The 115,343-nt window shown below is 69.8% G+C and carries 103 protein-coding genes; 64 read left to right on the top strand and 39 right to left on the bottom strand.

The features are described from left to right. Positions 1-89: 89 nt before the first annotated feature. The 8 genes from ABZS64_RS22285 to ABZS64_RS22250 all read right to left on the bottom strand — a co-directional run bounded on the left by ABZS64_RS22285 (position 90) and on the right by ABZS64_RS22250 (position 10,067). On the bottom strand, positions 90-806 hold the full coding sequence (locus tag ABZS64_RS22285; protein ID WP_355832234.1) for an ABC transporter ATP-binding protein: 717 nt from the start codon (positions 804-806) through the stop codon (positions 90-92). Beyond that, complete coding sequence (locus tag ABZS64_RS22280) at positions 806-1,699, bottom strand: ABC transporter ATP-binding protein (protein ID WP_355832232.1); 894 nt, start codon at positions 1,697-1,699, stop codon at positions 806-808. Before ABZS64_RS22280 ends, ABZS64_RS22285 begins: the two co-directional genes overlap by 1 nt. 3 nt (positions 1,700-1,702) lie before the next feature. Beyond that, positions 1,703-3,529, bottom strand: coding sequence for a branched-chain amino acid ABC transporter permease (locus tag ABZS64_RS22275; RefSeq protein ID WP_355832229.1), 1,827 nt, complete (start codon positions 3,527-3,529; stop codon positions 1,703-1,705). 5 nt (positions 3,530-3,534) lie between these two features. Then, on the bottom strand, positions 3,535-4,464 hold the full coding sequence (locus ABZS64_RS22270) for a branched-chain amino acid ABC transporter permease (protein ID WP_355832226.1): 930 nt from the start codon (positions 4,462-4,464) through the stop codon (positions 3,535-3,537). Positions 4,465-4,559: 95 nt separating this feature from the next. Further along, positions 4,560-5,789, bottom strand: coding sequence for a branched-chain amino acid ABC transporter substrate-binding protein (locus ABZS64_RS22265; protein WP_355832224.1), 1,230 nt, complete (start codon positions 5,787-5,789; stop codon positions 4,560-4,562). Between the two features lie 874 nt (positions 5,790-6,663). Next, positions 6,664-7,068 (bottom strand): hypothetical protein, encoded by a 405-nt coding sequence (locus tag ABZS64_RS22260; protein WP_355832221.1) that lies wholly within the window; start codon positions 7,066-7,068, stop codon positions 6,664-6,666. A 69-nt stretch (positions 7,069-7,137) separates the two neighbouring features. Continuing rightward, positions 7,138-7,608 carry a hotdog fold thioesterase gene (locus ABZS64_RS22255; protein ID WP_355832218.1) on the bottom strand — a complete coding sequence of 157 codons (471 nt, stop codon included), beginning with the start codon at positions 7,606-7,608 and terminating at the stop codon, positions 7,138-7,140. A gap of 170 nt (positions 7,609-7,778) precedes the next feature. After that, the gene (locus ABZS64_RS22250) at positions 7,779-10,067 is read right to left on the bottom strand and encodes an FdhF/YdeP family oxidoreductase (protein ID WP_355832215.1); all 2,289 of its coding nucleotides are present in this window, start codon (positions 10,065-10,067) and stop codon (positions 7,779-7,781) included. Positions 10,068-10,169: 102 nt separating this feature from the next. Between ABZS64_RS22250 and polA the strand changes: the two genes are divergently transcribed. After that, positions 10,170-12,881, top strand: coding sequence for a DNA polymerase I (gene polA / locus ABZS64_RS22245; RefSeq protein ID WP_355832212.1), 2,712 nt, complete (start codon positions 10,170-10,172; stop codon positions 12,879-12,881). A 100-nt stretch (positions 12,882-12,981) separates the two neighbouring features. On the opposite strand, the gene ABZS64_RS22240 is transcribed toward polA, so the two are convergent. Beyond that, on the bottom strand, positions 12,982-13,800 hold the full coding sequence (locus ABZS64_RS22240; protein ID WP_355832209.1) for a DUF4184 family protein: 819 nt from the start codon (positions 13,798-13,800) through the stop codon (positions 12,982-12,984). A gap of 283 nt (positions 13,801-14,083) precedes the next feature. On the opposite strand from ABZS64_RS22240, the gene ABZS64_RS22235 reads away from it, so the two are divergent. The 3 genes from ABZS64_RS22235 (at position 14,084) to ABZS64_RS22225 (ending at position 17,043) form a co-directional block, all read left to right on the top strand. Continuing rightward, positions 14,084-15,751: a lytic transglycosylase domain-containing protein gene (locus ABZS64_RS22235; RefSeq protein ID WP_355832207.1), complete on the top strand. Its 1,668-nt coding sequence runs from the start codon at positions 14,084-14,086 to the stop codon at positions 15,749-15,751. Between the two features lie 152 nt (positions 15,752-15,903). After that, the gene (locus tag ABZS64_RS22230) at positions 15,904-16,041 is read left to right on the top strand and encodes an SPW_0924 family protein (protein WP_355832205.1); all 138 of its coding nucleotides are present in this window, start codon (positions 15,904-15,906) and stop codon (positions 16,039-16,041) included. A gap of 12 nt (positions 16,042-16,053) precedes the next feature. Then, entirely contained in the window at positions 16,054-17,043 is a 990-nt protein-coding gene (locus tag ABZS64_RS22225) for a DUF3068 domain-containing protein (protein ID WP_355832202.1), read from the top strand. Between the two features lie 10 nt (positions 17,044-17,053). Here ABZS64_RS22225 and hrpB read toward each other — a convergent pair whose 3' ends face one another. The 3 genes from hrpB to ABZS64_RS22210 form a co-directional block, all read right to left on the bottom strand. Next, on the bottom strand, positions 17,054-19,606 hold the full coding sequence (gene hrpB / locus ABZS64_RS22220) for an ATP-dependent helicase HrpB (RefSeq protein ID WP_355832199.1): 2,553 nt from the start codon (positions 19,604-19,606) through the stop codon (positions 17,054-17,056). 77 nt (positions 19,607-19,683) lie between these two features. Continuing rightward, complete coding sequence (locus ABZS64_RS22215) at positions 19,684-19,974, bottom strand: hypothetical protein (RefSeq protein ID WP_355832197.1); 291 nt, start codon at positions 19,972-19,974, stop codon at positions 19,684-19,686. Positions 19,975-20,105: 131 nt separating this feature from the next. Further along, positions 20,106-20,909, bottom strand: coding sequence for a class I SAM-dependent methyltransferase (locus ABZS64_RS22210; RefSeq protein WP_355832245.1), 804 nt, complete (start codon positions 20,907-20,909; stop codon positions 20,106-20,108). A gap of 365 nt (positions 20,910-21,274) precedes the next feature. Here ABZS64_RS22210 and rpsA point away from each other — a divergent pair, with 365 nt between their 5' ends. Further along, positions 21,275-22,783, top strand: coding sequence for a 30S ribosomal protein S1 (gene rpsA, locus ABZS64_RS22205; protein ID WP_355832194.1), 1,509 nt, complete (start codon positions 21,275-21,277; stop codon positions 22,781-22,783). A gap of 87 nt (positions 22,784-22,870) precedes the next feature. Here the strand turns inward: rpsA and ABZS64_RS22200 are convergent, their stop codons facing one another. Then, positions 22,871-23,830 (bottom strand): right-handed parallel beta-helix repeat-containing protein, encoded by a 960-nt coding sequence (locus ABZS64_RS22200; RefSeq protein ID WP_355832191.1) that lies wholly within the window; start codon positions 23,828-23,830, stop codon positions 22,871-22,873. 226 nt (positions 23,831-24,056) lie between these two features. On the opposite strand from ABZS64_RS22200, the gene ABZS64_RS22195 reads away from it, so the two are divergent. From ABZS64_RS22195 to ABZS64_RS22185, 3 genes are all read left to right on the top strand, one after another. After that, positions 24,057-24,995, top strand: coding sequence for a PAC2 family protein (locus ABZS64_RS22195; protein WP_355832188.1), 939 nt, complete (start codon positions 24,057-24,059; stop codon positions 24,993-24,995). A 23-nt stretch (positions 24,996-25,018) separates the two neighbouring features. After that, complete coding sequence (gene coaE / locus ABZS64_RS22190; RefSeq protein ID WP_355832185.1) at positions 25,019-25,636, top strand: dephospho-CoA kinase; 618 nt, start codon at positions 25,019-25,021, stop codon at positions 25,634-25,636. Between the two features lie 102 nt (positions 25,637-25,738). Beyond that, the gene (locus tag ABZS64_RS22185) at positions 25,739-26,107 is read left to right on the top strand and encodes a tetratricopeptide repeat protein (RefSeq protein WP_355832182.1); all 369 of its coding nucleotides are present in this window, start codon (positions 25,739-25,741) and stop codon (positions 26,105-26,107) included. A gap of 22 nt (positions 26,108-26,129) precedes the next feature. Here ABZS64_RS22185 and ABZS64_RS22180 read toward each other — a convergent pair whose 3' ends face one another. Then, positions 26,130-26,411, bottom strand: coding sequence for a DUF6343 family protein (locus ABZS64_RS22180; RefSeq protein WP_355832242.1), 282 nt, complete (start codon positions 26,409-26,411; stop codon positions 26,130-26,132). 96 nt (positions 26,412-26,507) lie between these two features. On the opposite strand from ABZS64_RS22180, the gene ABZS64_RS22175 reads away from it, so the two are divergent. The 6 genes from ABZS64_RS22175 to ABZS64_RS22150 all read left to right on the top strand — a co-directional run bounded on the left by ABZS64_RS22175 (position 26,508) and on the right by ABZS64_RS22150 (position 34,277). After that, on the top strand, positions 26,508-27,431 hold the full coding sequence (locus ABZS64_RS22175; RefSeq protein ID WP_355832180.1) for an acyltransferase domain-containing protein: 924 nt from the start codon (positions 26,508-26,510) through the stop codon (positions 27,429-27,431). Between the two features lie 47 nt (positions 27,432-27,478). Further along, the gene (locus tag ABZS64_RS22170; protein WP_355832177.1) at positions 27,479-28,174 is read left to right on the top strand and encodes a class I SAM-dependent methyltransferase; all 696 of its coding nucleotides are present in this window, start codon (positions 27,479-27,481) and stop codon (positions 28,172-28,174) included. 156 nt (positions 28,175-28,330) lie between these two features. Next, complete coding sequence (locus tag ABZS64_RS22165) at positions 28,331-28,780, top strand: DoxX family protein (RefSeq protein WP_355832174.1); 450 nt, start codon at positions 28,331-28,333, stop codon at positions 28,778-28,780. 232 nt (positions 28,781-29,012) lie between these two features. Continuing rightward, entirely contained in the window at positions 29,013-29,990 is a 978-nt protein-coding gene (locus ABZS64_RS22160) for a slipin family protein (RefSeq protein WP_355832171.1), read from the top strand. A 100-nt stretch (positions 29,991-30,090) separates the two neighbouring features. Next, complete coding sequence (locus tag ABZS64_RS22155) at positions 30,091-33,018, top strand: DEAD/DEAH box helicase (protein WP_355832169.1); 2,928 nt, start codon at positions 30,091-30,093, stop codon at positions 33,016-33,018. Continuing rightward, positions 33,015-34,277, top strand: a complete 1,263-nt coding sequence (locus ABZS64_RS22150; RefSeq protein ID WP_355832166.1) for an SWIM zinc finger family protein — start codon at positions 33,015-33,017, stop codon at positions 34,275-34,277. Before ABZS64_RS22155 ends, ABZS64_RS22150 begins: the two co-directional genes overlap by 4 nt. Here the strand turns inward: ABZS64_RS22150 and ABZS64_RS22145 are convergent. Next, entirely contained in the window at positions 34,255-34,800 is a 546-nt protein-coding gene (locus ABZS64_RS22145; protein ID WP_355832163.1) for a hypothetical protein, read from the bottom strand. The two genes, ABZS64_RS22150 and ABZS64_RS22145, sit on opposite strands and share 23 nt — an antisense overlap. 54 nt (positions 34,801-34,854) lie before the next feature. On the opposite strand from ABZS64_RS22145, the gene ABZS64_RS22140 reads away from it, so the two are divergent. Further along, a complete protein-coding gene (locus tag ABZS64_RS22140; RefSeq protein ID WP_355832160.1) occupies positions 34,855-36,036 on the top strand; it encodes a cytochrome P450 in 1,182 nt (393 codons plus the stop codon). On the opposite strand, the gene ABZS64_RS22135 is transcribed toward ABZS64_RS22140, so the two are convergent. Further along, complete coding sequence (locus tag ABZS64_RS22135) at positions 36,037-36,498, bottom strand: DUF3574 domain-containing protein (RefSeq protein WP_355832157.1); 462 nt, start codon at positions 36,496-36,498, stop codon at positions 36,037-36,039. Positions 36,499-36,643: 145 nt separating this feature from the next. On the opposite strand from ABZS64_RS22135, the gene ABZS64_RS22130 reads away from it, so the two are divergent. Continuing rightward, positions 36,644-38,005, top strand: coding sequence for an amidohydrolase (locus ABZS64_RS22130; protein WP_355832154.1), 1,362 nt, complete (start codon positions 36,644-36,646; stop codon positions 38,003-38,005). A gap of 148 nt (positions 38,006-38,153) precedes the next feature. Then, positions 38,154-38,804, top strand: coding sequence for a chaplin (locus ABZS64_RS22125; protein WP_355832151.1), 651 nt, complete (start codon positions 38,154-38,156; stop codon positions 38,802-38,804). On the opposite strand, the gene ABZS64_RS22120 is transcribed toward ABZS64_RS22125, so the two are convergent. Next, a complete protein-coding gene (locus ABZS64_RS22120) occupies positions 38,801-39,469 on the bottom strand; it encodes a DUF2293 domain-containing protein (protein WP_355832148.1) in 669 nt (222 codons plus the stop codon). The two genes, ABZS64_RS22125 and ABZS64_RS22120, sit on opposite strands and share 4 nt — an antisense overlap. Before the next feature lie 15 nt (positions 39,470-39,484). Here ABZS64_RS22120 and ABZS64_RS22115 point away from each other — a divergent pair, with 15 nt between their 5' ends. Continuing rightward, positions 39,485-40,468, top strand: coding sequence for a D-2-hydroxyacid dehydrogenase family protein (locus ABZS64_RS22115; protein ID WP_355832145.1), 984 nt, complete (start codon positions 39,485-39,487; stop codon positions 40,466-40,468). Here the strand turns inward: ABZS64_RS22115 and ABZS64_RS22110 are convergent. Continuing rightward, positions 40,437-40,895, bottom strand: coding sequence for a hypothetical protein (locus ABZS64_RS22110; protein ID WP_355832142.1), 459 nt, complete (start codon positions 40,893-40,895; stop codon positions 40,437-40,439). The two genes, ABZS64_RS22115 and ABZS64_RS22110, sit on opposite strands and share 32 nt — an antisense overlap. Before the next feature lie 122 nt (positions 40,896-41,017). On the opposite strand from ABZS64_RS22110, the gene ABZS64_RS22105 reads away from it, so the two are divergent. From ABZS64_RS22105 to ABZS64_RS22095, 3 genes are all read left to right on the top strand, one after another. Then, positions 41,018-41,749: a hypothetical protein gene (locus ABZS64_RS22105; RefSeq protein WP_355832138.1), complete on the top strand. Its 732-nt coding sequence runs from the start codon at positions 41,018-41,020 to the stop codon at positions 41,747-41,749. A gap of 482 nt (positions 41,750-42,231) precedes the next feature. Further along, entirely contained in the window at positions 42,232-42,726 is a 495-nt protein-coding gene (locus tag ABZS64_RS22100) for a cupin domain-containing protein (protein WP_355832135.1), read from the top strand. Positions 42,727-42,729: 3 nt separating this feature from the next. Beyond that, entirely contained in the window at positions 42,730-43,368 is a 639-nt protein-coding gene (locus ABZS64_RS22095; RefSeq protein ID WP_355832132.1) for a uridine kinase, read from the top strand. Here ABZS64_RS22095 and ABZS64_RS22090 read toward each other — a convergent pair whose 3' ends face one another. After that, positions 43,369-44,289: a sugar kinase gene (locus tag ABZS64_RS22090; protein ID WP_355832129.1), complete on the bottom strand. Its 921-nt coding sequence runs from the start codon at positions 44,287-44,289 to the stop codon at positions 43,369-43,371. It abuts the gene before it with no gap. Next, on the bottom strand, positions 44,286-45,188 hold the full coding sequence (locus ABZS64_RS22085; RefSeq protein ID WP_355832126.1) for a pseudouridine-5'-phosphate glycosidase: 903 nt from the start codon (positions 45,186-45,188) through the stop codon (positions 44,286-44,288). Before ABZS64_RS22085 ends, ABZS64_RS22090 begins: the two co-directional genes overlap by 4 nt. A gap of 270 nt (positions 45,189-45,458) precedes the next feature. Between ABZS64_RS22085 and ABZS64_RS22080 the strand changes: the two genes are divergently transcribed. The 3 genes from ABZS64_RS22080 to ABZS64_RS22070 are packed head-to-tail and all read left to right on the top strand — an operon-like array spanning position 45,459 to position 49,089. Continuing rightward, positions 45,459-46,808, top strand: a complete 1,350-nt coding sequence (locus ABZS64_RS22080) for a discoidin domain-containing protein (protein ID WP_355832123.1) — start codon at positions 45,459-45,461, stop codon at positions 46,806-46,808. Next, on the top strand, positions 46,808-48,130 hold the full coding sequence (locus ABZS64_RS22075; RefSeq protein ID WP_355832120.1) for an MFS transporter: 1,323 nt from the start codon (positions 46,808-46,810) through the stop codon (positions 48,128-48,130). The genes ABZS64_RS22080 and ABZS64_RS22075 overlap by 1 nt, the downstream gene beginning before the upstream one ends. Further along, a complete protein-coding gene (locus ABZS64_RS22070; protein ID WP_355832118.1) occupies positions 48,127-49,089 on the top strand; it encodes a hypothetical protein in 963 nt (320 codons plus the stop codon). The genes ABZS64_RS22075 and ABZS64_RS22070 overlap by 4 nt, the downstream gene beginning before the upstream one ends. Here the strand turns inward: ABZS64_RS22070 and ABZS64_RS22065 are convergent. After that, the gene (locus ABZS64_RS22065; protein ID WP_355832115.1) at positions 49,082-50,341 is read right to left on the bottom strand and encodes an MFS transporter; all 1,260 of its coding nucleotides are present in this window, start codon (positions 50,339-50,341) and stop codon (positions 49,082-49,084) included. The two genes, ABZS64_RS22070 and ABZS64_RS22065, sit on opposite strands and share 8 nt — an antisense overlap. A 151-nt stretch (positions 50,342-50,492) precedes the next feature. After that, entirely contained in the window at positions 50,493-51,023 is a 531-nt protein-coding gene (locus ABZS64_RS22060; protein ID WP_355832113.1) for a methylated-DNA--[protein]-cysteine S-methyltransferase, read from the bottom strand. 208 nt (positions 51,024-51,231) lie between these two features. On the opposite strand from ABZS64_RS22060, the gene ABZS64_RS22055 reads away from it, so the two are divergent. From ABZS64_RS22055 to ABZS64_RS22035, 5 genes are all read left to right on the top strand, one after another. Next, a complete protein-coding gene (locus ABZS64_RS22055; protein ID WP_355832110.1) occupies positions 51,232-52,119 on the top strand; it encodes an MHYT domain-containing protein in 888 nt (295 codons plus the stop codon). Positions 52,120-52,211: 92 nt separating this feature from the next. Then, entirely contained in the window at positions 52,212-54,332 is a 2,121-nt protein-coding gene (gene uvrB, locus ABZS64_RS22050) for an excinuclease ABC subunit UvrB (RefSeq protein WP_355832107.1), read from the top strand. 133 nt (positions 54,333-54,465) lie between these two features. Beyond that, the gene (locus tag ABZS64_RS22045) at positions 54,466-55,044 is read left to right on the top strand and encodes a TerD family protein (protein ID WP_026237542.1); all 579 of its coding nucleotides are present in this window, start codon (positions 54,466-54,468) and stop codon (positions 55,042-55,044) included. 100 nt (positions 55,045-55,144) lie between these two features. Beyond that, positions 55,145-57,118, top strand: coding sequence for a TerD family protein (locus ABZS64_RS22040; RefSeq protein WP_355832103.1), 1,974 nt, complete (start codon positions 55,145-55,147; stop codon positions 57,116-57,118). 221 nt (positions 57,119-57,339) lie between these two features. Next, a complete protein-coding gene (locus ABZS64_RS22035; RefSeq protein WP_355832100.1) occupies positions 57,340-58,329 on the top strand; it encodes a TerC family protein in 990 nt (329 codons plus the stop codon). A gap of 60 nt (positions 58,330-58,389) precedes the next feature. Here ABZS64_RS22035 and ABZS64_RS22030 read toward each other — a convergent pair whose 3' ends face one another. Then, positions 58,390-59,436 (bottom strand): S66 peptidase family protein, encoded by a 1,047-nt coding sequence (locus tag ABZS64_RS22030; protein WP_355832097.1) that lies wholly within the window; start codon positions 59,434-59,436, stop codon positions 58,390-58,392. A gap of 77 nt (positions 59,437-59,513) precedes the next feature. Between ABZS64_RS22030 and ABZS64_RS22025 the strand changes: the two genes are divergently transcribed. Further along, entirely contained in the window at positions 59,514-60,302 is a 789-nt protein-coding gene (locus ABZS64_RS22025) for an alpha/beta fold hydrolase (RefSeq protein WP_355832240.1), read from the top strand. Position 60,303: 1 nt separating this feature from the next. Here ABZS64_RS22025 and ABZS64_RS22020 read toward each other — a convergent pair whose 3' ends face one another. Next, positions 60,304-60,960, bottom strand: coding sequence for an MBL fold metallo-hydrolase (locus ABZS64_RS22020; protein WP_355832094.1), 657 nt, complete (start codon positions 60,958-60,960; stop codon positions 60,304-60,306). Between the two features lie 9 nt (positions 60,961-60,969). Beyond that, a complete protein-coding gene (locus ABZS64_RS22015) occupies positions 60,970-61,677 on the bottom strand; it encodes a maleylpyruvate isomerase family mycothiol-dependent enzyme (protein ID WP_355832091.1) in 708 nt (235 codons plus the stop codon). A gap of 201 nt (positions 61,678-61,878) precedes the next feature. On the opposite strand from ABZS64_RS22015, the gene uvrA reads away from it, so the two are divergent. Beyond that, positions 61,879-64,860, top strand: a complete 2,982-nt coding sequence (uvrA, locus tag ABZS64_RS22010) for an excinuclease ABC subunit UvrA (RefSeq protein WP_355832088.1) — start codon at positions 61,879-61,881, stop codon at positions 64,858-64,860. Positions 64,861-64,965: 105 nt separating this feature from the next. Here uvrA and ABZS64_RS22005 read toward each other — a convergent pair whose 3' ends face one another. Next, the gene (locus ABZS64_RS22005; protein ID WP_355832085.1) at positions 64,966-65,877 is read right to left on the bottom strand and encodes a carbohydrate kinase; all 912 of its coding nucleotides are present in this window, start codon (positions 65,875-65,877) and stop codon (positions 64,966-64,968) included. Positions 65,878-66,067: 190 nt separating this feature from the next. On the opposite strand from ABZS64_RS22005, the gene ABZS64_RS22000 reads away from it, so the two are divergent. Next, entirely contained in the window at positions 66,068-66,496 is a 429-nt protein-coding gene (locus ABZS64_RS22000; protein ID WP_355832082.1) for a Rieske (2Fe-2S) protein, read from the top strand. 23 nt (positions 66,497-66,519) lie between these two features. On the opposite strand, the gene ABZS64_RS21995 is transcribed toward ABZS64_RS22000, so the two are convergent. Beyond that, entirely contained in the window at positions 66,520-67,452 is a 933-nt protein-coding gene (locus tag ABZS64_RS21995; protein ID WP_355832079.1) for a hypothetical protein, read from the bottom strand. A 240-nt stretch (positions 67,453-67,692) separates the two neighbouring features. Between ABZS64_RS21995 and ABZS64_RS21990 the strand changes: the two genes are divergently transcribed. From ABZS64_RS21990 to ABZS64_RS21915, 16 genes are all read left to right on the top strand, one after another. Beyond that, positions 67,693-68,295, top strand: coding sequence for a papain-like cysteine protease family protein (locus ABZS64_RS21990; protein WP_355832076.1), 603 nt, complete (start codon positions 67,693-67,695; stop codon positions 68,293-68,295). 80 nt (positions 68,296-68,375) lie between these two features. After that, a complete protein-coding gene (locus tag ABZS64_RS21985; RefSeq protein ID WP_355832073.1) occupies positions 68,376-69,104 on the top strand; it encodes a hypothetical protein in 729 nt (242 codons plus the stop codon). A 99-nt stretch (positions 69,105-69,203) separates the two neighbouring features. After that, complete coding sequence (uvrC, locus tag ABZS64_RS21980; protein ID WP_355832070.1) at positions 69,204-71,186, top strand: excinuclease ABC subunit UvrC; 1,983 nt, start codon at positions 69,204-69,206, stop codon at positions 71,184-71,186. Next, on the top strand, positions 71,183-72,121 hold the full coding sequence (gene rapZ, locus ABZS64_RS21975; protein WP_355832067.1) for an RNase adapter RapZ: 939 nt from the start codon (positions 71,183-71,185) through the stop codon (positions 72,119-72,121). Before uvrC ends, rapZ begins: the two co-directional genes overlap by 4 nt. Beyond that, positions 72,118-73,155 carry a uridine diphosphate-N-acetylglucosamine-binding protein YvcK gene (yvcK, locus tag ABZS64_RS21970; RefSeq protein WP_355832064.1) on the top strand — a complete coding sequence of 346 codons (1,038 nt, stop codon included), beginning with the start codon at positions 72,118-72,120 and terminating at the stop codon, positions 73,153-73,155. Before rapZ ends, yvcK begins: the two co-directional genes overlap by 4 nt. After that, the gene (gene whiA / locus ABZS64_RS21965) at positions 73,146-74,135 is read left to right on the top strand and encodes a DNA-binding protein WhiA (RefSeq protein WP_355832061.1); all 990 of its coding nucleotides are present in this window, start codon (positions 73,146-73,148) and stop codon (positions 74,133-74,135) included. Before yvcK ends, whiA begins: the two co-directional genes overlap by 10 nt. 166 nt (positions 74,136-74,301) lie before the next feature. Then, positions 74,302-77,247 carry a M14 family zinc carboxypeptidase gene (locus ABZS64_RS21960; RefSeq protein WP_355832058.1) on the top strand — a complete coding sequence of 982 codons (2,946 nt, stop codon included), beginning with the start codon at positions 74,302-74,304 and terminating at the stop codon, positions 77,245-77,247. Positions 77,248-77,427: 180 nt separating this feature from the next. Then, positions 77,428-78,432: a type I glyceraldehyde-3-phosphate dehydrogenase gene (gene gap / locus ABZS64_RS21955; RefSeq protein ID WP_355832055.1), complete on the top strand. Its 1,005-nt coding sequence runs from the start codon at positions 77,428-77,430 to the stop codon at positions 78,430-78,432. A gap of 149 nt (positions 78,433-78,581) precedes the next feature. Next, a complete protein-coding gene (locus ABZS64_RS21950; RefSeq protein ID WP_355832052.1) occupies positions 78,582-79,793 on the top strand; it encodes a phosphoglycerate kinase in 1,212 nt (403 codons plus the stop codon). A 6-nt stretch (positions 79,794-79,799) separates the two neighbouring features. Then, a complete protein-coding gene (gene tpiA / locus ABZS64_RS21945; RefSeq protein WP_355832049.1) occupies positions 79,800-80,576 on the top strand; it encodes a triose-phosphate isomerase in 777 nt (258 codons plus the stop codon). Positions 80,577-80,684: 108 nt separating this feature from the next. Beyond that, complete coding sequence (secG, locus tag ABZS64_RS21940) at positions 80,685-80,921, top strand: preprotein translocase subunit SecG (RefSeq protein WP_355832046.1); 237 nt, start codon at positions 80,685-80,687, stop codon at positions 80,919-80,921. Positions 80,922-81,055: 134 nt separating this feature from the next. Then, a complete protein-coding gene (locus ABZS64_RS21935) occupies positions 81,056-81,391 on the top strand; it encodes an RNA polymerase-binding protein RbpA (protein ID WP_003976875.1) in 336 nt (111 codons plus the stop codon). Between the two features lie 169 nt (positions 81,392-81,560). Continuing rightward, positions 81,561-83,237: a glucose-6-phosphate isomerase gene (gene pgi, locus ABZS64_RS21930; RefSeq protein WP_355832237.1), complete on the top strand. Its 1,677-nt coding sequence runs from the start codon at positions 81,561-81,563 to the stop codon at positions 83,235-83,237. 4 nt (positions 83,238-83,241) lie between these two features. Then, entirely contained in the window at positions 83,242-83,742 is a 501-nt protein-coding gene (locus tag ABZS64_RS21925; protein WP_355832043.1) for a PH domain-containing protein, read from the top strand. Next, the gene (locus ABZS64_RS21920) at positions 83,739-85,313 is read left to right on the top strand and encodes a PH domain-containing protein (protein WP_355832040.1); all 1,575 of its coding nucleotides are present in this window, start codon (positions 83,739-83,741) and stop codon (positions 85,311-85,313) included. Before ABZS64_RS21925 ends, ABZS64_RS21920 begins: the two co-directional genes overlap by 4 nt. Beyond that, complete coding sequence (locus tag ABZS64_RS21915) at positions 85,310-85,726, top strand: DUF3052 domain-containing protein (RefSeq protein WP_355832037.1); 417 nt, start codon at positions 85,310-85,312, stop codon at positions 85,724-85,726. Before ABZS64_RS21920 ends, ABZS64_RS21915 begins: the two co-directional genes overlap by 4 nt. Positions 85,727-85,912: 186 nt before the next feature. Here ABZS64_RS21915 and pgl read toward each other — a convergent pair whose 3' ends face one another. From pgl to tkt, 5 genes are read right to left on the bottom strand one after another with little or no spacing between them, the layout of a single operon-like run. Continuing rightward, on the bottom strand, positions 85,913-86,695 hold the full coding sequence (gene pgl / locus ABZS64_RS21910; protein WP_355832034.1) for a 6-phosphogluconolactonase: 783 nt from the start codon (positions 86,693-86,695) through the stop codon (positions 85,913-85,915). Further along, positions 86,692-87,708 carry a glucose-6-phosphate dehydrogenase assembly protein OpcA gene (gene opcA / locus ABZS64_RS21905; RefSeq protein ID WP_355832031.1) on the bottom strand — a complete coding sequence of 339 codons (1,017 nt, stop codon included), beginning with the start codon at positions 87,706-87,708 and terminating at the stop codon, positions 86,692-86,694. Before opcA ends, pgl begins: the two co-directional genes overlap by 4 nt. After that, positions 87,705-89,237 (bottom strand): glucose-6-phosphate dehydrogenase, encoded by a 1,533-nt coding sequence (zwf, locus tag ABZS64_RS21900; RefSeq protein WP_355832028.1) that lies wholly within the window; start codon positions 89,235-89,237, stop codon positions 87,705-87,707. The genes opcA and zwf overlap by 4 nt, the downstream gene beginning before the upstream one ends. Positions 89,238-89,242: 5 nt before the next feature. Continuing rightward, positions 89,243-90,361: a transaldolase gene (tal, locus tag ABZS64_RS21895; RefSeq protein ID WP_355832025.1), complete on the bottom strand. Its 1,119-nt coding sequence runs from the start codon at positions 90,359-90,361 to the stop codon at positions 89,243-89,245. A 34-nt stretch (positions 90,362-90,395) separates the two neighbouring features. Continuing rightward, entirely contained in the window at positions 90,396-92,483 is a 2,088-nt protein-coding gene (gene tkt / locus ABZS64_RS21890) for a transketolase (RefSeq protein ID WP_355832022.1), read from the bottom strand. 317 nt (positions 92,484-92,800) lie between these two features. On the opposite strand from tkt, the gene ABZS64_RS21885 reads away from it, so the two are divergent. The 3 genes from ABZS64_RS21885 (at position 92,801) to ABZS64_RS21875 (ending at position 95,265) form a co-directional block, all read left to right on the top strand. Beyond that, a complete protein-coding gene (locus tag ABZS64_RS21885; RefSeq protein WP_355832020.1) occupies positions 92,801-93,748 on the top strand; it encodes a heme o synthase in 948 nt (315 codons plus the stop codon). A gap of 33 nt (positions 93,749-93,781) precedes the next feature. Continuing rightward, positions 93,782-94,111, top strand: coding sequence for a hypothetical protein (locus ABZS64_RS21880; RefSeq protein ID WP_355832018.1), 330 nt, complete (start codon positions 93,782-93,784; stop codon positions 94,109-94,111). 65 nt (positions 94,112-94,176) lie between these two features. Next, positions 94,177-95,265 carry an amidohydrolase family protein gene (locus ABZS64_RS21875; protein WP_355832015.1) on the top strand — a complete coding sequence of 363 codons (1,089 nt, stop codon included), beginning with the start codon at positions 94,177-94,179 and terminating at the stop codon, positions 95,263-95,265. Here the strand turns inward: ABZS64_RS21875 and ABZS64_RS21870 are convergent. The 4 genes from ABZS64_RS21870 to ABZS64_RS21855 form a co-directional block, all read right to left on the bottom strand. Next, positions 95,251-96,213, bottom strand: a complete 963-nt coding sequence (locus tag ABZS64_RS21870) for a COX15/CtaA family protein (protein WP_355832013.1) — start codon at positions 96,211-96,213, stop codon at positions 95,251-95,253. The two genes, ABZS64_RS21875 and ABZS64_RS21870, sit on opposite strands and share 15 nt — an antisense overlap. A gap of 55 nt (positions 96,214-96,268) precedes the next feature. Continuing rightward, on the bottom strand, positions 96,269-97,381 hold the full coding sequence (locus tag ABZS64_RS21865; RefSeq protein ID WP_355832010.1) for a hypothetical protein: 1,113 nt from the start codon (positions 97,379-97,381) through the stop codon (positions 96,269-96,271). 91 nt (positions 97,382-97,472) lie between these two features. Beyond that, positions 97,473-98,240, bottom strand: coding sequence for an ABC transporter permease (locus ABZS64_RS21860; RefSeq protein ID WP_355832007.1), 768 nt, complete (start codon positions 98,238-98,240; stop codon positions 97,473-97,475). Beyond that, positions 98,240-99,163, bottom strand: coding sequence for an ABC transporter ATP-binding protein (locus ABZS64_RS21855; protein WP_355832004.1), 924 nt, complete (start codon positions 99,161-99,163; stop codon positions 98,240-98,242). The genes ABZS64_RS21860 and ABZS64_RS21855 overlap by 1 nt, the downstream gene beginning before the upstream one ends. Positions 99,164-99,330: 167 nt before the next feature. Between ABZS64_RS21855 and ABZS64_RS21850 the strand changes: the two genes are divergently transcribed. The 11 genes from ABZS64_RS21850 (at position 99,331) to ABZS64_RS21800 (ending at position 111,538) form a co-directional block, all read left to right on the top strand. Next, the gene (locus tag ABZS64_RS21850) at positions 99,331-102,888 is read left to right on the top strand and encodes a S8 family serine peptidase (RefSeq protein ID WP_355832001.1); all 3,558 of its coding nucleotides are present in this window, start codon (positions 99,331-99,333) and stop codon (positions 102,886-102,888) included. A 143-nt stretch (positions 102,889-103,031) separates the two neighbouring features. Continuing rightward, complete coding sequence (locus tag ABZS64_RS21845; RefSeq protein ID WP_355831998.1) at positions 103,032-103,760, top strand: metalloregulator ArsR/SmtB family transcription factor; 729 nt, start codon at positions 103,032-103,034, stop codon at positions 103,758-103,760. Beyond that, positions 103,757-105,178 carry a Fe-S cluster assembly protein SufB gene (gene sufB / locus ABZS64_RS21840; RefSeq protein WP_355831995.1) on the top strand — a complete coding sequence of 474 codons (1,422 nt, stop codon included), beginning with the start codon at positions 103,757-103,759 and terminating at the stop codon, positions 105,176-105,178. The genes ABZS64_RS21845 and sufB overlap by 4 nt, the downstream gene beginning before the upstream one ends. A 65-nt stretch (positions 105,179-105,243) precedes the next feature. After that, positions 105,244-106,425, top strand: coding sequence for a Fe-S cluster assembly protein SufD (gene sufD / locus ABZS64_RS21835; RefSeq protein WP_355831992.1), 1,182 nt, complete (start codon positions 105,244-105,246; stop codon positions 106,423-106,425). Continuing rightward, complete coding sequence (locus tag ABZS64_RS21830; RefSeq protein ID WP_355831989.1) at positions 106,425-106,745, top strand: non-heme iron oxygenase ferredoxin subunit; 321 nt, start codon at positions 106,425-106,427, stop codon at positions 106,743-106,745. The genes sufD and ABZS64_RS21830 overlap by 1 nt, the downstream gene beginning before the upstream one ends. Positions 106,746-106,752: 7 nt before the next feature. Continuing rightward, a complete protein-coding gene (gene sufC, locus ABZS64_RS21825; protein ID WP_355831986.1) occupies positions 106,753-107,517 on the top strand; it encodes a Fe-S cluster assembly ATPase SufC in 765 nt (254 codons plus the stop codon). Continuing rightward, positions 107,514-108,770, top strand: a complete 1,257-nt coding sequence (locus tag ABZS64_RS21820; RefSeq protein ID WP_324990235.1) for a cysteine desulfurase — start codon at positions 107,514-107,516, stop codon at positions 108,768-108,770. The genes sufC and ABZS64_RS21820 overlap by 4 nt, the downstream gene beginning before the upstream one ends. Before the next feature lie 11 nt (positions 108,771-108,781). Next, positions 108,782-109,237 carry a Fe-S cluster assembly sulfur transfer protein SufU gene (sufU, locus tag ABZS64_RS21815; RefSeq protein WP_355831982.1) on the top strand — a complete coding sequence of 152 codons (456 nt, stop codon included), beginning with the start codon at positions 108,782-108,784 and terminating at the stop codon, positions 109,235-109,237. Beyond that, on the top strand, positions 109,234-109,572 hold the full coding sequence (locus tag ABZS64_RS21810; RefSeq protein WP_355831979.1) for a metal-sulfur cluster assembly factor: 339 nt from the start codon (positions 109,234-109,236) through the stop codon (positions 109,570-109,572). Before sufU ends, ABZS64_RS21810 begins: the two co-directional genes overlap by 4 nt. Before the next feature lie 189 nt (positions 109,573-109,761). Further along, positions 109,762-111,156, top strand: coding sequence for a hypothetical protein (locus tag ABZS64_RS21805; RefSeq protein WP_355831977.1), 1,395 nt, complete (start codon positions 109,762-109,764; stop codon positions 111,154-111,156). A 16-nt stretch (positions 111,157-111,172) separates the two neighbouring features. Beyond that, complete coding sequence (locus ABZS64_RS21800; protein WP_355831974.1) at positions 111,173-111,538, top strand: VOC family protein; 366 nt, start codon at positions 111,173-111,175, stop codon at positions 111,536-111,538. A gap of 60 nt (positions 111,539-111,598) precedes the next feature. On the opposite strand, the gene ABZS64_RS21795 is transcribed toward ABZS64_RS21800, so the two are convergent. Further along, positions 111,599-112,669: a hypothetical protein gene (locus ABZS64_RS21795; protein ID WP_355831971.1), complete on the bottom strand. Its 1,071-nt coding sequence runs from the start codon at positions 112,667-112,669 to the stop codon at positions 111,599-111,601. Positions 112,670-112,768: 99 nt separating this feature from the next. After that, on the bottom strand, positions 112,769-113,266 hold the full coding sequence (locus ABZS64_RS21790) for a MarR family transcriptional regulator (protein ID WP_355831968.1): 498 nt from the start codon (positions 113,264-113,266) through the stop codon (positions 112,769-112,771). Positions 113,267-113,384: 118 nt separating this feature from the next. Between ABZS64_RS21790 and ABZS64_RS21785 the strand changes: the two genes are divergently transcribed. Beyond that, a complete protein-coding gene (locus ABZS64_RS21785) occupies positions 113,385-113,705 on the top strand; it encodes a multidrug efflux SMR transporter (protein WP_355831965.1) in 321 nt (106 codons plus the stop codon). Then, complete coding sequence (locus tag ABZS64_RS21780) at positions 113,705-114,253, top strand: TetR family transcriptional regulator (protein WP_355831962.1); 549 nt, start codon at positions 113,705-113,707, stop codon at positions 114,251-114,253. The genes ABZS64_RS21785 and ABZS64_RS21780 overlap by 1 nt, the downstream gene beginning before the upstream one ends. Before the next feature lie 211 nt (positions 114,254-114,464). Here ABZS64_RS21780 and ABZS64_RS21775 read toward each other — a convergent pair whose 3' ends face one another. Continuing rightward, positions 114,465-114,746: a hypothetical protein gene (locus ABZS64_RS21775; protein WP_355831960.1), complete on the bottom strand. Its 282-nt coding sequence runs from the start codon at positions 114,744-114,746 to the stop codon at positions 114,465-114,467. Positions 114,747-115,343 lie beyond the last annotated feature (597 nt).

The following is a 115,343-nucleotide window of genomic DNA, read 5'->3' as shown; positions in this document are numbered from 1 at the left end:
ACGTACTGCTACGGCTGCATCCTGTGCCGCCGGTTCCCCGGTCCGCCGCGCCCCCGATCGGGGTGCGGGCCCTTCCGTATGCGTACGGCTCAGTCCTCGCCGAGATACGTCTTGCGGACGGACTCGTCGTGGAGCAGCTCCTGGCCGGGGCCGGAGAGCTTGATGGTGCCGATCTCCATGACATGCGCCTGGTCCGCCAGCGACAGCGCGGCCTGGGCGTTCTGCTCGACGAGCAGGATGGTGGTGCCCTGTGCCTTGAGCTCGACGATCGTCGCCATGATCTTCTGCATCATGATCGGCGACAGTCCCATGGAGGGCTCGTCCAGCATGAGCAGCTTGGGCTGCGACATCAGTGCGCGCCCCATCGCGAGCATCTGCTGCTCGCCGCCGGAGAGCGTGCCTGCCGCCTGCTTCCTGCGCTCTCCCAGAATCGGGAAGAGGTCGTAGGCGCGCTGGATGTCCTTCTCGATGCCCGCCTTGTCGTTGCGGAGGAAGGCGCCGAGCCGCAGATTGTCCTCGATGGACATGCGCGGGAAGATGTGCCGCCCCTCGGGGGAGTGTGCGAGCCCGAGGGAGACGATCTGGTGGGCCGGCACCTTCTTGAGGGACTTGCCGTTGAACTTGATCTGGCCGCCGACGGGCTTCAGGAGGCCCGAGAGGGTGCGCAGCGTGGTGGTCTTACCGGCGCCGTTGGTGCCGATGAGGGTGACGACCTCGCCGGCCTGGACGCTGAACGAGATGCCTTTGACGGCCTCGATCTTGCCGTAGGCGACGCGCAGGTCCTCGACTTCGAGAAGTGCGGTCATCAGTCGTTCTCCTTGCCTGCGGACCCTGTGGCCCCGGTTTCAGCCGCTTCCACTTCCGCTATTTCCTCGTCGCCCGGGGCGCCCTCGAAGGGCTCGCCGAGGTAGGCGGCGATGACGCGCTCGTCGCCCTGGACGGTCTCGCTGTCGCCCTCGACGAGCTTCTCGCCCTGGACGAGAACCGCGACGCGGTCGCACAGGTTGAAGATGAAGCGCATGTCGTGCTCGATGACGAGGACGGCGATGCCCATGTCCCGGATGGCGAAGACGAGTTCTTCGGTGGCCCGGGTTTCCTGCGGGTTCATGCCGGCCGTCGGCTCGTCGAGAAGGAGCAGGCCGGGGTCGCTGGCCAGGGCCCGCGCGATCTCGAGCTTGCGCTGCTCGCCGTAGGGGAGGTTCCGCGCGAGGTGCTCGGCCTTGTCGGCGAGGCCGATGAACTCGAGCAGTTCCATGGCCCGTGCCTTGGACTTGGCCTCGGCCTTGTGGAAGCCGGGGCCGCGCAGGAGGGCGGACCAGAGGCCTTCCTTGGTACGGGTGTGGCGGCCGACGAGCACGTTCTCCAGAACGGTCATGTTGCCGAAGAGGCGGATGTTCTGGAAGGTGCGCGCGACGCCCGCCGCCGTGACCTTGAACGACTTGGCGGGGAGGACGGTGCCCTTGTAGCGGACTTCGCCTTCGGTGGGGATGTAAAGACCGGTGAGGCAGTTGAAGAAGGTGGTCTTTCCCGCGCCGTTGGGGCCGATGAGACCGACGATCTCGCCGCTGTTGACGGTGAGGTCGACCGAGCGCACGGCGGTGAGGCCGCCGAACCGCATGGTGACGCCGCGGGCGTCGAGGACCGTCTCGCCGGGCGCGGTGGCCGGGGCGGTGTCCTTCGTGGTGGTGTCGGTGGTCATGGATCAGGCCCCTGTCTTGCTGAGGACTGCGGGCGCTTCCGCGGATTCGTGGAACTCGAGCTGGCGGCGCCGGTTGGGAATGAGTCCCTCGGGCCGGAAGCGCATCAGGAGTACGAGCGCGAGGCCGAAGGCAAGGAGCTGATAGTCGCCGAGGAACTGCAGCTTGGCGGGGATCAGGTAGAGCAGCGCGGCGCCGACGAGCGGTCCGCTGATGGTGCCCATGCCGCCGAGGACGACCGCGGCCAGCAGGAAGGCCGAGTTCGGCGGGACGACGTGGGCGAACTGGTACTGCTCCGGCGTCACGGTGTACGTGACGTGGGCCTGGACCGTACCGGCGAGGCCGGCGAGGGTCGCACCGAGGGCGAACGCGATGAGCTTGACCCGGAAGCCGTTGATGCCCATGGCGAGCGCTGCGGTCTCGTCCTCGCGGATCGCGATCCAGGCGCGGCCGATGCGGGAGTCACCGCTGCGGCGGAAGACCACCACGACGATCAGGGTGATCAGCAGCATCAGGAAGAAGTAGTTCGCGAACCGGCCGATGGTGACGCCGAAGATGGTGTGCTCGAGTCCGAAGTCGAAGCCGAACATCTGCAGGTTCGGGATCGACGAGATGCCGTTGGACCCGTTGGTGATGTCGGGGCCGGAGGTGCCGTCGAGGTTGTTGACGGTGATCCGGAAGATCTCACCGAAGCCGAGCGTCACGATCGCCAGGTAGTCGCCGCGCAGTCGCAGGGTCGGGGCGCCGATGAGGACGCCGAAGACCATGGACGCGGTGGCGCCGACGAGAACCGCTCCCCAGAAGGGGAAGTGGACGTCGAACGGCGAGGACGGCGATCCGGAGACCATGGCCGCGGCGTACGCGCCGACGCCGAGGAAGGCGACGTAACCGAGGTCGAGAAGTCCGGCGAGGCCGACGACGATGTTCAGACCGAGGGCGACGGTGGCGAAGATCAGGATGTAGACGCCGATCGTCGCGTACTGGTCGTCGGACTGGGTGAAGGGGAACGCGGCGGCCGCGGCGAACGCGCCTGCCATCGTCACTGTGCGGTGCCGGGCGGTGATCGCGGACAGGCGTGCGACGAGGCCCGACTTGAAGATGGCGGCGAAGCCGAAACCGGCGGTGATGAGGAAGCCGACGAAGAGCTCGTCGTACTGGGTGCCGATGCCGTACGTGAACACGACCAGGCCGAGGCTGAGCGCCGCGACGATGATCAGGATCTCGACGTACGAGGGCAGCTTGCGGGCGGGGGGTGCGGTGCCGGTGGCGAGGGCTGCCTTGATGACGGCGATCCGGTTGCGCCGGTTGTGACTGAGCTGGTCCCACCAGCTGTCCTCGGGGTCCGCCGGGTCGGGCGCGGGGCGCTCGAAGGGCAGGGCGAGGGCGCCGATGAGGGCGGCCAGGCTGACGATGCCGGCTATGAAGCCGCCGGGTTCGAGGTTGGCGAGACCGCCGAGCTGCTTGCTGATGGCGATCAGCGTGAACCAGGTGGTGGAGAAGGCGGCCAGCGCGGAGAGCCTGATCGAGCTGTCGGCACCGGCGGGAGCGAGCCACCTGAGGCCCTTGACTCCGTAGGAGGAGAGTCCGAACAGCGTTGTCAGGGCGCCCGCGATGAGGACGAGCCACTGGAGTCCGCCCGGGTATCCGTAGACCGTGAGGTCGCCGGGGAAGGCAGCGGTCCAGGTCCAGGCGAGGAACGCGGAGATGACGGTGAGAGCGCCGCCGCCGGTTGCAACCGCTCGCGCGATGGTCGGCGGGAGGGCGATGAGGCCCGTCTGTGCGCTGTCGGCCGGGGTACGCGGAGTGTCCGCGGTCGTGGTCTGTGTCGTCATCGGTGTCACGCCCTGTCCGCGACGCGCTCGCCGAGGAGGCCCTGTGGCCTGACGAGGAGCACGACGATGAGAAGTACGAAGGCCCAGACGTCGGCCCAGGACTGGCCGCCGAGCTGCTGCATGCCGGGGATGTCGTTGATGTAGGCCGTGGCCATGGTCTCGGCGATGCCGAGGGCGAGACCGCCGAGCATGGCGCCGTAGATGTTGCCGATACCGCCGAGGACGGCTGCGGTGAACGCCTTGAGGCCGAGGATGAAGCCCATGCGGAAGTTCACTTCGCCGTACTTGAGGCCGTACGCGACGGCTCCGACGGCGGCGAACGCGGCACCGAGGGCGAACGCGACCACGATGATGCGGTCCGTGTTGATGCCCATGAGCTTGGCCGTGTCCGGATCCTGGGCGGTGGCCTGCATACCGCGTCCGGTGCGGGTCTTCATGACGAAGAAGGCGAGGATCGCCATACAGATGGGGGCGGCTATCAGCAGGAAGATGTCACCGGTCTGGATGGTGATGCTGCCGAGGTGGAAAGGGCCACCGGGGATTTCGGGGAAGGTGCGGGAGGACTTCGCCTCGGGGTACCAGGCCCACACCGCCTGCTGCAGGGCCAGGGAGAGGCCGATGGCGGTGATGAGCGGGGCGAGGCGGGGTGCGGTGCGCAGCGGCCGGTACGCGAAGCGTTCCGCGCCGACGGCGATGGTGGTGGCGACGATGATCGCGCCGATCAGCATCAGTGGCAGAGCCAGCCACATGGTGGTGCCGGTGGGAAGGATGAGCCAGACCGTGAGGGCCCCGAACCCGCCGGTCATAAAGATCTCGCCATGGGCGAAGTTGATGAGCTGGACAATGCCATAAACCATCGTGTAGCCGATGGCGACGAGCCCGTACATGGATCCCAGTAGCAGGCCGTTGACCAGCTGTTGCGGCAGTTCGTGCACCGCAGGTCCTCCGAGTCTTTCGACGGATGTGACACCGCGCGGGGCGCATGTTTTGCGGCGCCCCGCGCGGCTGGTGAGGTGTTACGGAGTGACGATCAGCCGGCGAAGGTGCCGGACTTGACGGCCTTCCAGGCAGTGCCCTCGTACTGGTAGACCGTGAGCTGCTTGTTGGTGGCGTCGCCGAACTGGTCGAAGGAGACCTTGCCGGTCACACCGTCGAAGGAGACACCCTGCAGGGCCTCGATGACCTTGGCGCGGGCGTCGGACGGAAGCTTGCCGTCGTTGCCCTCGACGACCTTCTTCACGGCCTCGATGATCGACCAGGCGGAGTCGTACGAGTAGCCGCCGTAGGCCTCGTAGGCCTCCTTGTAGCCGCCCGCCTTGTAGTTGGCCACGAACTCCTTGGCCGAGGGGAGCGTCTCGACCGGCGCACCGACGGAGGTGGCGAGGTCGCCCACGCCCTCCTTGCCGGAGAGCTTGATGAAGTCGGCGCTGTAGATGCCGTCGCCGCCGACGAGCGGGATGGCGGCGCCGGACTTCTTGATCTGCTTGCTGAGCGGGCCGGCCACCGGGTACTCGCCGCCGTAGTAGACGACGTCGGCCTTGGAGCTCTTGATCTGGGTGACGACGGCCGCGAAGTCCTTGGTGTCAGGGTTCACGTGCTCGGTGCCGGCGACCTTGCCGCCGAGCTTCTCGAACTCCGCCTTGAAGGTGGCGGCGAGACCGGCGCCGTACGTCTTCTTGTCATCGATGATGAAGACGTTCTTCTTCTTGGCGGTGTTGTACAGGTACTGCGCGGCGAAAGGGCCCTGGATGGCGTCCGTGGTCGCGGTGCGGAAGTACGACTTGTACGGGCGGGCCTTCTCGCCGCTGTTCCACTTCGGTCCCTGGGTCAGGGCCGGGTTGGTGTTGGCGGGCGAGACCTGGGCCAGCTTCGCGTCGTCGAAGACCTTCTGCATGGACTCGGCGACCGAGGAGTTCAGCGGGCCTACGACACCGAGGACGTCCTTGTTGGCGACGAACTTGGTGGCGTTCTGCTGTCCGGAGGACGGCTGCGCCTGGTCGTCGAAGGCTTCCACCTTGAAGGTGATGCCGTTGACGTACTTCTTGGCGTTGGCCTGCTTGGCCGCGAGATCGACAGAGTTCTTGATGCCGAGGCCCAGGGCGGAGAGCTCACCGGTCAGCGGGGCATCGATGCCGATGACGACCGTGGTACCGCCGCCCTCGGCCCCGCTTTTGTTCTCGTCGCGCGAGCCGCAGGCGGTGAGCGACAGGGCTCCCGCGGTGAGCGCAGCCGTGATGGCTATGAGCGAACGTTGACGCACGATCAGTCCTTTCACCTGGCACGGCCGCCCCCCACGGGACGTACCGAGTCGAGCGCTGGAACCGAACTGAAGGTAATCCGGTGGCGCGGTGACTGGCCGTGACTCTAAGCGCGGTATTGGGGGAGGTGGAGTGGTCTGAGCAAGGATGTGACGCTCTTGTTATGCCGCGGCGTAATGGATAGCGGAGTTTCGAGGGTGGAACGGGGGAATTCCGGCCGGTTCGTCTTGTCCGCATGCTGAGAACGTGCAGGACTGTCCTAGGGTTTGAGTCCTGACATCTGATCTTGAGGGCAGGCAGTGCCAACCGCTCTGGCCAGGTCCCGGGCGTACCGATCGCCCAGAATGTAACTCTGCTCTTGCATTGCGCGCGCATTACGCAGGGTTACGTCGAGGAACGGGAGCCCGGCATTCCGTGTCACGGTTCGGCATTCCGACACGTGAACGGTAACGAGTACTTTGCGTGGCTTTCCGGTACTCACGGTGAACGGTGTTCCCGGCTTGCTGGAGACCCACATGCCCGCCGAGGTCTGGGTGATCCGTTCGACCGTCACCGGGGGGCCGGAGGTCGCGGTGACTGTGACGGTGAAATCGAACGAGTCCCGTCCGGCGGCCGGCCGGGCGGGAGCTTCGTAAGCCACGGCGACCGCCTGCGCCGGCCAGGGCGTCGGAGGCGGCGGGGGCGGCGTCGGCCGGGTCACGTAGAGATACGAAGCACCTGCGGCGAGGACGCAAGCGATTGCAGCGGTGATGACCGCGGGGCGATGCCGGGCGGCGAACTCGGAAGCCCGGCTCTGCCGGGGCCGGGCCGCGAAGGGCGTCGAGGCGTCGTCCGGCGCGTATGTGCCCTCACCCGGTTCGACCGGGCCGACTCCGCTCATTGCCAGGGGCCTCCGGTCGGGGACCCGCTACGGTAGCGCTCGGCGCACCGGGCCGAGGCCTGACTGTCGATCAACTTCCTTGCGGCGTCCGCCCCTTGGCGCTTCTGCTCGGCGCGAGCGGCGGCCGTCACGTCCAGCAGGATCTGGTGCTGCCCGCCGGACAGGCCCATGGCCTGATAGTCGAGGCCGGCCTGCTTCCCGCCGTCGAGCACGACCCGGGCCCAGTGGGATATCAGCTGGGCACACAGCTTCTCGGGGGACGTCGTCCGCGGCGAGGGGGACGCGGGAGGTGGCCTGTTCTCGCTGCGCGAGCCACCCCCGCAGCCGGCGAGGGCGGCGATCGCGAACGCGAGCGCGCACACGAGCAACAGCCCGCCCCGGGGCGGTGGTCCAGGCCTCATACGAGGAACGCTAGTCCGCCGACTCGGGGCAGGACAACGGTCGGGAGCGTCAGGCCCCGGCCGTTGGCGTCAGGCCCCGGTCGGTCCCGCCGCATCGCGCAGCAGACAGGTCAGCCGGGCCGTGCAGACCCGCTTGTCCTGCTCGTCGGTGATCACGATCTCGTACGTCGCCGTGGAACGGCCGCGGTGCACGGGCGTCGCGACGCCCGTGACCAGGCCGGACCGGACTCCACGGTGGTGCGTGCAGTTGAGATCGACGCCGACGGCGACCTTGGTGCTCCCGCCGTGCAGCATCGAGCCGACCGAGCCGAGCGTCTCCGCCAGTACGGCGGATGCGCCGCCGTGCAGCAGTCCGTACGGCTGGGTGTTGCCCGCTACCGGCATGGTGCCGACGACGCGCTCCGCCGAGGCCTCGGTGATCTCCACGCCCATGCGGTCGCCCAGCGTCCCGGCCGAGAAGAGCGCGGGCAGGTCGACCCCGAGCGCTGCGTATTCGTCGATGACCTCTTGCGGGAACTTCACGGTTCTCTGCTCGCCCATGGGGCCCGGCTCCGATCTCAGTACGGTGCATGCTGTGTGCACCGTCTTATCAGATGCCTGAGCGAACGCTTAGACGGGAGGTCCCATTCCCCGGACCCCCGGCCCCCGGACCCCCGGCCCCCGGACCCTCAGGCCTCCGGACCCTCAGGGGGTCTTGCCCGCCCGGACGCTCAGACGCCGTGCTCGAACCGGACCACCACGGACTTGCTTGCCGGGGTGTTGCTGGTGTCCGCGGTGGAGTCCAGCGGGACGAGCACATTGGTCTCCGGGTAGTACGCGGCGGCGCAGCCCCGGGCGGTGGGGTAGTGCACCACACGGAAACCGGGGGCCCGGCGCTCCACGCCGTCCTTCCACTCGCTGACCAGATCGGTGTACGAACCGTCCGCGAGACCCAACTCCCGGGCGTCCTCCGGGTTCACCAGGACCACCCGGCGGCCGCCCTTGATACCCCGGTAGCGGTCGTCGAGACCGTAGATCGTGGTGTTGTACTGATCGTGCGAGCGCAGCGTCTGCAGCAGCAGCCGGCCCGCGGGCACCTCGGGGAACTCGACGGGTGCCGCGGTGAAGTTGGCCTTGCCGGTGGCGGTGGGGAAGCGGCGCTCGTCGCGCGGGGCGTGGGGGAGCGTGAAGCCCCCGGGACGGGCGATCTTCGCGTTGAAGTCCTCGAAACCGGGCACCACGCGCGCGATGCGGTCGCGGATCGTCCCGTAGTCCTTCTCGAAGTCCTCCCACGGCGTCGTCGACGCGGGGCCGAGGACCGCCCGCGCAAGCCGGGCCACGATGGCCGGCTCCGAGAGCAGATGGGGGCTCGCCGGGGTGAGGTTGCCGCGGGAGGCGTGCACCATGCCCATCGAGTCCTCGACGGTGACCACCTGGCGGCCGCCCGCCTGGACGTCCTTGTCGGTGCGGCCGAGGGTGGGCAGGATCAGCGCCCGGGTGCCGGTCACGGCGTGCGAACGGTTCAGCTTGGTCGACACATGGACCGTGAGACGGGCCTTGCGCATCGCCGCCTCGGTGACCTCGGTGTCGGGCGTCGCGGCCACGAAATTGCCGCCCATGGCGAAGAAGACCTTCGCCTCGCCGTCGCGCAGCGCCCGGATGGACCGTACGACGTCGAAGCCGTGGTGGCGCGGCGGAGCGAAGCCGAACTCCTTCTCCAGGGCGTCGAGGAAGGCAGGCGCGGGCCGTTCGAAGATGCCCATGGTGCGGTCGCCCTGGACGTTGGAGTGCCCGCGAACCGGGCAGACACCGGCGCCGGGGCGGCCGATGTTGCCGCGCAGCAGCAGGAAGTTGACCACCTCACGGATGGTCGGCACGGCGTGCTTGTGCTGCGTGAGACCCATTGCCCAGCAGACGATGGTGCGCCGGGAGTCGAGGACCATGGCGAGCGCCTGCTCGATCTCGGAGCGGCCGAGCCCGGTCGCGGCGAGCGTCTCGTCCCAGTCGGCGGCGCGTGCGGCGGCCGTGAACTCCTCGTATCCATGGGTGTGTTCGCGTACGAACGCCTCGTCGACCGCACCGTCCGTATCGAGGATCAGCTTGTTCAGCAGCCGGAACAGGGCCTGGTCACCGCCGATGCGGATCTGCAGGAAGAGATCGTTGAGGGCCGTCCCCTTGAGCATGCCCTGTGGGGTCTGCGGATTCTTGAACCGCTCCAGACCGGCCTCGGGCAGCGGATTCACCGAAATGATCTTCGCGCCCGCGTTCTTGGCCTTCTCCAGGGCGCTGAGCATCCGCGGGTGGTTGGTGCCCGGATTCTGCCCGGCGACGATGATCAGATCCGCCTGGTGGAGGTCCTCCAGCGAGACGCTGCCCTTGCCGACGCCGATCGTCTCGGTGAGCGCCGAGCCCGAGGACTCGTGGCACATGTTGGAGCAGTCGGGGAGATTGTTGGTGCCGAACTCGCGGGCGAAGAGCTGGAGCAGGAAGGCGGCTTCGTTGCTCGTGCGGCCCGAGGTGTAGAAGAGCGCCTCGTCGGGGGAGTCGAGCGCAGTGAGTTCCTCGGCGATGATCGCGAAGGCCCGCTCCCAGGTGATCGCTTCGTACCGATCGGCCCCTTCGGGGAGAGCCCCTCTTTCGAGAAGCATGGGCTGGGTTATGCGGCCCTGCTGCCCAAGCCAGTAACCGCTGCGCGAGGCGAGGTCGGCCAGGGTGTGCGCGGCGAAGAAATCGGGCGTCACCCGGCGCAGCGTCGCCTCCTCGGCGACCGCCTTCGCGCCGTTCTCGCAGAACTCCGCCGTGTGCCGCTTGTCCTCCTCGGGCCATGCGCAGCCCGGACAGTCGAAGCCGTCCTTCTGGTTGACCTTGAGGAGAGTCTGCGCGGTACGGCGCATCCCCATCTGCTGTTGAGCCATGCGCAGCGTGTGCCCGATGGCGGGGAGGCCGGCGGCCGCGTGCTGCGGGGCCGCGACCTGCGGAGCGTCCTGGACCGGATCACCTGCGGGCGGCTTGCTGGCCATCGTGCTCTCCCTTGAGCCTGCTTCTGCTGCCGTACGTATCCGATCCTGTCACGGTTCTTCCCACGGTCGGGATTGTCAGTGGTACGTGGCAGGATCGTGGACGTGGCTGAGACGGCATCGAAGAAGACCGCAGACAACCGACCGCGCCTGCTCCTCATGGACGGGCATTCCCTGGCGTACCGGGCGTTCTTCGCGCTGCCCGCGGAGAATTTCACGACCGCGACCGGCCAGCCGACCAACGCCATCTACGGCTTCGCGTCGATGCTGGCGAACACGCTGCGCGACGAGTCGCCTACGCATTTCGCGGTGGCGTTCGACGTCTCCCGCAAGACGTGGCGCTCGCAGGACTTCCCCGAGTACAAGGCGAACCGCTCCAAGACCCCTGATGAGTTCAAGGGCCAGGTCGAGCTGATCGGCGAACTCCTGGACACCATGAACGCCGTCCGGTTCGCGGTGGACGGCTTCGAGGCCGACGACATCATCGCCACCCTCGCCACCCAGGCCGAGGCCGCCGGTTTCGAGGTGCTGATCGTCACCGGCGACCGGGACTCCTTCCAGCTGGTCAGCGAACACACCACCGTGCTCTACCCCACCAAGGGCGTCTCCGAGCTGACCCGCTTCACCCCGGAGAAGGTCCAGGAGAAGTACGGACTCACCCCCCAGCAGTACCCGGACTTCGCCGCCCTGCGCGGCGACCCGTCGGACAACCTGCCCGGCATCCCCGGCGTCGGCGAGAAGACCGCCACGAAGTGGATCAGTCAGTTCGGTTCGTTCGCGGAGCTGGTCGAGCGCGCCGACGAGGTCAAGGGCAAGGTCGGCCAGGCCCTGCGCGACCACCTGGAATCCGTCAAGCTCAACCGCCACCTCACCGAGCTGGTGCGGGACGTCGAGCTGCCGAAGAATGTCGCGGACCTGGAGCGCGCGCCGTACGACAGGACCGCGCTGAAGGGGTTCCTGGAAGTACTGGAGATCCGGAACCCGAGCCTTCGCGAGCGGCTCCTCGCGGTCGACCCGGGCGCGGAGGAGGACGAGGCCCCGGCTCCCGCCGCGGGCGTCGAGCTGGACGGCAAGGTGCTCGGCACCGGCGAGCTCGCCCCCTGGCTTCAGGAGCACGGCACCCAGCCGCTCGGCGTGGCCACCGTCGACACCTGGGCGCTCGGCACCGGCAGCGTCGCCGAGATCGCGCTCGCCTCGGCCACGGGCCAGGCCGCCTGGTTCGACACCACCCAGCTGAACGAGGCGGACGAGCAGGCCTTCGCCGCCTGGGTCTCCGACGCCGACCGGCCCAAGATCGTGCACAACGCGAAGAACGCGATGCGGGTCTTCCCGGAGCACGGCTGGAACCTCGACGGCGTCTCCATGGACACCGCGCTCGCCGCGTATCTGGTCAAGCCGGGCCGCCGTTCCTTCGCTCTGGATGCACTCTCCGTGGAGTATCTGGGCCGTGAGCTCGCCCCGGCGGCGGCCGACGGCCAGCTCGCCTTCGGCTCGGAGGACGAGCAGGCCGAGGCCGACGCCCTGATGTCGCAGGCCCGCGCGGTCCTCGACCTCGGCGACGCCTTCACCGAGCGACTGGCCGAGGTCGGCGCGGCCGGGCTGCTGCACGATGTCGAACTGCCCACCTCCGCCCTGCTCGCCCGCATGGAGCGGCACGGCATCGCGGCAGACCGGCCCCATCTGGAGGCCATGGAGCAGCAGTTCGCGGGCGCGGTGCAGCAGGCGGTGAAGGAGGCGCACGCCTCCGTCGGGCACGAGTTCAACCTCGGCTCGCCCAAGCAGCTCCAGGAAGTCCTTTTCGGTGAGCTGAATCTGCCCAAGACCAAGAAGACCAAGACCGGTTACACCACGGACGCGGACGCGCTGGCCTGGCTGGCCGGCCAGACCGAGCACGAGCTGCCGGTCCTCATGCTGCGCCACCGGGAGCAGGCGAAGCTGCGGGTCACCGTCGAGGGCCTGATCAAGACGATCGCGTCCGACGGCCGTGTGCACACCAGCTTCAGCCAGATCGTCGCGGCGACCGGCCGGCTCTCCTCCACCGACCCGAACCTGCAGAACGTACCGGTGCGCACCGACGAGGGCCGCGCGATCCGCCGCGGCTTCGTCGTCGGCGAGGGCTTCGAGTCCCTGATGACCGCCGACTACAGCCAGATCGAACTGCGCGTGATGGCCCATCTGTCGGAGGACGAGGGCCTGCTGGAGGCGTTCGCCTCCGGCGAGGACCTGCACACCACCGTCGCCTCGCAGGTGTTCGCCGTGGACAAGTCCGGCGTCGACGCCGAGATGCGCCGCAAGATCAAGGCGATGTCGTACGGACTGGCCTACGGGCTCTCGGCGTTCGGCCTCTCTCAGCAGCTGAACATCGATCCCGCCGAGGCGCGCGGCCTGATGGACACCTACTTCGAGCGTTTCGGTGGCGTACGGGACTATCTGCACCGCGTCGTCGTCGAGGCCCGGGTGACCGGCTACACCGAGACGATGCTCGGCCGCCGCCGCTATCTGCCCGACCTGAACAGCGACAATCGCCAACGCCGCGAGGCGGCCGAGCGGATGGCGCTCAACGCCCCGATCCAGGGCACCGCGGCGGACATCGTCAAAGTCGCGATGCTGAATGTCGACCGGGCGCTGCGGGAGGCGAAGCTCTCCTCCCGGCTGCTGCTCCAGGTCCACGACGAAATCGTGCTGGAGATCTGGCCGGGCGAGCGGGAGCGGGTCGAGGAGCTGGTCCGCAAGGAGATGTCCTCGGCGGTGTCGCTGAGTGCGCCGCTGGATGTCTCGGTGGGAGTGGGCCCGGACTGGGAGTCCGCGGCGCACTGACCCCCCGGACGCCCGCGCCTCAAACGCCGGACGGGCTGAATGTTCAGCCTGCCCGGCGTTTGAGGACTACGCCCGAAGGGCGTACCGGGGGTCCGCCCTCTCAGACCCGTTCCACCGCGCGTCCCCGCAACTGCATCCCCGCCCCGTACACCACCAGGCCCACCGCCAGCCCCGCCCCCGCCCCGAAGCAGGCGGTCGGGATGATGTCCAGCGGCGAGTCGACCTGCCCGTAGTAGGCGTACCACCGTGCACACCGCTGGACGACGCCGAGCAGCACGCATGCCCCGAGCAGCGTCGCCGCCAGCCATCGCTCCCGGCCGTCCAGCAGCCGCACCGACGCGGGCGCGATGACCGGAGGCTGCGTGTGCAGCGCGGACACCGCGAACCACACCAGCGCCACAAGCGCCAGCGCCGAAGTGCCGTACTGCGCATACGAGTACAGCGGCAGACCGGCCGCCGTCTCGTTGAGGACCGGCAGCAGCCGCGTGCCCCACCGGCCGTGGTGGGTGAAGGCGTCCCACACGACATGCGTGCTAGCTCCGAGCACCGCCGAGACATAGAACCGCAGCGCCATCGCCGGAGTCCGGTCCGTGCGCCGCGACCGAACACACCCCCGTACGAAGGCGTGGACCCGCCCCTGCCAGGCGGCCGGGAGCAGCGCCACCAGCGGCTCACGCACCATCACCCACACCGCCACCAGCGCAGCCGTGATCGCCACATCCACGGTCAGCACGCCGAGCGGTGCATGGGTGACGGTCCCGAACTCCATCGCACCCGGAACGGCGCCTGCCGCGAAGTACGTCATGTCGGGGGCGAACGAGCCCATCACGAGGGCCGAGGCGAGCAGCGGTCCGCGCGCGGTCCCGTTTCTGCGGATGCCCGGCAGCACCGCCGCGGCATGGCTCAACGTGAACGGCATGGTGGTGCCCCCTGGAAACCTGGAACCCGGACCTGGAATCCGGACGTGGAGCCCGGACCCGGTGCCCCGACCCGGACCCCTCTGGACCCTTGTCGATCATTGACGCCCAGTATGCGTGATGTTCGAACTCCGGGTTCGAACTCCGGATTGCGGGCGACACGGAGGTGGCCAACTGGTGAAAAACGGTCAGGGGTCGGTGTTCCGGGGCTCGTAGTTGCCGTAGGGTCACCTGAGTCCCGCGCTGGGGAGCGCGGGCAGCCGCCTCCGGGGAGGGAACAGACGTATGGCAGCGCAATTCGGCCGCCGACTGCGCAGGGGAGCCACCACCACTGCCGTGGCAGCGGCCGCAGTGGCCGCACTCTCCGCCTCAGGGGCGCCCGGCATCACGCATGCCACCACGGGTGACAGTCAGGGTGCTTCCGACGTCACCCCGCCGCCCGGCACCCCGGTCACCGGCAACTCCCCTTACTACACGGACCTTCCGCCGCTGAACACCCCCGACAAACCGGGCACTTCTGTAGATCTCCCCGTGACAGGTCCGACGGAATCGGGCGTACCCGCCACCGTCCTCGCGGCGTACAAGCAGGCCGAGCAGACCATCGCGGGCTCCGATCCCGGGTGCCATGTGCCCTGGCAACTGCTCGCCGCGATCGGCAAGGTGGAGTCCGGCCAGGCGCGCGGCGGCAATGTCGACGACAACGGCACCACGCTCTCGCCGATCCTCGGCCCCGTCCTCGACGGCGTCGGTTTCGCGAACATCTCGGACACCGACAACGGCGCGTACGACAGCGACCCGACGCACGACCGCGCGGTCGGCCCGATGCAGTTCATCCCCTCCACCTGGGAGAAGTGGGGCCAGGACGCCAACGCCGACGGCCGCCGCGACCCCAACAACATCTACGATGCCGCACTCGCAGCCGGGCGCTATCTCTGCGCCGACGGCCGGGACCTGGCGGTCAAGTCCGACCTCGACAGGGCGATCCTCGGCTACAACCACTCGCAGGAGTATCTGCGTACGGTCCTGTCCTGGTTCGAGTTCTACAAGCGCGGCACCCACGAGGTCCCGGACGGCACCGGTGTGCTGCCGATCTCCCACGGGCCCGGGAGCTCCGGCACCACTCCGAGCAACACACCCAGGCCCAGCACCACCCCGAAGCCGACGCCGACCCCGACGAAGCCCGGCGGTGGCACCACGCCCAAGCCGACCCCCACGCCGACCCCTACGCCGACGCCGCCCCCCACGCCGACCCCGTCGCCCGTCTCCCGTATCGAGGACGCGGGCACCGGCGAGCTGAGCACCATGGCGGGCCACGACTTCACCGGGCGGGCCACGGTGCGGGTGAGGAACACCGCGGGCAAGGCCGTCCCGTCCCAGGCCGTCCGCTTCGAGATCGTCGGCGAGACCGACACCCGCTTCACCGGCGGCAAGGCGAGTGTGATCCTGTACACCGGCACCGACGGCACGGCCACATCGCCCGCCCTCCAGGCGGGCGAGAAGACCGGAACCTTCACCCTCCGGGCGACGGTCGCGGGCGGCCGCGTGCTGCCCCCCGTCGACTTCACCGCGACCGTCACGGTCCGGGCCGCGGACGCCATCGCCAGGACCGACGACAAGGTCCTGACGGCCGCCCCCGGTACGGAGTTCGCGGACGCCGACACCTGCGAGGTCAAGGCCACCTACAAGGGCGCCGTCGCCGCGGGGGTCGCCGTCACGGCCACCGTGATCACCGCCGCGGACAACCCGGCCGAGAACGACAAGGGCCCCTACTTCAAGGACGCCGAGGGCAAGACGATCCGTACCCTCACGGACCTGAAGACCGACGCCAACGGCGTCCTGAAGCTCCCCAAGATCTTCGCGGACGACCAGACGGGCACCTTCCTGCTCCGTCTCACCACCGCGGGCGGCGCGACCGTGGACATCGAGCTCAAGGTCGCAGCGCCGGCGGCCTGACCCCGAAACCCAGCACTCCCGCACCGCCCCTGTGTCGCCCGCCGACACAGGGGCGGTGCAACGTGTTCTCATCTCGCGTCTCGATTGCTACGGTGCCCCCGCCCTGACGCCGTATCAGATCCATCCGGATCCGAGCCCCCGGGAGGCCGAGCATGCGCGCCCTCGTCGCCGCCGCCATCGGGCTTGCGGCCGCCCTCATCCTGGTCGTCGGCATTTCAGCGATCGGCTCTCCCCCCGGCGAGACCTCCCCGAAGCCGCTGCTGACCACCGTCCCCGGCCCCAAGAAGTAGGAGGGCCAGACCATGCGCCGCAGAGCGAGCCTCGTACTCCTCGCCTTCGCCGTCTTCTTCGCCGCTCTCTCGCCGCTGCTGCGCTGGTACGCCTTTCCGCGGCTGGTGAAGATCCCGCCCAGCCAGTACCAGGAGATGGTGCTCGAGGCGAAGCCCGCGACCCTCCTCGACTACGGCTCCCTCCAGTCGAAGCAGGTCGAGAAGGTCACCATCGTGCAGACGCTCAAGGGCAATGTGGAGGAGTCCGAGAAGATCGAGCGCAGTGCGGGCCGCGATGTCGTCGTCTGGGACGCCCTCTCCTATGTCGCCGGACCCGACGGCAAGATGGTCTCCCAGATCCCCGAGCGCTACATCTTCGACGCCCACAGCCAGGCGCCCGTTCACGCCACCGGGGAAATGGTCGACGGGGACGCGGTACGGCGCGAGGGCATCGAGTTCAAGTGGCCGTTCCTCACCGAGAAACGGGACTACGAGTACTTCGACGCCCAGCCCCGTACGTCGGCGCCCATCCACTACATGGGGACGCGGACGTTCCGCGGGCTCGAGGTCTACTACTTCGAGCAGACCATCCCCTGGACCAAGGTGCCGTACCCGAAGAAGATGCCCATCCCCGGCGTCGACGCCACCACGCTGGAGAAGCAGACCGGCACCACGCGCTGGTACACGACGAAGCGGATGTTCTGGGTCGACCCGGTCACGGGCGCTCCCGTCAACGGCGAGGAGATCCACAAGGAGGAGCTGCGCGGCGGCACCCTGCTGGGCGGCCGGGACAAGGTCACCGTGTTCGCCGGGCATGTGAAGATCCGCCCCGACTATCTGGACTACACGGTCGACCTGGTCAAGTCCAACCGCCGGATGGTGCTGCTGATGACGTCGTATCTGCCGTGGGGCTTCCTGGTTCTCGGCACCGGCCTGCTGGCACTCGCGCTGGTCCTGGAGGCCCGCAGCCGCCGGCCGCGGGCGCCCGCGGCGGAACGCGATCCGGAGCCGGTGCCCGTCTGACGCCTCCCTGTCAGCTCTCTCTGCCGAGGCGTGCCTTGGTGTGCCGGGTCGGCTCGGCCGTCGAAGGATCCTCCGGCCACGGGTGCTTGGGGTAGCGGCCGCGCAACTCGGCCCGTACGGACCGGTATCCGTCCTTCCAGAACGACGCCAGGTCCGCGGTCACGGCCGCGGGCCGCCCGGCGGGCGAGAGCAGATGCACCAGCACCGGCACACCCGAGACCGTGGGCGTCTCGCGCAGGCCGAACAGCTCCTGGAGCTTGACCGCGAGGACGGGCTGCTCCCCGCCGTACTCGACCCGGATCCGCGAACCGCTCGGCACCTCGATCCGCTCCGGCGCCAGCTCGTCGAGGCGGGACGCCTCGCCGCCCGCCCACGGCAGCAGCCGCTGGAGGCCCTGGGCTGCCTGGATGCGCCCGAGATCGGCCCGGCGCCTGGCCCTGGACAGCTCCGGTTCCAGCCATTCCTCGGTACGGTCCAGCAGCGCCGCGTCCGACACATCCGGCCAGGGCGGACCATGTACCCGGTGCAGGAAGGCCAGCCGCTCGCGAATGCCCTCAGCATCGCGGGTCCAGCGCAGGAGCCCGAGCCCCTCGCGCCGCAGCCCGTCGAGCAGGGCTTCGCGTACGAGAGCGGGATCCGGGTTCTTCAGCGCGCGCACGGAGAGCTCGACGGCCCCCAGCCGCTCCACCTCGCGGGCGACGACATCGCCGTTCTCCCAGTGGACCTCCTCGCCGGAGACGAGCAGATGCGCGGCGGCGGTACGGGCCGTGTCCTCGTCGATGACGGCGGCGAGCCGTATCTGTGCCGACGCGGCATGGGCAGGGCGGTCGGCGACGGCGACGGCGAGCCAGGGCGCACGGCGCAGCGCCGACCCGACGAGCTCGCCGCCGGTCCCGGACGCCATCAGGAACGCACCGTCGCCGCGGGCCCTGGCCACCCGCTCGGGGAACGCGAGCGCGGCGACGACCCCGGCGACGGCGTCGTCGGCTCCCGCAGCCGGGGGCTTCGCCCCCAGGCCCCCGGTACGGCCTTCAGGCGTGTCCTCAATCGCCGGACGGGCTTGATTTCCGAGCGCCGACGCCAGCCGGCCCACCTCAGCTCTCCAGCGCCCCGCGTACCCGTCGCCGCCGCGGCGCGCCGTGCGCCACACCGCCGCCAGGTCGTCTCCGTACTCCCTCGGCGGCTCCTCACTGAGCAGGGCCACCACCTCGGAAGCCCGGCGTACGCCCACCTCCCGCGCGCCGTCGAGCAGTGCGCGCGCCAGCCGGGGGTGCAGGCCGAGCCGGGACATCCGTACGCCTCGTTCGGTGGCCCGGCCCGTCGCGTCCACCGCGCCGATCGCCGTCAGGACCGACTGCGCCGCGGCCAGCGCACCGGCCGGGGGTGCGTCCAGCAACGCCAGGCCCTCCGCCGACGGGTCACCCCAGCAAGCGGCCTGAAGCGCGAACGCCGTCAGGTCCGCGACCTTGATCTCAGGGGACGGGAAACGCGGCAGCCGGGCGTCCTCGGCCTCGGACCAGCAGCGGTACACCGCACCCGGGGCCTCGCGGCCCGCCCGCCCCGCGCGCTGGCGGGCCGCCGCCTGCGAGGCCCGCACCGTGGTCAGCGCGCTCAGCCCGCGTGCGTGATCGGTGCGCGGCTCCCGTGCCAGACCCGAGTCGACGACGACCCGCACACCCGGCACGGTCAGCGACGATTCGGCCACCGAGGTCGCGAGCACGACCCGGCGACCCGAGCCCCCGGACAGTACGGCGTCCTGCACCGCGGCAGGCGCCCGTCCGTGGACCTGGAGCACGTCGGCGTCGATACCGCTCAACTGGCCCGCCACCCGGCTGATTTCACCGACGCCGGGCAGGAAGCAGAGCACATCGCCGCTCCGCTCGGTCAGCGCCCGCCGCACCACGGAGGCCACATGGGTCAGCAGTGCGGGATCGACCCGCATCCCGTGCGGCGGCCGCACCGGCCGGGCAGGAGGCGCCCACACCACATCCACCGGATGCGCGACGCCCTCGGCCTCGACCACCGGCGCGTCGCCCAGCAGCCGTGCCCAGCCCAGGGCGTCCGTCGTGGCCGAGGCCGCCACCAGCCGCAGGTCCGGCCGCAGAGCGGCCCGTACATCCAGCAGAAACGCGGCCACCGTGTCCGCGTCCAGATGCCGCTCATGGCACTCGTCGATGATCACCACGTCGATCCCGGCCAGCTCCTGGTCGCGCTGCAAGCGCTGCAGCAGCACGCCGGTGGTCACCACCTCGACGACCGTCCCGCGCCCCACCACGCGCTCGCCGCGCACGGTGAAGCCGACCTTGCCGCCCGTCTTCTCGCCCAGCAGCCAGGCCATCCGGCGCGCGGCGGCCCTGGCCGCGATCCGCCGTGGCTCGGCGACCAGCACGCGCCGCAGCGGACCGCCGCCGACCAGACCGGCGAGCACCAGCGGTACGAGCGTGGTCTTGCCGGTGCCGGGCGGCGCGCACAGCACCGCGCACCCGCGTGTGTCGAGCGCTTGCCTGAGCGCGGGCACGGCGGTCTGTACGGGAAGGCCGGCGAGGGCGTCGTCGCGGATCACGGCCCCAGTCTCGCAAGAGGCGACGAGAGACGGATCAGGGACGGACCAGAGCCGACGAGAGCCCGATCAGAGCCGGATCAGGGATCGAAGGTCCTGTCGCAGGCCTTGCAGATCATGCGGTTCTTCCAGGAGGCCAGTTCCACCCGGGCCCGCGACGCCGCAGACTCCACCACGATCAGCCCGCCGCCCCCGACGACGATCGCGAGCGCCCCGCCCTGCCACTCGCCGGTGACCAGCAACGCGACCCCGCCCACGACGAGGGCGAGCCACCATCTCCACTGCGCCTCGGCAGCCAGGGGAGGCGCGAACTCCTCACTGCGCGGCGCGTCCGGGGACATCCGGCCGTGAAAGACACTCACCCTCTCCACGGCCTCGCTCTTTCCGCACTCCGGGCAGACGCGCATGCATACCCCCGATGGGAACAGCAGTCCGACGTACGAGCGCGTCAGTCATTCCCCGGAGCTGATGTGAACATGCTCAGAGCGGGCGAGCTGTGGGCCTAGTCACGCTCGCAGACGAAGATCGCCGTACCGGGGATCAGATTCCCGCGCAGCGGGGACCAGCCGCCCCACTCCTGGCTGTTCCATGCGGGCCACTCCGGCTCGACCAGATCCACCAGCCGGAAGCCCCCCGCCACCACGTCCCGCACCCGGTCGCCGATCGTCCGGTGGTGCTCCACATACACCGCACGCCCCTGTTCGTCCTGCTCGACATAGGGAGTGCGGTCGAAGTACGAGGCGGCCACCGACAGACCCTCGGGCCCCGGCTCGTCGGGAAACGCCCAGCGGATCGGGTGGGTGACCGAGAAGACCCAGCGCCCGCCCGGCCGCAGGACACGCCGTACCTCACGGAAGACCTGAACGGGGTCCGCGACGAAGGGCACCGCCCCGTACGCCGAGCACGCGAGATCGAACGAGCCGTCCCGAAAGGGCAGCGCCCCCGCGTCCGCCTCGACCAGCGGTACGTCGTCGCCGATCCGGAGCGCGTGCTGGAGCTGGCGGTGGGAGAGGTCCAGGGCCACCGGGCGCGCGCCCTGGGCGGCCAGCCAGCGCGAGCACTGCGCGGCACCCGCCCCGATCTCCAGGATGTCGAGCCCCTTCAGTGACCCGGCGGGACCCAGCAGTGCGGCATCCGCCTCGTCGAGCCCCTCCGGACCCCAGACAAAGCGGTCGTCGCCCAGGAACGCCCCGTGCTCGGTCTGATACTCATCGGCGTTCCGGTCCCACCAGCCGCGGCTCGCGCGGCTGCTCTCCGAATCGCCGGCAATACGGCGAGTGGCTTCCGGCTCGAAATCTTGGAACATCGTCACCGTCGTTGTAGTTTGCGTTCAGCGCGGCCGATGGCGGCCATTGTGGCCTCGGCGCGGCGCCAATATGCGGCTGCCGCCGCGTGGTTGGTTGTGCGGGTATGGGGCGTTCCGCCCCGGGTGTGCGCCTTCGCGCATTGACCATGCCTGGCTGCGCCCGTATGCTACAAGTTGCGCTGCGGGCCTGCGCGCTTCAGACAGAGCAGGCTGCGCTCGCATCTGTATGTATGTCCCCTCGGTTCACGAGGCGCCCCCTTCTCTTGGGCGGCGCTTCCTAGGCTGTCCGGCTTCTGCAGCTGCGATACGGGCTCTCGGCGTAGCAGTACCTACGACTCACTGTCCGTACCGGAGCCTTTTCCCACATGACGAGCAGCACCGAGACCACCGCCACCACTCCGCAGGTAGCGGTCAACGACATCGGTAACGAGGAAGCCTTCCTCGCCGCGATCGACGAGACGATCAAGTACTTCAACGACGGCGACATCGTCGACGGCGTCATCGTGAAGGTCGACCGGGACGAGGTCCTGCTCGACATCGGTTACAAGACCGAAGGTGTTATCCCGAGCCGCGAGCTCTCGATCAAGCACGACGTCGACCCGAACGAGGTCGTCAAGGTCGGCGACGAGATCGAGGCCCTGGTTCTCCAGAAGGAGGACAAGGAAGGCCGCCTGATCCTCTCGAAGAAGCGTGCCCAGTACGAGCGCGCCTGGGGCACCATCGAGAAGATCAAGGAAGAGGACGGCATCGTCACCGGTACGGTCATCGAGGTTGTCAAGGGTGGTCTCATCCTCGACATCGGCCTCCGTGGCTTCCTGCCGGCATCTCTCGTCGAGATGCGCCGTGTCCGCGACCTCCAGCCCTACGTGGGCAAGGAGCTCGAGGCGAAGATCATCGAGCTGGACAAGAACCGCAACAACGTGGTCCTGTCCCGCCGCGCCTGGCTCGAGCAGACCCAGTCCGAGGTTCGCCAGACGTTCCTCACCACCCTGCAGAAGGGTCAGGTCCGCTCCGGCGTCGTCTCCTCGATCGTCAACTTCGGTGCCTTCGTGGACCTGGGTGGCGTCGACGGTCTCGTCCACGTCTCCGAGCTCTCCTGGAAGCACATCGACCACCCCTCCGAGGTTGTCGAGGTCGGCCAGGAAGTCACCGTCGAGGTTCTCGACGTCGACATGGACCGCGAGCGCGTCTCCCTGTCGCTCAAGGCGACGCAGGAAGACCCGTGGCAGCAGTTCGCCCGGACCCACCAGATCGGTCAGGTCGTCCCGGGTAAGGTCACCAAGCTCGTTCCGTTCGGTGCGTTCGTGCGCGTCGACGAGGGCATCGAGGGCCTGGTCCACATCTCCGAGCTGGCCGAGCGCCACGTGGAGATCCCGGAGCAGGTCGTCCAGGTCAACGACGAGATCTTCGTCAAGGTCATCGACATCGACCTCGAGCGTCGTCGCATCAGCCTCTCGCTGAAGCAGGCCAACGAGTCCTTCGGTGCCGACCCGGCCTCGGTCGAGTTCGACCCGACCCTCTACGGCATGGCCGCGTCGTACGACGACCAGGGGAACTACATCTACCCCGAGGGCTTCGACCCGGAGACCAACGACTGGCTCGAGGGCTTCGAGACCCAGCGCGAGGCGTGGGAGGGTCAGTACGCCGAGGCGCAGCAGCGCTTCGAGCAGCACCAGGCCCAGGTCATCAAGTCCCGTGAGGCCGACGAGGCCGCCGCCGCCGAGGGTGCTGCTGCCCCGGCCGCCGGTGCGGGTGCCGCCGCTGGTGTCTCGGGTGGTTCGTACTCCTCGGAGTCGGACGACAACTCCGGCGCCCTGGCGTCGGACGAGGCCCTGGCTGCCCTGCGCGAGAAGCTGGCCGGCGGCCAGAGCTGACGCTCTGCACCAGCTGGTGAATAGCTGAAAGTAAGGCCCGCTCCCCCTGGGGAGCGGGCCTTACTGCGTTATGGCGTGCTTACTGCGTCATGGCGTGACGGAGATGTTCGTCAGACCCTTGCCGCCCGTGACCGTGTTGCTCGCGTAGACGGTCGTCGGGCAGCTCGCGCTGTAGTTGGTGACGTTGACGGCGAGCTGCTTGGAGCCGGTCGCGCCGGTCAGATCCGACGTGTTGGCGCGGAAGACGGTGCCGCAGCCCCAGCCGCTCTGCTGGGTGTGGGTCTCGTAGCCGTTGTTCGTGGTGTTCTTGCCGGTGTTGTTCTCGACGAGGGCGTCGTTGCCCTTCACGTCGACCCAGGAGTCGTCGAAGTTGGCGCCGGTGAGCCCGCGGCCGTCGAAGGTGTTGCCGACGATCTTCGCTCCGGTGGTGCCTTCCTTGATGTCGACGGCCTCGCCACCGACGTCCGGACCGATGGTGTTGTTCAGTATCTGCGCGTTGTCGCTCTGGTCGGAGGTGCCGCCCGCCGAGCCGACGTAGACGCCCTCGCCCAGGCCGCTGCCGTCGTTGCCGGTGTCGTAGATCCGCGAGTTCTTGATGACGCCGTTGCGGCTGGACTTGCGGAAGTGGACGCCCTCCATGTCCAGGCCGTGCACCGTTACGGAGTCGATGACGACGCCGTCCGCGGTGTCCATCATGATCCCCTTCTGGCCGCCGGTGACGGTGATGCCCTTGACGGTCCAGTACGAGGCGCCGTTGAGGTGGAGGCCGTAGCCGCCGCCGGCCGTGAGGATCGCCTTGGACGAGCCGGTCAGGGTGATGCGGGAGCCGGAGGTGCCGGACACGGTGGTCTTGAAGTTCCCGGTGTAGGTGCCGTCGGCGAGCTGGATCGTGTCGCCGGGGCGGGCGGCCGAGAGCGCTGACTTCAGTCGGGCGGCCGTGGTCACATCGATGACCGTGGCGGCTCGTGCCGGTGCGGCGAGCAATGACAGACCGCCGGTGGCGATAGCCCCGGCAAGCAGGGCAGGGAGCAGGTTTCGGGTACGCATGTGGGGTGCCTTCCCGTTCTCATACATAAACGATGGGCGAGTTTCTGAACCCTGAATTGCTCGTGACGGTAGGGATGGGCCCGGGACATGTCAAGGTCCGGACCAACTCGCCGGGGATCCGCCGCCGTGAACTGAGCCTCCCCCGCCATGTGTTCATCGCGTGAGGCGGGAATGCCCGTGCGTCACCAGGCGTTCTTCTCTACGAACACAAGGAGGAGCGGTAACCGTGCTTGATCCGCAGGGTTTGTACGAATGGGAGCCGAAGGGCCTCGCCGTCGTCGACATGGCGCTCGCGCAGGAGTCGGCCGGCCTGGTCATGCTGTACCACTTCGACGGATACATCGACGCGGGAGAGACCGGCGAGCAGATCGTCGACAACCTGCTGGAGACACTGCCGCACCAGGTGGTGGCCCGCTTCGATCACGACAGGCTGGTGGACTACCGTGCCCGCCGCCCGCTGCTGACCTTCAAGCGCGACCGGTGGACCGCGTACGACACGCCGAGCCTGGAAGTCCGGCTCGTCCAGGACGCCACGGGCGCTCCGTTCCTGCTGCTGTCGGGCCCCGAGCCGGACGTCGAGTGGGAGCGCTTCGCCGCAGCTGTCGGACAGATCGTCGAGCGGCTGGGAGTGCGGCTTGCGGTCAACTTCCACGGCATCCCGATGGGCGTCCCGCACACCCGACCCGTCGGCCTCACCCCGCACGGCAACCGCACGGACCTGATGCCGGGTCACCGCAGCCCCTTCGACGAGGCGCAGGTGCCGGGCAGCGCCGAGTCGCTGGTGGAGTACCGCCTGATGGAGTCCGGGCACGACGTCCTCGGTGTCGCCGCGCATGTGCCGCACTATGTGGCCCGCTCGTCCTATCCGGACGCCGCGCTGACCGCCCTGGAGGCGATCACTGCGGCCACGGGCCTCGTTCTGCCGGGCGTCGCGCATTCGCTGCGTACGGAAGCGCACCGCACCCAGACCGAGATCGAGCGCCAGATCGGCGAGGGCGACGAGGAGTTGGTGGCCCTGGTCCAGGGCCTTGAGCACCAGTACGACGCGATGGCGGGCGCCGAGACCAGGGGCAGTCTGGTCGCTGAGCCGGTGGATCTGCCGTCCGCGGACGAGATCGGCCGTGAATTCGAACGCTTCCTCGCGGAGCGGGAGGGTGACTCCTGACCCGCTCGCGTAGGCTGCGGGCCATGCTGAAGGTGGGCCTGACCGGCGGAATCGGCGCCGGCAAGAGCGAAGTCTCCCGTCTCCTCGAGTCGTACGGAGCCGTGCTGATCGACGCCGACAAGATCGCCCGCGAGGTTGTGGAGCCCGGGACACCCGGGCTCGCGGCCGTCGTTGAGGCCTTCGGCCCGGAGATCCTCACCCCCGAGGGCACGCTGGACCGGCCCAAACTCGGCTCGATCGTCTTCGCCGACCCCGACCGCCTGGCGACGCTCAACGCGATCGTCCACCCGCTGGTCGGGGCGCGTTCGATGGAGCTGGAGGCGGCGGCCGGGCCGGACGCGGTCGTCGTTCATGACGTACCGCTGCTCGCCGAGAACAAACTGGCACCGCTCTACGACCTGGTGGTCGTCGTCGACGCGTCGCCCGACACACAGCTGGACCGGCTGGTGCGGCTGCGCGGAATGACGGAGTCCGAGGCGCGTGCCCGGATGGCCGCGCAGGCCACGCGCGAGCAGCGGCTAGAGATCGCCGATCTGGTCATCGACAACGACGGGCCACTCGAGCAGCTGGAACCGCAGGTGCGGAAGGTCTGGGCGGAGCTGAAGGAGCGGGCTGTCGCCTCGGAGCCGGGCTCCCGTTAGCCGTCCGTCAGCCTCCATCTCGCTCGGTGGTGCAGGCTTTTGATCGGAATACCGCTGCCGGAGGCGGTGTTGGAACCGTGCAGCGAGGGGAAGGATGCGACCGTGCCCAAGAGCAATCCGGAGACGCACGTCATCGACTACCGCGCGGCAGAGCAGTTGCTTGCCGCGAGGGATCCGCGCGGCGCCGTCAAGTTGCTGGACTCGGTGATCGCTGCCCACCCCGAGAACACGGCGGCCCGGCTGCTGCGCGCCCGCGCCTTCTTCGCCGCGGCCCAACTGCGCCCGGCCGAGCTCGAGTTCGAGCTGGTTCTGGAACGCGAGCCGGACAATGCCTTCGCCCACTTCGCACTGGCCCGCACCTTCGAGCGGGCAGGCCGTCCGGACCAGGCCACGCGCCACTTCCGCCTGGCGGCGGCGCTGGACCCGAAGCCGGAGTATCTGAAGGCGGCACGCTTCGACGGCGAGGCGTGACAGGGCTGGACCCGGACAGGGCCTAGTGACCCGGCCGCGGGCGGCGGTTGCCATGGTCCGGTTCGTACGGCGGGATGTCGCGGCCCGGCTGCCAGTGCGGGCCCTGGTGGATGTGGTGCAGGACCATGAAAAGGTCGACCGTGACGATCAGCAGCAGTACACCGCAGGCCGCTGCCCAGCCCGGGTGGTCCGCGAGGGTGAAGATCGCCGTGCCCGAGGCGGCCCAGATCAGCCCCCATACACTCAGCCAGAACCGCAGCCGCAGGGGACTGCGTGCAGTCGTCGGTTCACTCCCAGTGCGCATGGCCATCGCATCTCCTGCCTTCCAGGATGCACCCGCTTCGGGTGCCGCCCTGGCCGGCGCTTTCCGCTCGGCCGGCCCGGAGGGTAGGAGCCGGCGGTGACAGGCGCAGGCGCGTGGGTGGAGCTGCCGGAGACGGACGAGCTGGCCGAGGTCCTGCTGGATCTGGCGGTGCCGCACGAGGACATCAACGAACTCCTGGCGCTGCGGGGGCGGGTGACCACGGACCCCGGGCTGCGCAGGCTCCTCGATGCGGGCGTCCAGAGGCTGGTCAAGGACATGGGCAGGCCGGGCGGTGGCGGGGAGCCGCCGCGGATGCCCGAGGACTCGGGCGCGCTGGCCCGTTTCTTCCCGGTGTACGTCCTGGTCGCGGCGCTGCCGCAGGTACGGGCGTACCACCGCGAGCGCTCCGTGCCGGACGACATCTCCCGGCGCACGCTCGCCGATCTCGGCCGCCATATGGCCGTACACCGCAGACGCCGGGGGGTGGGCGGTCTTTCGATACCGGGCTGGCTGGCCCTGCACTTCCGGGGCGAGATCTACCAGTTGGGGCGGCTGCAGTTCCAGCGTTCCCGGCTCGGCGGCCGTACCGGCGAGGCCGTGCGGGCCGCCGGGCTGCCGTTCGGGCCCGAGGACTTCGCCCTGGATGTGCATGTCCCCGGCTTCCTCGGGCCGATCACACCCGAGGCCTGCGACCGTTCCCTGGCGCTCGGCCGGGAGTTCTTCGCCCGCCACTTCCCCGAGGAGCCGTACCGGATCGCCGTCTGCCACTCCTGGCTGCTCGACCCGCAGCTCGCCGGGTATCTGCCGGAGGAATCCAACATCATCCGCTTCCAGGACCGCTTCCGTACGGCGTACGAGATCAAGGAGGCCGACGACGGCGATGCGGTCGGTTTTGTGTTCGGTGACCCGGAGCTGCCGCCGGACACGCTGCCGAGGCGCACCACGCTGGAGCGTGCGATCGGCGACCATCTGCGGGCGGGCCGTCACTGGCACTGCGGGCACGGCTGGTTGGAGATCTGAGCCCTTCCGAGGGAACGGCCGTCCACGCGCCGTTCGTTCTGCCTGACATGAGCGGACAGATGCGTGAGGGACACCAGGGGACAGGACCAGGAGCGATCACACCCGACGGCTGTGCCGTCGAGCTGTACACACGGCTGGCCGTGGGCAGCGAGCCGGACATCATCGAAGCCGCCGTTCCGACGGGGGCGAGCATCCTCGAACTGGGCAGCGGGGCGGGCCGGGTGACCCACTCGCTCGTGAAGCGCGGCTTCGCCGTGACGGCCGTTGACGAGTCTCCGGAGATGCTGGCGCAGATCAAGGGCGCGCGGCGTACCGTACGCAGCCCGATCGAGACGCTGGAGCTGGACGAGGATTTCGACGTCGTGATGCTCGCGTCGTACCTGGTGCACACCGGTGAGAACGAGGTGCGTGACGGGCTGCTGCGGACCTGCCGCCGTCATGTCAAGGACGACGGCTGCGTACTGATCCAGCGTGAGGGCCTGGACTGGCACACCAGAGTGCCGCGCGAGCGGGTGGATCCGGCCGGGTACACGGTGCGCATCGCGTCATCGGAGCCGGTCGGCGACGGCGTGAACTCCGTGCACGCCGAGTACATCTTCCCGGACGCCCGCTGGACGCAGACGTTCCGGACGCGGCCGCTGACCAAGGAGGACTTCGAGGGGCATCTCGGACGGGCGGGGCTGGCTGTGGAAGCGTATCTGACGGACGACGGTACGTGGGTGAGGGCGCGGCCTGTCCGGTAGTGGGGCGATCGAGGGGCGGTCGGCCTGGCCGAAGTGGTCGTCGGTCATGCGGAGTTGAAGTTTTTTGAATTGAGGCCCGGTGGAGCGATGAGTCCCGGGCCCCTTCGCCGTCTACCTCTCGAAAGCACTACGGAACGCTTACCGGAGGAGACCATCATGTCCGCCACGACCGCCGCCACCACCTCGAACACCGCCACCGCCACCGCTACCGGAACCACCCTGAGCCGCCGCTCGCACCTCGCGGTGCGCACGCTGCAGATCGTGCTCGCGCTGTTCATGGCGATCCCGAGCGCCACGCCCAAGCTCATCGGTCACTCCTCGGCGGCAGAGTCCTTCGACAAGATCGGCTTCGGCGACTGGTTCATGTACCTGACGGGCGGTCTTGAGCTGGCCGGCGCGATCGCGCTGGTGATCCCGATCCTCTCCGGTCTGTCGGCGCTCGCCTTCATGGGCCTGATGATCGGCGCCTTCATCACCCAGGTGACCGTGTTCGACGGTCAGTATGCGATCACGCCCGTCATTCTCTTCGTCATCTTCGCCGGGATCGCCTGGGTGCGCCGCAATCACACGGCGGAGCTCGTCGCCCTTGTCCGCAAGCGCCTCTAAGGGGTACGGGTGGCCGCCTGCTCGCCGCCCGGAATCCGGCTCAGGAAAGGCCGCACCCGCGTCAGGGTGCGGCCTTCCTCCGTTCCCGGGGCGCCTGGCTCCCGAGAGCCGGCCGAGGGCTGCTGCCAAGGGACGGCCGAGGGCTGCTGCCGAGGGCTAGAGACTCGACCCAGGGGGTATACCAGACATACCGTGGTAATAATACCCGGCTCGGACGGTAGGGGGTGCCCCGATGGTCGAAGAGCTGGTGGTCGCGGGCGTGGCGGTCGCATCCGGCATCGTCGTGTACGCGATGGCGGCTGCCAAGGTGGTCAAGCAGTACGAACGGGGTGTGGTCTTCCGCCTCGGCCGACTGCGTGACCAGGTGCGCAGCCCGGGATTCACCATGATCGTTCCGATCGTCGACCGGCTGCACAAGGTCAACATGCAGATCGTGACGATGCCGGTGCCGGCGCAGGACGGCATCACCAGGGACAACGTGACGGTGCGTGTCGACGCGGTGATCTACTTCAAGGTCGTGGACGCTGCCGACGCGGTCGTGCAGGTGGAGGACTATCGGTTCGCGGTCTCGCAGATGGCGCAGACCTCGCTGCGGTCGATCATCGGCAAGAGCGATCTGGACGATCTGCTCTCGAACCGCGAAAAGCTCAACCAGGGGCTGGAGTTGATGATCGACAGTCCCGCCATGGGGTGGGGCGTGCAGATCGACCGGGTGGAGATCAAGGACGTGTCCCTGCCCGAGGCCATGAAGCGGTCGATGGCGCGGCAGGCCGAGGCCGACCGTGAGCGGCGGGCCCGGGTCATCAACGCCGACGCGGAGCTGCAGGCGTCCAAGAAGCTGGCCGAGGCGGCCGGGGTGATGTCCCAGCAGCCGGCCGCGCTCCAACTCCGCCTGCTCCAGACCGTGGTCGCCGTGGCGGCGGAGAAGAACTCCACGCTGGTGCTGCCGTTCCCGGTGGAGCTGCTGCGCTTCTTGGAGCGTGCCCAGCAGCCCGCACAGCAGCAGCCCGCGCCCCAGCAGCCACCGCAGGTCACCCAGGCGCAGCCCGAGGAACTGCCTGCCGAGTCCCGGCCCGCCGAGGTCGAGGCGGGGTCCGCCGAGCCGCCGGCCGTGGAGTCGGCCGAGTCGGCTGCCGAGAGGGCGTCCGAGGCGGCGCAAGAGGTGGCCGTGGATCCGCCCGTCGAGCTGCCGCTGCCGCCCGCGGCCTGAGTCGTCGGACGTCCAATGTCAGACCCCCGCCGTAAGGTCGTAGATCAGTGCTTCGGTGCCTCGGTGCCGTTGCGTACGACCTGCGGGAGGGAGGTGACCCATGACGTCCGGCACGCCGAATTCGTATCCGAATTCGTATCCGAATTCGTATCCGAATTCGTATCCGACTCTGAATCCGCATCCGCGTCCGAACCCGCGAGAGACGCTGCGTACCTGCGCCGCGGTCTTCGTACCGGCGGCGTTGCCGCGCGAGGGCCGGGTTGCCTTCTGGGACCCCGACGGCGACCGTCTCCAGGACTCCACCGACGAGCTCACCGTCGTACGCCGCGACGGCGACGGCCCGGACATCCGCAGCGGTCCTGTCCCTGCCGTGCTGCTGCCCGTCGCCGAGGCTCTGCCGCTGCTGGCCCGTGCCCGCAATGACCCGGGCGCGCACCCGGCCGCGGCCTGCTGGGGTGCCGCCGCCCTGCACGCCCTTCATCTGGCGGCGCGCGGCAGGCTGCTGCCCGGGCTGACCGCGACCGATCATGACGCCTGGCGTTCGGGCCCCCTGGACGCCGACGACATCGCCCAGCTGCGGGCCATCGCAGCCGCCATGCCGTACGAAGCGCATGCGGCTCCCGTCCCCGGGCTGAAGCCGCTGCGGCTGCACGAGCCCGAAGCACTGGTGCGGTCCTTCTTCGATGCGGTGGCAGACACCCTGCCGCGCACGCCTGCGGCCGCCTATGCGGCGGGGGCGCCCTTCGCGGCCGTGGCTCCCCAGCATTTGCCGGGGGCGCGGGAGTGGGCGGCGGAGGCTGCCGCAGGCATGGACGCGGGCGTGCGGGTCTCGCTCCGCCTCGACCTGTCCGCGTTCGAGCTCTTCGACACGGCGGACACGACAGACACGGCGGGCACCGGGGACGCGGCGGACATCGCGGAGGAGGACGGCGCGCACCGCACCGCCGGTGCGGCCCTCGTCCAGGTGCACAGCCTCGCCGATCCGACGCTCGTCATCGACGCGGCCCGGCTCTGGGCGGGCGACGGGGACGAGCACTTCGGGCCCCGTGCCCGGATCGACGCGGTCCTTGCGCTGCGCCGCGCGGCCCGGGTCTGGCCGCCGCTCGCCCGCGTGCTGGAGCGGGACGTGCCCGATGTGCTGCCGCTGACCGAGGACGAGCTGTACGAACTGCTCGGACCGGGGGCGGCGCGGCTGGCCGCGGCAGGGGTGGCCGTGCACTGGCCCAAGGAGCTGGCGCGTACGCTCTCGGCCGCCGCTGTCGTGCGCCCGGCGCCCGGCTCGGCGACGGACGGCACACCGTTCTTCGACAGCGAGGAACTCCTCAAGTTCAACTGGCAGCTGGCGCTCGACGGCGATCCGCTGACTGAGCAGGAGATGGACACGCTCGCGGAGTCGCACCGCCCGATCGTGCGCCTGCGGGACCAGTGGGTGGTGGTCGACCCCGATCTCGTACGCAAGGCGCGCAAGCGGGAGTTGGGACTGCTGCAGCCCGTCGACGCGCTGGCCGTGGCGCTGACCGGCACGGCCGAGGTGGACGGCGAGACGGTGGAGGCGGTGCCGACGGGCGCGCTGGCGAGCCTGCGCGACCGGCTCGTCGCGGCCTCCACCCCCGTCGCACCCCCGTCCGGCCTCGCCGCCACCCTGCGCGACTACCAACTGCGCGGTCTGGCCTGGCTCGACCTGATGACCTCGCTGGGGCTCGGCGGCTGTCTCGCGGACGACATGGGTCTCGGCAAGACGGTCACACTGATCGCCCTCCATCTCCACCGCGACCGCGAGGCCCCCACGCTGGTCGTCTGCCCGGCCTCGCTGCTCGGCAACTGGCAGCGGGAGATCGAGCGCTTCGCCCCCGGTGTGCCCGTGCGACGTTTCCACGGCGCCGACCGCGCCCTGCCGGGGCGCGACGGCGGCTTCGTCCTCACCACGTACGGCACGATGCGTACGAGCGCGGAGCAACTGGCGGCGCACACCTGGGGGATGGTCGTCGCCGACGAGGCACAGCACGTCAAGAACCCGTTCTCGGCGACGGCCAAGGCCCTGCGCACGATCCCGGCCCCCGCCAGGGTCGCCCTGACCGGCACCCCCGTGGAGAACAACCTCTCCGAGCTGTGGGCCCTGCTGGACTGGACGACCCCGGGGCTGCTCGGCCCGCTCAAGGCCTTCCGCTCCCGCCACGCCCGCCTGGTGGAGAACGGCGAGGACGACGACGCGGTGGAGCGCCTGTCCCGTCTCGTACGCCCCTTCCTCCTGCGCCGCAAGAAATCCGATCCGGGCATCGTGCCCGAGCTGCCGCCGAAGACCGAGTCCGATCATCCCGTCGCGCTCACCCGCGAGCAGGCTTCGCTGTACGAGGCGGTCGTGCGGGAGACGATGGCGGCGATCGAGGGCGCGGAGGGCATCGCACGGCGGGGCCTGGTGATGAAGCTGCTCACCGCGCTCAAGCAGATCTGCAACCATCCCGTGCAGTTCCTCAAGGAGGACAGGGCCCGGCTGGCAGGCCGCTCCGGCAAGCTCGCCCTCCTCGACGAGCTCCTCGAGACGATCCTGTCCGAGGACGGCTCGGTCCTGGTCTTCACCCAGTACGTCTCGATGGCCCGCCTCCTGTCGGCGCATCTCTCCTCCCGGGCGATCCCGTCCCAACTCCTCCACGGGGGAACGCCGGTGGCGGAGCGGGAGCGCATGGTCGACCGCTTCCAGTCCGGCGAGGTTCCGGTCTTCATCCTGTCGCTCAAGGCGGCCGGCACCGGGCTGAATCTGACCCGGGCGGGCCATGTCGTCCACTTCGACCGCTGGTGGAATCCGGCGGTCGAGGAGCAGGCGACGGACCGTGCGTACCGCATCGGCCAGACCCAGCCCGTCCAGGTTCACCGGCTGATCGCGGAGGGCACGGTGGAGGACCGCATCGCCGAAATGCTCGCGTCCAAGCGGGCGTTGGCCGATGCGGTCCTTGGCTCCGGAGAGGCGGCACTGACCGAGCTGACCGACCGCGAGCTGGCCGACCTCGTCTCGCTGCGGAGGCAGTCATGACACCGCGCACCCCGGCCCGGTTCGCCGACACCCGCCACGACGACCGCCGTCGTACGTTCCCCGCCCTGCAGCCCCTGGACGGCGAGGAGTTCGCGTCGAGCTGGTGGGGCAACGCATGGGTGGAGGCCCTGGAGGACACGGCCCTGGACCGCGCCCGGCTCAGCCGGGGCCGTGCGTATGCGGGCCGCGGCCATGTCGACGCGATCACGGTCACGCCGGGCCGGGTCATGGCGTACGTCCACGGCAGCAGACCCCGCCCGTACCGCACGGAGATCCGACTGCGCACGCTCACCGACGACGACTGGGACGGCTTCCTGGCCGCGGCGGCAGCACGTCCCGACCACATCGCCGCGCTGCTCGACAAGGATGTGCCGCACGCCCTGGCGACGGTGGCGGATCTGCTGCCCACGCCCGGCGACCTGATCCCCGACTGCTCCTGCCCGGACGACGGTTACCCCTGCAAGCACGCGGCCGCGCTCTGCTACCAGACGGCCCGGCTGCTCGACGAGGACCCGTTCGTGCTTTTCCTGATGCGGGGGCGTGGCGAACGCGAGATCCTCGCAGACCTCTCGCACCGCAACGCGACCCGGTCCGCGGCCGAACGCACCGGCGCCGCGTCCGGCACCCCCGTACCGACGGTCCCGGCCCTCGACGCCGCTGCCCCCCGAGTGCTCCCGCCCCTGCCGCCCCCGTTCGCCCCGCCCGCACATCCGGGCCGCCCCCCGGCCTACCCTCAAACCCCGGGCGCGCCCGACCCCCTCGCCCTGGACCTTCTCGCCACCGAGGCGGCCGCCCGCGCCCACAGCCTCCTCATCACCGGCTCCGACCCCACGGCCCAACTCACCCGGTGGCAGGACGCGGTCCGGCTGGCCGCCGCCCACCCCGGCTCGGGCCTGACCGCCTCCACCCGTGCCCTCTACCGCGACCTGGCGGCCGCCACCGACCACACCCCCACCGACCTGGCCCGCGCGGTGGCCGCCTGGCGGCAGGGCGGCCTCGCTGCCCTCTCCGTACTCGAAGAGCCCTGGGACCCACCCGCGGGCCCCTTCGACCGCGCCCGCCCGGCCCTGATCGCCGCGGACTTCCCGCACTTCCGCCCCTGGCGCAACCACCTCTCCACCCGCTCGCTCCAACTCCGTTTCGGCCGCGACGGCCTCTGGTACGGCTACGAGTCGGACGCGGACCGCGAGGACTGGTGGCCCCGCGGCACCCCGGACGCCGACCCGGTGGGGGCACTCACCGCTCTGTTCGGCAGGTGAGCGCCCACTCCCGCAGCGCCGCGAAGTCCGCCTCCCGCAGCCCCCGCCCCGGGTGGATCCGCAGCAGCAGCGCCGGTGCGTCGTGGTGTGCCGCGACATGGGCCGTGTCCAGGTCCGTGATCATGTCGTCGACCCAGGCGAACGGGCGGCCCGACGCCCAGGCCAGCAGCGGCCGGGTCTTCCAGTAGAGCCCGTCCGGGTCCTTGGCGAAGAGTTCCGGCCACTCGATCACCGGGAGGTCGGAGGGCAGGCCGACGCCCGGGGCGATCATGGTGTTGGCCTCGTGCATCCAGGTGGTCGCCCAGGCCAGTTCGAAGGGGAGGTCCGTCAGCCGCGCCCCGTGGGCAGGGTTGAGGCGGACCCGCAGGCCGCGGCGGTGGCGGCGGGAGCCGGGGGTCTGGCGGGAGAGCCAGTTCGCGGGGTGCAGGCGGTGGGTCGTGTAGCCGCGCAGACGCGGCAGGCGGGCCGCGTACGGATTGAGGGGGCCGTCGACGTCGAGGAGGAGCAGTGGGCGATCGGTCATGGAGGAGAACTTCCCACTGCTGAGCCGGACAAGTCGCTTGTCTAGGCTGGGGACATGGCACTCCAAGATCCCACGAGCGAGCTGGTGGCCGACCCCTACGCCGTGTACGCGCGCCTCCGCGAGGCTGGGCCCGTCCACCGCATCGCCGGGACGGACGGTCTGCCGGCCTGGCTGGTCACCCGCTACGACGACGTACGCCAGGCACTCGCCGATCCCCGGCTCTCCCTGGACAAGCGCAACGCGGCACCTGGCAATTACCGGGGGATGGCGCTGCCGCCGGCGCTGGACGCGAATCTGCTCAACATGGACCCGCCGGACCACACCCGCATCCGGCGTCTGGTGTCCCAGGCGTTCACCCCACGCCGCGTCGCGCAGCTGCGCGAGCCGATCCGGAGAACAGCCGATCAGCTGTTGGACGCCATCGCCCCGAATGGCCGCGCCGATCTGATCGCCTCGTACGCCGCGCCGCTGCCGATCAGAGTCATCTGCGACCTGCTCGGCGTGGCTCCGGAAGACCGGCGCGATTTCCGGGCGTGGACCGATGCCCTGGTTGCCCCGGACCCTGCGGAGCCGTCACGGGCGAAGGAAGCGGTCGGCGGCCTGTTGGCGTCCTTCACCCAGCTCATCGCCCGCAAGCGCGCCGAGCCGGCCGACGACCTGCTCTCCGCCCTGATCGCGGTACGCGACGAGGAAGACCGGCTGAGCGAGGACGAGCTGATGTCCCTTGCCTTCCTCATCCTGTTCGCCGGATACGAGAACACCGTCCACCTCATAGGCAACGCCACGCTTGCCCTGCTCAGCCACCCCGACCAACTGGCCGCGCTGCGCGCCGACCCTGGCCGACTGGCCGGCGCCGTCGAGGAGTTGGCCCGTTACGACGGCCCCGCACCGCTGGCCATCCGCCGCTTCCCCCTCGAGGACATCTCCATCGGCGGCGTCACGATCCCGGCGGGCGGGACCGTCCTGCTCTCGCTCGCGGCCGCCCACCGCGACCCGCACCGTTTCACCGACCCTGACCGCCTCGACATCGGCCGTGACGCCACCGGCCATCTCGCGCTCGGGCACGGCATCCACTACTGCCTGGGCGCACCCCTGGCCCGGATGGAGACCGAGATCGCTCTCGCCGCGCTGCTCGAGCGGTTTCCGCGGCTGGAGCTCGACGCCCCGGTGAGCGAGCTGCGCCGGCGCCCCTCGATGCGGGCACGGGGGCTGCTGACTCTGCCCGTTCGCTACTGATCAGAAGTCGGCGAGCGTCGGCTCGTCCAGCCGGGCCACCGAGTCCTGTGCGTACGCCGCCGCGTAGGCCTCGCGGATCCGCTCGATCTGCGGGTGGCGTACGTGTGCCTCCGCGGCCGGGTAGAGCAGGATCAGCTCGTACGAACGCTCCTTCTCGATGGTGCCGTTGGAGTCCCGCCACTGCCCACGGCCGTCCTGGATCGTCAGCCCGGACGGGAAGCTCGGCGTGACCGAGTTGTCGACGAAGGCCATGAACTCTGCGTCGGTCACATCGGGCCCGCCGTCGGGCCGCTCCGTGCCGAAGAACAGCCGCGTCTCGAGATACGCCGAGCCGCGCGCCTCGGCCGTCGCGCTCCGGGACGAGGGAGAGGCCGTGGGGGAGGCCGTGGGAGCGCTCACCCCCAGAACGGCGACGGTCGCACCGGCGACGGCGAGCAGGGTGCGCTGCTTCAAGGTGGGCACGGGTGGGGATCCCTTCCTTCGGTGGTTCTGCGTGGCGGGTGCACGGCGGGCTGTCACGTGCGCGCTGACCTTGGCACGGCTCGACGCCCCGGAAATGCCGACACACTGAGAACCCCATGACGTCAGAAGTCAGAAGGAGGAACAGATGGCTGCTGCGGACGCCGGCCGGCCCGCCGAACTTGTCATCGAAGGGTGCATCGCCCTCGTACACGGGGAGCAGGGCGAGATCGACTTCGTCGAGGACGCGGCCGTCGTCGTACGCGGTGCGGTCATCGAGGCCGTCACGTCCGCCGGCGCCGCCGCCGAAGTCCCCGCCGTCGAGCGCATCGACGGCCGTGGGCAGCTCGCCATGCCCGGACTCATCAACTGCCATACGCACTCACCGATGGTCGCCCTGCGCGGAGTCGCCGAGGACATGCCGGTGGAGGAGTGGTTCAACGACTGGATCTGGCCCATCGAGTCCAACCTCACCGACCGGGTCGTCGAGCTGGGGGCGCGGCTCGCCTGTGCCGAGATGATCCGGGGTGGGGTCACGGCGTTCGCCGATCACTACTTCTCGATGGACAAGGTCGCCGCCGCGGTGGTGGACAGCGGGCTGCGGGCCAATCTCGGCTGGGCGTACTTCTCCAGTCAGGGTGCCGAGGGGCGGGAGCGGTCGCTCGACTTCGCGTTGCGGATGCGGGGTGCGGCCGATGGCCGGATCACCACATCGCTGGCTCCCCACGCCCCGTACACCGTCGACGACGAGGATCTCGAGACCACCGCCGGGCTCGCGCGCCGGCACGGGCTGCTGGTGCACATCCATGCCGCCGAGAACAAGGGCCAGACGGACAACAGCCTTGCGCGGTGCGGGCGTACGCCGATCGAGGTGCTGGAGCGGGCCGGTCTGCTGGACGTGGATGTGCTCATCGCGCACGGAACCGGGATCACCGAGAAGGACCTGTCCGTTCTGCAGCGGGGCGCCGGGCGGATCGCGGTCGCCAGCGCGCCCAGGGGGTATCTCAAGTTCGCCTGGGACACGACGCCGGTCCGGGCGCTCGCATCCGTCGGGATTCCCGTCGGGCTCGCCACCGACGGGGCCGCGTCGAACAACACCCTCGACGTGTGGGAGAGCATGGCGCTCACCGCGCTGGTGCAGAAGTCCGCGGAGGGGGACCCGGCCTGGCTGACCGCGCGCCAGGCGCTCGATCACGCGACGACGCAGAGTGCGCGGGCTATCGGGCTCGGCGAGCAGATCGGCGCGCTCGCGCCGGGGCGGCGGGCGGATCTGATCCTGGTGGATCTGAGCGGGCCGCACACCCAGCCGATGCACGACATCGCGGCGACGCTTGTGCACAGCGCCCGCTCCGGGGATGTACGGACCACAGTCGTCGACGGGCGGGTGCTGATGCGGGACCGGCGGCTGCTGACGCTCGACCTGCCTGCGATCGTGGTCGAACTCACCGAGCAGCTGCCCGCGTTGACCGAACGCCGGAAGGGCCGACGGATCCAGGACTACGACGGCTAGGCCCTGTCCGGTCGACACCAAGGGACCAGTTCGATAAGCCGCCCACTCGATTGAGTGAAAGAACGATTTGCCATAACCCGAATGGCCTCATGGACGTTGGTTCGGGTGCGGGCGAGTGCCCGCGAACTTCTCCTGAAGGCAGGAACCCATGAGGCAGGTTCACCGAAAGGGTCTGGCCACCGTGATGCTCGCGGGTGGCGCGCTCGCCATGGCGGGATACGCGCATGCCGACTCCAACGCGGACGGCGGTGCGGCTCGTTCGCCCGGAGTGCTGTCCGGCAACACGGTGCAGCTTCCGGTGAATGTCCCGGTCAACGTCTGTGGCAACACCGTCAACGTCGTCGGACTGCTCAACCCCGCGTCCGGCAACTCCTGCGCCAACACCTCGCACGGGGGCGGCGGTTCGCACCACGGCCACCAGCCCGGCGGTGCCACCGCCGAAGGCGGCAGAAAGGATTCCCCTGGTGTCCTGTCGGGCAACGGCGTCCAGGTCCCCATCGATCTGCCCGTCAACGTCACCGGCAACTCCGTAAACATCGTCAGTATCGGAAACGCCGCCACCGGCAACTCCTCGTCCAACACCCCCGGCAAGCCGCCCGTCCGCCCGCGGCCCGCCACCCCGCCGAAGCCCGCGGCGCCCCACACCCCCGCACCGGCCCCCGAGACGCCCGGACCCCAGGTGGGCCTCGCCCAGACCGGTGCCGGATCCGTGGTCGGGTTCGCCGTACCCGCGAGCGCCGCCCTGCTCCTCGGCGGCGCCGTCCTCTACCGCCGTGCCCGGTCCGCCCACGAGTCCTAGGCCCTGTCCGGTCGGTCAGGCCGGGACCAGGACGCCAGCACCCCCTCGATCACCGCCGCCACCCGGACCCGCGCCACGTTGCGGGCGACCCCGGCCATCAGCAGGGCGTCGTACTCCGTGTCAAGATGCCGTACGGAAGCCCGCACCGCGGCCGTGACCGCACCCTCCTCCAAGGAGCGGCCCGCCGCGGTGCGGCCCACCCTGCCGCTGCCACGTGCCGAAGCGTGCGCGGCAACATCCTGGCCGCGGGCGGGCGGACAGCCGGGGAACAGCCGCAGGATCTCCGCCGCGAACGAGGCGGTGAACCGCACATCCTCGGCCGCCCGGCGCACCGCGTCCCGCTCCCGGCAGCGGGCCCGGGCATCCGCGTCCGCCAGACAGGCCGACTCGGCGCGGGCCAGGGCGGCCTCCTCGACGAGCAGCCCCTGGCGTTCGTACCGATTGCCGCGGCGGTTGAAGCGGACCACGACCGCGCACAGCGAACTCGCCTCGCGGGCGCGCCGGGTGAGTGCAGCGCTGCCCCGCGGCAGGAAGACGAGATGGGCGAGGTCGGCACAGTCCAGGCAGACCGGCGCGTTGAACTCCAGCAGATGCATGGGAAGGGGCCCCTGACGGCACTCCCCGCAGTGCCGCCCTTTCAGTGGCTGGATCACCACAAGATCCATGTACGCTCCGCTCCCATGACGCTGCGCTGTGCCGTACTCGACGACTACCAGGATGTTGCCCTCTCCATGGCGGACTGGGCGGCCCTCGCACCCGATGTCGAAGTCCGGTCGCTGCAACGCCATTTCACGTCCGAGGGCGAGGTGGCCGAAGCGGTCGGCGACTGCGAGATCCTGGTCGCGATGCGCGAGCGGACCCCCTTCCCGGAGTCGCTGTTCGCCCGTCTGCCGCGCCTCAAGCTGCTGATCACCTCCGGTATGCGCAACGCCTCGATCGACCTCGATGCCGCTGCCCGGCACGGCGTGACGGTGTGCGGCACCGCAAGCGGCTCCGAGCCGCCAGCCGAGCTCACCTGGGCGCTGATCCTCGGTCTCGCACGCCATGTGGTGCAGGAGGGCTCGGCCCTGCGGGACGGCGGCCCCTGGCAGTCCACGATCGGCGCCGATCTGCACGGCCGCCGGCTCGCGCTCCTCGGCCTCGGAAAGATCGGCGCGAAGGTCGCCCGCGTCGGACAGGCCTTCGGCATGGAGGTCATGGCCTGGAGCCAGAACCTCACCGACGAGCGCGCCGCCGAAACCGGAGTCGTACGCGCCCACTCCCTCGGGGAGTTGCTCGAGGCCGGTGACTTCGTCTCCGTACATCTGCAGCTCAGCGAACGCACCCGCGGTCTGGTCGGGGCGAGTGAGCTCAAGCGGATGCGGCGTACGGCCTGTCTCGTCAACACCTCGCGGGCCGCGATCGTCGACCAGGCGGCGCTCGTCCAGGCGCTGCACGACGGCTGGATCGCCGGAGCGGGCGCCGATGTCTTCGAGCAGGAGCCGCTGCCCGCCGACCACCCGCTGCGCACCGCGCCGAACTTCCTCGGGCTGCCGCACCTCGGCTATGTCACCCGGCGCAACTACGAGGGGTACTTCCAGGGAGCCGTCGAGGACATCGCGGCCTATCTCGAAGGCCGCCCCCTGCGCGTGCTCAGCGCACGCCCGGCGCCGCCGCCCCGATGAACTCGGACAGTGTCTCGCGGGCCTGCTCGGAGCGCTGCGAGCGGTCCGCCTCGTCCGGCGCCTCGTGCATGCAGTTCGTCACCTCGAAGGCGGACGCGGCCAGTTCGAGCGCCTGAGTGTCGTCGCAGACCAACTGGACCCGGATCAGCGCCTGATGGGCGCTGGAGCGCAGCCGGTAGGAGTCGATGCGCGCCTCCTCGGCCACCGAGCTGCCCGGCGCCTCCTGCGCCCGGTGCCAGCGGTCGTTCTGGCCGCGCCGGTAGTCGACGAGCGCGCCCGCGAAGGCGCTGTAGGCGGAGATCCGTTCCTGGCGCAGCTGTTCGGCGCGGCTGAGGGCGGCGCTGCGCTCGGCCGTCTGGCGCTGGAAGAAATGCGTGGCCACCGAGCCCAGCAGGGTGCCGATGACCGCGATGACGGCTGTCTCCATGGTGCGTACTCCCCGAGGGATCTGAGCAAGGGAACTGAGCAAGGGATCTGAACTTCGGGTCTGAACTTCGGATCTGAATAATCGTTCGAGTGCGCGCGGGCGGGCTTGGTAGCTTGATCGACGTGGCGAAACTCAATCAGATCATCGCAGTCGAGAAAGGCGTCAAGTCCAAGGCGCATCAGGACCTGACGGCCGCCCATCACGGGCTCCAGAAGCCTGCGCTGCTGGCCGGAATCTCGCGTACGTACCAGCCCAAGGACGAGGAGGGCGAGCAGCTGCCGCCCGAGTCCACGCGTGTCCAGGTCAAGGCCGAGGATGTGCTGCGCGAGACCGCGAAGACGCTGACGCGGCTGTTCGACGTGACCGCCACGAAGGACTGGGCCAACTGTGCTGCGCGTGCCGATGTGACCGTGGACGGTCGCGTCCTCGTGAGCGATGTGCCGGTCGCTTATCTCCTCTTCCTGGAGAAGCAGCTCACGGACATCAACACCTTTGTGCGCAAGCTCCCGGTGCTCGACGCCTCGGAGTCATGGGCGCAGGACCCGTCGACGGACGCGTGGAAGACGGAGGCGGTGCGCACCCTTCGTACGAAGAAGGTGCCGCGCAACCATGTGAAGGCCGAGGCGACCGAGAAGCACCCGGCGCAGGTCGAGGTGTACTACGAGGACATACCGGTCGGTTACTGGACGACCGTGAAGTTCTCCGGAGCGCTGCCGGCCCGGCGGGTGAACGAACTCCTTGAGCGGGTGGAGAAGCTTCAGCAGGCCGTGAAGTTCGCCCGCGAGGAGGCGAACGGCGCGGAGGTCACCGACCAGCGGGTGGGTGACGCCGTGTTCGGCTACCTGTTCGGGTAGCCTCAATGACTCCCCGTCCGCCGGTGTGCGGGCGGGGTGCGCGAGGAGCGCAAGCTGAAACTGAAGCTTGTCGTGACTGCGCGGTTCCAGTGGAGGTTCGAGTCCTCCCCGCGGCATTCTCCGTAACGACGGGCCGCGGTAGCCCAACTCGGCAGAGGCAGACCGCGATCAATCTCAGACTATTGCTCCAGACTCAGCATTCGCCGCCGATCGCCGGATCGACCGGGCCCAGGCCCCGGTGCGTCGAAATGCCGGTTCAAGTCCGGCCCGCACAGCTCGATGTGCGGTGGTCCAAAGGCAGGACGCGGCGACATGATGACTGACCTGGGTTCTCAAGCGTGCCGGCGTGCTACATGGGCGGCATCACAGGGCTCGGGGGCCGGCTACGCCCCCGGGCCCGCTCCCGTTTCCGGGCCCGGGACAGAATTCTCATCCGGTACGTTGGGGCGGTTTTGGCGACGTTGGTGACTTGGAGGAGTTCCATGGGGTTCAAGGACAGAACGCGTACGGCGATGGTCCTGGTCGGATGCCTGGCGGCGCTCGCGACGGTGCCCTCCGCGGCGAACGCCACGCCCGGCAGCGGCGTTTCGGGCACGGTCCTCGCGCAGGGCGTCTCCGAGGGGACCCTCAAGCTGAAGGCCAAGGGGAAGACGGATGTGGTCGTACGGACGATCACGATCGCCCCGGGCGGTTCCACCGGCTGGCACTCGCACCCCGGGCAGGTTCTCGCCGTCGTCAAGTCCGGGACGCTGACGCGGACTCTGGACGACTGCTCCGTCGAGGTCACCACTGCCGGTAAGGCCTTCGTCGAGCCGGCCGGGCCGCGGCACCGGCACATCGGGCGCAACCTGGGCAGCGAGCCGCTGGTGCTGTACGTGACGTATCTGCTGCCCCAGGGCAGCCCGTTGTCGAACGACGCGGACGCGCCGCCGTGCGCCGGTAAGCAGGCCACAGGCAAGCAGGCCACAGGCAAGTAGGCCATGCAATTCGAAGCGATCACCTGGGAACGGCTGACCGAGGCCATCGCCGACAAGGCCATGGAGGTCAAGGCCGATGACGGCAGTTCCCGGCTGCGGATCGCCGTCGACGGGGCGCCCGCCGCGCAGACCGGGGAGCTTGCCGGGAGGGTCGGCGAGGCGCTGCGGGTGCGGGGGCGGGGCGTCCTCGTCGTGGGGACCGAAGGGTTTCTGCGGCCCGCGTCGCTGCGGTACGAGTACGGGCGCGAGGACCCCGAGACGTACTACAGCGGCTGGTACGACACCGGGGCGCTGTGGCGGGAGGTCTTCGGGCCACTGGAGGCGGGCGGCAGCGGGCGGGTGCTGCCCGATCTGTGGGATCTTGTGAGCGACCGCGCCACCCGCAGTGCGCATGTCGAACTCCCGCCCGGCGGTGTGCTGTTGCTGCACGGGCCGTTTCTGCTCGGGCACTGGTTCCCGTTCGATCTGAGCGTGCATCTGCGGCTGTCGCCCGCGGCGCTGCGGCGGCGTACCCAGGAAAGCGAGCGCTGGACGCTGCCCGCCTTCGAGCGGTACGAGAACGAGGTGGGACCCGGGGAAGCGGCAGATGTGCTCGTACGGGCCGATGATCCGCGTCACCCCGCGTGGGGCGGCCTGCGCTGATCAGGTCGGCAGCCGATCGGGCCGTCCGCCGATCAGTGTCACCGCCTCGGCGCCCGCCCGGCAGCCCTCCGCCGCGGCCGTCGCCGGATCAGCGCCCGCGAGCCGGGCGGCGAGGAACGCACCCGTGAAGGCGTCGCCCGCGCCCGTGGAGTCCACCGCATCGGCCGGGACGGGCGGAACACGGGCCGTGACCGTGCCCGACTCGGCGACCAGGGCACCGTCGGCGCACAAGGTCACGACCGTCAGCGGGACATGGAGGCTCAGCTTCGCGGCGGCGTCGGACGGGTCCGGCAGGCCGGTCAGCAGGCGGGCCTCATCGGCGTTGGGGACGAGGACGTCCGCGCCGGAGAGCGCAGACAGCATCCGGTCCACGCCGAGCGCCGAGATGAAGCCCGCCGATGCCGGATCCACGCTGACCGGGATGCCGAGCTCTCGCGCCGACTCCATGGCGAGCAGGGCCAGTTGTCGGCTGATGTCGGCGAAGAGGAGATAGCCGGACAGATGCAGATGGCCGACGCCGTCGAGCAGCGTCGGCGACCAGTCGGCCGGGGACAGCCGCAGCACCGCGCCGCTGTCGGTGAGGAAGGTCCGCTCGGCGGACGCGTCGACGAGGGCGATGACCGTGGCCGTGGGTGCCTCGGCGTCGGGGACGAGGAGCGGCCGTACGCCCGCGGCGCGCAGCCGGGCGTCGTGCCAGCCCGCCTCGTCCTGGCCGACCCGTGCCAGTATCCGTACGTCCGGGCAGCCCCAACGCGCCGCCCAGCAGGCCACGTTGGCCCCTGCCCCGCCCGGCAGAATGCGGATCGCGGCGGCCGTGTCCGTGCCCCGGGCGAGGGGCGCGTGGTGCCGGGCCACCACATCGGTGACCACATCGCCGATGACGAGCAGGGCACCTGGGCCCGCACCGGCGGCGACCGTCACAGCGCCGCCGCGATCCGGGCCGCCAGCCGGACATTCCCGCGCACCGCCGCCACATTCGCCTCCAGTGACGCCCCCTCCGTGCGCCGCATCAGATAGTCGAGCAGGAAGGGAGTCACGGCCTGGCCGACGATGCCCCGCTCCCGGCACTCGTCCAGCGCCTCGCCGAGGACCCGGTCGTGCAGCGCCGGATCCAGCTGTTGCGTCTCCGGGACCGGATTCGCGACGATCAGCGCGGCGTCGGGCCTGCCGAGTGCGTCTCTGGCCCGGATCACTTCGGCCGCCTCCTGCGGCGTACGGACGGTCCAGTCGACCGGCTCCCCGGAGGAGGTCAGATAGAAGCCGGGGAATTCCTGCGTGCCGTACCCGAGGATCCCGACGCCCAGCGTCTCCAGCCGCTGCAGCGTCGCGGGGACATCCAGAACCGACTTCACGCCCGCGCAGACCACCGCGATCGGGGTCTGGGCGAGCAGCCGCAGATCCGCCGACTCGTCCTGTGTCTCGGTCCACTCGCGGTGCACTCCGCCCAGGCCGCCGGTCGCGAAGACCCGGATCCCGGCCCGCGCGGCGAGGAACGCCGTCGCCGAGACGGTCGTAGCCCCGCTCGCCCCAGCCGCCAGCGCGGGCGCAAGATCCCGGTGCCCCAGCTTGCGTACGTCATCGTCGCCCGCGACCCGCTCCAACTGCCGCTTGTCCAGGCCGATATGGACCTTTCCGTCGAGGACGGCGACTGTCGCGGGGACGGAGCCCTCGGAACGTACGAGCTCCTCCAGCTCCTCGGCGACGGCGAGATTACGGGGACGCGGCAGCCCGTGCGCGATGATCGTCGACTCCAGGGCCACGACGGGCCGGTGCGCGGCGAGCGCTTCCTGTACTTCCTCGGTCACTTCGGTCAGCTGCATGTCCCATCCCTGGCACGGGAGGGCCACGCCCAAACCCGGCCGGGGTGAGGCCGGGGCGGGCCTCATTTGGTAGGAAGGTTTCCTGTCGGCTATTGACAGGAGCATGGCTCATTGCCACGCTGCCTCCAGCGGCTTGGCGCGGCGCCCGACTCCCGGGCGTGACGCGCTCAGCGAGAGCTCTGACCCGGCCGCCGTGCGCTGCGCCACGCCCAGGACGCAGCGGTCCGCACGGTGTCCAGCTCTCGCCGTCCCCGTCCAGGGAGCCCAGGTATGCGCCTGCCCGCCTCCGCCTCACCACGCCGTACTGCGACATCCGGCATCATCGCCGCCCTGTTGCTGTTGCTCGCCGGTGTACTCATGGCCTATCCCGACCGCGCCGACGCGAGAGTCCCCGCGAGTGCCGCGGACCCGCTCGTCTCGCGCGGCAAGCCCGCCACCGCATCGTCCGTCGAGAGCGCCGCTTTCGACGCGGGCAATGCCTTCGACGGCGATCCCGCCACCCGCTGGTCCTCCGCCGAGGGCAAGGATCCGCAGTGGATCCGGGTCGACCTCGGCGCCACCGCCACCGTCTCCCGGGTCACGCTCAACTGGGAGGCCGCATACGCCACGTCGTACCGCGTCGACGTCTCCGCCGACGGCTCCGCCTGGACGACCGTCGCCACGGAGACGGCGGGCAACGGCGGCCTGGACGACCTTACCGGGCTGACCGGCAAGGGCCGTTATCTGCGCGTGTACGGCACGGCTCGCGGCACTTCGTACGGCTACTCGCTCCACGAGGCCGAGGTCTACGGCACCCTCGACGGCACAGGGCCACCGGCCGGCGCCTTCACGGTGGTCGCCGCGGGCGACATCGCCGCGCAGTGCACCGCGTCGTCGAGCTCGTGCGCACACCCGAAGACCGCCGCGCAGGCACAGAGGATCAGCCCGAAGTTCTATCTGACGATGGGCGACAACCAGTACGACGACGCCCGGATCGCCGACTTCCGCGCCTACTACGACAAGACCTGGGGCGCCTTCAAGGCGAAGACCCGGCCGGTGCCCGGCAACCACGAGACATACGACCCGGCCGGTGCCCTCGCCGGATACAAGGCGTACTTCGGCTCGATCGCGTATCCGCAGGGCAAGCCCTACTACAGCTACGACGAGGGCAACTGGCACTTCATCGCGCTCGACTCCAACTCCTTCGACCAGAGCGCGCAGATCCAGTGGCTCAAGGACGACCTCGCCCGCAACACCAGGAGCTGCATCGCCGCCTACTGGCACCATCCGCTCTTCAGCTCCGGCGGGCACGGCAACGACCCGGTCAGCAAGCCGGTATGGAAGATCCTCTACGGAGCCAGGGCCGATCTCGTGCTCAACGGCCACGACCACCACTACGAGCGGTTCGCCCCCCAGAACCCGGACGGGAAGGCCGTCGCCGACGGCGTCGTCGAGATCGTCGGCGGCATGGGCGGTGCCGAGCCCTACCCGATCGAAGAGGTGCAGCCCAACAGCCAGAAGCGGATCAGTGGTCCGTACGGCGTGCTGAAGCTGGACTTCACGGACACGGGATACGGCTGGCAGTACATCGGGACGGACGGCCGCGCCAAGGACACCGGCCCGAACTACACCTGCCACTGATGTATCTGGCCACCGCTCGCCAGGACACGCCGCCCGCGCTCGCAGCCGGGGCGGGGCGGCGTGTGTCCGGAACTGTTCTCGCGCTGGGCGCGGTCAGCCTGGTCACGGACATCTCGTCCGAGATGGTCACGGCCGTGCTGCCGCTCTACTTCGTCCTGGGTCTTGGTCTCTCCCCGCTCCAATTCGGCTTCCTGGACGGGATGTTCAACGGTGCGACCGCGCTCGTACGGCTCATCGGCGGTCATGCCGCCGACCGCGGCGGACGGCACAAACGCGTCGCCGGGACCGGCTACGCCCTCTCCGCCTGCTCGCGGCTCGCCCTGCTGCTCGCGGGCGGCGCGACGGCCGGGATCGCGGCGGCGCTGGCGGCGGACCGTATCGGCAAGGGCATCAGAACCGCCCCGCGCGATGCCCTGATCTCGCTGAGCAGTCCGCCGGACGCGCTGGGGCGTGCCTTCGGCGTGCACCGGGCGATGGACACGACGGGCGCGCTGCTCGGGCCGCTCGCCGCGTTCGCGTTGCTGTGGGCGACGGCGGACGCGTACGACGCGGTGTTCGTGGTGAGTTTCTGCGTGGGGCTGCTGGGGGTGCTGCTGCTGGTCGTGTGTGTGCCCGGCCACCTGGGGCCGCCGTCTGCGCCGTCTGCGCCGACTCCCGGATCCCGCAGGGTGTTCGACGTCCTGCGGAACACGACGTTCCGCCGCATCGTGTACGCGGCGGCACTGCTCGGCGCGGCCACCATCGGGGACGCGTTCGTCTATCTGCTGCTGCAGCGCAGGCTGGACGTCGCGGTGAGCTGGTTTCCGCTGCTGCCGCTGGGCGCCGCGGCCGTCTATCTGCTGCTCGCGCTTCCGGCGGGCCGGATCGCGGACCGCGTCGGCCGCCGGCGGCCCTTTCTGTACGGACACGGCGCGCTGCTCATCGCTTATCTGCTGCTGCTGGGCCCCATCGGCGGCCCGTCTCTGCTCGTCTGCGTACTGCTGTTGCTCGGAGTGTTCTACGCGGCCACCGACGGGGTGCTGATGGCGCTGGCCGGACCCGTACTGCCGGTGGCCCGGCGGGCGAGTGGTCTTGCGCTGCTGCAGACCGGCCAGGCGGTGGCCCGGCTGATCGCTGCGGCCGGGTTCGGGGCGGCATGGACCCTCTGGGGGCCGCGGCCCGCGCTGGCCGCGGCGGCGGTCGCTCTGGCGGCGGCGCTGGCGGGGGCGTGGACGGTCCTCCCGCGTACCGAAGTCCCGCGTACCGAAGTCCCGCGTACCGAAGCCCCGCGTACCGAAGCCCCATGTGCCGAAGTCCCGCGTGCCGAAGGGAATGTGTCATGACGCACCTGAGCCCGCGCGCCCGGATCGCGGTGATCGTCCTCGTGGTCGTCGTCCTGTCCGGGGCCGCCGCCGGCTACACCGTCCGGGCGGCCAAGGACCGGCAACAAGCGTCCGCCGACAGCGGGTTCACCCTCGCCCGGCGCGGGCTCTACTTCCAGGACACCGGCAGCGGACGCACAGCCCGCCAACCCGGGGATGGGGGTCCGCGCGCCACCGGGGGCCCGTCCTGCGACCGCTTCTACGCGGCGGGCGGCACCGCGCTGTGCCTGCGCCGCCGCCCCGGCCTGCCGCCGCGCGCGTACGCCGTGGTGCTCGACCGGCGACTGCGCGAAGTCCGGCGCATCGCCCTGCCCGGGATCCCCAACCGGGCGCGCGTGTCGGCCTCCGGGCGGATGCTGTCATGGACGATGTTCGCGAGTGGCGACTCGTATGCCACCTCCGCCTTCTCCACCCGTACGTCCATCCTCGATCTGCGCACCGGCTATCTCGTCAAGAACATGGAGCAGATCCCGCTCACCATCGACGGCCGCCGTCACCACGCCCCCGACCTCAACTACTGGGGGGTGACGTTCGCGCGGGACGACAACCGCTTCTACGCGACCGTCTCGACCGGCGGCCGTACCCATCTCGTCGAGGGCGACATGCGGAGGTGGTCGGCCCGGGCCCTGCGCGCGAACGCGGAATGCCCCTCGCTGTCGCCCGACAACACCCGTATCGCTTTCAAGAAGAAGGTGTCCGGCGATCCGGGCCGCCCCTGGCGGCTGTACGTGCTCGATCTGCGGACCATGAGCGAGCACCCCCTCGCGGAGCGGCAGAGCGTCGACGACCAGGCGGCCTGGCTGGACGACCGCACGCTGGCGTACGGGCGCGGCGGCGACATCTGGACGGTCCCGGCGGACGGCTCGGGCGAACCCCGGCTGCTGGTGCCCGATGCCTCGTCGCCGGCCTCGGTCAGTTGAGCGCCCTGCGTACCGCGAGGGCAGCCATCGGCAGCAGCAGGCAGGCGCCGACCACATTCAGCCAGCCGTAGCTCGCCTGCGCGACGATCAGTCCGGCGGCCGCGCCGCCGATGCCCGCCGAGGTGTTCATGGTCAGGTCGGACAGGCCCTGCACGGCGGCCCGGGCGGGCTGCGGCACCGAGTCCGTGAGCAGCGTGGAACCTGACACCAGGCCCGCCGACCAGCCGAGGCCGAGTACGAAGAGCCCGGCGGCCGTCTGACCGTGGCTCGCCCCGGCCGTACCGGCGAGCAGTGCGGCCAAGGAGAGCAGCCCCACCGCGAGACCGATCACGGAGAGCCGGCCGACGCGGTCCGCCAGCCAGCCCATGACCGGCGAGAACGCGTACATGCCCGCGATATGGCCGCTGATGACCAGGCCGATCAGCTGGATGTCCGCGCCATGGTGGCTGAGTGCCACCGGGGTCATCGACATGATCGACACCATCGCGGTGTGCGAGACGGCGACGGTGACCAGCGCGAGCCGCGCCATCGGCGACTCGCGTACGGCCCGCACCCCGGCCCGCAGTGAACGCCCCTCGGGGGAGCGGTCGGCCGGGGACAGCGCCCGTGCGGTCAGCAGCGGATCGGGTCGCAGCAGTACGAGCACCAGTACCGCGGAGACGAGGAACACCCCGGCCGCCCAGACGAACGGGCCCGCGGCCGCCGGTATGCCGAGCCCGGAGACGCTGCGGCCCGCGGGCGCGGCGATATTGGGGCCGAGCACCGCGCCGATCGTGGTCGCCCAGACCACATTGGAGATGGCTCGGCCGCGCCGCTCCGGCTCGGCCAGGTCGGCGGCCGCGAAGCGCGCCTGAAGGTTCGCGGACGAAGCGGCGCCGAAGACGGCCATGCCCAGGAGCAGCAGCGGAAAGTTGTCCACGACCGCGGCCAGCACGACCACGCCCGCGCCCAGCGCACCGAGCAGATAGGCCAGAACGAGCCCGGGCCGCCGCCCGCGTGCCGTCATCAGCGCGGCCAGCGGCATGGACAGCAGCGCGGTCCCGGCCACGGTGGCGGTCGGCGCGAGACCGGACAGGGCCTCGGTGCCGCTCACCTGCTGCGCCAGTACGGCGGCCAGCGCGATACCGGTCGCGACGCCGAGCCCGCCCAGTATCTGGCCGGCTATGAGCACCGCGGTGATACGCCGTCGCAGCGCGGGCAGTTCGTCCGCCGTCACCGGTGCCGGAGCGGCGGCCTTGTCGAGCGCGGTCACCGCACACCCCCGGGCTCGGAAGCATGAGCGCATACGTCCGGCGCATCGGACATGTCGGGTGCGTCAGGGCTGGTGGTCACTGGCGCAGTGTGCCAGCCCGTACGCACGTGCGAAACCGTGTTCCCGCCGGGTCGGCGCCTCGGCCGTCGGCTCAGAACAGCGGCTCGGGCAGCACACCCTCCAGCGCCAGCAGCTTCCGCTTGGTCTCCAGGCCGCCCCCGAACCCGCCGAGCCCACCGCCGGTCTCCACCACCCGATGGCACGGCACCACCACAGGCAGCGGATTGGACCCCATCGCCGCGCCCACCGCCTGCGCCGCGCCCGGCTCGCCCACCCGGGCGGCCAGGTCTCCGTACCCGACGACCGTGCCGAATGGCACGCCTGCCGCCAGCTCCCGCAGCACCTGCCGGTTGAACCCGCCGGACAGCGACCAGTCCAGCGGCAGGTCGAACTCCCGCAGCCCGCCCGCGAAATACTCTTCGAGCTGGCGTATAGGCTCGGCCAGCAGGCCCGTCGCGTCCTCGACCGGCTCGGCGGCGAGCCGCCCCGCCAGCCGCCCGAGCGCCCTGTCCCGTACCGCCGGGTCGGCATGGAAGACCACGCTCACCAGACCCTCCTCGGTCGCGGCGAGCAGCAGCGGTCCGATGTCCGTGCCCACGACGGTCCACTCGAAGCTCTTCATGCGGACCACCGTACGACCGGCCACTGACAATGCTCGGTGTGGCCGGAACGTGAACGGATCCGCCCAGAACGCCTCCCGTGACAGTATCCGTGTCGATAAATCTCTGTTCAAATGTTTGCTTACCGTGGCGCGAGCCCTACTCTCGCCCCCGGACCGGACGTTCCGTCAGGGATCGCGGGGATCACAAGGAGCGAAGGGCGTACACCGCATGCAGGGGACTGTCGACGGATTCAGCTATGGCCTCGTCACGCCCGTGGCCGCCTACCTCATGGCATGTCTGGGCGGGGCCCTCGGCCTGCGCTGCACCACCAGATCCGTCCGCAACGGGCGCTCCTTCAAGCCGGGCTGGCTAGCCCTGGGCGCCACCGCGATCGGCTCGGGCATCTGGACCATGCACTTCGTCGCGATGATGGGCTTCACCGTCGCCGAGGCCCCCATCAGCTACGACAGAACGACGACCTTCGCCAGCCTCGCCGTCGCGATCGTCATGGTGGGGATCGGGATCTTCATCGTCGGCTACCGCGGCGCGACCCCGATGGCGCTGGTCACCGGCGGCACGATCACCGGCCTCGGGGTGGCCACCATGCACTACCTCGGTATGGCGGGAATGCGCCTGGAGGGGCAGCTCGAGTACGACACCCCGACCGTCGCCCTCTCCGTGGTGATCGCCGTCGTGGCCGCCACCTCCGCCCTCTGGGCGGCCGTGTGGATCCACGGGTTCCTGGCCAGCCTCGGCGCCAGCCTGGTGATGGGCATCGCCGTGAGCGGCATGCACTACACGGGGATGGTGGCGGTCAGCGTCCACCTCCACCGGGCGGCCGGTTCCGCGGGCAGCAGCGGCGCGCCCGCCGAGCTGCTCGCGCCCCTGCTCGTCGGCCCGGTCGTCTTTCTGCTGCTCGCCGGAGTGGTGGTGATGTTCGACCCGCTGCTGGTGATGGGCGAGCCGGACTGGCGGCGGCCCGTGGACGCGGCGGCCATGCGTCCGGGGGTGCCCGCACAGCGCACCAGGACCGCGAACGGACAGCCCCCGGGCTGGGCCGCCGACCGTTCCCCGCGCCGGGAGTCCTCGCGTGCCCGCGACCGGTGGCCCCGCTGACCCCCTGAGCGCCACTGAGCCCTGACCCCCAGAGCGCCTGATCCGTCCCCGATCGGCACCCGGCTGTCAGTGGTGGGTCGTACGGTGGATCCATGCGGCCCGTTTCCAAGATCGAACGTACGGTGGCGCCCTTCGAGGTCGTCAGTTCCTACCAGCCCAGCGGCGACCAGCCGACGGCCATCGCCGACCTGGAGCGGCGCATCCGCGCAGGTGAGAAGGATGTCGTCCTGCTCGGCGCGACCGGCACCGGCAAGTCGGCGACGACCGCCTGGATGATCGAGAAGCTTCAGCGCCCCACCCTGGTGATGGCGCCGAACAAGACGCTGGCCGCCCAGCTGGCGAACGAGTTCCGCGAGCTCCTGCCGAACAACGCGGTGGAGTACTTCGTCTCGTACTACGACTACTACCAGCCCGAGGCGTACGTCCCGCAGTCGGACACGTACATCGAGAAGGACTCCTCGATCAACGAAGAAGTCGAGCGGCTTCGCCATTCGGCGACGAACTCCCTGCTCACCCGGCGCGATGTGATCGTGGTCGCCTCCGTCTCCTGCATCTACGGCCTGGGTACGCCGCAGGAGTACGTCGACCGGATGGTGCCCCTCAAGGTCGGCGACGAGATCGACCGCGACCAGTTGCTGCGCCGCTTCGTCGACATCCAGTACACGCGCAACGACGTGGCGTTCGCGCGCGGCACCTTCCGGGTCCGGGGCGACACCATCGAGATCTTCCCGGTGTACGAGGAGCTCGCCGTCCGTATCGAGATGTTCGGCGACGAGATCGAGGCGCTGTCCACCCTCCACCCGCTCACCGGCGAGATCATCAGCGACGACCAGGAGCTGTACGTCTTCCCGGCCAGCCACTATGTGGCGGGCCCGGAGCGCATGGAGAAGGCCGTCAACGGCATCGAGAAGGAGCTGGAGGAGCGCCTCGCCGAGCTGGACAAGCAGGGAAAGCTCCTGGAGTCCCAGCGGCTTCGGATGCGCACCACGTACGACATCGAGATGCTGCGCCAGATCGGCTCCTGTTCGGGCGTCGAGAACTACTCGATGCACTTCGACGACCGCGAGCCCGGCACCGCGCCCAACACCCTCCTCGACTACTTCCCCGAGGACTTCCTGCTCGTCATCGACGAGTCGCATGTGACCGTGCCCCAGATCGGCGCGATGTACGAGGGCGACGCGTCCCGCAAGCGCACGCTGGTCGACCACGGCTTCCGGCTGCCGTCCGCGCTCGACAACCGCCCGCTGAAGTGGGAGGAGTTCCAGCAGCGGATCGGCCAGACCGTCTATCTCTCCGCCACCCCCGGAAAGTACGAACTGTCCCGCGGCGACGGCTTCGTGGAGCAGATCATCCGCCCCACGGGCCTGGTCGACCCGGAGGTCGTCGTCAAGCCCACCGAGGGCCAGATCGACGACCTGGTGCACGAGATCCGCGAGCGCACCGAGAAGGACGAGCGTGTCCTGGTCACCACCCTCACCAAGAAGATGGCCGAGGACCTCACCGACTACTTCCTCGAACTGGGCATCCAGGTCCGCTATCTGCACAGCGACGTCGACACGCTGCGCCGTGTCGAGCTGCTGCGCGAACTGCGCGCCGGTGAGTACGACGTCCTGGTCGGCATCAACCTGCTGCGTGAGGGCCTCGACCTGCCAGAGGTGTCCCTGGTGGCCATCCTCGACGCCGACAAGCAGGGCTTCCTGCGCTCCGGCACCTCGCTGATCCAGACCATCGGCCGCGCGGCGCGCAATGTCTCCGGCCAGGTGCACATGTACGCGGACACCATCACCCCGGCGATGGCTCAGGCGATCGACGAGACCAATCGCCGCCGGGAGAAGCAGGTCGCGTACAACACCGAGCGCGGCATCGACCCGCAGCCGCTCCGTAAGAAGATCAACGACATCGTCGCGACGATCGCGCGCGAGGAGGTCGACACCGAGGAGCTGCTCGGCAGTGGCTACCGGCAGGCGAAGGCCGAGAAGCCCGGCAAGGGAGCCAAGGCCCCCGTCCCCGCACTCGGCAAGAGCGCGGTCAAGAAGGGCGAGGTGCTCACCGACCGCCCCGCCGCCGAACTGGCGGGGATCATCGAGGAGATGACCGACCGGATGCGGGCAGCAGCCGCCGACCTGCAGTTCGAGATCGCCGCCCGGCTGCGTGACGAGGTCGGCGAACTGAAGAAGGAGCTGCGCCAGATGAAGGAGGCGGGCCTCGCCTGAACTCCTGAGCCTGGTGTGTGTTTCAAGACCGACACAAAAACGAGCCAACTGTGCTGCGCCCATGGCGCCACTGCGTAGGGTGCTGCACAACCGCACATATGGGCGGCAGCTATTCGGGAGAAGGGGACAGCGCGTGACGGTCAACATGACCAAGGGTCAGGCCATCAGCCTGCAGAAGAGCGACGGGGGCACCCTGACCGCAGTGCGGATGGGGCTCGGCTGGCAGGCGGCGCCGCGCCGCGGTCTGTTCGGCTCGCGCACCCGCGAGATCGACCTGGACGCGTCGGCAGTGCTGTTCGCCGACAAGCAGCCGGTGGACGTGGTCTTCTTCCGCCACCTCGTCAGCGACGACGGCTCGGTCAAGCACACCGGCGACAACCTGGTCGGCGGCGCGGGCTCGGGCGGCGACGACGAGGCGATCCTTGTCGACCTGCAGCGGGTGCCGGTCCACATCGACCAGATCGTCTTCACGGTGAACTCCTTCACCGGCCAGACGTTCCAGGAGGTGCAGAACGCCTTCTGTCGCATCGTCGACGAGACCAACGGCCAGGAGCTCGCCCGCTACACGCTCGACGGCGGCGGCCAGTACACCGCGCAGATCATGGCGAAGGTGCACCGCGCCGGCGGCGGGTGGCAGATGACGGCTCTCGGCAACCCGGCCAACGGCCGTACCTTCCAGGACCTGATGCCGTCGATCCTGCCGCACCTGTAGGCACGGCTCGTACGGAAGACACGCAGCTCCCGGAGGCATCAGGCCGCCGGGAGCTGCACCGCTTACCACCACCACCGCACAGCACTGAGGGGACAGAGCGATGACGGCCGAGCTGGTCCGGGGGCAGAACCACCCCTTGCCCGACACCCGTCTGGAGATCAGGGTTTCGGCCGGCCACCCAGTCGTCGCCTGCGCCACCTGCTCGGATGCGCAAGGGACCGTACGCGACGAATGGGTCGCACACCCCGGCGCACCCACCATGCCCGGGGTCGAGGTGCCGCGGCGCGCCACCGATGCGCCCCGGTTCACCGTCGACCTCGACGCGGTGCCCGAGGCGGTGCACCAGATCAATGTGCTCCTCGCGCTCCCCGAAGGGGCAGGCGGCCCGGCCCAGTTCGGCGCCACCGCTGCCCCGTTCCTCGCGGTCACGGGCCAGGGCGATGCCGAGGTGGCCAGCTTCACCATCACCGGTCTGGACACCGAGACCGCGCTCGTCGCCGTCGAGTTGTACCGCCGCCAGGGCGCCTGGAAGGTCCGCGCGGTGGGGCAGGGGTACGCGGGCGGGCTCGCTCAGCTGCTGGCCGACCAGGGCATGGTCAAGGCCCTTGAGGCGGCCGCGGACATCCAGGGTTCGGCGGGCGTCCTGCGCACGCCCCGGGCCGAACCGGCGCAGCTGCGTACGAGCGCCGCCGACGGCGCGTACATCAGGCCGGACATGCCGCGGCCCGACCAGACGCCCGCGCCCGGACCGGACGCCACCCTTCCCGACGGCCTCTCGGCGCCCGGCCAGCAGCCTGCCTCCACGGGCCCCCAGCAGACCCCGACTCCCGACGCCCCGCCGACGCCGGGCGGGCCCATCAACTACGCACACCCGCGGCGCCAGTCGGTCGCGCCCCCGCCGCCGCCCCCGGCCGCACCGCCCGCACAGCCCGGTCAGCCGGCCGCGCCCGTCGCGGGCGACGCCACCGGCTGGTCCCTGGAGGAGCGGCTCTACAACCAGATCTGGGGCATGTTCGAGGACCTGGCCCGCAGCGTTGCCGCGTACCGCAGCGCCGTCGACTTCGCCGAGACCCGGATGGACCAGGAGCTCGACCAGGTGCTGTCCGATCCCCGCAGCCGTATCGGAGGCGCCGGGGACGCGGCCCGCGAGGCGGCCCGTGCCAAGTGCGAGCAGCTGACCGACCAGGCCCGCCAGGCTCTGGACCGCGATCTGGCCCAGCTCACCGCCGAGTCGGATGTCGTCGAGCCCGCCCTGCCGCCCGCCTTCGCCCGCTGGGACAACCCCGCCTGGCATGCGTACCGCGTCCCGATGGAGATCCCGATGGCGCTGCGCCTCGGCGACCTCCAGCTGCCCGAGAGCCCGGAGCTGCGCATTCCGCTCCTGGTGCGACTCCCGCTGGAGCGCGGGCTGTGGGTGGACAGCGGACGCACCGGTTCCGAGGCGGCGATGATGCTGGACGATGCGCAGCTGCGCAGGCTCGCCATGGACAACGCGGTCACCCATGCGGCGAGGCTGCTCGCGGTCTATCCGCCCGGCGAGTTCACGGTCCATGTCATCGACCCTGCGGGCGCGGCGACGGCCTCGCTCGCCCCGCTGGTCGGCTCCGGCGTCCTCGCGGGGCCGCCGGCGGCCGGCGCCCAGGGCGTGAGCGCCACGCTTGCCGCGCTCACCCAGCGGGTTGACCTGGTGACCATGGCGGTCCGCGGCGGAGCGGCCGACTCGCTCCCGCCGGACCTGGACACCGCGGAACAGCTGCTGATCGTCAATGACTTCCCGCACGGCTTCGACGACCGTGCGGTCACCCAGCTCCGCTATCTCGCCGACGAGGGTCCGGCCGTCGGCGTACATCTGCTGATGGTCGCGGACCGCGAGGACGCGAGCGCGTACGGACCGGTCCTCGATCCGCTCTGGCGCTCCCTGCTGCGCATCACCCCGGTTCCGGACGACCACCTGGCCGACCCGTGGGTCCGGCACGCCTGGACGTACGAGCCGCTGACGGTCCCGCCGGGCAGCGGTGTGCTGCGTCAGGTGCTGGACCAGGTGGCCGCGGCCCGTCGCTCCTGGGGCCGTTGACCTGCGCACTTGAAGATTGCTTTACCGAGCCCTTTACCGTTCCTTGGGGATTCCTGTACTCTCCTTTGAACGGAGGGGAGTACTCCCGGATGCGGCGTTCCCGTCAGTACGGACCGACATCGGTCCCGGGGCGCCGGCCCGCGGCGGGTGAGGCCGCGCGGGTGGAGGAGACCTCCGGCAGCGACGACGCTGATCAGTAGCCGTACGACGCCGGAGGCGCAGTGGACGTTTCATTGACCCTGTGGGCGCTGACCATTCTTGGTCTGAGCGCCCTGATCGCAGTCGACTTCTTCATCGGGCGCAAGCCCCATGACGTGTCGATGAAGGAAGCCGGAATCTGGACCGTCGTCTGGATCGTCCTGGCCGCCCTCTTCGGCCTCGGGCTGATGGTGTTCGGCGACAGCCAGGCATCGGGCGAGTTCTTCGCGGGCTTCATCACCGAGAAGTCGCTCAGCGTCGACAATCTCTTCGTCTTCGTCCTGATCATGGCGAAGTTCTCGGTGCCGTCCCATCTCCAGCAGCGTGTGCTGCTCGTCGGTGTGCTGATCGCGCTCGTCCTGCGCGCCATCTTCATCGCCGGCGGTGCCGCGATCATCGCCAGCTTCTCGTGGGTCTTCTACATCTTCGGCGCGTTCCTGATCTACACCGCCTGGAAGCTCATCCAGGAGGCGCGATCGGACGACGAGGAGGAGGAGTTCGAGGAGAACCGCCTCCTCAAGTCCATCGAGAACCGCTTCGGTGTGGCCGACAGGTACCACGGCACCAAGCTCTTCATCCGCAATAACGGCAAGCGCGTGCTGACCCCCCTGATGGTGGTCATGCTCGCCATCGGCACCACCGATGTGCTGTTCGCGCTGGACTCCATCCCCGCGATCTTCGGCCTGACCCAGGACCCGTACATCGTCTTCACGGCGAACGCCTTCGCGCTGATGGGTCTGCGTCAGCTGTACTTCCTCATCGGCGGACTGCTCAGGAAGCTGGTCCACCTCAGCTACGGCCTGTCGGTGATCCTCGGCTTCATCGGCATCAAGCTGGTGCTCCACGCCCTGCACGAGAGCGGGGTGCATGTCCCCGAGATCTCGATTCCGTTCTCGCTGGCGGTCATCTGCGGCGTGCTGATCGTCACCACGATCACGAGCCTGATCGCCTCCAAGAGGCAGGCGGAGCGGGAGGCGCTCGAGAGCGCGGAGAAGGAAAGCGTCGAGGCCTGACGCCTCTCGCCGGGCGGGCGCGGGGCCAACGCCGTTCCGCACCCGCCGGGTTCGCGGTTCTCAGTACGTGACCGTGATCCGGCGCCCCGGTCCGTCCACGCGGACCGACCCGCCGTACGGGATGACGAGCTGCGGGTCCGTGTGCCCGAGGTCCACGTCGAAAACGGCCATCGTCCGTGGGGCGTACGCGACCAGTGCCCGCAGCACGGCCTCACGCTGCTCGGTGGTGTAACGCGCCGCCGCTGCCTGGTCGTTCGGCTGCGCGAACGACCAGGTCTTGGGACGTCCCATCAGCAGCGCGGGGAACTGCCGCAGCAGCCCGCGCTCGCCCATGTTCCGCAGAATCCGGAACACCTCATCGGCGCACGGCAGTTCCTCGGAGGTCTCCAGGAAGAGCACACAGCCCTGGTACGCCGAGGGGTCGGCCAGGATCTCCCGGTCCGCCATGAGTAGCCAGGAGAGGATCTCCAGATTGCCGCCCCAGCTCCGGCCCTCCACGAGAAGCTGCGGTCCGTGCCAGCTCCAGCCGTTGCCGGGCCGGGTTTCCGGCTCAGCAGTGAAGGTCGCCGGATCGGCCCAGTCGCGATTGACATCGCCGAACCGCTCGGCGGGGCGCAGCTCGTAGGGCCCCGAAGTGAACAGCGCGGCCCGCAGCGACTCGGCCGTATGCGGATTCATCGCCCCGGGTCGCCCCAGCTCCGTCATCACGCTCGCGCCGTGATAGCCGACGATTCCGGTGTTCCACAGCCAGGCCAGGAGATTCGTGTTGTCGCTGAAGCCGAAGAAGGGCTTGGGGTTGTCGCGGATCAACTCCCGGTCCAGCAGTGGCAGCACGGTGATCTGGTCGTCCCCGCCGATGGACGCCATCACCGCCCGGATGGACGGATCCTTGAAGGCGGCATGAATGTCGTCGGCCCGTTCCTGCGGCGTGGACCCCATCTTCCGGGTCGCCGGGAACTGCACCGGTATGAGCCCGAAGTCGTTCTCCAGCCGCTGGAGTCCGAGTTCGTACGGAAAGGGCAGCAGCCCCGGCAGACCGCTGGACGGCGAGATCACGGCGATACGGTCCCCCGGACGGGGTTTCGGGGGATAACTGGGCTCCGTCATGATCGGGAGGGTAGTCGGGCAGAGTTGCCCCAGGACATCGCTTTTCGGACCCGACCGACGAGGATCATGTGAGACCCATAGGCGTACGGCACGAGCGGCCACCCGAGCCCGCGCTGCGGCTCGACCGGACCGCGGAGCCGCCGCGGGCCGCCGTTCTGCTGCTGCACGGGGGCCGGGCCGACGGAGTGGAGCCGCCGCCGGTGTGGAATCCGCCCGGGGCCCGGATGCGCCCCTTCGCGCGGGCGATCGCACGCGCCACGGCCGAGCACGACATCGTGCTCGGAACAGTCCGCTACCGCCACCGCGGCTGGAACGGAACGCGCGCCGACGCGGCGCACGACGCACTGCGGGCCCTGGACGAACTGGAGTTCCTGACCGGGCCCGTGCCCGTCGTCCTGGTCGGCCACTCGATGGGCGGGCGGGCCGCCCTGCGGGCCGCGAGCCATCCCCTGGTGGAGGCGGTGGTCGGCCTCGCCCCGTGGTGCCCCGAGGGAGAACCGGTGGAGCACCTGGCGGACAGGCGCGTCGTCCTGGTGCACGGCGACCGCGATCGCGTGACGGACCCAGAGGACTCCTGGGAACTCGCGGCCAGGGCACGCGCCGCCGGAGCCGAGTCCTGCGCGCTGCGGATTCCCGGCGGCGACCACGCCATGCTCCGCGGAGCCCGGGCCTGGCACGCGCTCACCACGCGTCTGGTCACAGGGCTGCTGCGCCTGGGGCCGCTGCCGCCGACGGTGGCGGACAGCTTCGACGACCTGGGGCCGATCGACGTCCGGACGCCGGAGGGAGACCGGACGCCTGGGGGAAACCGCACGTCGGAGGGAGACCGCACGCCGGAGGGAGAGCGGCCGCCGCTCGCGGGCTGAGCTACCAGCCGCGCTCGCGCCACTCGGGCAGATGCGGCCGCTCGTCGCCCAGCGTCGTGTCCTTGCCGTGGCCGGGGTAGACCCAGGTCTCGTCCGGCAACTGGTCGAAGAGCTTGGTCTGGACGTCGTTGATCAGGCTCGCGAAGGCCTCGGGATCCTGACGGGTGTTGCCCACACCGCCCGGGAAGAGACAGTCGCCGGTGAACAGGTGCGGGGGGCCGTGCGGGTCGTCGTAGATCAGGGCGATGGAGCCCGGGGTGTGGCCCACGAGACGGCGGGCGGTCAGCTCGACGCGGCCGACCCTGATCGTGTCCCCGTCCTCGACCGGTACATCGGTCGGGACGGGGATGCCCTCCGCGTCGTACCGTCCGGCATACGTGCGGGCGCCGGTCGTCTCGACGACCTCGGCCAGCGCCTGCCAGTGGTCGGCGTGGCGGTGGGTGGTCACGACGGACGCGATGGAGTCGTCACCGATCAGATGGAGCAGGGTCTCGGGCTCGTTGGCCGCGTCGATCAGCAACTGCTCGCCGGTGGTCCGGCAGCGCAGCAGATAGCTGTTGTTGTCCATCGGGCCGACCGCGGCCTTGGAGATCATCAGGTCCGTCAGCTCGTGCACATCAGCCCGGCCGCCGACCTTCACCACTCCGCTGTACGTCATGGGCTCAGCCTATAGCGGGGGCAGCTTCGGCAGCAGGGCTCCGCCGGTGTCCAGGCCCGTCCCGTCGCGCCGTCCCGCGAGCCATCCGAGCACTGCCGCCGCGGGTCCTGTGACCGTCACCGGGGCGCCTTCCGTGCCGCCCGTGTGCCACTCGCCGGAGTCCTTGGCGCCCGGTTCCCTGTCGCTCGCGACGACCCGGGTCGGCGGGAGGTCCGGGCGTCCGGAGAAGCGCTCCGTGAGGAAGGAGATCTCCCGGTCGGTGAACTCCTCGGGCAGATCCTCCAGCTCGTAGCCGACGTCCAGATCGACATGGTGCAGCTCGACCTCGGCGAGACGGCGGAACGGGACGCGGGCCGCGGCGTCGGTGATGCCGTTGCGCAGTTCGACCGTGCGGCTCCAGTCGGCGGGGACCCCGCCCGCGGCCTGGAAGGCGGCGGCGGTGTCGCGTACATCCGCGAGCTGGACGGCGGGCGGCCGGGGCGCGTCGCGCTCGATGTCCGCCTCGCGCGCCTCGCCGCTGACATACATCGGGCGGCCTTCGAGAACATTTACGAGCGCTTCGGCGTTACGGGAGAGATGGGCCAGTACGTGGCCGCGGCTCCAGCCCGGGAGCCGTGACGGTCCGGCGGCGGCCGCGTCGTCAAGACCGGCGGCTTCGGTGAGGAGCCGATCGGTGGCTTCGCGTACAGAGGCCAGGTCGCGCAAGGGATCGATCATGCGGCCGACGATAGCCCTGCCACACGATCGGGTGAAGGTGTCAGAGTGCGGCCGTAAATCGAATGCGCGTGCTATAGGCTCGGTGGAGGCATCCTGGTTGGTGCAGTCATTTCACAGCTTGGAATCCAAACGATCCGGCGGCCCCCATAGTCTGGGACGGGGGCTGTGCCCCCGCTTCTCTCAAGAAAGGTGCGGACCGGCGTGGCCGACCGTCTCATCGTCCGTGGCGCTCGCGAGCACAATCTCAAGAACGTCTCGCTCGACCTCCCGCGTGACTCCCTCATCGTCTTCACCGGGCTCTCTGGGTCGGGCAAGTCGTCTCTCGCGTTCGACACGATCTTCGCCGAGGGGCAGCGCCGGTACGTCGAATCGCTCTCCTCGTACGCCCGGCAGTTCCTCGGTCAGATGGACAAGCCGGACGTCGACTTCATCGAGGGCCTCTCCCCGGCCGTCTCGATCGACCAGAAGTCGACCTCGCGCAACCCGCGCTCGACGGTCGGCACCATCACCGAGGTCTACGACTACCTCCGCCTCCTCTTCGCCCGTATCGGCAAGCCGCACTGTCCCGAGTGCGGCAGGCCCATCTCGCGCCAGTCGCCGCAGGCCATCGTCGACAGGGTGCTCGAACTGCCCGAGGGCAGCCGCTTCCAGGTCCTGTCGCCCCTCGTGCGCGAGCGCAAGGGAGAGTTCGTCGACCTCTTCGCCGACCTTCAGACCAAGGGATACAGCCGGGCGCGCGTCGACGGGCAGACCATCCAGCTCGCCGAGCCGCCCACGCTGAAGAAGCAGGAGAAGCACACCATCGAGGTGGTCGTCGACCGCCTCACCGTCAAAGACAGCGCCAAGCGCCGGCTCACCGACTCGGTCGAGACCGCGCTCGGCCTCTCGGGCGGCATGATCGTGCTCGACTTCGTCGACCTCCCCGAAGACGACCCCGAGCGCGAGCGGATGTACTCCGAGCACCTCTACTGCCCGTACGACGACCTGTCCTTCGAGGAGCTGGAGCCGCGCTCCTTCTCCTTCAACTCGCCCTTCGGCGCCTGCCCCGACTGCACCGGCATCGGCACGCGCATGGAGGTGGACCCCGAGCTGATCGTCCCGGACGAGGAGAAGTCCCTCGACGAGGGAGCGATCCACCCCTGGTCCCACGGCCACACCAAGGAGTACTTCGGGCGGCTGATCGGCGGTCTCGCCCAGGCACTCGGCTTCTCCACGGACATGCCCTGGGCCGGGCTGCCGCAGCGCGCCAAGAAGGCCCTGCTGTTCGGCCACAAGACCCAGGTCGAGGTCCGCTACCGCAACAGGTACGGACGGGAGCGGGCGTACACCACGCCCGCCTTCGAGGGCGCCGTGCAGTTCGTCAAGCGGCGGCACACCGAGGCCGAGAGCGACTCGAGCAGGGAGCGCTTCGAGGGCTACATGCGCGAGGTGCCCTGCCCGACCTGTGAAGGCACCAGGCTCAAGCCGATCGTCCTCGCGGTCACGGTGATGGAGAAGTCCATCGCCGAGGTCTCCGCGATGTCCATCAGCGAATGCGCCGACTTCCTCGGCCGCCTGACGCTGAACGCCCGGGACAAGAAGATCGCCGAGCGGGTCCTCAAGGAGGTCAACGAACGGCTGAAGTTCCTGGTCGACGTCGGCCTCGACTACCTCTCGCTGAACCGCGCGGCGGGCACGCTCTCCGGCGGTGAGGCGCAGCGCATCCGGCTCGCCACCCAGATCGGCTCCGGACTGGTCGGCGTTCTGTACGTCCTGGACGAGCCGTCGATCGGACTGCACCAGCGCGACAACCACCGGCTCATCGAGACCCTCGTCCGGCTGCGCGACATGGGCAACACCCTGATCGTCGTCGAGCACGACGAGGACACCATCAAGGTGGCCGACTGGGTCGTCGACATCGGCCCGGGCGCCGGCGAGCACGGCGGGAAGGTCGTGCACTCCGGCTCGCTCAAGGACCTGCTGGCCAACAAGGCGTCGATCACCGGTCAGTACCTCTCGAAGAAGCGGTCCATCCCGACCCCTGACATCCGCCGGCCAATGGACCCGGGACGGCAGCTCACCGTCCACGGCGCCCGTGAGAACAACCTGCGCGACATCGACGTCTCCTTCCCGCTCGGTGTGCTCACCGCCGTCACCGGAGTCTCCGGCTCGGGCAAGTCGACGCTGGTCAACGACATCCTCTACACCCACCTCGCCCGCGAGCTGAACGGCGCGAAGTCGGTACCGGGCCGCCACACCCGGGTCGACGGCGACGACCTCGTCGACAAGGTGGTGCACGTCGACCAGTCGCCCATCGGCCGTACGCCGCGCTCCAACCCGGCGACGTACACCGGTGTCTTCGATCATGTCCGCAAGCTCTTCGCGGAGACGATGGAGGCCAAGGTCCGGGGCTATCTCCCCGGCCGCTTCTCCTTCAATGTCAAGGGCGGCCGCTGTGAGAACTGCTCGGGCGACGGCACCATCAAGATCGAGATGAACTTCCTGCCCGATGTGTACGTTCCGTGCGAGGTCTGCCACGGAGCGCGCTACAACCGGGAGACCCTCGAGGTCCACTACAAGGGCAAGTCCATCGCCGAGGTGCTGGACATGCCGATCGAGGAGGCGCTGGACTTCTTCGAGGCCGTCCCGACGATCTCCCGCCATCTGCGGACGCTCAACGAGGTGGGCCTCGGCTATGTCCGTCTCGGCCAGTCCGCGCCGACGCTCTCCGGTGGCGAGGCCCAGCGTGTGAAACTGGCGAGCGAGCTCCAGAAGCGCTCCACCGGCCGCACGGTCTATGTCCTGGACGAGCCGACGACCGGTCTGCACTTCGAGGACATCAGCAAGCTGATCACGGTGCTGTCCAACCTGGTCGACAAGGGCAACACGGTCATCGTCATCGAGCACAACCTGGATGTCATCAAGACCGCGGACTGGGTCGTCGACATGGGCCCCGAGGGCGGCAGCGGCGGTGGCCTGGTCATCGCCGAGGGCAGCCCGGAGCAGGTCGCGGGGGTGCCGAGCAGCCACACCGGCAAGTTCCTGCGGGACATCCTGGACGCCGAGCGGATCAGCGACGCGGTCGTGCCGCAGGCCCGCAGGGCGCCGAAGAAGGCGGTGGCCAAGAAGAACGCGGTCGCGGCGAAGTCGGCGCCGGTGAAGAAGACGGCGACGGCCAGGACGGCCAGGGCCCGCAAGGCCTGAACTTGGACGGCCTGGTCCTTGAGCGCCGGGCGGGCTTGACCAGCCTGCCCGGCGCTTGAGGCAGAGCACTTCGAGCCTGCCCGGCTGCCGGGCGGACGGGCTCACTCACCCTGCGAGCTCCGACGCGTACGGCGGTTCAGCGCCCGTGCGGGAGCAGGTCACCGCGGCCGCCCGGGCCGCGAAGCGGAGGACCTCGCGCCAGCCGTCCGCGTCCAGCGCGGCCATCGTGTCCGCCGACAGGGCGTCCCGGGCCGCGAGGCCGTGCAGCAGCCCGGCGTTCACTGTGTCGCCCGCGCCGATCGTGTCCGCGACGGCCACCGGCACGGCCGGGACCGAGACTTCAAGACCCCTACGCCCCGGCCCGCCGCGAGTCCGGACCGTTAGCCCGTCCATGCCACGCGTCAGCACCACCGCTGCGGGCCCCTCCGGTATGCCGCCGAGCCACTCGGCGTCGTCCTCGGACAGCTTCAGCAGCGAGACATACGGCAGCCAGTCCGCGAACCGCGCCCGGTAGGCGTCCGCGTCCGGGATCAGACCGGCCCTGATGTTCGGGTCGAGCAGGGTGAAGAGCCCGCGCCCCGCCTCCCGCCGCAGCAGCGCCTCGTACGCACTGGCGCCCGGCTCCAGTACCAGCGAGCAGGTCCCGAAGGCCAAGGCCCGTACCGTATCCGGCAGTTGGGGCGGCAGCTCGAAGAGCCGGTCCGCGCTGCCCTCCACATAGAAGCCGTACCCGGCCGAGCCGTCCGCCTGGATGGTCGCGAGGGCCAGCGTCGTCGGCTCCGGTCCGCGCTGGACGAGCCCGGTGTCCACCCCGGCCGTGTGTAGCCCGGCCAGCAGTGCCTCGCCGAAGCCGTCCGTCGAGACACGGGAGCAGAAGCCGACCTGCGCGCCGAGCCGCCCCAGCGCGACGGCTGTGTTGTACGGCCCGCCGCCCAGCCGCGGCAGCAGCGCGGGCAGGGGTTCGCCGTCCCCCTGGGGGACCAGATCGATCAAGGATTCTCCGGCGACGACGATCACGGCCCGAACGTAACCCATAGCCTCCCGAGACGACAGGGAGCGGTCGGGAAGCCCGCGTGAAGCCGCCGGGAATCCGTCGGAAAGCCGCCGGGAATCCGTCCGGGAGCCCGCCGACAGGGCCGCCGATCTCCGCCGGTATCGTCGGGTCTGTCACCGACGCACCCGATCGACCAATGCCTGTGGAGTTCCCATGCCCGGCCAGCCCGCCGCCCGCCGTACCGTGCTGAAAGGCGCCGCCCTCGCAGGCGCCGCCGGGCTGGGGGTCGCCGCCTGCTCCACCGAGTCGAAGCTCGGTCACGCCGAGAACCCCACGCCGACCGCACCCGTCGAGCTCGGCGCGGCCGATGCCGTCCCGGTCGGCGGTGCCAAGCTCTACCGCGAGCAGCGCCTCGTCGTCAGCTGCCCGGCCAAGGGCCAGTACAAGGCGTTCAGCGCGCAGTGCACGCACGCGGGCTGTGTCCTGGACAAGCTGGAGGGCACCGAGGGCCACTGTCCCTGCCACGGCAGCCGCTTCGACGTCACGACCGGCAAGGCGGTCCGCGGCCCGGCGACCGTGCCGCTTCCCGAGGTCCCGATCAGTGCGAAGGGCGGCAAGCTCGTCGCCGGCCCGAAGGCATAACCACCCGAAGGCGTAACCCGGGATCACTCCCAGTCCCAGTCGATCCCCAGGATCCCGGGCCGTACGCCCTGCTCCACCAGATGCACCGTACGATGCCGCCCGCTCAGCGTCAGATCCGTCCGGGCCCCGCGCGGCGCCCCCGTCGTGGCCTGCGCGAATCTCCGGCACCGCACCGGCAGCGCGCCGTCGTCGAAGCGCACCTGCAGCACGTACTGCCCGCCCGCGAAGCTGAAGCCGCGCACATACTCAGTGCTCGGCCCGCCGGTCCCGTCCTCGAAGCCGTAGCCGAAGAGGTAGGTCTCACCCGCGCGCAGCCGTGCGTCGAAGAGCAGCTCCGCGATGAGCACCCCGGTCTCCCGGTGCCACCGCACCCGCCCCGTGCGGCAGTTCTCCAGCGCGCTGACCTCCACGCGGGCCGGGTCGCAGCCGGGGTCGCCGTGGTGGATGGCCAGATAGCGGTCGATTCCGTCGCGGTGGGAGCGTACGACATGCGCCGAGTCGCGCCCCAGCAGCTGGCGCGCCGCCCCGATCCGCACCCGCTCGTGGTGGCCGACCGTGTGCAGCCCGCCGTCGGCCGGTGACTCCAGATCGGCGAGCAGCTGCTCGACCACGCCGGACGCCTCCACCAGTGAGCGGTACGAGCGCGCGGCGGGGCGCTCGACATCGGTGCGCGCGCTGCCCTCGCCGAGATCGAGCAGCCGGATCAGCGAGTTCCCGGGCAGTTCGAGCACATCCTCCAGGGCGCGCACGGCGCGCAGTGACTCGGGGCGCTGCGGGCGCCGCGCGCCCTGCTGCCAGTAACTCAGACTGGTCACACCGACCTTGATGCCTCGGTGTGCGAGATGATGCTGGACGCGCTGGAGCGGCAGTCCGCGCACGGCGAGCGCGGCGCGCAGCGCCAGATGGAAGGGGCCGGTGTGCAGCACCTGTGCCAGATCGGCCTCGGTGTGGCCCATGGTTCCTCCAGCGGCTTTTCGGGTGCGAGTGAACGTTCACGGTGGGGGGTGAGCCGCTGAGGGTGGGCGGCGACGGGCGTCCAGGTGGAACGGGACGGAGGTGTTCACATCCCGGCCACGGCATTCACAACGCCGTGTCACCCCGCATTGAAGCGTGTTGACCTGCCCTCGACAAGGACTGATGCTCATCCGCAGCGTCCGGACGCGCTCCTCCATCCCCACCCAATCGGGAGGAACGCGATGCGCAACACCAAGAGACGGCTGCCTGCCGCAGCGGCTGTCCTTGCCGCACTGTTCATCTGGCCCGTGTCGACGGCGACCGCCGCGCCGCACGACGACACCTCCGCACCCCGTGCCACCCTTGCCTGGAAGCGCCTGGACATCACCATGCAGGCGCAGCAGAAGACCAACTGGTGCTGGGCGGCCGGTGGCAACACCATCGCCGCGTACTTCGGCAGGAACTACTCCCAGAACCAGTTCTGCAACGCCGCCTTCGACCGGCAGCAGGGCAGCGAGTGCCCCAACTCGCAGGCCACGCTGGGCAATGTCCAGAACGGACTGCGCTGGGCGGGCATCAACGCCGGTTCGTACGTCACCGGCTGGCTGCGCTACCCGACCGTCCAGACCGAGATCGACGCCAACCGTCCCATCGAGACCCGCATCCAGTGGTCGAGCGGGGGCGGGCACATGCATGTGATCTACGGCTACGACACCGCCAACAGCTGGGTCTACTGGGGCGATCCCTGGCCCTCCAGCGACCGCTACAACTGGGCCTCCCACGCCTGGTACGTCGACAACGACTCCTTCTCCTGGACCCACTCGCTCTACCGGATCGGGGCGTGAGTGCGATGAAGAGAACCGCACGAGCGAATGCAGGAGCGAGCTTCCGAGCGACCTCACGGGCCTCGGTCACGGCTGCCTTCGTGGCCTGCCTCTCCCTCGGCGCCATCGGCACGGCCACCGCTGCCGACGGCCCCTCCGCGGCGGACCGTGCCGAGGCGGGGCGCGCCGCCGCGGCGCCGGCCACCCTTGAGACCCTGTCCCGTTTCTTCGCCCGGGACGGGGCGGTCACCAGGGCGGCTGCTGCTCCCCGCGTCGAAGCTGCCACCGTCCCCGTCTACACGCTCACGCCGGAGTTCGTGGCCGGGAAGACGGGCGCTCCCGTCGCCCGGCTGGAGTTCCTCGCCGCCGAGGCGGTCTCGTCGGACGGCCAGAAGGCCTCGCTGTGGACGGCCCGTCAGGGCGGCCGCTGGCAGGTGGTCAACATCGCCACCGGCGACGACGAGTTCCGCTATGCGCAGCTGGGCGCCCGCAAGCTCCCCGGCGGCACGGTCTTCCGGGAACCGCAGATCGACGCCTGGTACGTCAGCAAGGGCACGAAGGTGCTCCCGCTGGACGAGGACGCGATACGGGCGGTGGGCGGCCACGGCACCACACTCGCCGCCTACCAGCACCGGGTCGGGGCCGCGTACGCGGACAAGCTCCCCGGCTCGGCGTACGCGAAGAAGGGCGGCGCGGGCGGTTACGCACAGGCCGCTGCGACGCCCCATGACGACCCGGCGATCACGGTCGCCTCGGCGGCCGGGGGAGCGGTCGCGCTCGCGGCGCTCGCACTGATCGGCACGGCCGCCTGGCGCCGCCGTCGCGCCTGACGTCCCGGGGCTCCGCCCCGGACCGGTGTACCCGGGGCGAAGGCCCCGGGTACACCGTGCCCGCCCGCACTGTCACCGCCCGCCAGTAGGGTGGACGGCATGGCAGACCCCTCCAGCTACCGCCCCAAGCCGGGACAGATCCCCGACTCGCCGGGGGTCTACAAATTCCGCGACGAGCACCGCCGGGTGATCTACGTCGGGAAGGCAAAAAGCCTGCGCCAGCGCCTCGCCAACTACTTCCAGGACCTGGCGAATCTGCACCCGCGCACCCGCACCATGGTCACCACGGCGGCCTCCGTCGAGTGGACCGTCGTCTCCACCGAGGTCGAGGCGCTCCAGCTGGAGTACTCCTGGATCAAGGAGTTCGACCCCCGCTTCAACGTCAAGTACCGCGACGACAAGAGCTATCCGTATCTCGCGGTCACCCTCAATGAGGAGTTTCCGCGGGTCCAGGTGATGCGCGGTGCCAAGAAGAAGGGCGTGCGCTACTTCGGTCCGTACGGCCATGCCTGGGCGATCCGCGAGACCGTCGACCTGATGCTGCGGGTCTTCCCCGTCCGTACGTGCTCCGCCGGGGTCTTGAGGAACCACCAGCAGAAGGGCCGCCCCTGTCTGCTCGGCTACATCGGCAAGTGCTCCGCTCCCTGCGTCGGCCGGGTCACGCCCGAGGAGCACCGCGAACTGGCCGAGGAGTTCTGCGACTTCATGGCCGGCCGCACCGGCACGTACATCCGCCGCCTCGAGAAGCAGATGATGGCGGCCGCCGAGGAGATGGAGTACGAGAGGGCGGCCCGGCTGCGTGACGACATAGAGGCGCTCAAGCGGGCCCTGGAGAAGAACGCCGTCGTCCTCGCGGACGCCACCGACGCCGATCTGATCGCCGTGGCGGAGGACGAGCTGGAAGCCGCCGTGCAGATCTTCCACGTCCGCGGCGGACGCGTCCGCGGCCAGCGCGGCTGGGTCACCGACAAGGTCGAGGCCGTCGACACGGCGGGTCTCGTCGAGCACGCCCTGCAGCAGCTGTACGGCGAGGAGAAGGGCGACGCGGTCCCCAAGGAGGTCCTGGTCCCGGCCCTGCCCGAGGACACGGGCGCGGTCAGCCAGTGGCTGAGCGACCGCCGCGGCTCGAACGTCTCGCTGCGCATCCCCCAGCGCGGCGACAAGAAGGACCTGATGGAGACGGTCCAGCGCAATGCCCAGCAGGCCCTCGCGCTGCACAAGACCAAGCGCGCCAGCGATCTCACCACCCGCTCCCGTGCCCTGGAGGAGATCGCGGAGGCCCTCGGTCTCGACTCGGCGCCGCTGCGGATCGAGTGCTTCGACATCTCGCACCTCCAGGGCGAGGACGTCGTGGCCTCCATGGTGGTGTTCGAGGACGGCCTGGCCCGCAAGAGCGAGTACCGCCGCTTCCAGATCAAGGGCTTCGAGGGCCAGGACGACGTCCGGTCCATGCACGAGGTGATCAGCCGCCGCTTCAAGCGCTACCTGGCCGAGAAGGACAGGACGGGCGAGTGGATCGGCGAGGACGTCCCCGAAGACGCCCCGGAGGACGAGGGCAGGCGCAAGCGCTTCGCGTATCCGCCCCAGCTCGTCGTCGTCGACGGCGGACAGCCCCAGGTCGCAGCCGCGCAGCGCGCCCTCGACGAGCTCGGCATCGACGATGTCGCCGTCTGCGGACTGGCCAAGCGCCTGGAGGAGGTCTGGCTGCCGCGCGACGACGACCCGGTGGTCCTGCCCCGCTCCAGCGAGGGGCTGTATCTCCTGCAGCGGGTCCGTGACACAGCTCACGACTTCGCGATCCGCTACCAGCGCTCCAAGCGGACCAAGCGCATCAGGACAAGCCCGCTGGACGCGGTCCCCGGCCTCGGCGAGACCCGTAAACAGGCGCTGATCAAGCATTTCGGCTCGGTGAAGCGGCTGAAGCAGGCGACAATCGAGCAGATCTGCGAGGTTCCCGGCATGGGCCGCAAGACGGCAGAGTCCGTGGTCGTGGCCCTCGCTCAGGCGGCTCCGGCCGCCCCTGCCGTGAATACGGCAACAGGAGAGATCATTGAAGAGAACGACGGGGGAAGCACGAGATGACTGAGCACGACCGAGACGGAGCAGCAGACGTGAGTACGGGCACCACGATCGAGCCCGGCGGAGCCGCGGAGGCGGCCATCCCCGAGCTGGTCATCATCTCCGGTATGTCGGGTGCCGGGCGCAGTACGGCCGCGAAGTGTCTGGAGGACCTCGGCTGGTTCGTCGTCGACAACCTGCCGCCCGCGCTGATCCCCACCATGGTGGAGCTCGGCGCCCGCTCGCAGGGCAATGTCGCCCGGATCGCCGTCGTCGTCGACGTACGCGGCAGGCGGTTCTTCGACAACCTCCGCGAGTCCCTCGCCGACCTGGACTCCAAGCAGGTCACGCGCCGGATCGTCTTCCTCGAGTCCTCCGACGAGGCCCTGGTCCGCCGTTTCGAGTCGGTCCGCCGACCGCACCCGCTGCAGGGCGACGGCCGGATCGTCGACGGCATCGCCGCCGAGCGCGATCTGCTGCGTGAGCTGCGCGGCGACGCCGACCTGGTGATCGACACCTCCAGCCTCAATGTGCACGAGCTGCGCGCCAAGATGGACGCCCAGTTCGCGGGCGACGAGGAGCCGGAGCTGCGTGCCACGGTGATGTCGTTCGGGTTCAAGTACGGCCTGCCGGTCGACGCGGACCTCGTCGTCGACATGCGCTTCCTGCCGAACCCGCACTGGGTCCCCGAGCTGCGCCCCTTCACCGGCCTGAACGAAGAGGTGTCGAACTACGTCTTCAACCAGCCCGGCGCCAAGGAGTTCCTCGACCGCTACACCGAGCTGCTCCAGCTGATCGCCGCGGGCTACCGCCGCGAGGGCAAGCGGTACGTCACCATCGCCGTCGGCTGCACCGGCGGCAAGCACCGCTCCGTCGCCACGTCCGAGAAGCTGGCCGCCAGGCTCTCCTCCGCCGGGATCGAGACCGTCGTCGTCCACCGGGACATGGGGCGCGAGTGACCGCACGTAACCTCCGTCTCCGGCGGCTGCGCAGGTCCACCACGCACGCCCCCACGGGACGGAAACGCGGCGCGCAGCCCAAGGTCGTCGCGCTCGGCGGCGGCATGGGCCTGTCCGCGTCGCTCACGGCCCTGCGCCGTATCACCGGTGACCTCACCGCGGTCGTCACCGTCGCCGACGACGGCGGCTCCAGCGGCAGGCTCCGCGACGAGCTGGGTGTGCTGCCCCCCGGCGATCTGCGCAAGGCCCTTGCGGCCCTGTGCGGCGACGACGACTGGGGCCAGACCTGGGCCCGCGTCATCCAGCACCGCTTCCAGTCCAAGGGCGATCTGCACGAACATGCGGTCGGCAATCTGCTGATCGTCGCCCTGTGGGAGCAGCTCGGCGACCATGTCCTGGCTCTGGACCTGGTCGGCAAGCTGCTCGGCGCGCACGGCCGGGTGCTGCCGATGTCCGCCGTGCCACTGGAGCTCCAGGCGCTGGTACGGGGCCACGACCCGGCCCGCCCGGACGCGGTGGACACGGTCCGCGGCCAGGCGACCGTCGCGCTCACCCCGGGCGAAGTGCAGTCCGTGCACCTCGTCCCGCACGACCCGCCCGCCGTCCCGGAGGCCGTCGCCGCGGTCCTGGACGCCGACTGGGTGGTCCTCGGTCCCGGTTCCTGGTTCTCCTCGGTGATCCCGCATCTGCTCGTGCCCGAACTGCTGGACGCCCTGATCCAGACGAAGGCCCGCCGGGTCCTCTCGCTCAACCTTGCGCCCCAGCCCGGCGAAACAGATGGCTTCTCACCGCAGCGTCATTTGGAGGTTTTGGGACGACACGCGCCTAAACTCGCCCTGGACGTGGTGCTGGCCGACGAGGCCGCCGTGCCCGACCGCGAGTCCCTCGCCGACGCCGCCAAGCGGTTCGGTGCCGCGGTCGAGCTGGCGCCCGTGGCCTCGCCCAATGGCGTTCCGAAGCATGACCCGGAGCTGTTGGCCGCCGCGTACGACCGTATTTTTCGGATGCATGGAAGGATCGGCCCATGGCGATGACGGCAGCGGTGAAGGACGAAATCTCCCGGCTTCCCGTCACCCGGACCTGCTGCAGAAAGGCGGAGGTCTCGGCGATCCTTCGGTTCGCGGGCGGGCTGCACCTGGTCAGCGGCCGCATTGTGATCGAGGCGGAGCTGGACACCGGAATCGCGGCACGCCGGCTGAAGCGGGACATCCTGGAGATCTTCGGGCACAGCTCCGAGCTCATGGTGATGGCGCCGGGGGGACTGCGCCGCGGCTCGCGCTATGTCGTACGGGTGGTGGCCGGCGGCGACCAGCTGGCCCGCCAGACCGGTCTCGTCGACGGCAGGGGACGCCCGATCCGGGGACTGCCGCCGCAGGTCGTCTCCGGCGCCACATGTGACGCGGAGGCCGCCTGGCGCGGCGCGTTCCTGGCACACGGCTCGCTCACCGAGCCGGGCCGCTCCTCCTCGCTGGAGGTCACCTGCCCGGGCCCCGAGGCTGCCCTCGCACTGGTCGGCGCGGCCCGCAGGCTGCAGATCCCGTCCAAGGCCCGCGAGGTGCGCGGCGTCGACCGCGTTGTCGTCCGTGACGGTGACGCCATCGGCGCGCTGCTGACGCGGCTCGGCGCCCATGAGTCCGTCCTCGCCTGGGAGGAGCGGCGGATGCGGCGCGAGGTGCGCGCCACCGCCAACCGTCTCGCCAACTTCGACGACGCCAATCTGCGCCGCTCGGCCCGTGCTGCTGTTGCCGCGGGCGCCCGCGTCCAGCGCGCTCTGGAGATCCTCGGCGAGGAGGTGCCCGAGCACCTTGCCGCGGCCGGACGGCTGCGCATGGAGCACAAGCAGGCATCCCTGGAGGAGTTGGGCGCGCTCGCCGACCCGCCGCTGACCAAGGACGCGGTCGCGGGACGTATCCGCCGGCTGCTCGCGATGGCCGACAAGCGGGCCCAGGACCTCGGCATTCCGGGTACCGAGTCCAACCTCACCGAGGAGATGGCGGACGGCCTGGTCGGCTGAGCCACCGTCACCATCCGCTCCACCCACTGCTGTCGGCGTCCGCACGGACGCCGGCAGCGGTTTCGTATGCACACTTTCGGATCGCGTGGCTGCCTTGACATGACCATGGGGTGTGATCAGTCTGGCGTCTGTTCACTTTCCTGGCAGTTACCAGCAAGGGGGGCCAATGAGACGAAGAGCGAGATCGATCCTCGCCGCCGTATCACTCCTGACAGCCGGACTCGCGGCTGCGCCGCTCGCCCAGGCACAACCCGGAGGCGACGGCGACGGACTGTCCGTATGGCGCGCCGAAGTCACCAAGGCCCAGGTCCCGCTGATCCTCGCAGCGGGCGCCGACGGCCATGAACTGACCGAGCAGGTGCCCGACAAGGGCGCCGCCACCGTCGAGCTCTACCTCACCGACAAGCAGGCCGCCGCTCTGCGCAAACAGGGCATCGATGTCACCGAGCACACCGTCTCGGCCTCGGCCGGGAAGCGTGTGGCGGCGGCCGGCGACGGCGTCTTCCGCCCGTACAGCGGCGAGAACGGCCTCAAGCGCGAGATCCTCGCCACCGCGCAGGCCAACCCCGCCCTCACCAAGGTCGTCAGCATCGGCAAGACCATCAAGGGCCAGGACATCCTCGCCCTCAAGGTCAGCAAGGGCGCCAAGAAGTTCAGGGACGGCTCCAAGCCCTCCACGCTGTACATGTCCAACCAGCACGCGCGCGAGTGGATCACCCCGGAGATGACCCGGCGGCTGATGCACTATTACCTCGCGGGCTACGGCAAGGACCCGCGGATCACCAAGATCGTGGACTCCACCGAACTGTGGTTCGTCCTCTCGGCCAACCCCGACGGCTACGACTACACGTTCACCGGCACCGAAGAGCGCCAGTGGCGCAAGAACCTCCACGACAACAACGGCGACGGCAAGATCGCCCCCGGCGACGGCGTGGACCTCAACCGCAACTTCACCTACAAGTGGGGCTACGACAACGAGGGTTCGTCCCCCGACCCGGCCTCCGAGACCTACCGCGGCACCGGCCCGTCCTCCGAACCCGAGACCAGGGCGCTCGACGCCTTCGAGAAGCGCATCGGCTTCGAGTACGGCATCAACTACCACTCCGCGGCCGAGCTTCTGCTGTACGGAGTCGGCTGGCAGGTCGCGACCCCGACACCGGACGACGTGCTCTACCAGTCCCTCGCCGGTACGCCGCAGAACTCCGCGATCCCCGGCTACCACCCCCAGGTCTCCTCCGAGCTCTACACCACCAACGGCGAGGCCGACGGCCACGCGGCCAACGTCAACGGGATGATGATGTACACCCCGGAGATGTCGACCTGCGGCACCGCATCGCGCATCGACCCCAACGACCCCTGGAACCCGGCCGACTGCGCCTCGGTCTTCACCTTCCCGGACGACGAGAAGCTGATCCAGCAGGAGTTCGCCAAGAACATCTCGTTCGCGCTCTCCGTCGCCGAGACCACGGCCCATCCCGACCAGCCCTCCTCCTCGCTCGGTCTGAAGGCCGCCGACTTCACCCCCGACGCCTTCACCACCTCCTACGCGCGCGGTGGCGACCAGGAGGTCTCCGTCGTCGCCCGCAGGTCCGTACGCGACAAGGAGCTCAAGTACCGCGTCAACGGCGGCCGTACGCACGACCAGGCGCTCAGGCGCTGGAAGGGCGGCGAGACCTACGGCGGCCACGACAACATCCGCTTCGACGAGTACCGCGCGAAGGTCCAGGACGGCGACGTCGGCGACAAGGTCGAGGTCTGGTTCACCGGCGAGAGCAAGGCCGGAAAGCCCACCGCCGGCGAGCACTTCACCTACACGATCGCCGAACGGCCGCGCGCCGACACGCTGGTGATCGCGGAAGAGGGCGGCACCAACCCGGCGAAGAACACCGCCGCCTACACCAAGGCGCTGGCGGACAACGGCCACAGGGCCGCCGTCTGGGACGTCGCGACACAGGGCGTCCCGAGCGCACTCGGCGTGCTCGACCACTTCAGGACGGTCGTCTGGTACACCGGCGCCGGCCAGCCCTCCGCGGCGACCACCGGCGTCGTACGGGACTACCTCAACGAGGGCGGCAAGCTCATCAACGCCGGTGAGCAGGCCGGCGGAACCGTCGACCTCGGCGGAGCGGACTCCAACGACTTCGCCCAGTACTACCTCGGCGCCTACAACCGCGTCGGGCTCAAGTCCCCGCCCTCCTTCGCCGGTTCCGGGACGCTCGCGGGTGCGAAGGCGACCCTCGGCGACGCGAGTGGCAACCCGCTCGACCTGGCCGGGGCGTACACCATCACGTCGGACACCCTGAAGCCCGACAAGTTCCCGCAGTTCCAGAGCGCGTCCGCGGGCAGCTATCCGGGTATCCGCACTCCCTTCGAGCCCGCGGCGGGCGACTGGTTCGCTGCGGCGCAGCACCAGGACGACGCGTACATGCGTCTGGCGCGCACCGTGGACCTGTCCGGCACGGCGGCCACCGCCAAGCCGAGCCTGCAGTTCCAGCTCAGCTATGACACCGAGCGCGGCTTCGACAATGTCGTCGTCGAGGCGCACACGGTCGGCCAGGACGACTGGACGACGCTGCCGGACGCCAACGGCGGCACCACCAACCAGGTGCCCGTCCAGTGCGAGCAGGGCTACTACGTACAGGGCCACCCGTTCCTCGCCCACTACCTGACGGTCGCGGCCTCCGGCTGCACGCCGACCGGCACCAGCGGCGCCTGGAACCGCTTCACCGGCTCCTCCAACGGCTGGCAGCAGGTCTCCGTCGACCTCAGCGCCTACGCCGGCAAGCAGGTCGAGCTCTCGGTCTCGTACGTCTCCGACCCGGGCACCGGCGGAGTCGGCGCCTTCGTCGACGACACCAGGCTCGTCGTCTCCGGCACCCCGCAGGGTCCGGAGGGCTTCGAGACCGCGCTCGGCCCGTGGAGCGTCCCCGGACCGCCGGCCGGCAGCCCCGGGAACGCGGGCGACTGGGCGCGGGCCCAGGCGCTCTTCCACTCCCAGGCGGCCGTCACCACCGAGGACAGCGTGCTCATCGGCTTCGGCCTGGAGCATGTGCCCGGCGCGGCCGACCGCAAGCAGGTCATCGGGAAGGCGCTGAGCGCCCTGAATCGCTGACGCTGCGTAGTCAGGACCGGCGGTCTCTGCCCCTACTGGAGGGTAGGGATCGCCGGGCCACGCACGGACCCTCTCGATGTCACTCGGAGGCCGCCAGGGGGGTAGGGTCGTAGGCGGTCGGGGACATCCCATACAGCTCGCCGGCGTCGAAACCCGGCGTACCAACGAGGAGATCGGTTCGTGACGATCCGCGTAGGCATCAACGGCTTTGGCCGCATCGGTCGTAACTACTTCCGCGCGCTGCTGGAGCAGGGTGCTGACATCGAGATCGTGGCTGTCAACGACCTTGGTGACACTGCGACCACCGCCCACCTGCTGAAGTACGACACCATCCTGGGCCGCCTCAAGGCCGACGTGTCCCACACCGAGGACACCATCACCGTCGACGGCCGCACCATCAAGGTGCTGTCCGAGCGCAACCCCGCCGACATTCCGTGGGGCGAGCTGGGCGTCGACATCGTGATCGAGTCCACCGGTATCTTCACGAAGAAGGCCGACGCCGCGAAGCACATCGCCGGCGGCGCCAAGAAGGTCCTCATCTCGGCTCCGGCCAAGGACGAGGACATCACCATCGTAATGGGCGTCAACCAGGACAAGTACGACGCGGCCAACCACCACGTCATCTCCAACGCCTCCTGCACCACCAACTGTGTGGCGCCGATGGCCAAGGTTCTCCTCGAGAACTTCGGCATCGTCAAGGGCCTGATGACCACGGTCCACGCGTACACCAACGACCAGCGCATCCTGGACTTCCCGCACTCGGACCTGCGCCGCGCCCGCGCCGCCGCCGAGAACATCATCCCGACCACCACCGGTGCCGCGAAGGCCACCGCGCTGGTCATCCCGGAGCTGGCGGGCAAGCTCGACGGCATCGCGATGCGCGTCCCGGTCCCCACCGGCTCCGTGACCGACCTGGTCATCGAGCTCGAGCGTGAGGTCACCAAGGACGAGGTCAACACCGCGTTCCAGAAGGCCGCCGAGGGTCAGCTCAAGGGCATCCTGGACTACACCGAGGACCAGATCGTCTCCTCGGACATCGTCAACTGGCCCGCCTCCTGCACCTTCGACTCCTCCCTGACCATGGTCCAGGGCAAGAACGTCAAGGTCATCGGCTGGTACGACAACGAGTGGGGCTACTCCAACCGCCTCGTGGACCTCACGGTCTTCGTCGGCGGCCAGCTCTGATCTGCAACGAGAGCACCACGATGTGAGCAACAGGGCTCGGGCAGCGCAACGAAGCGCCGTTCGAGCCCTGTTGCACGTCCCCCTTTGCGGCAATTGATGGTTGCTGTGATCCGCAAGACGCGGAGCCGCTCCCAAGGAGTCCTGCACGTATGAAGACGATCGACGAACTGCTCACCGAAGGGGTCGCGGGCAAGCGGGTATTCGTCCGCGCCGACCTCAATGTGCCGCTCGACGGCACCACGATCACCGACGACGGCCGTATCCGCGCCGTCCAGCCGACGATCGCCAAGCTCGCCGAGGCGGGCGCGCGCGTCGTCGTCGCCTCCCACCTGGGCCGCCCCAAGGGCGCCCCGGACCCCGCCTTCTCGCTCGCCTCGGCCGCCAAGCGCCTGGGTGAGCTGCTCGGCGCCGATGTCGCCTTCGCGACCGACACCGTCGGCGAATCGGCCAAGGCCACCGTCGCGGGCCTCGCCGACGGCCAGGTCGCCGTCATCGAGAACCTCCGCTTCAACGCCGGCGAGACCAGCAAGGACGACGCCGAGCGTGGCGCGTTCGCGGACGAGCTGGCCGCTCTCGCGGATGTGTACGTCGGCGACGGCTTCGGGGCCGTCCACCGCAAGCACGCCTCGGTCTACGACCTCCCGGCCCGTCTGCCGCACGCGGCCGGCTATCTCATCGCCACCGAGGTCGGCGTCCTGAAGAAGCTCACCGACGAGGTGAAGCGCCCGTACGTCGTGGTTCTCGGCGGCGCCAAGGTCTCCGACAAGCTCGGTGTCATCGACGAGCTGCTCGGCAAGGCCGACCGCATCCTCGTCGGCGGCGGCATGGCCTACACCTTCCTCAAGGCCAAGGGCCACGAGGTCGGCATCTCCCTCCTCCAGGAGGACCAGATCCCGACGGTCACCGAGTACATGGAGCGCGCCGAGAAGAACGGCGTCGAGATCGTCCTGCCGGTCGACATCCTGGCCTCGGGCGAGTTCCCCGACCTGAAGACCAAGGCCCCGGCCGACGTCGTCACGGTCGACGCGGACAAGATCCCCGCCGACAAGGAGGGACTGGACATCGGCCCGAAGTCGCGCGAGCTCTTCGCGTCGAAGATCGCCGATGCCGAGACCGTCTTCTGGAACGGTCCGGTGGGCGTCTTCGAGCACCCCGACTACGCCGGGGGCACCAAGGCCGTCGCCCAGGCACTGCTCGACAGCGACGGCTTCACCGTCGTCGGCGGCGGCGACTCCGCCGCTGCCGTGCGCACTCTCGGTTTCGACGAGAACGCATTCGGCCACATTTCCACCGGCGGTGGCGCCAGCCTCGAATACCTCGAGGGCAAGACGCTCCCCGGCCTTGCCGCACTGGAGGACTGAAAAACCGTGAGTGACCGTATCCCGCTGATGGCGGGCAACTGGAAGATGAACCTCAACCACCTCGAGGCCATCGCGCACGTCCAGAAGCTCGCCTTCGCCCTGGCGGACAAGGACTACGAGGCCGTCGAGGTCGCCGTCTTGCCGCCCTTCACCGATCTGCGGTCCGTACAGACCCTGGTCGACGGCGACAAGCTCAAGATCAAGTACGGCGCCCAGGACGTCTCGGCGCACGACTCCGGTGCGTACACCGGCGAGATCTCGGGCCCGATGCTGGCCAAGCTGAAGTGCACCTATGTCACCGTGGGCCACTCCGAGCGCCGGCAGTACCACGCCGAGACGGACGAGCTCTGCAACGCCAAGGTCAAGGCCGCCTTCAAGCACGGCCTGACCCCGATCCTCTGCGTCGGTGAGGGCCTGGACGTCCGCAAGGCGGGCAATCAGGTCGCGTACACGCTCGCGCAGCTCGACGGCGGTCTCAAGGACGTCCCGGCCGAGCAGGCCGAGTCGATCGTGATCGCGTACGAGCCGGTGTGGGCCATCGGTACCGGCGAGGTCGCGACCCCCGAGGACGCGCAGGAGGTCTGCGGGGCGATCCGCGGGCGTCTGGCCGAGCTGTACTCCCAGGAGCTGGCCGGCAAGGTCCGCATCCAGTACGGCGGCTCGGTGAAGTCCGGGAATGTCGCCGCGATCATGGCGCAGCCCGATGTGGACGGTGCCCTGGTGGGCGGTGCGGCGCTGGATGCCGAAGAGTTCGTCAAGATCGTCCGGTTCCGCGACCAGTAAGTATGCGGTAGCGCGGATCCGTCGTACCCTTGCGGGGGCCGAGTAGGCAGGATGGAAATGCCACCCGGCCCCCGTCGTCCATTTCAGTTCTAGGAAGTTGGTCCAGCCGTGATTGTCGGGTTCTCGATTGCCCTGATCGTCTTCAGTGCGCTGCTGCTGCTGCTGGTGCTGATGCACAAGGGCAAGGGTGGCGGTCTCTCCGACATGTTCGGTGGCGGAATGCAGTCCTCGGTGGGTGGCTCCTCGGTCGCCGAGCGTAACCTCGACCGCATCACCGTTGTGATCGGTCTGCTGTGGTTCGCCAGCATTGTCGTACTTGGTCTGCTGATGAAGCTGGACCGCTGACCCAGGCTTTCCACGTCCCGGAGTGGGGTGTAACTCCAATCACTGGACGAGCGTTGGGCCTTACGTAGACTGGGGCACCGCGGCGCAGCCGCTGTGAGACGCTGTGCAGCACCATCACGCAGGGAGTTACGACCGTGGCAAGTGGCAACGCGATCCGGGGAAGCCGGGTCGGAGCGGGGCCGATGGGTGAGGCCGAGCGGGGCGAGTCCGCGCCGCGCCTGCGCATCTCCTTCTGGTGCTCGAACGGGCACGAGACGCAGCCGAGCTTCGCCAGTGACGCACAGGTCCCGGAGACTTGGGACTGCCCGCGCTGCGGGTTCCCGGCCGGCCAGGATCGGGACAACCCGCCGGACCCACCGCGTACGGAGCCGTACAAGACGCACCTCGCCTATGTGCGCGAGCGGCGCAGCGACGCGGACGGTGAGGCGATTCTCGCCGAGGCGCTTGCCAAACTGCGGGGCGAAATCTAAAGATTGAAGTCCGGCCGGACACCCAAGGTGCCCGACCGGATTTTTTTCTTTGACCCCTCTTCCGCGATGCGTCTCTTCGACGTACGCCATAGCACCCCGCTGATCAATTAGGTTGGAGACGCAGCGGGGCACGCAGGCAGGTACGAGAAGAAGTGGGCTGATGTCCAAGATGAACGCAGAAGGCCGTCCGAGGCTCAACCAGACGCCCGAATGGGCCGCTCTCGGCAAGCACCGCGAGCAGCTGGGACAGACACATCTGCGGGAGCTGTTCGCGGCCGATGCGGCCCGCGGCAGCGGCTACACCCTCCAGGCCGGAGATCTCTACCTCGACTACTCCAAGCACCTGGTGACCGACGAGACCCTGGCGCTGCTGCGCGAACTGGCCGCGGCCACCGGCGTCGCTCAGCTGCGGGACGCGATGTTCCGCGGGGAGAAGATCAACACCACTGAGAACCGCGCCGTTCTGCACACGGCGCTGCGCGCCCCCCGCGACGCCGTGATCGAGGTGGACGGCGAGAACGTGGTGCCCGCGGTGCACGCCGTACTCGACAAGATGGCCGCCTTCTCGGGGCGGATCCGTTCCGGCGAGTGGACCGGCCACACCGGCAAGCCCATCAAGAACGTGGTGAACATCGGCATCGGCGGCTCCGATCTGGGCCCCGCCATGGCGTACGAGGTGCTGCGCTCCTTCACCGCACGCGATCTGACGTTCCGCTTCGTCTCGAACGTCGACGGGGCCGATCTGCACGAAGCGGTACGGGACCTGGACGCCGCCGAGACGCTGTTCATCATCGCCTCCAAGACCTTCACCACCATCGAGACCATCACCAACGCCACCTCCGCGCGCGACTGGCTGCTCACCGAGCTGAAGGCCGGTCAGGAGGCCGTCGCCAAGCACTTCGTGGCGCTGTCGACCAATGCCGAGAAGGTCGGCGAGTTCGGCATCGACACGGTCAACATGTTCGAGTTCTGGGACTGGGTCGGCGGGCGCTACTCCTACGACTCCGCAATCGGTCTCTCGCTGATGATCGCGATCGGCCCGGACCGTTTCCGGGAGATGCTCGACGGCTTCCACCTGGTCGACGAGCACTTCCGTACGGCTCCGCCCGAGGCCAACGCGCCGCTGCTGCTCGGCCTGCTGGGCGTCTGGTACGGCGCGTTCTACGACGCGCAGTCGCATGCCGTGCTGCCGTACTCCCACTATCTGTCCAAGTTCACCGCGTATCTGCAGCAGCTCGACATGGAGTCCAACGGCAAGTCCGTGGACCGCGAGGGCAACCGTGTGGACTGGCAGACCGGCCCCGTCGTCTGGGGCACGCCGGGCACCAACGGGCAGCACGCGTACTACCAGTTGATCCACCAGGGCACCAAGGTCATCCCGGCGGACTTCATCGGCTTCGCCAAGCCCGTCGAGGACCTGCTGCCGGGTCTGGTCGCCCAGCACGATCTGCTGATGGCCAACTTCTTCGCGCAGACGCAGGCGCTCGCTTTCGGCAAGACGCCGGACGAGGTACGGGCCGAGGGCGTGCCCGAGGAGCTGGTGCCGCACAAGACCTTCCAGGGCAACCACCCGACGACGACGATCCTCGCGGACGAGCTCACGCCTTCCGTGCTCGGGCAGTTGATCGCGCTGTATGAACACAAGGTGTTCGTCCAGGGCGCCATCTGGAACATCGACTCCTTCGACCAGTGGGGCGTCGAGCTCGGCAAGGTGCTCGCCAAGAAGATCGAGCCGGTGCTCACCGAGGGTGTGACATCAGCCGCTGCCGCGGCGGGCGGCGGTGAGCAGCTGGACAGCTCGACCTCGACGCTCGTAGGCAAGTACCGCACGCTGCGCGGTCGCTGAGCCGATGACGGGGGAGGGCGCGGTGCGGCTGAGGCCGCCGAACAACACGCTCAATGAGCGGGTCGTGGGCTGGTGGCGGGCGCAGTGCCTGCTGGCGACTGCGGTTCCGGTGGCGGTACTGGCCGTGCTGGGCGCACTCATCGCACCCGCGCGGCCCCTGCTGCTGACCATCGCCGCGGTGGTGGCGGTGCTGGGTCTGGCCGCCACCGCCTTCTTCCCCGCCTGGTGGTTCCGGGTGCACCGCTGGGAGGTCACCGACGAGGCCGTCTACGTCCGTACGGGAGCGCTGTGGCAGGAGTGGCGGATCGCGCCCATGTCCCGGATCCAGACCGTGGACACGGTGCGCGGACCGCTGGAGCAGGCGTTCCGGCTCGCCACCGTCATCGTCACCACCGCGTCCTCCAAAGGCGCGATCAGGATCGAAGGGCTCGACCATGAGCTCGCGGCACAGCTCGCCGAGCAGCTGACCCTGATCACCCAGGCCACGCCCGGGGATGCGACATGAGTTCCCCGCACGATGCTTCCGGGGAGGAGTGGCGGCGGCTCGACCGGCGTACGGTCCTGCTCACCGCCCTCGTCATGGCGGGCGTGGCCGCGGGCGCCGGCCTGCCCACCGCCCTCGGCCTCGCGGGCGGTATGCCGCTGTGGCAGGCGTTCGCCTGGGTGCTGGCGGGAGCAGGGCTGCTGATCGCGGCGGGTGCGGGTGCGGACTATGTACGGTGGCGCCGCACCCGGTACCGCATCGGCCCAGAGCGCGCCGAACTCCACACCGGACTGCTGCTGGTCAAACGCCGTTCGCTGGCCCGCGAACGGATCCGCAGCGTCGATCTGGCCGCCAATCCGCTGCAGCGCGTTCTCGGCCTGGTCAAGGTGCGCATCGGCACCGGCGAGCACACCGGCGGCGAGTCCACGCTGGAGCTCGACCCGGTGAACAAGGCCGAGGGCGAGCGGCTGCGTACGGAACTGCTGGCCCGGGCGGCCTCCGATCCCGGCATCCGCGAGGGCGAACTCGCCGCCCTCGACCCGGCCTGGCTCCGCTACGCCCCGGTCTCCTTCGTCGCCCCGCTGCTCGGCGGCGCGGCGGCCGGCGGTGTGATGCAGGTCAGCGAGTGGTTCGGGGCGCAGGGCAAGGTCATCGACTGGGTGGGGGACCGCTTCCAGGACACCTCCATCCTCTGGATGGTCGTGGTGCTCGTTGTCGCGGCCGGGCTCGCGGGGATCGTCGGTGCGCTCGGCCTCTGGGTCGAGATGTGGTGGAACTACCGCCTGGAGCGGGAGCCCGGCGGCACACTGCGGGTGCGGCGCGGTCTGTTCACCGCGCGCTCGATCTCCATAGAGGAGCGCAGGCTGCGCGGCGTGGAACTGGTGGAGCCGCTCGGCGTCCGGCTGTTCGGCGCGGCCCGCGTCGACGCGATCGCCACGGGGCTCGTCGACGACGAACAGGACAAGCACGCCGATCTGAAGGTGCTGCTTCCGCCGGCGCCGCGGGCGGTGGCGGACGAGGTGGCCGCGCAGGTGCTGCGCGAATCCGTGGCCCCGACGAGCGCGGCCCGGCTGACCGCCCACCCGCGTGCGGCGCGCAGCCGCAGGCTGAGATGGGCGCTGACGGCGGCGCTGCTGCCGCTGCTGGTGCTGACGGTTCTGGGCCTCTGGCTCACGCCCGTGCTGCTGTACATCGCGGCGGTGGGTGCGGTTGTGGCGCTGCCTGTCGCGGTGCTCCTCGCCCTGGACGCGTACCGCAATCTGGGGCACGGCATCAGCGGCGCGTACCTGGTGGCCCGCTCCGGCACCGTTCGCCGCGCGACGGTGGCGCTGCAGCGGGGAGGCGTCATCGGCTGGACGGTGAAGCAGTCGGTCTTCCAGCGCCGGGCGGGAGTGCTGACGCTGACGGCGACGACGGCCGCGGGGGCGGGTGCGTATGCGGTCTACGACGCAGCCGCGGACGAGGGCCTGGCCTTCGCGTCGGAGGCGGTGCCGGGGATGCTGGAGCCGTTCCTCGTCCGGGAGGAGCGGGAGGAGCGGGCAACGGCAACGGGATGCGGTACGGCCGGGGAGGGCGCGACAATCCCCGTATGACCGCCTCAGGCACCGGCTACTCGGGGACCCCGCTGGCCAAGAAGCTCGGCATCAAGCCGGGCCAGCGCGTTGCGCTCAGACACCGGCCGCCGGGCTGGACGATTCCGGCTCTGCCGGAGGGCGTCAGGGTCGGTGAGCGGGGCTCGCGGGACGTGGATGTCACCGTGGCCTTCTACGGTACGCACGGCGACCTGGCGGCCGAAGCGGCAACGCTCGTGGAGCAGTTGGCGGACCGGGCGATGCTGTGGGTGGCGTGGCCGCGGAAGGCGGCGGGACATCAGAGCGACATCGATGGGAACGGGCTGCGGGAGCTGTTTCTGCCGCGGGGGATTGTGGATGTGAAGGTGGCTCAGATCGACGAGGACTGGTCGGGGCTGAAGTTTGTGCGGCGGGTGGAGAACCGGGCGGTGTGACCGCCTGCGGCGGGCCTGTTCCCCTGCCCCGCCCCTTCCCGCTGTGACACTTTGCGGCTCCGCCGCGTGGGGGGCTCCGCCCCGAACCCCGAACCCCGTACGCGCTTCGCGCGTGTCCTCAAACGCCGGACGGGCTGAAAATTCAGCCCCGCCGGCGTTTGAGGCGCGGGGAGGTTGGGGGCCCCGTCAGGGCGACGCCGGCGGGTAAAGACCCCGCGGCAGGCCCGACGCCGCCGCCCCGTCCAGCAGCCACAGCGTCCGGCTCCGGCCGTACGCGCCCGCCGCCGGGGCCTGGATCTCGCCCGCCCCCGAGAGGGCTATCGCCGCCGCCTTCGCCTTGTCCTCGCCCGCCGCCAGCAGCCAGACCTCGCGTGCCGCCCGGATCGCCGGGAGTGTGAGCGAGATACGGGTCGGCGGGGGCTTGGGCGCGCCGTGGACGCCGACCACCGTGCGGTCCTCCTCGCGGACCGCGGGGGACTCGGGGAAGAGTGACGCCACGTGCGTGTCGGGTCCGACGCCCAGCATCAGCACATCGAACGTCGGCACCGGACCGTGGTCCTCCGGGCCCGCCGCCGTGGCGAGTTCGGCGGCGTACGCGGCGGCCGCGGCATCCGCGTCGTGGCCGTACGGGCCGTCCGACGCGGGCATCGCGTGCACCCGCGCCGGATCCACCGGCACGCTGTCCAGCAGGGCCTCACGGGCCTGCGTGACATTGCGCTCCGGGTCGCCGTCCGGGAGGAACCGCTCGTCGCCCCACCACAGGTCGAGCCGTGGCCAGTCGATCGCGTCCCGGGCCGAAGAGGACCCGAGCGCGGCCAGCAGGGCATTGCCGTTGCGGCCGCCCGTCAGGACCACCGACGCCGAGCCGCGTGCGGCCTGGGCGTCCACGATCTTGGTGATCAGCCGGGCTGCCGCGGCCTGTGCCATCAGCTCTTTGTCACGGTGGACGACGAGCTGCGGTGCACTCACTTCGTGGCCGCCTTCTTGGCCGGGGCGGCCTTCTTCGCAGGCGCGGACTTCGCGGCGGACTTGGGCTCCTCGCTGGTGCCCCCCTCGCCGTCGGCGAGCCGGTCCACGCCGAACCGCAGCGCCGAGGCGTAGGTGTCGTCGGGGTCGAGCCGCCGCAGTTCCTCCGCGATCAGCTCGGACGTCTCACGCCGCTTGAGCGCCACCGCCCGGTCCGGCTGTCCCTGGATGGACAGCGTCGCCAGCGAGCCGTCCGCCCGGTCCAGCACGATCTGCCCGGTGCTGGTCTCCATCCGTACGGCCGTGAGACCAGGGCCGGAGGACTGGGACCGTTTCACTGGCACGTGCAGCCGGTCGGCCAGCCACATCGCGAGCAGCTCGCAGCTCGGGTTGAACTCCTCGCCCTCCACCTCGACCGAGGTGACCTCGCAGGTCACTTGGTCCAGGGCGGCCGCGATCATGGAGCGCCACGGCGTGATCCTGGTCCAGGACAGATCGGTGTCGCCCGGGGTGTAGGCCTCGGCGCGCGCGGTCAGTTCGTGCACCGGCTGCTCGGAGGCGTACGTGTCCGTCACCCGGCGCTGCGCCAGCCCGCCCAGCGGGTCGCTGGCCGGGTCGGTCGGGGGGTTCACCGGCCACCAGACGACGACCGGTGCGTCGGGCAGCAGCAGCGGCAGGACCACCGACTGAGCGTGGTTGATGACCTCGCCGTACAGCCGCAGGACGACCGTCTCTCCGGTGCCCGCGTCCGCGCCCACCCGCACCTCGGCGTCCAGGCGGGGCTTGGCCCGGTCGCGCGGCGAGCGGGAGACGCGCTTGATGACGACCAGAGTGCGCGAAGGGTGTTCGCGCGAGGCCTCGTTGGCCGCCTTGAGCGAGTCGTAGGCGTTCTCCTCGTCGGTGACGATGACGAGGGTGAGCACCATGCCGACGGCCGGCGTGCCGATCGCTCGCCGCCCTTGCACCAGCGCCTTGTTGATCTTGCTGGAGGTGGTGTCCGTAAGGTCGATCTTCATGGCCGACGCCAGCTCCGTCCGTCTCGTGCGAGCATTTCGTCCGCCTCGCCCGGGCCCCACGTACCGGCCGGGTAATGCGCGGGCTTGCCGTGCTTGTCCCAGAACTGCTCGATCGGGTCGAGGATCTTCCAGGACAGCTCGACCTCCGCCAGCCTCGGGAAGAGGTTGGAGTCACCGAGCAGAACATCGAGGATGAGGCGCTCGTACGCCTCGGGGCTGGACTCGGTGAAGGACTCGCCGTACGCGAAGTCCATCGAGACGTCCCGGACCTCCATCGAGGTGCCCGGCACCTTCGAGCCGAACCGCATCGTCACGCCCTCGTCCGGCTGGACCCGGATCACCAGGGCGTTCTGCCCCAGCTCCTCGGTGGCCGTGTGGTCGAAGGGGGAGTGCGGGGCGCGCTGGAAGACCACCGCGATCTCGGTCACGCGGCGGCCGAGCCGCTTGCCCGTACGGAGGTAGAACGGGACCCCCGCCCACCGGCGGTTGTCGATCTCCAGCTTTATGGCCGCGTAGGTGTCGGTCTTCGACTTGGGGTCGATGCCGTCTTCCTGCAGATAGCCGACGGCCTTCTCGCCGCCCTGCCAGCCGGCGGCGTACTGCGCGCGCACCGTGCCGGTGGCCAGGTCCTTGGGCAGCTTCACCGCGCCGAGGACCTTGGTCTTCTCGGCCGCCAGTGCGTCGGCGTCGAAGGAGGCGGGCTCCTCCATCGCGGTCAGCGCGAGCAGCTGGAGAAGGTGGTTCTGGATGACGTCACGGGCGGCGCCGATGCCGTCGTAGTAGCCGGCGCGGCCGCCGATGCCGATGTCCTCGGCCATGGTGATCTGGACATGGTCGACGTACGAGCGGTTCCAGATCGGCTCGAAGAGCGTGTTGGCGAAGCGCAGCGCCAGGATGTTCTGGACCGTCTCCTTGCCGAGGTAGTGGTCGATCCGGAAGACCTCGTTGGCCGGGAAGACCTCGTGCACCACCTGGTTGAGCTCCATGGCGGAGACCAGGTCGTGGCCGAAGGGCTTCTCGATGACCGCGCGGCGCCAGGAGCCGTCCTTCTGATCGGCCAGCCCGTGCTTCTTCAGCTGCTGGACGACCTTGGGGAAGAACTTCGGCGGCACGGAGAGATAGAAGGCGAAATTGCCGCCGGTGCCCTGTGACTTGTCGAGGTCCTCGATGGTGGACTTCAGGGTCTCGAACGCGTCGTCGTCGTCGAAGTCGCCCCGGACGAAGCGCATCCCCTGGATGAGCTGCTGCCAGACCTCCTCGCGGAACGGGGTACGGGCATGGGCCTTGACGGCGTCGTGCACCTCCTGGGCGAAGTCCTCGTCCTGCCACTCGCGGCGGGCGAAGCCGACGAGCGCGAAGCCCGGCGGCAGCAGCCCGCGATTGGCCAGGTCATAGACGGCGGGCATCAACTTTTTACGTGACAAATCGCCCGTAACGCCAAAGATCACCAGGCCCGACGGCCCCGCGATACGCGGGAGCCGTCGGTCTGCGGCGTCACGGAGCGGGTTGGCTCCGCCAATACCGGACAAGGTGGTCAGCCCTCCGAAGGAGCGAGGCGCTTGAGCTCGGCCTCGGTCGAGTTGAGCAGGTCGTTCCAGGACACGGCGAACTTCTCGACGCCCTCGTCCTCGAGGACCTGAACGACATCGTCGTAGGAGATCCCGAGCTTCGCGACCGCGTCGAGGTCGGCGCGAGCCTGCTCGTAGGTGCCGCGCACGGTGTCACCGATGATCTCGCCGTGGTCGGCGGTGGCCTCAAGGGTGGCCTCCGGCATGGTGTTCACCGTGCCGGGCGCGACCAGATCGTCGACGTACAGCGTGTCCTTGTAAGCCGGGTCCTTGACGCCGGTCGAGGCCCACAGCGGACGCTGCTTATTCGCCTGCGCCTTGTCGAGCGCGGCCCAGCGGTCCGAGGAGAAGACCTCTTCGTACGCCTCGTACGCCAGACGGGCGTTTGCCAGGGCCGCCTTGCCGCGGGCCTCCTTGGCCTCGGGCGTGCCCAGCGCGTCCAGACGCTTGTCGATCTCGGTGTCCACACGGGACACGAAGAAGGACGCGACGGACTGGATCTTGGACAGGTCCAGGCCGACGGCCTTCGCCTTCTCCAGACCGGCCAGGTAGGCGTTCATGACCTCGCGGTAGCGCTCCAGCGAGAAGATCAGCGTGACATTGACGCTGATGCCCCTGCCGATGACCTCGGTGATCGCCGGCAGACCGGCCTTCGTCGCCGGGATCTTGATGAGGGTGTTCGGACGGTCCACCAGCCAGGCCAGCTGCTTGGCCTCGGCGATGGTCGCCGGGGTGTTGTGCGCCAGGCGCGGGTCGACCTCGATGGAGACCCGGCCGTCCTGGCCGCCGGTGGCGTCGAAGACCGGCCGCAGGATGTCGGCGGCGTCGCGGACGTCCGCCGTCGTGATCATGCGTACGGCTTCCTCGACGGTCACCTTGCGCACGGCGAGGTCGGCGAGCTGCTGCTCGTAACCGTCGCCGTGGGAGATCGCCTTCTGGAAGATCGAGGGGTTGGTGGTGACGCCCACGACGTGCTGCTGGTCGATCAGTTCGGCGAGATTGCCGGACGTGATCCGCTTGCGGGACAGGTCGTCGAGCCAGATCGCGACGCCTTCGTCGGAGAGGCGCTTGAGTGCGTCTGTCATGAGAGTTGCATCTCCTACTTGTCGTATACGGGCGTCAGCGCGCCGCGGCCTCAAGGGATTCCCGCGCGGCGGCGGCCACGGCATCGCCAGTGAAGCCGAACTCGCGGAAGAGAACCTTGCCGTCGGCCGAAGCGCCGAAGTGCTCCAGCGAAACGATGCGACCGGCGTCACCGACGAAGCGGTGCCAGGTCAGACCGATACCGGCCTCGACCGCGACCCGCGCCTTCACGGCCGGCGGCAGAACGCTGTCCTTGTAGGTCTGGTCCTGCTCCTCGAACCACTCGACGCACGGCATCGAGACGACCCGGGTCGGGACACCCGAGGCCTGCAGCTGCTCGCGCGCCTCGACGGCGAGCTGCACCTCGGAGCCGGTGCCGATGAGGACGACCTGCGGATCGCCGCCTTCGGCGTCGAACAGGACGTAACCGCCCTTCGCGGCAGCATCGTTGCGCTCGTACGTCGGCACACCCTGGCGGGTCAGCGCCAGACCGTGCGGCGCACCCACGCCGAACTCCTTGGTGTAGCGCTTGAGGATCTCGCGCCAGGCGATCGCGGTCTCGTTCGCGTCCGCCGGGCGGACGACGTTCAGGCCCGGGATGGCGCGCAGCGAGGCCAGGTGCTCCACCGGCTGGTGCGTCGGGCCGTCCTCGCCGAGGCCGATCGAGTCGTGCGTCCACACGTGCGTCACGGGCAGGTGCATCAGCGCGGCGAGCCGCACGGCATTGCGCATGTAGTCGGAGAACACCAGGAAGGTGCCTCCGTAGATACGGGTGTTGCCGTGCAGCGCGATGCCGTTCATGGTCGCGGCCATGGCGTGCTCGCGGATGCCGAAGTGGATCGTGCGGCCGTACTTGTTCGCTCCCGGCAGCGGGTTGCCGTCGGGCAGGAACGAGGACGTCTTGTCGATCGTCGTGTTGTTCGAGCCCGCCAGGTCGGCGGAGCCGCCCCACAGCTCGGGGATGACCGCGCCCAGCGCCTGAAGGATCTTGCCGGAGGCGGCGCGGGTGGCGACACCCTTGCCGGTCTCGAACTCCGGCAGCCGCTCCTCCCAGCCCGCGGGCAGCTCGCCCGAGCGGATCCGGTCGAACTCCGCGGCGCGCTCCGGGTTGGCGGTGCGCCACGCGGCGAAGGTCTTCTCCCACTCGCCCCGGGCCTCACGGCCGCGGTCGAGCGCCTCACGGGTGTGCGCCAGAACGGCGTCCGAGACCTCGAAGCTCTTCTCCGGGTCGAAGCCCAGGACACGCTTGGTGGCCGCGACCTCCTCGTCGCCGAGCGCCGAGCCGTGCGCGGCCTCGGTGTTCTGCGCGTGCGGGGCGGGCCAGGCGATGATCGAGCGGGCTGCGATGAAGGAGGGGCGCTCCGTCTCGGCCTGCGCCGCCTTCAGGGCACGGTAGAGACCGGCCGGGTCGAGGTCGCCGTCGGGCAGCTGCTCGACGCGCTGGACGTGCCAGCCGTACGCCTCGTACCGCTTGAGGGTGTCCTCGGAGACGGCCGTCTCCGTGTCGCCCTCGATGGAGATGTGGTTGTCGTCCCACAGCAGCACCAGGTTGCCCAGCTTCTGGTGCCCGGCCAGCGAGGACGCCTCCGCGGAGATGCCCTCCTGGAGGCAGCCGTCACCGGCGATGGCCCAGATGGTGTGGTCGAACGGGGAGGTGCCCTGGGCGGCGTCCGGGTCGAACATGCCGCGCTCGTAGCGCGAGGCCATGGCCATGCCCACCGCGTTGGCGACACCCTGGCCGAGCGGGCCGGTCGTCGTCTCGACGCCCGTCGTGTGCCCGTACTCAGGGTGGCCCGGGGTCTTGGAGCCCCAGGTCCTGAAGGCCTTCAGGTCGTCGAGCTCCAGGCCGTACCCGGCCAGGTAGAGCTGGATGTAGAGGGTCAGCGACGAGTGGCCGGCGGACAGCACGAAGCGGTCACGGCCGGTCCAGTCCGCGTCGGCGGGGTCGTGCCGCATCAGCTTCTGGAACAGCACGTACGCGGCGGGCGCGAGGCTCATGGCCGTACCGGGGTGGCCGTTGCCGACCTTCTGTACGGAATCCATGGCCAGGACGCGGACGGTATCAACGGCCCGCTGGTCCAGATCGGTCCACTCGAGGTCTGTGGTGGTCGGCTTGGTGCTCACCCTGGGTCAGGGCTCCTCTCCACATGTTCGTATCCCGGTGACGACGGAAGCACCGGGCGTTGTCGAGCCTACCCCCGGACCAACGCGCACCTTTTCGAGTGCTCGCCATTCAAAACGCCGGACACAGCCAGGGTGCCGCGACAGCTGGATCTCCGCCTGTCGGCGATGTATACGCACGGCGCCCGGTCGGCGCTCAACACGAGCCCACCCCCGCGAAGATCGGCGTCTGGGCAACGTCTAGAGTGGCGTGGTACGCGCAAGTCCTTACCCGGTCTTCACTCCGGGAGCTTGCTGGGATTTCTCTGTCAGGGGTGTGCGTGACGGCCGTCGAGTCCCGACCCGCAGGGGTCGTCTTGACTCCCAGCCCGGGGGGCCATCGGCCGTTCGGGGCCCGCGTCAAGGCATTCGTGGCGCTGACCAAGCCGCGGATCATCGAGCTACTGCTGATCACCACTGTCCCGGTGATGTTCCTGGCCGCGCAGGATGTCCCCGACCTGTGGCTCGTGCTCACGACGTGCGTCGGTGGCTACCTCTCCGCGGGTGGTGCCAACGCACTGAACATGTACATCGACCGTGACATCGACGCCCTGATGGACCGTACGTCCCAGCGTCCCCTGGTCACGGGAATGGTGTCGCCGCGCGAGGGCCTCGTCTTCGGCCTCGTCCTCGCCGTCGTCTCCACGCTCTGGTTCGGGCTGCTGGTCAACTGGCTGTCCGCCGCCCTGTCGCTCGGCGCCCTGCTCTTCTACGTCGTCGTCTACACGATGATCCTCAAGCGCCGCACCGCACAGAACATCGTCTGGGGCGGCATCGCGGGCTGTATGCCGGTCCTGATCGGCTGGTCCGCCGTCACGAACTCGATGTCGTGGGCCGCGGTCATCCTCTTCCTCGTCATCTTCTTCTGGACGCCGCCGCACTACTGGCCGCTGTCGATGAAGGTGAAGGAGGACTACGCGCGCGTGGGCGTCCCGATGCTCCCCGTCGTCGCCTCCAACAGGGTCGTCGCCCGCCAGATCGTCCTCTACAGCTGGGTGATGGTCGCGGTCTCGCTGCTGCTGACGCCGCTCGGCTACACCGGCTGGTTCTACACCGCGGTGGCGCTGGCGACGGGCGGCTGGTGGCTGTGGGAGGCGCACTCCCTGCACAACCGCGCCAAGGCGGGTGGGACGGGCGGCAAGCTCAAGGAGATGCGGCTGTTCCACTGGTCCATCACCTATGTGTCCCTGCTCTTCGTGGCCGTCGCGGTGGACCCCTTCCTGCGCTAGCACATCGGCCCTACCCGCGAGTAGCATCGTGGCATGGCAGACACAAAGCAGGCCAAGCAGGCCGAGAGCAAAGCGGCCAAGCTGGCCAAGCAGATCGGCGCCTTCGCCAAGGAGCACGGCGGCGCCGAGGGGCACCTCGCGTACATAGGTCAGATGGGCACCCGCGTCGTGCTCGTCGGCGAGGACGGCATCTGGGGCGACCTCGTCGCGCCCACCAACGCCATCGCCGAGGCCGCGGCCGAGAAGGCCGGGATCACGCTGCACGAGTCGTTCGACGGCGAGTTCGCCGCGAAGGTGCGCACCGGTCCGTACGAATGGAGCCGCATGGCGGGCATCCAGCTCGGCGGTCCGTCCAACGGCTGAGCAACACCTCACCCAGGTGTCACCCGTTAGGACTGTGGAAGCACGGTCCATGACTGGGAGCCCGGATGATCGACACCCCGACCCTCGTGGACCAGTACTGCCACGGAGTGCTCCGTACGGAACTGGGCCTCGGCACCTTCGAGGCGCATCTGGGCAGGACGGCCGGGCCGCCCGCACCCGGCACCACCTTCTTCGACACCCAGACCGGCTTCGCGGTACGGCGCTGGTGCCCGCCGCTGCTGGGACTCGAGCCGCACTGCCCGCCCGCCCGCTATCTGGCCCGCCGTCGTGAGCTGGGTGTGCTGGAGGCGGGCAGACGGCTGTTGAGGGGCAGCGGGATCTCGACCTATCTGGTGGACACAGGGCTGCCGGGGGACCTCACCGGGCCGCCCGAGATCGCCGCGGCGGGCGCGGCCGAGGCGCGCGAGATCGTGCGCCTCGAACTCCTCGCCGAACAGGTCGCCGACACCTCCGGCACCGTCGACAGCTTCCTGGCGAACCTCGCCGAGGCCGTGCACGGGGCCGCCGCATCCGCCGTCGCCTTCACCTCGGTCGCGGCCGTCGGCCATGGGGTTGCCCTGGCCCCGGAGCCGCCGGGCCCCGGAGAGGTGCGCGGGGCCGCCGGGCGCTGGCTCGCCGGACGGCAGGTCGGCGGCAGACTCGCCGATCCGGTCCTGGTACGGCATCTGCTGTGGATCGCGGTCGCATCGGGACTGCCGCTCCAGCTGCATGTCGGTGTGGAGGACCCGATGCTGATGACCGGTTTCGCGGCCGCCACGGCGGGTCTCGGCACCGATCTGGTGCTGCTGCACGGCTATCCGTACCACCGTCATGCCGCGCATCTGGCGAGTGTGTTTCCGCATGTGTACGCCGATCTGGGGCCCGCCCTCGTGCATACGGGGGCGCGGGCTGCGGCCGTGCTCGCGGAGATCCTGGAGCTCGCGCCGTTCGGGAAGCTGCTCTTCTCCAGCGGCGCGCACGGGCTGCCCGAACTGCATGTGGTGGGCGCGCGGATCTTCCGGGAGTCGCTGGCGCGGGTGCTCGGCGGCTGGGTCGGCGACGGCGCCTGGTCGCGTACGGACGCCGACCGGGTCGCCGGGATGATCGCGGCGGGAAATGCCCGCCGCGTCTACGGACTGTCAGACGTTCGATAGAGCGGAGTCGGTCTGGGCCGGGATCTCGGCCGCAGTCGTCTGCGGACGCTCGCGCAGGCTCAGCGCCTGCCGCAGCACCGCGATCCACATCAGCGCTGAGCCGAGCATGTGGGCGGCGACCAGAGCCTCGGGGACGTGCGTGAAGTACTGGACGTAACCGATCGCGCCCTGGGCGAGCAGCACGATCAGCAGGTCGCGGGCGCGTGCCCGGGTGTCGTCGGGGGCGTCGACCACGCGCAGCACCAGCCACATGGCGACGACCAGCGCGCAGACGACCCAGGCGGCGATGGCGTGGATGTGTGCGGCGGCCGCCCAGTCCCAGGGCATACGAGGAACGTCACTGCTGTCGCCGGCGTGCTTGCCGGAGCCGGTCACCGAGGTGCCGAGCGCGATCAGCAGCAGGGAGGTGACGACGATCGCCCACGACAGCTTGCGGACCGGGCGCGGCACACGCGGTCGCGGTGCGCCGTCCCCCTCACGGGCGCGCTGCCAGGTGATGGTGGCGACCGTGAGGAGCCCCGTGGCGAGCAGGAAGTGCCCGGCCACGGTCCACGGGTTCAGGCCCGCCCACACCGTGATGCCGCCGAGTACGGCGTTGCCCATGACGATCCAGAACTGCGACCAGGCGAGGCGGGACAGCCCGCGGCGCAGCGGCCTTGCCGCGCTCGCCGCGACAATCGCCCAGCCGACCGCTGCCGACAGGACGTACGTCAGCATCCGGTTGCCGAACTCGATCGCGCCGTGGATGCCCTGCTCGGGCGTGGCGAAGAGGCTGTCGTCCGTGCACTTGGGCCAGGTGTCGCAGCCGAGACCGGAGCCGGTGAGCCGGACCGCGCCGCCGGTGACGATGATGACCACGCTCATCACGACGGCGGAGAGCGCGGCGCGCCGGACGGTCTGCGGGGTGGGCGTCCAGCGCTGGGAGATAGAGGCGAGGGGGGTTTGCACGGGCCCTATCGTAGGCGGGGCCTTGTGCGTGTTTTCACGAGGGGGCGATTCCGGGTCAAGACGGCGGTTCGAACGTGCGCCGGTAGCGCGAGCCGTCGAGATGGTCCTCCTCCTCCCACCACACGGCGATCCGCCACGGCACCGCAGGGGCCGGGCAGTCCGGCGAGTGCAGGAAAGCGTCCGTCAGTTCCGCCGCGACCGCCTCCGCGCTGTGGTCGGTCACCGCGTCCGTGCCGCGCCAGGGGTGCCTCATCGGGGTCCAGGAGCCGTTGGCCCCGTCCCGTACGTCGAACCGCCACACCGCACGCCAGGACCGCGCCCGCAGGATCCGCCGCACCTCCGTGCCGTCCAGTTCCAGCCCGTCGGCGATCGCGTCCGGCTCCACGCCCTCGATACGCGCCGCCACGACCGCGAGCGGCAGCAACCGCTCCGGAAGCAGGTCCTCCGCGCGCAGTCGCGTCAGCCCGCCGTCGAAGGGGCAGCGCCGCAGCCTGCGCTCCAGCTGGTCGCTCAGGTGCTCAAGGGCCGCCGCATGGGTCGGCTCGCGCGGATCCGGGTCCGACCACAGGGCGTGGAACTCGCGCTCCGCCCGCACCGCCCAGGCCGCCGCGTCCGCAGGCCGTCCCAGCTCCTCAAGACGGTCGCCGAGGAAGACATGGGCCTGGGCCAGGCCCTCGCGGTTGCGCGGGTCGCTCTGGTCGAGACGTTCCCAGACCTCGATCGCCCGCCGGGTGGCGGCAAGAGCGGCCTGACCGTCCGCATGGTCGTCGGGCGCAGGCCGCTCGCCCTCCGGCTGGAACGCGTACCGCGGCATGCCCAGCTCGTCGCTGAGCGGCTCGGCGAGATACACGGCCTGGCTGATCAGGGCCCTGGCGTACCAGCGCGCATGCTCGTCGTCGTGTCCGGCGGGCACTTCGCAGCGCCGGACCGCCTCGCGGACCGCGGCGAGCGCCGCGTCGCGGCGGCCGGTGTCGAAGTGGTGCCGGGCGAGATCGCCGTATCGCAGGCTGAGCCGTGCGGTGAGCGAGAGGTCGTCCTCGGCGTGCGGGGCGAGCGCCGCGATCAGATCTGTCAGGATCCGCTCGCGTTCGCGGGGTGAGACGCCCGCCCTGCGGGACCTGATCTTGATCCACTCCGCGTCCAGTCGCAGCGCGGCAGTCCGCTCCATCGACGCCTCCCACCGTGCGGATCTTGGCAGGCTCATACTGGCCCGTGAGTCAGTGCCAGCGGAAGACGCGTGAGCTACTCCCTCGCGTGAGCTACTCCCAGCGGAAGAGCCGGGCGGCCGCGCCAAGTCCGAGCACCGCCCAGAGGGCGAGGATGCCCAGATCGGCCCACGGCACTCCCGCCCCGTGCTGCAACACGTCGCGCAGTCCGTCCGAGAGCGCCGAGATCGGCAGCAGCGCGAGCACCGACTCGACGGCGTCCGGGAACTTGTCCAGCGGCACGATGACCCCGCCGCCCACAAGGAGAAGCAGGAAGACCAGGTTGGCCGCGGCGAGCGTCGCCTCGGCCTTGAGCGTTCCGGCCATGAGCAGACCGAGGCCGGAGAAGGCGGCGGTACCGAGGACGAGCAGCAGCAGTACGGACAGTGGGTTGCCGTGCGGCGACCAGCCGAGTCCGAAGGCGATGACCGTCAGCAGGGCGATCTGGAGGACTTCGGTGACCAGTACGGAGAGGGTTTTCGCGGCCATCAGCGCCCAGCGGGGGAGCGGTGATGCGCCGAGCCTCTTGAGGACTCCGTACCGCCGCTCGAAGCCCGTCGCGATGGCCTGGCCGGTGAAGGCGGTGGACATCACGGCCAGGGCGAGGACGCCAGGGGCCAGGAAGTCGACGGGCTCGCCGCTTCCTGTGTCGACGACATCGACGGTGGAGAAGAGGACGAGCAGCAGCGACGGGATGATCACGGTGAGCAGCAGCTGCTCGCCGTTGCGCAGCAGCATCTTCGTCTCGAACGCGGCCTGCGCCGCGATCATCCGCCCGATCGGAGCCGCACCGGGCCGCGGTGTGTACGTACCGGCGCTCATCAGCGCAGCTCCTTGCCGGTCAGTTCCAGGAAGACGTCCTCCAGGGTGTGGCGCTCGACCGAGATGCCGTCGGGCATCACGCCGTGCTGCGCGCACCAGGACGTCACGGTCGCCAGCAGCTGTGGGTCGACCTGGCCCGTGATGAGGTACGCGCCCGGGGTCAGCTCCACCGCCTCCGTGCCGTCCGGCAGCGCCTTGAGCAGTGAGCCGACATCGAGGCCGGGCCGCCCGGTGAAGCGCAGGGTGTTCTCGGCGCCGCCGCGGCAGAGCTGTTCCGGGCTGCCCTCGGCGATGACCTTGCCCGCGTCGATGATCGCGACATCGTCGGCGAGTTCTTCGGCCTCGTCCATGAAGTGGGTGGTCAGGACGGTGGAGACGCCGTCCTGGCGGAGTTCGCGAACGAGATCCCAGGTGGAGCGGCGGGCCTGCGGGTCCAGGCCCGCGGTCGGCTCGTCCAGGAAGACCAGTTCGGGGCGGCCGACGACCGCCATGGCCAGCGCGAGGCGCTGCTGCTGGCCGCCGGAGAGCCGCCGGTAGGTGGTGCGGCCGCAGTTGCCGAGGCCGAGCCGCTCGATGAGGGCGTCCACATCCAGTGGATGGGCGTGGAGTTTCGCCATGTGGCGCAGCATCTCGTCGGCGCGGGCGCCGGAGTACACGCCGCCGGACTGGAGCATCACGCCGATCCTGGGGCGCAGCTTCGCGGCGTCGGCGACCGGATCGAGGCCGAGGATCCGCACTGTGCCGGCGTCGGCGCGGCGGTAGCCCTCGCAAGTCTCGACCGTGGTGGTCTTGCCGGCTCCGTTGGGGCCGAGGACGGCGGTCACGGAGCCCCGGGGGACCTCGAGGTCGAGGCCGTCCACGGCCGTCTTTGATCCGTACCGCTTCACCAGGCCCCGGATCTGGACGACGGACTCGCTTCGCATGCCGAGGAGTCTAGGCGGGGGTCGAAAGCCCCCGAGGAGCGGGGCCGGGACGCATGGGGTGCCGGGGGCGGAATGGCCTGAACTGGCTCCTGAGGCGTTCTTCACATGAACCTGCCAACTCCTTCACGATCGAGTGTCGGTACGAACCAACTCACGAAGGAGAGTTCGTGGCTAGACGCAGACCGGTCGGGCGCGCAGTCCTCGCCGCGCTGACCACCATGGCCGTGGCCCTTCCCCTCGCCCTCGGTGCCGCCCCCGCCCAGGCACAGGAACCCGACGCGGACTTAGCCGCCGCGCCGTCCCCGTATCGGACCAAGACCGAGGCCGGCGTCATCGGACAGCTCGACGCCAAGGACAGGGCGACCTTCTGGGTCGCCCTGACGCATGAGGCCGACACCTCCGCGGCCCGCCGGGCCAAGGGCAAGACCGCCAAGGCGCATGCGCTCTACGAGACGAAGCTGGCATACGCGAAGAAGTCCCAGGCCGGGCTGCGGGCCCTGCTGGACGGCGCAGGCGTCCGCTACGAGTCGTTCTGGATCGTCAACACCCTCAAGGTCACCGCGGACAAGGCGCTCGCCGAGAAGATCGCGGCGCGCGCCGACGTCGCCGCGCTCGAGGCCGACGACCCGATCACCGTCCCCGATCCGCTGCCGGGCACGAACGAACCGCGCCTGGACGCCGTCGAGTGGAACATCGACCGCATCAACGCCCCCAAGGTCTGGTCCGAACTCGGCGTGCGCGGCGAGGGCGTGGTCCTCGCCAGCATCGACTCCGGTGTGCAGTTCGACCACCCGGCGGTCAAGGCGAAGTACCGCGGCCTGAAGTCCGACGGCAGCTACGACCACGCCTACAACTGGTTCGACCCGGCCAAGGTCTGCACCGGCAGTGCACCGTGCGACAACAACGGCCACGGCACCCACACCATGGGCACGATGGTCGGCGACGACGGCGCGGGCAACCAGATCGGCGTCGCCCCCGGTGCCCAGTGGATCGCCGCCAAGGGCTGCGAATCCAGCTCCTGCAGCCGCGACTCGCTACTGCGCTCCGGACAGTGGATCGTCGCCCCGACCGACGCCGCGGGCGCCAATCCCCGCCCCGACCTCGCACCCGACGTCGTCAACAACTCCTGGGGCAGTGCGGTCATCGACCCCTGGTACAAGGAGGTCGTGCAGTCCTGGCGGGACGCGGGCATCTTCCCGGCGTTCTCCAACGGCAACAGCGGCCCGGGCTGCAACACCTCCGGATCGCCCGGCGCGTACACGAACTCGTACTCCTCCGGTGCCTTCGACATCAACAACACCATCGCGTCCTTCTCCTCGCGCGGCACCGGTGAGACGGGCGGCCTCAAGCCCAACCTCGCAGCCCCGGGCGTCAACGTCCGCTCCTCCTGGGCGGGCGGCGGCTACAACTCCATCTCCGGTACGTCGATGGCCTCACCGCACACCGCTGCCACCGTGGCGCTGATGTGGTCGGCGGCGCCCGCGATCCGCGGCAATGTCGCCGAGACCGAGAAGCTCCTCGACGCCAGTGCCGTCGACGTGGACAACACCAGCTGCGGCGGCACGGCGGCCGACAACAACGTCTTCGGCGAGGGCCGCCTCGACGCGTACGCCGCCGTCACCGCCGCCCCGCGCGGCGCGCTCGGCGCGGTCAGCGGCAAGGTCAGCACCGCCGCCGGCCCCCTCGCCGACGCAACGCTGCGCTTCGACGGCCCGATGAAGACGACCGTCATCAGCGGCGCCGACGGCGGCTACGCCCTGCCGAAGCTGATGGTCGGCGACTACAAGGTCAGCGTCGCCAAATTCGGTTACGTCACCGCCCAGGGCGACGTCACCGTCGTCGAGAACGGCAGCACGGTCAAGGACTTCCTGATCGCCGAGGCCGCGTCCGCCGACGTCAGCGGCAAGGTCACCAGCCACGCAGGCGCCGAGGCGAGCGCTGTCGTCACCGCCCAGGGCACCCCGGTCACCACCAAGTCCGCCGCCGACGGCAGCTACACACTGCGCCTGCCCGTCGGTACGTACGACCTCGCCGTCACCCCCGGCCACCGCTGCGCCTCGGCGACCAGCGTCCGAGTCGAGGTCACCGGCGACACGGCCAAGGACATCGCCCTGCCCGACCGGACCGACACCTTCGGCACCGCTTGCACCCTGGGCAGCGGAGACTTCCCGGCAGGCGTCACCAAGCTGGCGTACACCAGCACCACCTTCGGCACGGCCTCCTTCGACCTGCCCTTCCCGGTGGCCGTCTACGGCCGCACCTACCGGGCCGCGACCGCGTCCATCGACGGGGTTCTCTCCTTCGGTACGTCGTCCACATCGAGCAGCAACAGCACCCTGCCGACCACCTTCGCCCCGAACGGCTCGCTCTATCCGTTCTGGGACAACCTCACGGTCGACGCCGAAGCGGGCGTCTACTGGTCCGCGACCGGCACAGCCCCGCACCGGAAGATCGTCGTCGAGTGGCGCAACGCGCTGATCGCCGCGACCACCACCGAGCGGGTCTCCTTCGCCGCGGTCCTCGGCGAGGACGGTTCCGCGTCCTTCCACTACAAGGACCTCTCCGGCACCGGCTTCGAGAACGGCTCCGGCGCGACCGTCGGCGCCGAGAACGCGACCGGCACGGATGCCCTTCTGTACTCGTACAACGAGGGCACCCTCCGCGACGGGATGAGCATCGGCTTCCGTACGACCAAGAGCGCCGTCCTCGCGGGGACGGTCACCGACGCCAACGACAGCAAGCCGGTCGCCGGCGCATCAGTCGGCGTGACAGGCGGCAGCGACACCACCGGCGCCGACGGCGGCTATCTCCTCCAGGTGCCCGCCGACGCTCCGTACGACATCGCCGTCTCCGCCCCCGCCTATGCGGCGGCGAGCGCCCGCCAGACGCCGAAACCGGGCGAGATCGCGGTCTCGGACGCCGCACTCACGACCGGCCGGGTCGCCGCCGACTCCACCGCTCTGACCGTCGTCGTACCGGCGGCGCAACAGCGCAGCCGCACGCTCACCCTCGCCAACACCGGCTCAGCCACCCCTTTCACGGTCACCGAGAAGGACGGCAAGAGCTGGATCAAGGCGGCCCCCGGCAGCGGCAACCTGGCAGGTGGGGCCTCGCAGAAGGTGGCGCTGAGCATCGACACCGCGGGGGTCGCCCCGGGCACCGTCCTGACCGGGACCCTGCAGGTGAAGTCCGAGAGCGGCCGAAGGCCGGTGATCGAGATCCCGGTGAAGACGGTCGTGCCCGCCTACCGGACGGCGATCGACACCGGCACGACCAGATCCTCGGTGGACGCGCTGGGCGACACATGGGGCCCGGACCGCAAGCACGCCTCCGGCGCGTACGGATATCTGGGCAGCGCCGGTGAGGTGTCCACCACTCGGAGTATCGCGGGCGCGGCAGATCCGCAGCTCTACCGGACGGCCCGGCAGGGCATGTACGAGTACCGCTTCGACGGGCTGCCCGCCGGCACCTACCGGATCGAGCTGGGCTTCGCGGAGCTGAGCTCCAAGGACCCGACCGACCGGGTCTTCGACGTGATGGCAGAGGGGACGCAGTACGTGCCGAACCTCGATCTGGCCCTGGAGGCGGGCATCCGTACCGCCCATGACCGGGCCTTCACGGTCCAGGTCACCGACGGCCGGCTCAACCTCAGATTCGTGGCGAATTCCGGCAAGACCCTGGTGAATTCGATCAGGGTCACAGACCGCCCCGACCTTGCGGGATAAATTCCGGGGAACTACCTGGTCAGGGCCCGTCCGGCAGCAGCGGGGCGGGCCCTGTTCTTAGGTAACCCTTAGTGATGAAGCGCACCGGCCCACGCCTTGGACGGCAGTTGTCAGGCCCAGAGGAATTACGCAACAATGGCGTTGTGAAAAACGTTGGCGAGGCTCCGCAGGAGGAACTCGCGACCGGTGAGCACTCGACGCGCAACCGGGTCGCGCGCTCCATCCTGGATCACGGCCCGTCCACCGTGGCCGACCTGGCGGGACGCCTCGGTCTCACCCAGGCCGCGGTCCGCCGCCACCTCGACTCGCTCGTGCACGAGAACGTCGTCGAAGCCCGTGAGCAGCGAGTTTACGGCGCGCGCACACGCGGGCGCCCCGCGAAGGTGTTCGCCCTGACCGACTGCGGCCGCGACGCCTTCGACCAGTCGTACGACACGCTGGCCGTCGACGCGCTCCGCTGGATCGAGCAGAACGCCGGAGGTGAAGCGGCCGTTGCCGCCTTCGCCCGGGCACGGCTCGAGGCGCAGGCTGAGGCCTACCGCACGGCGGTCGACGCGGCGCCCCCCGAGGAGCGCACTGAAGCGCTGGCCAAGGCTCTGAGTGTCGACGGGTACGCTGCTACGGCGCGTAACGCACCGGTCGGCGAGCAGCTCTGCCAGCACCACTGCCCGGTCGCGCACGTCGCCGAGCAGTACCCCCAGCTGTGCGAGGCGGAGACGGAAGTCTTCTCCCGCCTCTTGGGAACGCATGTGCAGCGTCTGGCCACGATCGCCCACGGCGACGGCGTCTGCACCACGTTCATCCCGCACAGCGCACCACAGGCCACCACACCGACAGCATCCACAAGCACGGCCGGGAGGAACCCCGCATGACTCTCCCCACGGAGACTGCCCACCCCGAACTCGAGGGTCTGGGTACGTACGAATTCGGCTGGGCCGACTCCGACGCGGCCGGTGCCGCGGCCAAGCGCGGCCTCTCCGAGGCTGTCGTCCGCGACATCTCGTCGAAGAAGAACGAGCCGGAGTGGATGCTGAAGCTGCGCCTGAAGGGTCTGCGGCTGTTCGACAAGAAGCCCATGCCGAGCTGGGGCTCGGACCTGTCGGGCATCGACTTCGACAACATCAAGTACTTCGTGCGGTCCACCGAGAAGCAGGCGGAGTCCTGGGAGGACCTGCCCGAGGACATCAAGAACACGTACGACAAGCTCGGTATCCCGGAGGCGGAGAAGCAGCGCCTGGTCGCCGGTGTCGCCGCGCAGTACGAGTCCGAGGTCGTCTACCACCAGATCCGTGAGGACCTGGAGGAGCAGGGCGTCATCTTCCTCGACACGGACACCGCGCTGAAGGAGCACCCGGAGCTCTTCCAGGAGTACTTCGGCACGGTCATCCCGGTCGGCGACAACAAGTTCGCCTCGCTTAACTCCGCCGTGTGGTCCGGTGGCTCGTTCATCTACGTGCCGAAGGGCGTGCAGGTCGACATCCCGCTGCAGGCCTACTTCCGTATCAACACGGAGAACATGGGCCAGTTCGAGCGGACGCTGATCATCGTCGACGAGGACGCCTACGTTCACTACGTCGAGGGCTGTACCGCCCCGATCTACTCCTCGGACTCGCTGCACAGCGCCGTCGTCGAGATCATCGTCAAGAAGGGCGGCCGCTGCCGCTACACGACGATCCAGAACTGGTCGAACAACGTCTACAACCTGGTCACCAAGCGCGCCGTGGCGTACGAGGGCGCGACCATGGAGTGGGTCGACGGCAACATCGGCTCCAAGGTCACCATGAAGTACCCGGCCGTCTACCTGATGGGCGAGCACGCCAAGGGCGAGACCCTGTCCATCGCCTTCGCGGGCGAGGGCCAGCACCAGGACGCCGGCGCCAAGATGGTCCACATGGCCCCGAACACCTCCTCCAACATCGTCTCCAAGTCGGTGGCACGAGGCGGCGGCCGTACCTCCTACCGCGGTCTGATCGAGATCGGCGAGGGCGCGCCGGGCGCGAAGTCCAATGTGCTCTGTGACGCGCTGCTGGTCGACACGATCTCCCGCTCCGACACGTACCCCTACGTGGACGTGCGCGAGGACGACGTGTCCATGGGCCACGAGGCGACCGTCTCCAAGGTCTCCGAGGACCAGCTCTTCTACCTGATGAGCCGCGGCATGACGGAGTTCGAGGCGATGGCGATGATCGTGCGCGGCTTCGTCGAGCCGATCGCCAAGGAACTCCCCATGGAGTACGCGCTGGAGCTCAACCGGCTGATCGAGCTGCAGATGGAGGGGTCGGTCGGCTAAGCCCCGCCCTCCCCAGCAGCGACTGATTTCTTACGCAGAGGCAGAGAGAGAGCACGACGACAGCCATGGCTGAGGCTCAGAACATTCCGGCGGGGTCCACCACTGCCGGCTCGATCGCGGTGGCCGCCGAGTCGACCGTCGCCACCCGCATGAGTGCGCCGCCGTCCTTCGACGTGGCGGACTTCCCGGTCCCGCACGGCCGCGAGGAGGAGTGGCGCTTCACTCCGCTGGAGCGGCTGGCCGGTCTGCACGACGGCACCGCCGTCGCCAACGGCACCGGCATCAAGGTCGACATCGACGCGCCCGAGGGCGTCGTCGTCGAGACCGTGGGCCGGGACGACGCGCGGCTCGGCAAGGCCGGCACCCCGGTGGACCGCGTGGCCGCCCAGGCGTACTCCTCGTTCGAGAAGGCCTCGGTCGTCACCGTTCCCAAGGAGACCGTGCTCACCGAGCCGGTCAGGATCGCCGTGCACGGCGAAGGCGGCACCGCCTTCGCCCACCAGGTCATCGAGCTCGGCGCCTTCGCCGAGGCCGTCGTGGTCATCGACCACACCGGTGACGCGGTCCTCGCCGCCAATGTCGACTACCTGCTCGGCGACGGCGCGAAGCTCACCGTCGTCTCCGTCCAGGACTGGGACGACAAGGCCGTCCATGTCTCCCAGCACAATGCGCTGGTCGGCCGGGACGCCTCGTTCAAGTCGATCGTGGTCACCTTCGGCGGCGATCTCGTACGTCTCCACCCGCGGGTGCAGTACGCGGGCACCGGCGGCGAGGCCGAGCTCCTCGGCCTGTACTTCACCGACGCCGGTCAGCACCAGGAGCACCGCCTCCTGGTCGACCACAACGCCCCGCACTGCCGCTCCAACGCCGCCTACAAGGGCGCGCTGCAGGGCCAGGACGCGCACGCGGTATGGATCGGCGACGTCCTGATCGAGGCCAAGGCCGAGGGCACGGACACGTACGAGATGAACCGCAACCTGGTTCTGACCGACGGTGCGCGCGTCGACTCCGTGCCGAACCTGGAGATCGAGACCGGCGAGATCGTCGGCGCCGGTCACGCCTCCGCCACCGGCCGCTTCGACGACGAGCAGCTCTTCTACCTGCAGTCCCGTGGCATCCCGGCCGACGAGGCCCGCCGCCTGGTGGTCCGCGGCTTCTTCGCCGAGCTGGTCCAGAAGATCGGTCTGCCGGACGTCGAGGAGCGCCTGCTCGCCAAGATCGACGCGGAGCTGGAGGCGTCCGTCTGATGGCCGCCTTCGTCCGAGCCTGTGGGCTGAGCGAGCTGGATGAGGACACCCCGAAGCGGGTGGAACTCGACGGCACGCCGATCTCGGTCGTCAAGACCGAGGGCGAGGTCTTCGCCATCCACGACGTCTGCTCGCACGCGAATGTCTCGCTGTCCGAGGGCGAGGTGGAGGACTGCCAGATCGAGTGCTGGCTGCACGGCTCCAGCTTCGACCTCCGCACCGGCAAGCCGTCCGGCCTCCCCGCGACGCGCCCCGTCCCCGTATACCCCGTCAAGATCGAAGGGGACGATGTGCTCGTCTCCGTCACCCAGGAGTCCTGAGTCACCCATGGCAACGCTTGAAATCCGCGACCTGCACGTTTCCGTCGAGGCCGAGAACGGCCCCCGGGAGATCCTCAAGGGCGTCGACCTGACCGTGAAGCAGGGCGAGACCCACGCCATCATGGGCCCCAACGGCTCCGGCAAGTCGACCCTCGCGTACTCCATCGCGGGCCACCCCAAGTACACGATCACCAGTGGCACCGTGACTCTGGACGGCGAGGACGTCCTTGAGATGACCGTCGACGAGCGCGCCCGCGCCGGCATGTTCCTGGCCATGCAGTACCCGGTCGAGGTCCCCGGTGTCTCGGTCTCCAACTTCCTGCGTACGTCGGCGACGGCGATCCGCGGCGAGGCCCCCAAGCTGCGTACCTGGGTGAAGGAGGTCAAGTCCGCGATGGAGACGCTCCAGATGGACCCGGCCTTCGCCGAGCGCAACGTCAACGAGGGCTTCTCCGGCGGTGAGAAGAAGCGCCACGAGATCCTCCAGCTGGAGCTCCTCAAGCCGAAGATCGCGATCCTCGACGAGACCGACTCCGGCCTGGACGTCGACGCGCTGCGCCAGGTCGCCGAGGGCGTCAACCGCGTCCACGCGAGCGGCGAGGTCGGCACCCTGCTGATCACGCACTACACGCGCATCCTGCGCTACATCAAGCCCGACTTCGTGCACGTGTTCGCGAACGGCCGCATCGCCGAGTCCGGCGGCGCCGAGCTCGCCGACAAGCTCGAGGCCGAGGGCTACGAGGCATACACGAAGGGTGGCGTATCCGCGTGACACAGCTGCCGGGCCTCCTCGACACCGAGGCGATCCGCAAGGACTTCCCGATCCTGGACCGCTTGATCCACGACGGGAAGAAGCTCGTGTACCTGGACAACGCGGCGACGTCACAGACGCCGCGCCAGGTGCTCGATGTGCTGAGCGAGTACTACGAACAGCACAATGCCAACGTCCACCGCGGTATCCACGTGCTCGCCGAGGAGGCCACGGCGCTGTACGAGGGTGCCCGCGACAAGGTCGCCGCCTTCATCAACGCGCCGAGCCGCGACGAGGTGATCTTCACCAAGAACGCCTCCGAGTCGCTCAACCTCGTGGCCAACATGCTGGGCTGGGCGGATGAGCCCTACCGCGTGGATCACGAGACCGAGATCGTCATCACGGAGATGGAGCACCACTCCAACATCGTCCCGTGGCAGCTGCTCGCGCAGCGCACCGGCGCGAAGCTGAAGTGGTTCGGCCTCACCGACGACGGCCGCCTGGACCTGTCCAACATCGACGAGATCATCACTGAGAAGACGAAGATCGTCTCCTTCACGCTGGTCTCCAACATCATGGGCACGGTCAACCCGGTCGAGGCACTCGTGCGCCGGGCCCAGGACGTGGGCGCGCTGGTCCTGGTCGACGCCTCGCAGGCCGCGCCGCACATGCCGCTGGACGTACAGGCGCTCGGCGCCGACTTCGTGGCCTTCACCGGCCACAAGATGTGCGGTCCGACGGGCATCGGTGTGCTGTGGGGCCGCCAGGAGCTGCTGGAGGACCTTCCGCCGTTCCTCGGCGGCGGCGAGATGATCGAGACGGTGTCGATGCACTCGTCGACGTACGCTCCCGCGCCGCACAAGTTCGAGGCCGGTACGCCCCCGATCGCCCAGGCCGTCGGCCTCGGCGCGGCCGTGGACTACCTCACCTCGATCGGCATGGACAAGATCGCCCAGCATGAGCACGCCCTCACCGAGTATGCGGTGAAGCGGCTTCTCGAGGTCCCCGACCTGCGGATCATCGGCCCCACCACGGCCGAGGAGCGCGGCGCGGCGATCTCCTTCACGCTGGGAGACATCCACCCGCACGACGTGGGCCAGGTCCTCGACGAGCAGGGCATCGCGGTCCGGGTCGGCCACCACTGCGCGCGGCCGGTCTGTCTTCGGTACGGAATTCCTGCGACCACGCGGGCGTCGTTCTATCTGTACTCCACGCCCGGCGAGGTCGATGCCTTGATCGACGGCCTGGAGCACGTCCGTAACTTCTTCGGATGAGGGACTGACGCGTGAAGCTGGATTCGATGTACCAGGAAGTCATCCTGGACCACTACAAGCACCCCCACGGGCGTGGTCTGCGGGATGGCGACGCCGAAGTGCACCACGTCAATCCGACGTGCGGTGACGAGATCACGCTGCGCGTGAAGTACGACGGTTCCCTCATCGAGGACGTGTCGTACGAGGGCCAGGGCTGCTCGATCAGCCAGGCCTCCGCATCCGTGCTGAACGAGCTGCTGGTCGGCAAGGAACTGGCCGAGGCGCAGAAGATCCAGGCGACCTTCCTGGAGCTGATGCAGTCCAAGGGTCAGATCGAGCCGGACGACGCGATGGAGGAGGTGCTGGAGGACGCGGTCGCGTTCGCCGGTGTCTCCAAGTACCCCGCCCGGGTGAAGTGTGCTCTGCTGAGCTGGATGGCGTGGAAGGACGCGACGGCGCAGGCGCTGTCCGAAGGGAAAACGGCATGACTGACAACGAGACCGCCACGATCAAGCCGGCTTCCGAGGAGGAGGTCCGCGAGGCGCTGTACGACGTGGTCGACCCCGAGCTGGGCATCGACGTCGTCAACCTCGGCCTGATCTACGGCATCCACATCGACGACTCCAACATCGCCACCCTGGACATGACGCTGACGTCCGCGGCCTGCCCGCTGACCGACGTGATCGAGGACCAGGCGAAGGCGGCGACGGACGGCATCGTCAACGAGCTGAAGATCAACTGGGTCTGGATGCCGCCGTGGGGCCCGGACAAGATCACCGATGACGGGCGCGAGCAGCTGCGCGCGCTCGGCTTCAACGTCTGATCGTCCGCGTCTGATCTTCTGCGTCAGATCTTCTGCGTCCGATCGTCTGGTTCGAACGAGGCCCCCGGCATGCTGCCGGGGGCCTCGTGCTGTCCGGTGCTGTTCGTGTTCCGTACCTGCGGCGTGTGCACGCAGTTGGCGCGGGGGCCGGAGTCTGCTCGTCGACATCACGCCGACGAGAGGCACCCCGTGCTGCACCCTGTTTCGCCGAGTTCCCGCCGCAGGTCCGTGGCCGCGGGCAGCGTCCTCGCCCTGGCCGCCCTGGGACTCAACTCGCCCGCGCACGCCGTGAGTTACGGAACGCCGACGATCACGCTCTCGGCCGCGTATCTGTCGGGGGCCGTCGGGGCGACCGGTGACCCGGTGGTGACGGTGAACGTCGCGCAGAGCGGTGCCGACGCATCCGCACTCGGGGTGGCCGCCTCCACCAGTTCCCGGTCTGCTGTCGCCGGTACGGGTGATGTCACCGTCAGTGGTACGGGCGGCACCCGGCAGCTCACCGTGGCCGCGCGCGGCCGGGGCTACACCGATCTCACGATCAAGGTCAGCGGGCTCGGCGGGCTGAGTGCCACCAAGACGCTGCACTTCGCCGCATCGGCCGCGGTCCAAGGCGCCGCCGATACACGGTACTTCACCGGATCCGCGGACGCCTCGGCCGCCGTCGACGTCGGCGGCGGGTACGCGGTGGTCGCCGACGACGAGTCCAACACGCTGCGGCTGTACAGCCGTTCGGCGTCCGGGGCGCCCGTGAAGACCTGGGACTTCAGCTCCCAGCTCGGGGTGTCCAAGGAGATCGACATCGAGGGTGCGGCCCGGGTCGGGAACACCGTCTACTGGACCGGTTCGCTCGGCAACAACAAGGACGGCGAGTACAAGAGCGCCCGCGACACCGTCTTCACCACGACGGTCACCGGGTCGGGCGCGGGCACGCAGCTCGCGCTGGGCCGTTCGTACAAGAAGCTCCGTGACGATCTGGTCGCTTGGGACACGGGCAACGGCAACCGCTACGGCTTCGCGGCCGGCACGGCGGCCGGTCAGGCGCCCAAGCAGATCGACGGGTTCAACGTCGAGGGCTTCGAGTTCGCGCCCGGCTCGACGACGACGGCATACATCGGCTTCCGGGCGCCGCTCGTTCCGCCGCAGGCCGGTGGCAAGGCGCTCATCGTGCCCGTCACCAATATCGACAAGGTGCTGGGCAGTGGCACCAGGGCGGTCTTCGGTACGCCCATCGAGCTGGACCTCGGCGGGCTCAGCATCCGGGACATCCGGAAGAACACCGCCGACCAGTATCTGATCGTGGCCGGTTCCTGGGCCGCGGACGACAACTCCGATCCGTACGCCCTGTATGCGTGGGACGGCGTCGCCGGTCACGCCCCCGTCAAGCGGGCCGATCTGCCCACGAGCGACCCGGGCGGCTGGGAGGCCGTCGTCGACGTGCCGGATCTTTCGCAGCCGGGAGCGCGGGCGCAGCTGATCACGGACGACGGCTCGGCGGATCTGTACGGGGACGGCACGGAGGCCAAGGATCTGACCCACCCCGAGTGGAAGAAGTCGCGCGCCACGTGGTTCACCGTCACGGGCTGACGGCATATTGGTCGGTATGGCCGTTTCTCTGTACACCGTCGTCATCGACGCCCATGATCTGCCGGCGCTCGCCCGTTTCTGGAGCCAGGTCCTGGACTGGAAGGTGGTCTTCGAGGCCGAGGACGAGATCGTCATCGGGGCGGACGAGTTCTCCCTGCCGGGGATCACCTTCGTGCCCGTCCCCGAGCACAAGACCGTCAAGAACAGGCTGCACATCGACCTCGCGCCCGACGACCAGGCCGCCGAGGTCGAGCGGATCATCGGGCTCGGGGCCCGGCGGGCCGATGTCGGGCAGGGGTCGGCGGCCACCTGGGTGGTGCTCGCCGACCCCGAGGGCAATGAGTTCTGCGTACTGCGCCCCAAGAAGACCCTGCTCGACTAGGGGGTGTCTTTCGGATCTTGCCGGGCTCAATCGACCGGACAGGACCTGGGGCGACGAGCTCTAGTACGCGGGCGGTACGGCGGCGGCCTCGGCGAGGGTCGGGGCCAGGTTCTCCGTGCGGATGCGGCGGTCGACGTAGAGCAGGCTCGCCACCAGCTGCGGGAACGCGGCGACCAGAATCTGGCCGATCAGCTGGCTCACCAGCGCCAGTACCAGGGCGCCGCCGAGGTAGACCAGGACCTGCGATCCGGTCGGGTCGGAGCCGACGTCCGAGGAGCCGATCAGGCCGGGGATCATCTGCACGAAGCTCAGGGGTATCTGGATGACATAGGCCGCGATACCCGCGATGACGGCGGCGAGCACCGTGATGCCGAAGATCCGCCACCAGTCGCCGCGGACCAGCTTGGACGAGCGGCGCATCGCGTCGAGTACGCCCTGGCCCTCGAAGACCGCGGCAGCCGGGGCGAGGGAGAACTTCACCCAGAGCCAGACGGCGGGTGGGGCGGTGACCAGTGCGCCGATGAAGGCCAGCGGAGGCACGATCAGCGGCCCGGTGCCCGAGGCGAGCAGCGCGATCATGAGGGCGACGAAGGCCGTGACGAACAGGGCGATCGGGATCAGGCAGAGCAGGCCCGTGAGGAACACCGTGCCGATCACGGCCGGTGCGCCCGCCGCCGCCCGCCGCCAGATGACGCCGAAGGTGGCGGGCTTGCCCAGCACGGCGTCCTGGAGGATCGCCGGGCATGCGGCGTACACCATCGCGGTGGCCAGCAGCATGAAGATCGTGCCGATGGCCCAGATGACGACGAAGGAGATGAGCACGGGGCGGATGTCGTCCCAGACGGGCGGCTCGTCGCTCGTCGCGGAGTAGATGGCGCGCAGGTGGTCGCCGACGAGGGCGTACGCGATCGCCAGTGCCGCTCCGACGGCGGCGGTCGCCGCTCCGTAGACGGCCGCGGCCATGCCGAAGAGCTGCTTCCAGTAGCGGCCCATCGTGACGAAGGCGCCGCCCAGTATGTCGCCGAGGCCGAGCGGGGCCAGTGGGATCACCCCGGGCTTGGGCGGCGGCGGGGGCATCCAGCCGCCCCAGCCCGGAGGTGGGCCCGCCGGAGGTGTGTTTCCGTATGCCACTGAGGTGTCTCCCGCGCGTCGTCTGCCCGGGCGCTGTTTGGGCCCCGGTGCGTTCTGCCTGGTCGGCGGGGACACCGTAGCGGGGTGGGACGGGCCGGGTCACCGTGCCCCCCGCTTCGCTTTTCTCGTCTCGGCCGTCGCTTCGCGCAGCGCGGGCGCGGCCTGCTCGAAGTAGCGGAACAGGACGCGCAGTTCGTCGGCGCTGAAACCGTCGAAGACCTCGGCCATCCGGCGCCGGGCCGGGCCGAAGGCCGCCTCGTCCTGTTCGGGGGTGAGGGGCACGGACTCGACCACGACCCGGCGGCGGTCGGCCGCATCGGGACCGCGGCGGACCCAGCCGGCGCGCTCAAGCCGGTCGACGAGCCGGGTGGTGGCGCTCTGCGAGAGGCCGATGCGCTCGGCGAGCCCGCCGGTGGTGAGGGGGCCCGCGAGCTCCAGGGCGTTGAGGGCGTACACATCCGTGGGATTCTGGCCGAGGGTCTCGGCGGCCGCCTGGCCGTGCAGGACGACGGCGGTCAGATAGGCGCGGTAGGTGTCGGCGAGCTGTCCGAGCAGCGGTCCGCGGTCCTCGTCGGACGTGTGTTCCTGGTCGGACATCGTCTGCCGCCTTTCGTCTGATTTCGCCCTGGCGCCTGCTGGTTGCTTGCGCCGGCACATATATTGCCCCATCCCCTGTTGTGTACGGGTGTACGCAACGATGTGTACCCTCGTACGCATGGGATACGGACTGCTGGCCGCGGCGATCGCGGCGGAGGTGGCCGGGACGACGGCCATGAAATACAGCGAGGGCTTCACCAGGCTGTGGCCCTCGCTGCTCACCGTCGCGGGCTATGTGCTCGCCTTCACCCTGCTCGCGCAAACGCTCAAGACCCTGTCGGTCGGCACCGCGTACGCGATCTGGGCGGGCGTCGGCACTGCCGCCATCGCCGCGATCGGCATGGTTTTCCTCGGCGAGTCGACCAGTCCCGTCAAGCTCGCCGGGATCGCGCTGGTGATCGTCGGCGTCGTCGTGCTCAACATGGGCGGTGCGCACTGATGGCACGGCGGTACGACCCCGAGCGGCGCCAGCGCATCATCGACGCGGCGATCCGGGTTGTCGCGAGCAACGGGATCGCGGGGCTCAGCCACCGCACGGTGGCGGCCGAGGCGGATGTGCCGCTCGGCTCGACGACGTATCACTTCGCCTCCCTGGACGAACTGCTGGTCGCCGCCCTGCGCCAGGCCAACGAGGGCTTCGCGGCGGCGGTCCGGGACAGCGGCGCGCTCGCGGACCCGGACGCCGATATAGCTGAAGAGCTCGCCCGGCTGATGGGGGAGTGGCTCGCGGGGGAACGTACCGGCGTGGAGCTGGAGTACGAGCTCTACCTGGCGGCCCTGCGACGGCCCGCGCTGCGGCCGGTCGCTGCGGAGTGGTGCGAGGGCCTCGCCGAGATCCTGGCCCGCCGGACCGATCCGGTCACGGCGCGGGCGCTGGTGGCGCTGATGGACGGGATCTGTCTGCAGGTGCTGCTGACGGACGCGCGGTACGAGGCGGAGTACGCACGGGAGATGCTGGCCCGGATCATCGGCCCGCGGGCCGCCTGACGGCGGGATGGCGGACGCCGGGCCGCGGTCCCGGTCCCGGCAGCGCCCTCGGGTCCCCTGCGCCTACGACGTGCCGGGTCGGGCGCCCCTGGCCGGGTCGGGTGCGGCCGGTCCGGTGGAGGAGGCGATCAGCACTGCCGGAGGTGAGGCTGCTGCTGGACCGCGTCCTCGTTCCACGCCCTTCGGTGACCAGGGCGATCCCGATCCGCCCTCACCCCTCCACGTAGCCTTCCGTCCACTCGTCCTCGTCGACCACTGCCTCTTGGATGTAGAAGCAGTTGGGTTCGTCGGCGAAGCCGGGAAGCTTCCGAGCACGGTCGATCCGGTCTTGTGCGGCCTCGCGGCTTGAGTAAGTACCGAGATGCTTGACGTCGTCGCCGGCTTCTTCGTCGGACCAGAAGTCGTCCGGCTTATCGAAGTGCCGGATTTCTCGCTCTTCTTCAGCCCGGTGATGTACGTGCCACAGCAGGTAGACCTTGGCGGGTCCGCTCATGTCGCTTCGCTGCTTTCCTTTTCCTGTCAATGACTTGAGGCGGTGCGGCTAGGGCCTGTCGTTTGTATCAGGCCGGATCAGTGAGCGGGGTCTGGTGCGTGCGATCGCAAGGCGGAGGAGGGAGCTCACGCGGAGCGTCGGCGACTGACGACAACGCGGCGAGCGTGCGTGCCAGGGCACGCGAGCCCGGCAAGATCCGAAAGGCACCCCCTAGTTCCGCGAGAGGTACTTCCTCACCTTGCTAGTACCGCATTGTTGGTCTCCGTGGTCCAGGAGTGGAACCGCAGGTTGGAATCCAGGGACCAGGTCTGGCGCTGGGTGCCGGCGGCTGGCCAGGGACGTGGCGAGCCGCTCAAAGCCGGCGAAACCACGACAGCTACAGTTCGCCGGCCGCAACTGATGCCCCCGCCCGCCGACTCATCGCCGCCTGGTGGTCAAATCTCTCAGGGCAGACCGCCACCGGCCGACGGTTGTCGCTCACAGATCGCCCTAGTCCTTGCCAGGGCCGACCATCGCTTCCGGGAGACCACCCATGCCCAAGCACCGCATGTCCAAGCGCAAGCGCATCATCGCCTGGGCAACCGCAGGCATAACCCT

Origin of the sequence: Streptomyces sp. NPDC005408 (assembly GCF_040606445.1) — a bacterium.
In the GTDB taxonomy this organism is placed as follows: domain Bacteria; phylum Actinomycetota; class Actinomycetes; order Streptomycetales; family Streptomycetaceae; genus Streptomyces.
The sequence above is the reverse complement of the archived record's forward strand: the minus strand, read 5'-3'. Positions and strand labels throughout refer to the sequence as shown.

What these genes read in the sequence shown, in the direction of transcription:
- ABZS64_RS22060 (WP_355832113.1), bottom strand. Translation starts at nt 51,023, where the DNA reads ATGAAGAGCTTCGAGTGGACCGTCGTGGGCACGGACATCGGACCGCTG.
- ABZS64_RS21780 (WP_355831962.1), top strand. Translation starts at nt 113,705, where the DNA reads ATGGCACGGCGGTACGACCCCGAGCGGCGCCAGCGCATCATCGACGCG.
- ABZS64_RS21995 (WP_355832079.1), bottom strand. Translation starts at nt 67,452, where the DNA reads ATGGGCCACACCGAGGCCGATCTGGCACAGGTGCTGCACACCGGCCCC.
- ABZS64_RS22125 (WP_355832151.1), top strand. Translation starts at nt 38,154, where the DNA reads ATGAGGCAGGTTCACCGAAAGGGTCTGGCCACCGTGATGCTCGCGGGT.
- ABZS64_RS21800 (WP_355831974.1), top strand. Translation starts at nt 111,173, where the DNA reads ATGGCCGTTTCTCTGTACACCGTCGTCATCGACGCCCATGATCTGCCG.
- ABZS64_RS22160 (WP_355832171.1), top strand. Translation starts at nt 29,013, where the DNA reads ATGGTCGAAGAGCTGGTGGTCGCGGGCGTGGCGGTCGCATCCGGCATC.
- ABZS64_RS22130 (WP_355832154.1), top strand. Translation starts at nt 36,644, where the DNA reads ATGGCTGCTGCGGACGCCGGCCGGCCCGCCGAACTTGTCATCGAAGGG.
- ABZS64_RS22070 (WP_355832118.1), top strand. Translation starts at nt 48,127, where the DNA reads ATGACGCACCTGAGCCCGCGCGCCCGGATCGCGGTGATCGTCCTCGTG.
- ABZS64_RS22250 (WP_355832215.1), bottom strand. Translation starts at nt 10,067, where the DNA reads ATGGCCAGCAAGCCGCCCGCAGGTGATCCGGTCCAGGACGCTCCGCAG.
- ABZS64_RS22030 (WP_355832097.1), bottom strand. Translation starts at nt 59,436, where the DNA reads ATGACGGAGCCCAGTTATCCCCCGAAACCCCGTCCGGGGGACCGTATC.
- ABZS64_RS21925 (WP_355832043.1), top strand. Translation starts at nt 83,242, where the DNA reads ATGACGGGGGAGGGCGCGGTGCGGCTGAGGCCGCCGAACAACACGCTC.
- ABZS64_RS22240 (WP_355832209.1), bottom strand. Translation starts at nt 13,800, where the DNA reads ATGCCGTTCACGTTGAGCCATGCCGCGGCGGTGCTGCCGGGCATCCGC.
- ABZS64_RS22075 (WP_355832120.1), top strand. Translation starts at nt 46,808, where the DNA reads ATGTATCTGGCCACCGCTCGCCAGGACACGCCGCCCGCGCTCGCAGCC.
- ABZS64_RS21830 (WP_355831989.1), top strand. Translation starts at nt 106,425, where the DNA reads ATGGCCGCCTTCGTCCGAGCCTGTGGGCTGAGCGAGCTGGATGAGGAC.
- ABZS64_RS21810 (WP_355831979.1), top strand. Translation starts at nt 109,234, where the DNA reads ATGACTGACAACGAGACCGCCACGATCAAGCCGGCTTCCGAGGAGGAG.
- opcA (WP_355832031.1), bottom strand. Translation starts at nt 87,708, where the DNA reads ATGAAGATCGACCTTACGGACACCACCTCCAGCAAGATCAACAAGGCG.
- rapZ (WP_355832067.1), top strand. Translation starts at nt 71,183, where the DNA reads ATGACTGAGCACGACCGAGACGGAGCAGCAGACGTGAGTACGGGCACC.
- ABZS64_RS22145 (WP_355832163.1), bottom strand. Translation starts at nt 34,800, where the DNA reads ATGACCGATCGCCCACTGCTCCTCCTCGACGTCGACGGCCCCCTCAAT.
- tal (WP_355832025.1), bottom strand. Translation starts at nt 90,361, where the DNA reads ATGACAGACGCACTCAAGCGCCTCTCCGACGAAGGCGTCGCGATCTGG.
- ABZS64_RS22085 (WP_355832126.1), bottom strand. Translation starts at nt 45,188, where the DNA reads ATGCAGCTGACCGAAGTGACCGAGGAAGTACAGGAAGCGCTCGCCGCG.
- ABZS64_RS22120 (WP_355832148.1), bottom strand. Translation starts at nt 39,469, where the DNA reads ATGGATCTTGTGGTGATCCAGCCACTGAAAGGGCGGCACTGCGGGGAG.
- sufD (WP_355831992.1), top strand. Translation starts at nt 105,244, where the DNA reads ATGGCTGAGGCTCAGAACATTCCGGCGGGGTCCACCACTGCCGGCTCG.
- ABZS64_RS22015 (WP_355832091.1), bottom strand. Translation starts at nt 61,677, where the DNA reads ATGATCGATCCCTTGCGCGACCTGGCCTCTGTACGCGAAGCCACCGAT.
- sufB (WP_355831995.1), top strand. Translation starts at nt 103,757, where the DNA reads ATGACTCTCCCCACGGAGACTGCCCACCCCGAACTCGAGGGTCTGGGT.
- ABZS64_RS22150 (WP_355832166.1), top strand. Translation starts at nt 33,015, where the DNA reads ATGACACCGCGCACCCCGGCCCGGTTCGCCGACACCCGCCACGACGAC.
- ABZS64_RS22110 (WP_355832142.1), bottom strand. Translation starts at nt 40,895, where the DNA reads ATGGAGACAGCCGTCATCGCGGTCATCGGCACCCTGCTGGGCTCGGTG.
- ABZS64_RS21960 (WP_355832058.1), top strand. Translation starts at nt 74,302, where the DNA reads ATGAGACGAAGAGCGAGATCGATCCTCGCCGCCGTATCACTCCTGACA.
- ABZS64_RS21860 (WP_355832007.1), bottom strand. Translation starts at nt 98,240, where the DNA reads ATGAGCGCCGGTACGTACACACCGCGGCCCGGTGCGGCTCCGATCGGG.
- ABZS64_RS21855 (WP_355832004.1), bottom strand. Translation starts at nt 99,163, where the DNA reads ATGCGAAGCGAGTCCGTCGTCCAGATCCGGGGCCTGGTGAAGCGGTAC.
- sufC (WP_355831986.1), top strand. Translation starts at nt 106,753, where the DNA reads ATGGCAACGCTTGAAATCCGCGACCTGCACGTTTCCGTCGAGGCCGAG.
- ABZS64_RS22285 (WP_355832234.1), bottom strand. Translation starts at nt 806, where the DNA reads ATGACCGCACTTCTCGAAGTCGAGGACCTGCGCGTCGCCTACGGCAAG.
- ABZS64_RS22200 (WP_355832191.1), bottom strand. Translation starts at nt 23,830, where the DNA reads ATGCGTACCCGAAACCTGCTCCCTGCCCTGCTTGCCGGGGCTATCGCC.
- ABZS64_RS22275 (WP_355832229.1), bottom strand. Translation starts at nt 3,529, where the DNA reads ATGACGACACAGACCACGACCGCGGACACTCCGCGTACCCCGGCCGAC.
- ABZS64_RS21880 (WP_355832018.1), top strand. Translation starts at nt 93,782, where the DNA reads ATGGCAGACACAAAGCAGGCCAAGCAGGCCGAGAGCAAAGCGGCCAAG.
- ABZS64_RS21950 (WP_355832052.1), top strand. Translation starts at nt 78,582, where the DNA reads ATGAAGACGATCGACGAACTGCTCACCGAAGGGGTCGCGGGCAAGCGG.
- ABZS64_RS21990 (WP_355832076.1), top strand. Translation starts at nt 67,693, where the DNA reads ATGCGCAACACCAAGAGACGGCTGCCTGCCGCAGCGGCTGTCCTTGCC.
- ABZS64_RS22055 (WP_355832110.1), top strand. Translation starts at nt 51,232, where the DNA reads ATGCAGGGGACTGTCGACGGATTCAGCTATGGCCTCGTCACGCCCGTG.
- ABZS64_RS22100 (WP_355832135.1), top strand. Translation starts at nt 42,232, where the DNA reads ATGGGGTTCAAGGACAGAACGCGTACGGCGATGGTCCTGGTCGGATGC.
- ABZS64_RS21865 (WP_355832010.1), bottom strand. Translation starts at nt 97,381, where the DNA reads ATGGAGCGGACTGCCGCGCTGCGACTGGACGCGGAGTGGATCAAGATC.
- ABZS64_RS22230 (WP_355832205.1), top strand. Translation starts at nt 15,904, where the DNA reads ATGCGCGCCCTCGTCGCCGCCGCCATCGGGCTTGCGGCCGCCCTCATC.
- ABZS64_RS22255 (WP_355832218.1), bottom strand. Translation starts at nt 7,608, where the DNA reads ATGGGCGAGCAGAGAACCGTGAAGTTCCCGCAAGAGGTCATCGACGAA.
- ABZS64_RS22080 (WP_355832123.1), top strand. Translation starts at nt 45,459, where the DNA reads ATGCGCCTGCCCGCCTCCGCCTCACCACGCCGTACTGCGACATCCGGC.
- ABZS64_RS21790 (WP_355831968.1), bottom strand. Translation starts at nt 113,266, where the DNA reads ATGTCCGACCAGGAACACACGTCCGACGAGGACCGCGGACCGCTGCTC.
- ABZS64_RS22280 (WP_355832232.1), bottom strand. Translation starts at nt 1,699, where the DNA reads ATGACCACCGACACCACCACGAAGGACACCGCCCCGGCCACCGCGCCC.
- ABZS64_RS22235 (WP_355832207.1), top strand. Translation starts at nt 14,084, where the DNA reads ATGGCAGCGCAATTCGGCCGCCGACTGCGCAGGGGAGCCACCACCACT.
- ABZS64_RS22115 (WP_355832145.1), top strand. Translation starts at nt 39,485, where the DNA reads ATGACGCTGCGCTGTGCCGTACTCGACGACTACCAGGATGTTGCCCTC.
- ABZS64_RS22095 (WP_355832132.1), top strand. Translation starts at nt 42,730, where the DNA reads ATGCAATTCGAAGCGATCACCTGGGAACGGCTGACCGAGGCCATCGCC.
- pgi (WP_355832237.1), top strand. Translation starts at nt 81,561, where the DNA reads ATGAACGCAGAAGGCCGTCCGAGGCTCAACCAGACGCCCGAATGGGCC.
- ABZS64_RS22260 (WP_355832221.1), bottom strand. Translation starts at nt 7,068, where the DNA reads ATGAGGCCTGGACCACCGCCCCGGGGCGGGCTGTTGCTCGTGTGCGCG.
- ABZS64_RS21875 (WP_355832015.1), top strand. Translation starts at nt 94,177, where the DNA reads ATGATCGACACCCCGACCCTCGTGGACCAGTACTGCCACGGAGTGCTC.
- ABZS64_RS22210 (WP_355832245.1), bottom strand. Translation starts at nt 20,909, where the DNA reads ATGTTCCAAGATTTCGAGCCGGAAGCCACTCGCCGTATTGCCGGCGAT.
- ABZS64_RS22180 (WP_355832242.1), bottom strand. Translation starts at nt 26,411, where the DNA reads ATGCGCACTGGGAGTGAACCGACGACTGCACGCAGTCCCCTGCGGCTG.
- ABZS64_RS22155 (WP_355832169.1), top strand. Translation starts at nt 30,091, where the DNA reads ATGACGTCCGGCACGCCGAATTCGTATCCGAATTCGTATCCGAATTCG.
- ABZS64_RS22140 (WP_355832160.1), top strand. Translation starts at nt 34,855, where the DNA reads ATGGCACTCCAAGATCCCACGAGCGAGCTGGTGGCCGACCCCTACGCC.
- ABZS64_RS21785 (WP_355831965.1), top strand. Translation starts at nt 113,385, where the DNA reads ATGGGATACGGACTGCTGGCCGCGGCGATCGCGGCGGAGGTGGCCGGG.
- ABZS64_RS21775 (WP_355831960.1), bottom strand. Translation starts at nt 114,746, where the DNA reads ATGAGCGGACCCGCCAAGGTCTACCTGCTGTGGCACGTACATCACCGG.
- ABZS64_RS21920 (WP_355832040.1), top strand. Translation starts at nt 83,739, where the DNA reads ATGAGTTCCCCGCACGATGCTTCCGGGGAGGAGTGGCGGCGGCTCGAC.
- ABZS64_RS22225 (WP_355832202.1), top strand. Translation starts at nt 16,054, where the DNA reads ATGCGCCGCAGAGCGAGCCTCGTACTCCTCGCCTTCGCCGTCTTCTTC.
- whiA (WP_355832061.1), top strand. Translation starts at nt 73,146, where the DNA reads ATGGCGATGACGGCAGCGGTGAAGGACGAAATCTCCCGGCTTCCCGTC.
- ABZS64_RS22170 (WP_355832177.1), top strand. Translation starts at nt 27,479, where the DNA reads ATGAGCGGACAGATGCGTGAGGGACACCAGGGGACAGGACCAGGAGCG.
- uvrB (WP_355832107.1), top strand. Translation starts at nt 52,212, where the DNA reads ATGCGGCCCGTTTCCAAGATCGAACGTACGGTGGCGCCCTTCGAGGTC.
- ABZS64_RS22000 (WP_355832082.1), top strand. Translation starts at nt 66,068, where the DNA reads ATGCCCGGCCAGCCCGCCGCCCGCCGTACCGTGCTGAAAGGCGCCGCC.
- ABZS64_RS21915 (WP_355832037.1), top strand. Translation starts at nt 85,310, where the DNA reads ATGACCGCCTCAGGCACCGGCTACTCGGGGACCCCGCTGGCCAAGAAG.
- ABZS64_RS22040 (WP_355832103.1), top strand. Translation starts at nt 55,145, where the DNA reads ATGACGGCCGAGCTGGTCCGGGGGCAGAACCACCCCTTGCCCGACACC.
- coaE (WP_355832185.1), top strand. Translation starts at nt 25,019, where the DNA reads ATGCTGAAGGTGGGCCTGACCGGCGGAATCGGCGCCGGCAAGAGCGAA.
- ABZS64_RS22020 (WP_355832094.1), bottom strand. Translation starts at nt 60,960, where the DNA reads ATGACGTACAGCGGAGTGGTGAAGGTCGGCGGCCGGGCTGATGTGCAC.
- ABZS64_RS22165 (WP_355832174.1), top strand. Translation starts at nt 28,331, where the DNA reads ATGTCCGCCACGACCGCCGCCACCACCTCGAACACCGCCACCGCCACC.
- rpsA (WP_355832194.1), top strand. Translation starts at nt 21,275, where the DNA reads ATGACGAGCAGCACCGAGACCACCGCCACCACTCCGCAGGTAGCGGTC.
- uvrC (WP_355832070.1), top strand. Translation starts at nt 69,204, where the DNA reads ATGGCAGACCCCTCCAGCTACCGCCCCAAGCCGGGACAGATCCCCGAC.